General features: G+C 67.7%; 79 protein-coding genes, 2 tRNA genes, 1 other RNA gene and 1 riboswitch. Of the genes, 52 read left to right on the top strand and 30 right to left on the bottom strand.

All coding sequences use genetic code 11. The annotated features are described in order from the left end of the window. The coding region (locus M3C25_RS02065) for a GntR family transcriptional regulator (protein WP_259854772.1) at positions 1–1,429 on the top strand (1,429 nt) is incomplete at its 5' end. 35 nt (positions 1,430–1,464) lie between these two features. Then, entirely contained in the window at positions 1,465–3,516 is a 2,052-nt protein-coding gene (locus M3C25_RS02060; RefSeq protein ID WP_259854770.1) for an acetoacetate--CoA ligase, read from the top strand. Between the two features lie 2 nt (positions 3,517–3,518). Here the strand turns inward: M3C25_RS02060 and M3C25_RS02055 are convergent, their stop codons facing one another. Next, positions 3,519–5,015 (bottom strand): hypothetical protein, encoded by a 1,497-nt coding sequence (locus M3C25_RS02055; protein ID WP_259854769.1) that lies wholly within the window; start codon positions 5,013–5,015, stop codon positions 3,519–3,521. Positions 5,016–5,236: 221 nt separating this feature from the next. Between M3C25_RS02055 and M3C25_RS02050 the strand changes: the two genes are divergently transcribed. The 3 genes from M3C25_RS02050 (at position 5,237) to M3C25_RS02040 (ending at position 9,789) form a co-directional block, all read left to right on the top strand. After that, positions 5,237–6,736, top strand: a complete 1,500-nt coding sequence (locus M3C25_RS02050) for a malate:quinone oxidoreductase (protein WP_259854767.1) — start codon at positions 5,237–5,239, stop codon at positions 6,734–6,736. A gap of 228 nt (positions 6,737–6,964) precedes the next feature. Next, positions 6,965–8,554 (top strand): PrsW family glutamic-type intramembrane protease, encoded by a 1,590-nt coding sequence (locus M3C25_RS02045; protein WP_259854766.1) that lies wholly within the window; start codon positions 6,965–6,967, stop codon positions 8,552–8,554. A gap of 8 nt (positions 8,555–8,562) precedes the next feature. After that, on the top strand, positions 8,563–9,789 hold the full coding sequence (locus M3C25_RS02040; RefSeq protein ID WP_259854764.1) for a MarP family serine protease: 1,227 nt from the start codon (positions 8,563–8,565) through the stop codon (positions 9,787–9,789). 4 nt (positions 9,790–9,793) lie between these two features. On the opposite strand, the gene M3C25_RS02035 is transcribed toward M3C25_RS02040, so the two are convergent. The 3 genes from M3C25_RS02035 to upp all read right to left on the bottom strand — a co-directional run bounded on the left by M3C25_RS02035 (position 9,794) and on the right by upp (position 12,783). Continuing rightward, the gene (locus M3C25_RS02035; protein ID WP_259854762.1) at positions 9,794–10,723 is read right to left on the bottom strand and encodes an endonuclease/exonuclease/phosphatase family protein; all 930 of its coding nucleotides are present in this window, start codon (positions 10,721–10,723) and stop codon (positions 9,794–9,796) included. 144 nt (positions 10,724–10,867) lie between these two features. Continuing rightward, on the bottom strand, positions 10,868–11,650 hold the full coding sequence (locus tag M3C25_RS02030) for a winged helix family transcriptional regulator (RefSeq protein WP_102161091.1): 783 nt from the start codon (positions 11,648–11,650) through the stop codon (positions 10,868–10,870). A gap of 497 nt (positions 11,651–12,147) precedes the next feature. After that, on the bottom strand, positions 12,148–12,783 hold the full coding sequence (gene upp / locus M3C25_RS02025) for a uracil phosphoribosyltransferase (protein ID WP_102161094.1): 636 nt from the start codon (positions 12,781–12,783) through the stop codon (positions 12,148–12,150). Between the two features lie 110 nt (positions 12,784–12,893). Here upp and M3C25_RS02020 point away from each other — a divergent pair, with 110 nt between their 5' ends. From M3C25_RS02020 to M3C25_RS02010, 3 genes are all read left to right on the top strand, one after another. Then, positions 12,894–13,439, top strand: a complete 546-nt coding sequence (locus M3C25_RS02020; RefSeq protein WP_102161095.1) for a tRNA adenosine deaminase-associated protein — start codon at positions 12,894–12,896, stop codon at positions 13,437–13,439. Between the two features lie 40 nt (positions 13,440–13,479). Continuing rightward, positions 13,480–13,911: a tRNA adenosine(34) deaminase TadA gene (gene tadA, locus M3C25_RS02015; RefSeq protein WP_170273515.1), complete on the top strand. Its 432-nt coding sequence runs from the start codon at positions 13,480–13,482 to the stop codon at positions 13,909–13,911. A gap of 38 nt (positions 13,912–13,949) precedes the next feature. After that, a tRNA-Ser gene (locus tag M3C25_RS02010) sits at positions 13,950–14,037 on the top strand. Positions 14,038–14,120: 83 nt separating this feature from the next. Here the strand turns inward: M3C25_RS02010 and M3C25_RS02005 are convergent. The 5 genes from M3C25_RS02005 to M3C25_RS01985 form a co-directional block, all read right to left on the bottom strand. After that, positions 14,121–14,648 (bottom strand): dihydrofolate reductase family protein, encoded by a 528-nt coding sequence (locus tag M3C25_RS02005; protein WP_259833080.1) that lies wholly within the window; start codon positions 14,646–14,648, stop codon positions 14,121–14,123. 74 nt (positions 14,649–14,722) lie between these two features. Continuing rightward, positions 14,723–15,487 carry a glycosyltransferase family 2 protein gene (locus M3C25_RS02000; RefSeq protein WP_259854752.1) on the bottom strand — a complete coding sequence of 255 codons (765 nt, stop codon included), beginning with the start codon at positions 15,485–15,487 and terminating at the stop codon, positions 14,723–14,725. Then, positions 15,484–16,470 (bottom strand): glycosyltransferase, encoded by a 987-nt coding sequence (locus tag M3C25_RS01995; RefSeq protein WP_259854751.1) that lies wholly within the window; start codon positions 16,468–16,470, stop codon positions 15,484–15,486. Before M3C25_RS01995 ends, M3C25_RS02000 begins: the two co-directional genes overlap by 4 nt. Continuing rightward, positions 16,467–17,540: a glycosyltransferase gene (locus tag M3C25_RS01990; RefSeq protein WP_259854749.1), complete on the bottom strand. Its 1,074-nt coding sequence runs from the start codon at positions 17,538–17,540 to the stop codon at positions 16,467–16,469. The genes M3C25_RS01995 and M3C25_RS01990 overlap by 4 nt, the downstream gene beginning before the upstream one ends. Continuing rightward, entirely contained in the window at positions 17,540–18,640 is a 1,101-nt protein-coding gene (locus tag M3C25_RS01985; RefSeq protein ID WP_259854748.1) for a glycosyltransferase, read from the bottom strand. Before M3C25_RS01985 ends, M3C25_RS01990 begins: the two co-directional genes overlap by 1 nt. A 196-nt stretch (positions 18,641–18,836) precedes the next feature. Between M3C25_RS01985 and M3C25_RS01980 the strand changes: the two genes are divergently transcribed. After that, positions 18,837–19,823 carry a glycosyltransferase family protein gene (locus M3C25_RS01980; protein ID WP_259833072.1) on the top strand — a complete coding sequence of 329 codons (987 nt, stop codon included), beginning with the start codon at positions 18,837–18,839 and terminating at the stop codon, positions 19,821–19,823. Continuing rightward, positions 19,820–21,190, top strand: coding sequence for a glycosyltransferase family 2 protein (locus M3C25_RS01975; RefSeq protein ID WP_259854746.1), 1,371 nt, complete (start codon positions 19,820–19,822; stop codon positions 21,188–21,190). The genes M3C25_RS01980 and M3C25_RS01975 overlap by 4 nt, the downstream gene beginning before the upstream one ends. Here M3C25_RS01975 and M3C25_RS01970 read toward each other — a convergent pair. Further along, complete coding sequence (locus M3C25_RS01970; RefSeq protein ID WP_259846363.1) at positions 21,122–21,865, bottom strand: hypothetical protein; 744 nt, start codon at positions 21,863–21,865, stop codon at positions 21,122–21,124. The genes M3C25_RS01975 and M3C25_RS01970 overlap by 69 nt on opposite strands. A 130-nt stretch (positions 21,866–21,995) precedes the next feature. Between M3C25_RS01970 and M3C25_RS01965 the strand changes: the two genes are divergently transcribed. Continuing rightward, the gene (locus M3C25_RS01965; protein ID WP_259854745.1) at positions 21,996–22,586 is read left to right on the top strand and encodes an isochorismatase family protein; all 591 of its coding nucleotides are present in this window, start codon (positions 21,996–21,998) and stop codon (positions 22,584–22,586) included. A 73-nt stretch (positions 22,587–22,659) separates the two neighbouring features. On the opposite strand, the gene M3C25_RS01960 is transcribed toward M3C25_RS01965, so the two are convergent. After that, positions 22,660–23,871: an aminotransferase-like domain-containing protein gene (locus tag M3C25_RS01960; protein ID WP_259846368.1), complete on the bottom strand. Its 1,212-nt coding sequence runs from the start codon at positions 23,869–23,871 to the stop codon at positions 22,660–22,662. Positions 23,872–24,039: 168 nt separating this feature from the next. Continuing rightward, positions 24,040–25,212, bottom strand: coding sequence for an alpha/beta hydrolase (locus M3C25_RS01955; RefSeq protein WP_102161115.1), 1,173 nt, complete (start codon positions 25,210–25,212; stop codon positions 24,040–24,042). Positions 25,213–25,328: 116 nt separating this feature from the next. Here M3C25_RS01955 and hisC point away from each other — a divergent pair, with 116 nt between their 5' ends. The 3 genes from hisC to M3C25_RS01940 are packed head-to-tail and all read left to right on the top strand — an operon-like array spanning position 25,329 to position 28,535. After that, a complete protein-coding gene (hisC, locus tag M3C25_RS01950) occupies positions 25,329–26,456 on the top strand; it encodes a histidinol-phosphate transaminase (protein ID WP_259854744.1) in 1,128 nt (375 codons plus the stop codon). After that, positions 26,453–27,904 carry an FAD-binding oxidoreductase gene (locus tag M3C25_RS01945; RefSeq protein WP_259854742.1) on the top strand — a complete coding sequence of 484 codons (1,452 nt, stop codon included), beginning with the start codon at positions 26,453–26,455 and terminating at the stop codon, positions 27,902–27,904. The genes hisC and M3C25_RS01945 overlap by 4 nt, the downstream gene beginning before the upstream one ends. A 16-nt stretch (positions 27,905–27,920) precedes the next feature. Beyond that, a complete protein-coding gene (locus M3C25_RS01940; RefSeq protein WP_170273114.1) occupies positions 27,921–28,535 on the top strand; it encodes a hypothetical protein in 615 nt (204 codons plus the stop codon). A 36-nt stretch (positions 28,536–28,571) separates the two neighbouring features. Here the strand turns inward: M3C25_RS01940 and M3C25_RS01935 are convergent, their stop codons facing one another. Further along, complete coding sequence (locus M3C25_RS01935) at positions 28,572–29,405, bottom strand: fumarylacetoacetate hydrolase family protein (RefSeq protein ID WP_259854741.1); 834 nt, start codon at positions 29,403–29,405, stop codon at positions 28,572–28,574. Between the two features lie 179 nt (positions 29,406–29,584). Between M3C25_RS01935 and tgt the strand changes: the two genes are divergently transcribed. Further along, positions 29,585–30,769 (top strand): tRNA guanosine(34) transglycosylase Tgt, encoded by a 1,185-nt coding sequence (gene tgt, locus M3C25_RS01930; protein ID WP_375545089.1) that lies wholly within the window; start codon positions 29,585–29,587, stop codon positions 30,767–30,769. Beyond that, positions 30,766–32,190, top strand: coding sequence for a DUF2079 domain-containing protein (locus M3C25_RS01925; protein WP_259793770.1), 1,425 nt, complete (start codon positions 30,766–30,768; stop codon positions 32,188–32,190). Before tgt ends, M3C25_RS01925 begins: the two co-directional genes overlap by 4 nt. Before the next feature lie 266 nt (positions 32,191–32,456). On the opposite strand, the gene M3C25_RS01920 is transcribed toward M3C25_RS01925, so the two are convergent. From M3C25_RS01920 to M3C25_RS01910, 3 genes are all read right to left on the bottom strand, one after another. Then, positions 32,457–33,146 carry a queuosine precursor transporter gene (locus M3C25_RS01920; RefSeq protein WP_259854774.1) on the bottom strand — a complete coding sequence of 230 codons (690 nt, stop codon included), beginning with the start codon at positions 33,144–33,146 and terminating at the stop codon, positions 32,457–32,459. Between the two features lie 178 nt (positions 33,147–33,324). Next, complete coding sequence (locus M3C25_RS01915) at positions 33,325–33,792, bottom strand: YbaK/EbsC family protein (protein WP_165884483.1); 468 nt, start codon at positions 33,790–33,792, stop codon at positions 33,325–33,327. 39 nt (positions 33,793–33,831) lie between these two features. Further along, positions 33,832–35,970 (bottom strand): M3 family metallopeptidase, encoded by a 2,139-nt coding sequence (locus tag M3C25_RS01910; RefSeq protein ID WP_259854740.1) that lies wholly within the window; start codon positions 35,968–35,970, stop codon positions 33,832–33,834. Between the two features lie 48 nt (positions 35,971–36,018). Between M3C25_RS01910 and M3C25_RS01905 the strand changes: the two genes are divergently transcribed. The 3 genes from M3C25_RS01905 to M3C25_RS01895 all read left to right on the top strand — a co-directional run bounded on the left by M3C25_RS01905 (position 36,019) and on the right by M3C25_RS01895 (position 39,582). Beyond that, complete coding sequence (locus tag M3C25_RS01905; protein WP_259854738.1) at positions 36,019–37,275, top strand: MFS transporter; 1,257 nt, start codon at positions 36,019–36,021, stop codon at positions 37,273–37,275. 172 nt (positions 37,276–37,447) lie between these two features. Beyond that, the gene (gene exaC / locus M3C25_RS01900; protein ID WP_102161125.1) at positions 37,448–38,971 is read left to right on the top strand and encodes an acetaldehyde dehydrogenase ExaC; all 1,524 of its coding nucleotides are present in this window, start codon (positions 37,448–37,450) and stop codon (positions 38,969–38,971) included. Positions 38,972–39,123: 152 nt separating this feature from the next. Further along, positions 39,124–39,582 (top strand): DUF779 domain-containing protein, encoded by a 459-nt coding sequence (locus tag M3C25_RS01895; RefSeq protein WP_102161127.1) that lies wholly within the window; start codon positions 39,124–39,126, stop codon positions 39,580–39,582. A gap of 152 nt (positions 39,583–39,734) precedes the next feature. Here the strand turns inward: M3C25_RS01895 and M3C25_RS01890 are convergent, their stop codons facing one another. Together M3C25_RS01890 and ffs are read right to left on the bottom strand one after the other, a co-directional pair. Then, positions 39,735–41,207 (bottom strand): L,D-transpeptidase, encoded by a 1,473-nt coding sequence (locus M3C25_RS01890; RefSeq protein WP_259854737.1) that lies wholly within the window; start codon positions 41,205–41,207, stop codon positions 39,735–39,737. Between the two features lie 206 nt (positions 41,208–41,413). After that, positions 41,414–41,509: signal recognition particle sRNA small type (gene ffs, locus M3C25_RS01885), an RNA gene on the bottom strand. 82 nt (positions 41,510–41,591) lie between these two features. Further along, positions 41,592–41,696: riboswitch (TPP riboswitch) on the top strand. Between ffs and M3C25_RS01880 the strand changes: the two genes are divergently transcribed. Beyond that, on the top strand, positions 41,685–42,317 hold the full coding sequence (locus tag M3C25_RS01880; RefSeq protein WP_259854736.1) for a TenA family protein: 633 nt from the start codon (positions 41,685–41,687) through the stop codon (positions 42,315–42,317). It overlaps the preceding riboswitch by 12 nt. Before the next feature lie 203 nt (positions 42,318–42,520). On the opposite strand, the gene M3C25_RS01875 is transcribed toward M3C25_RS01880, so the two are convergent. Next, complete coding sequence (locus M3C25_RS01875) at positions 42,521–44,011, bottom strand: peptidoglycan recognition protein family protein (protein WP_259854731.1); 1,491 nt, start codon at positions 44,009–44,011, stop codon at positions 42,521–42,523. 277 nt (positions 44,012–44,288) lie between these two features. On the opposite strand from M3C25_RS01875, the gene M3C25_RS01870 reads away from it, so the two are divergent. Beyond that, positions 44,289–44,373 (top strand) — tRNA-Ser (locus M3C25_RS01870). Positions 44,374–44,977: 604 nt separating this feature from the next. Here the strand turns inward: M3C25_RS01870 and M3C25_RS01865 are convergent. Beyond that, entirely contained in the window at positions 44,978–45,418 is a 441-nt protein-coding gene (locus M3C25_RS01865) for a hypothetical protein (protein WP_170273121.1), read from the bottom strand. Between the two features lie 382 nt (positions 45,419–45,800). Between M3C25_RS01865 and M3C25_RS01860 the strand changes: the two genes are divergently transcribed. Then, positions 45,801–46,508 carry a DUF1345 domain-containing protein gene (locus M3C25_RS01860; RefSeq protein ID WP_170273122.1) on the top strand — a complete coding sequence of 236 codons (708 nt, stop codon included), beginning with the start codon at positions 45,801–45,803 and terminating at the stop codon, positions 46,506–46,508. A gap of 45 nt (positions 46,509–46,553) precedes the next feature. On the opposite strand, the gene M3C25_RS01855 is transcribed toward M3C25_RS01860, so the two are convergent. After that, positions 46,554–46,943 carry a hypothetical protein gene (locus tag M3C25_RS01855; protein ID WP_170273123.1) on the bottom strand — a complete coding sequence of 130 codons (390 nt, stop codon included), beginning with the start codon at positions 46,941–46,943 and terminating at the stop codon, positions 46,554–46,556. Between the two features lie 234 nt (positions 46,944–47,177). On the opposite strand from M3C25_RS01855, the gene M3C25_RS01850 reads away from it, so the two are divergent. The 3 genes from M3C25_RS01850 to M3C25_RS01840 all read left to right on the top strand — a co-directional run bounded on the left by M3C25_RS01850 (position 47,178) and on the right by M3C25_RS01840 (position 49,671). Next, entirely contained in the window at positions 47,178–48,020 is an 843-nt protein-coding gene (locus M3C25_RS01850; protein ID WP_259854728.1) for an SDR family oxidoreductase, read from the top strand. A gap of 355 nt (positions 48,021–48,375) precedes the next feature. Further along, positions 48,376–49,017: a hypothetical protein gene (locus M3C25_RS01845; protein ID WP_259793784.1), complete on the top strand. Its 642-nt coding sequence runs from the start codon at positions 48,376–48,378 to the stop codon at positions 49,015–49,017. 66 nt (positions 49,018–49,083) lie between these two features. Then, the gene (locus tag M3C25_RS01840; protein ID WP_259854727.1) at positions 49,084–49,671 is read left to right on the top strand and encodes a peroxidase-related enzyme; all 588 of its coding nucleotides are present in this window, start codon (positions 49,084–49,086) and stop codon (positions 49,669–49,671) included. 165 nt (positions 49,672–49,836) lie between these two features. On the opposite strand, the gene M3C25_RS01835 is transcribed toward M3C25_RS01840, so the two are convergent. After that, the gene (locus M3C25_RS01835) at positions 49,837–50,346 is read right to left on the bottom strand and encodes a hypothetical protein (protein WP_259854726.1); all 510 of its coding nucleotides are present in this window, start codon (positions 50,344–50,346) and stop codon (positions 49,837–49,839) included. 51 nt (positions 50,347–50,397) lie between these two features. Continuing rightward, entirely contained in the window at positions 50,398–51,462 is a 1,065-nt protein-coding gene (locus M3C25_RS01830; protein ID WP_259854725.1) for a polysaccharide deacetylase family protein, read from the bottom strand. A 314-nt stretch (positions 51,463–51,776) separates the two neighbouring features. On the opposite strand from M3C25_RS01830, the gene M3C25_RS01825 reads away from it, so the two are divergent. After that, complete coding sequence (locus tag M3C25_RS01825) at positions 51,777–53,858, top strand: vWA domain-containing protein (RefSeq protein ID WP_259854724.1); 2,082 nt, start codon at positions 51,777–51,779, stop codon at positions 53,856–53,858. A 125-nt stretch (positions 53,859–53,983) separates the two neighbouring features. Here M3C25_RS01825 and M3C25_RS01820 read toward each other — a convergent pair whose 3' ends face one another. After that, complete coding sequence (locus M3C25_RS01820) at positions 53,984–54,535, bottom strand: GNAT family N-acetyltransferase (RefSeq protein ID WP_259793799.1); 552 nt, start codon at positions 54,533–54,535, stop codon at positions 53,984–53,986. A gap of 46 nt (positions 54,536–54,581) precedes the next feature. Between M3C25_RS01820 and M3C25_RS01815 the strand changes: the two genes are divergently transcribed. Both M3C25_RS01815 and M3C25_RS01810 read left to right on the top strand, forming a co-directional pair. Beyond that, on the top strand, positions 54,582–54,923 hold the full coding sequence (locus tag M3C25_RS01815; protein ID WP_102161149.1) for a cupin domain-containing protein: 342 nt from the start codon (positions 54,582–54,584) through the stop codon (positions 54,921–54,923). Positions 54,924–55,052: 129 nt separating this feature from the next. After that, a complete protein-coding gene (locus tag M3C25_RS01810) occupies positions 55,053–55,523 on the top strand; it encodes an SRPBCC family protein (RefSeq protein ID WP_259854722.1) in 471 nt (156 codons plus the stop codon). A 112-nt stretch (positions 55,524–55,635) separates the two neighbouring features. On the opposite strand, the gene M3C25_RS01805 is transcribed toward M3C25_RS01810, so the two are convergent. From M3C25_RS01805 to M3C25_RS01795, 3 genes are all read right to left on the bottom strand, one after another. Then, positions 55,636–56,247, bottom strand: a complete 612-nt coding sequence (locus M3C25_RS01805) for a PepSY domain-containing protein (RefSeq protein WP_259854720.1) — start codon at positions 56,245–56,247, stop codon at positions 55,636–55,638. 186 nt (positions 56,248–56,433) lie between these two features. Beyond that, on the bottom strand, positions 56,434–56,970 hold the full coding sequence (locus tag M3C25_RS01800) for a type 1 glutamine amidotransferase domain-containing protein (protein ID WP_170273133.1): 537 nt from the start codon (positions 56,968–56,970) through the stop codon (positions 56,434–56,436). A 142-nt stretch (positions 56,971–57,112) separates the two neighbouring features. After that, positions 57,113–57,796, bottom strand: a complete 684-nt coding sequence (locus M3C25_RS01795) for a GntR family transcriptional regulator (RefSeq protein ID WP_259845717.1) — start codon at positions 57,794–57,796, stop codon at positions 57,113–57,115. A 190-nt stretch (positions 57,797–57,986) separates the two neighbouring features. On the opposite strand from M3C25_RS01795, the gene M3C25_RS01790 reads away from it, so the two are divergent. The 5 genes from M3C25_RS01790 (at position 57,987) to M3C25_RS01770 (ending at position 63,974) form a co-directional block, all read left to right on the top strand. After that, positions 57,987–59,210, top strand: a complete 1,224-nt coding sequence (locus tag M3C25_RS01790; RefSeq protein ID WP_259845716.1) for a sarcosine oxidase subunit beta family protein — start codon at positions 57,987–57,989, stop codon at positions 59,208–59,210. Between the two features lie 26 nt (positions 59,211–59,236). After that, positions 59,237–59,593, top strand: a complete 357-nt coding sequence (locus M3C25_RS01785) for a sarcosine oxidase subunit delta (protein ID WP_102161160.1) — start codon at positions 59,237–59,239, stop codon at positions 59,591–59,593. Further along, on the top strand, positions 59,590–62,670 hold the full coding sequence (locus M3C25_RS01780; RefSeq protein ID WP_259854719.1) for a 2Fe-2S iron-sulfur cluster-binding protein: 3,081 nt from the start codon (positions 59,590–59,592) through the stop codon (positions 62,668–62,670). The genes M3C25_RS01785 and M3C25_RS01780 overlap by 4 nt, the downstream gene beginning before the upstream one ends. Position 62,671: 1 nt before the next feature. Continuing rightward, the gene (locus M3C25_RS01775) at positions 62,672–63,286 is read left to right on the top strand and encodes a sarcosine oxidase subunit gamma (protein ID WP_102161164.1); all 615 of its coding nucleotides are present in this window, start codon (positions 62,672–62,674) and stop codon (positions 63,284–63,286) included. A 175-nt stretch (positions 63,287–63,461) separates the two neighbouring features. After that, entirely contained in the window at positions 63,462–63,974 is a 513-nt protein-coding gene (locus M3C25_RS01770; RefSeq protein WP_259854718.1) for a GyrI-like domain-containing protein, read from the top strand. Between the two features lie 105 nt (positions 63,975–64,079). Here M3C25_RS01770 and M3C25_RS01765 read toward each other — a convergent pair whose 3' ends face one another. Continuing rightward, on the bottom strand, positions 64,080–65,930 hold the full coding sequence (locus M3C25_RS01765) for a BCCT family transporter (protein WP_259854773.1): 1,851 nt from the start codon (positions 65,928–65,930) through the stop codon (positions 64,080–64,082). Between the two features lie 508 nt (positions 65,931–66,438). Here M3C25_RS01765 and M3C25_RS01760 point away from each other — a divergent pair. The 3 genes from M3C25_RS01760 to M3C25_RS01750 are packed head-to-tail and all read left to right on the top strand — an operon-like array spanning position 66,439 to position 69,439. Then, on the top strand, positions 66,439–67,527 hold the full coding sequence (locus tag M3C25_RS01760; RefSeq protein ID WP_102161169.1) for a permuted SH3 domain-containing protein: 1,089 nt from the start codon (positions 66,439–66,441) through the stop codon (positions 67,525–67,527). Further along, entirely contained in the window at positions 67,524–68,261 is a 738-nt protein-coding gene (locus M3C25_RS01755; RefSeq protein WP_259854717.1) for an ABC transporter ATP-binding protein, read from the top strand. The genes M3C25_RS01760 and M3C25_RS01755 overlap by 4 nt, the downstream gene beginning before the upstream one ends. Then, entirely contained in the window at positions 68,258–69,439 is a 1,182-nt protein-coding gene (locus tag M3C25_RS01750) for an ABC transporter permease (RefSeq protein ID WP_259833024.1), read from the top strand. The genes M3C25_RS01755 and M3C25_RS01750 overlap by 4 nt, the downstream gene beginning before the upstream one ends. Positions 69,440–69,492: 53 nt before the next feature. On the opposite strand, the gene M3C25_RS01745 is transcribed toward M3C25_RS01750, so the two are convergent. After that, the gene (locus M3C25_RS01745; RefSeq protein ID WP_170273142.1) at positions 69,493–69,942 is read right to left on the bottom strand and encodes a flavodoxin family protein; all 450 of its coding nucleotides are present in this window, start codon (positions 69,940–69,942) and stop codon (positions 69,493–69,495) included. A gap of 69 nt (positions 69,943–70,011) precedes the next feature. On the opposite strand from M3C25_RS01745, the gene M3C25_RS01740 reads away from it, so the two are divergent. Next, positions 70,012–70,932, top strand: coding sequence for a Sir2 family NAD-dependent protein deacetylase (locus M3C25_RS01740; protein WP_259854715.1), 921 nt, complete (start codon positions 70,012–70,014; stop codon positions 70,930–70,932). After that, entirely contained in the window at positions 70,929–71,693 is a 765-nt protein-coding gene (locus M3C25_RS01735; protein WP_259854714.1) for a TIGR03085 family metal-binding protein, read from the top strand. Before M3C25_RS01740 ends, M3C25_RS01735 begins: the two co-directional genes overlap by 4 nt. On the opposite strand, the gene M3C25_RS01730 is transcribed toward M3C25_RS01735, so the two are convergent. Next, complete coding sequence (locus M3C25_RS01730; protein ID WP_259845707.1) at positions 71,694–71,951, bottom strand: hypothetical protein; 258 nt, start codon at positions 71,949–71,951, stop codon at positions 71,694–71,696. 192 nt (positions 71,952–72,143) lie between these two features. On the opposite strand from M3C25_RS01730, the gene M3C25_RS01725 reads away from it, so the two are divergent. The 14 genes from M3C25_RS01725 (at position 72,144) to M3C25_RS01660 (ending at position 88,223) form a co-directional block, all read left to right on the top strand. After that, positions 72,144–75,425, top strand: coding sequence for a DNA polymerase III subunit gamma and tau (locus M3C25_RS01725; protein WP_259854713.1), 3,282 nt, complete (start codon positions 72,144–72,146; stop codon positions 75,423–75,425). After that, positions 75,422–76,030 carry a recombination mediator RecR gene (gene recR / locus M3C25_RS01720; protein ID WP_165884517.1) on the top strand — a complete coding sequence of 203 codons (609 nt, stop codon included), beginning with the start codon at positions 75,422–75,424 and terminating at the stop codon, positions 76,028–76,030. The genes M3C25_RS01725 and recR overlap by 4 nt, the downstream gene beginning before the upstream one ends. A gap of 266 nt (positions 76,031–76,296) precedes the next feature. After that, positions 76,297–76,920: a hypothetical protein gene (locus M3C25_RS01715; protein WP_259854711.1), complete on the top strand. Its 624-nt coding sequence runs from the start codon at positions 76,297–76,299 to the stop codon at positions 76,918–76,920. Further along, positions 76,920–77,162, top strand: coding sequence for a helix-turn-helix domain-containing protein (locus M3C25_RS01710; protein WP_259845704.1), 243 nt, complete (start codon positions 76,920–76,922; stop codon positions 77,160–77,162). Before M3C25_RS01715 ends, M3C25_RS01710 begins: the two co-directional genes overlap by 1 nt. Before the next feature lie 190 nt (positions 77,163–77,352). Further along, on the top strand, positions 77,353–78,657 hold the full coding sequence (locus M3C25_RS01705; RefSeq protein WP_259854710.1) for an aspartate kinase: 1,305 nt from the start codon (positions 77,353–77,355) through the stop codon (positions 78,655–78,657). Next, a complete protein-coding gene (locus tag M3C25_RS01700; protein ID WP_259854709.1) occupies positions 78,654–79,694 on the top strand; it encodes an aspartate-semialdehyde dehydrogenase in 1,041 nt (346 codons plus the stop codon). Before M3C25_RS01705 ends, M3C25_RS01700 begins: the two co-directional genes overlap by 4 nt. A 273-nt stretch (positions 79,695–79,967) precedes the next feature. Next, the gene (locus tag M3C25_RS01695) at positions 79,968–81,152 is read left to right on the top strand and encodes a metal ABC transporter solute-binding protein, Zn/Mn family (RefSeq protein ID WP_259854708.1); all 1,185 of its coding nucleotides are present in this window, start codon (positions 79,968–79,970) and stop codon (positions 81,150–81,152) included. A 49-nt stretch (positions 81,153–81,201) separates the two neighbouring features. Continuing rightward, on the top strand, positions 81,202–81,978 hold the full coding sequence (locus M3C25_RS01690) for a metal ABC transporter ATP-binding protein (protein WP_259854701.1): 777 nt from the start codon (positions 81,202–81,204) through the stop codon (positions 81,976–81,978). Positions 81,979–81,992: 14 nt separating this feature from the next. Next, positions 81,993–82,949, top strand: a complete 957-nt coding sequence (locus tag M3C25_RS01685; RefSeq protein ID WP_259854700.1) for a metal ABC transporter permease — start codon at positions 81,993–81,995, stop codon at positions 82,947–82,949. Between the two features lie 31 nt (positions 82,950–82,980). Continuing rightward, positions 82,981–83,886, top strand: a complete 906-nt coding sequence (locus M3C25_RS01680; RefSeq protein ID WP_259854699.1) for a metallophosphoesterase — start codon at positions 82,981–82,983, stop codon at positions 83,884–83,886. Between the two features lie 137 nt (positions 83,887–84,023). Next, a complete protein-coding gene (locus tag M3C25_RS01675) occupies positions 84,024–86,351 on the top strand; it encodes a transglycosylase domain-containing protein (protein WP_259854698.1) in 2,328 nt (775 codons plus the stop codon). A gap of 237 nt (positions 86,352–86,588) precedes the next feature. Further along, the gene (gene sp36 / locus M3C25_RS01670; protein WP_165884527.1) at positions 86,589–86,744 is read left to right on the top strand and encodes a Sp36 family protein; all 156 of its coding nucleotides are present in this window, start codon (positions 86,589–86,591) and stop codon (positions 86,742–86,744) included. Between the two features lie 11 nt (positions 86,745–86,755). Next, entirely contained in the window at positions 86,756–87,241 is a 486-nt protein-coding gene (locus M3C25_RS01665; RefSeq protein WP_259854697.1) for a RidA family protein, read from the top strand. A 22-nt stretch (positions 87,242–87,263) separates the two neighbouring features. Next, positions 87,264–88,223, top strand: a complete 960-nt coding sequence (locus tag M3C25_RS01660; RefSeq protein ID WP_165884529.1) for an NUDIX hydrolase — start codon at positions 87,264–87,266, stop codon at positions 88,221–88,223. Positions 88,224–88,468: the final 245 nt, after the last annotated feature.

Here is an 88,468-nt window from a genome sequence, read left to right as displayed (position 1 = left end):
GGCCACTGCTGATCAGGTGGTGGCCGCGATCCTCGCCGGTGCTGGAGCACGGATCGATGCCCGGGCCTATTCGACGCGCGGGATCGCGGAGATGACCGGGCTGAGCCAGCCGATCGTCAGCCGTGCCGTCTCCCGCTTCACACCCTTTGCACAGTCGCGCGCTGAGGAGTCCCGGTCTGCGCTGCGCCTGGAGGCCTGCGCTGTCGGGTTCCCGCTGGCCGTCATCACCGCCAGCCGGCTTTCGCGCTCAGCCCGCATCTCCACCCGCGGGCCCCGGGCTCGATCGCGGCGGGCGGCCAGTGTGACCGCCGGGATGCACGCGGCAGGGCTGGCCGCCTGGGCCCGCCGCCCGGCAGCCGAATCCCGGTTCGGGCCCGTCACCCGGGCGCTCACCGCCGCTGCCGAGGCGCCTGCCGACCGCGTTCTCATCTTCGACCCGCTCGCCGTTGTGGCGGGCGACGACAGCCACCTCTCGCCAGCGGCATGGCGGGATGCCGAGATCGCACACATCACCGACCTGGAGGAGTTCAGCGCCCGGCTGCGAGCACTGCTGGCCGACTGCGCCGACGTGCCCGGCGACCTGCTCGATGCCCTGGCCCAGCAGGTCACCCGCGGCCTGGAAGGTCTCGCCTGGATCGCCGGAACCAGGCCAGCAGATCACAAGAGTTCTGAATCGAAAGACCGGGTTTCTGGCGCTGGCGATGCTGCTGGTCTGCCGGCTCCGAATGTGTCGGCCTGGCTGCCGCGCGAACAGCCCTCCCTGACCGAGCAGCTCGCCCTCGCACTGCGCGAGGAGATCATCGACTCCGGTTACACCGTCGGTGACCGGATCCGCCCAGCCCAGCTGGCCTCCCGCCTTGGGATCGGCAGAGCGGCTGTCGACGTGCCGCTGCGGCGCATGGTCGATGACGAGCTGCTCGACGGCTCGCATGGTGATGTGCGCATCCCAGTCATCACCTCACGCGATGTGCTCGACGTCTACGCCAGCCGGCAGGCACTGGGCATCGTGCTGCTGCGCAATCTGGCCACCCGCCCGCGCCGCGACCTTGTGCCCGTCCGGCATGCCCTCGACCGGATCCCGGCCGTCGCCCGGCTCGGACTGCGCACCGGGCTCAGCGTCGGCGATGCCGATCTGCGCTTCCAGCAGGAATTCGCCCGCGCAGCAGGACTCGCCCAGACCGCCCGCACCTTCGAAGCGCTCATCCTCCGGCTGCGGCTCTACATCTCGGTGCTGCGCGTCGACTACTCACCGGCCGCACGGCGCATCATCTACGACAACACCCGCATCGTCGAGGCCCTCGAACGCGGGGACGCAGACTCAGCGATCGACGCCTGGCGCGGCAAACTCGACAACGCCGTCAGACACATGGCCGGAATGGTCCAGCACCGCAGCTTCGACATCGGCCTGTGGGCGCGGCTGACGGGCTGACGGCTGATGAGACGCCGGCCACATTCGCTGGCACAATGGCTACGGTGATCGCCAGCGACCCGGCAGGCAAGCCGGAGGACGGAGCAGAGATGAGCCCAGAGACCAACGGCGGTGACGCTGTGCTGTGGACGCCGCCGCGTGAGCGGGTGGAAGCCAGCCGAATGTATGACTACCAGCGGTGGCTGGCACGCGCCCGCGGAGTCGAGACCCGCGGCTACCGGCAGCTGCACGACTGGTCGGTGCGTGAGCTCGACGCGTTCTGGGACAGCATCTGGGAGTACTTCGACGTCATCGGCGACCGCGGCGACGGCCCCGTGCGCACAGGGACGAAGATGCCCGACGTCACCTGGTTCGCCGGAGCATCGTGCAACTACGCCGAGAACATCTTCCGCCGCGTGCACACCCGCCCGGACGTTGAGGCGCTGGTCGGGCTGCATGAGGATGAGCGCCGCGAGTCGTTGACCTGGCGCGAGCTCGCCGGACGCGTCGGGGCGCTGGCCGCCTGGCTGCGCGAACACGACGTGAAGCCAGGCGACACCGTGTGTGCGGTGCTGCCGAACATCCCGCAGGCCGTCGAGGCGATGCTCGCCTGCGCGACCGTCGGCGCTGTGTGGTCGGTCGTCGGCCCGGACTTCGGGCTCACGGGCATTGCCGATCGCTTCGCCCAGCTGGAGGCGAAGGTCCTCATCACCGTCGACGGATACCTCTTCAACGGCAAGCACCTCGACATGCGCTCGATCGTGCCCGATCTGCGTCAGGCGCTGCCGAGCATCGAACACCACATCCTCATCGACCAGCTCGGTGACGAGCTCGAAGCCCGTGAGCTGGCCGAGGGGACCACACTGCACTCGGCGATCGTCGCGGACCCGGTCGATCCGGTCTTCGAGCCCGTCGACTTCTCCCACCCACTGTGGGTGCTGTACTCCTCGGGCACGACGGGTAAGCCGAAGGGCATCGTCCACGGCCATGGCGGAGTGACGATCGAAGCGCTCAAGGCCAACGCGCTGCAGTACGACTTCACTCCAGATGATCGCTGCTATATGGCAGTGGCGACGACGTGGGTGGTGTGGAACCTGCTCGTCAACATCATGACCGTCGGAGCGACGATCATCACCTATGACGGGTCCCCCGTCGCCGGTGTGCCGGACAAGCAGTTCGAGATCCTCGAACGCGAACGCGCCACCTCATTCGGCACCGGGGCGGCGATCCTCACCCTCGTGCAGAAATCGGGGCTGTCACCGGCAGCCCGCTACAACCTCTCCGCTCTGCGCAAGATCCTCTCGACCGGATCTCCGCTTCCGGAGAGCACCTGGGACTGGATCTACCAGCACGTCCACGACGACATCCACCTGGGATCCGACTCCGGCGGCACCGACATCGCCTCCGGGTTCATCGGCTCGAACCCGTATGACCCGGTGGTCCGTGGGCACCTGCAAGGCGCCTACCTCGGCGTCGACGCGCAGGCCTTCGACTCCCATGGCCAGCCGGTCATCGGTGAGCTCGGCGAGTTCGTCGTCACGCAGCCGATGCCTTCGATGCCGGTGTTCTTCTGGAACGACCCGGACGGCAGCCGTTACCGCGAGGCCTACTTCGACGCGTTCCCCGGAGTGTGGCGCCACGGTGACTGGGTCACCCACTTCGACGACGGCAGCTTCATCATCCACGGCCGTTCGGACTCGACGATCAACCGCGGTGGCATCCGGATGGGCTCAGCCGACATCTGCCAGGTCGTCGATGCCGTCGACGGCGTGCAGTCCTCGATGGTCATCGGTGCTGAGCTGGGTGACGGTGACTATTACATGCCGCTGTTCGTCGTCCCGGCGGTAGGACACACGCTGACCGATGAACTGCGTGCCACGATCGTGACAGCCATCCGCGAGCAGATCTCCCCGCGCTACGTGCCCGACGAGATCATCGAAGCCCCAGCCGTGCCGACAACCCGCACCGGCAAGGTGATGGAAGTGCCGATCAAGCGGATCTTCCAGGGCGCTGCTCCTGAGTCGATCAACCGGGCGACCGCGGCCGAACCGCAGGTGCTCGACTGGTATATCGAACGAGCCTCTGCGTTCGCCCGCGATCGCCGCTGAGATCAGTCCTCGCGTTTCAGCCCGCGAGCGACCGTGATCGCTGCGATGCCGCAGCCGAGCAGGAGCAGCGCCGAGCCGAGTGCTGCGCCGGTGCCGACCGGGCCGGTGCGCGGCAGCTCATCTGAGGTGGGCGCCTCCGCGTGCGGCCGCGTCGTCGGTGGCGGCGGGGGTGCCGCGGTGCGGTGTTCGGGACTGTCCTCAGGTGGCGTCGTCGGTGCCGGTGGGGGAGGAGTCGTGGAGCTCGGCGGCTGCGTTTCTGCCGGCTGCGTCTGCGTCGGCGGTGCCTGCGTCTCAGGAGGCTCCTGGGTTTCAGGTGGGGCGGTCGTCTCAGGTGCCGGCGTCGTCTCCTGCGGGGGTTCCTGCGTCGGAGGCGGTTCGGTGGCAGGCGGTGATTCGATCGGCGGGACGGTGACGATCGGCGGTGTCATGGGTGGAATCGGGGGAGCGGGTTCGATGGTGTGCTCGGCGCTGGCCGATGCCGTCGTCGGCTCACCGGCGGTCACGATGCTCTGCACGCGTGCAGCCGGTTCGCCTGTCTGCGGGTCGATCGGGTCGTAGACGATGACATCGGTGGCCGGCAGTCCGGTCGCGGTGACCGTGACGGCCACCGGTTCGGTGCTCCCGCGGTCGGGCCGGACACTGAAGATCAGTGGTTCGGCAGCCGAACGCAGCTCGGTCTCCTCGACTGCTCCGCCGGAGACCTCGACCGTCAGCGGAATGTCATCAAGCGTCTCGCCTGAGGCGGACACCACGCTGACCCGAGCCTGAAGCGGACGGTATAAGGGACTGCTGCCGGCCTCGGCCGGTTCACCTGCCGGGTCGGTCGCCGGCTGCGGGGTCGCCGGTCCGTCGAGAGCCAGCTCATCGCCTTCCCCTAGGCTCAGCTCCACCCGGTAGGGTCCCGCCAGGTCAGCGGCGTCCTTCGTGATGTGCGCATACGCCTCGGCCGCCTCTGCGAACTCCGCGCCGAGCTCACCTGGTTCGGCGGGCGCGATCGCATGATCGTGCTCGAGGTTCTCATCGAGCCGGGCGATGGCCGCCAGCGCCGCCTGGATCCCCGCGTCATCAGCCGAGCTGTGGGCTGAGAGCGCCCACGCCGTCTCCGCAGACGCCAAAGTCTGCCCGTCGGCCTGTGTGAAGTACTGCGGATACGGCGACTTCAACCCGGCGTCGATGCAGTAGGCCGCCGCGTGGGACAGCGAACTGCCCGGCAGGGAGAAGTATGCGCCGTACCAGGTGCGCCCGGCAGGAGCGTGATGCCACAGACCAGGTCCATACATGCCGGCATTCGTGCTGCGGTAGCGCTTCGGCTGCGGGCCGCCGTCGAGTCCGACGTCCGGGCGCAGGTCCGGCGGACCTGACAGGGCAGGCGGCTCTTCACCTCCGGCCAGGCCGGCAGCCAGCACAGGTGGCGCGGCGGCCACCGGGCCGATGGCAGCCAGAACGGATACGGTCGTCACTGCGGCGGCCCGGCGCAGCTGCCGGGCGGGAATGCTCACTCGTCTCATGCGCCCAGTCCAGCGGTCGCCAGCCCACGACAGAACACCTCGGGCACGGCTGTGGACACACGCCCACCATCCACAGCCGCCGCAGCGCGCGAGAGCAGGGCCTCCCCGAGTTCGGAGGCAGCGTGGACGGGGAGTAAACTGCGTGATGATCCTCCAATTTATCAGCGGCGTGCCCCACAGGGCGGCCTGACCTTACGATCCGAGGGATTTCATTGACTTATACGAAGGAAAGCGCCGACGTCGTCCTTATCGGCGGCGGCATCATGAGCGCCACGCTGGCGACGCTGCTGGCCGAGCTCCAGCCGGAGTGGGATGTCCGCGTCTACGAGCGCCTCGACTACGTCGCCCGCGAAAGCTCGGACCCGTGGAACAACGCCGGCACCGGCCACGCCGCGCTGTGCGAGCTCAACTACTCGCCGGCCGATGCCAACGGCGACGTCGACATCACCAAAGCGATCAACATCAATGAGCAGTTCCACGTCTCACGCCAGTTCTGGTCGCACCTCGTCGACGAGGGCGTGCTCACCGATCCCTCCACCTTCATCAACCAGGTCCCGCACATCTCCTACGGCCGCGGCGAGAAGGGCCGCGACTACATCCGCACCCGCTACGAGACGATGGTGCGCAACCCGCTGTTCAAGGAGATGGAGTACACCGACGACCCGTCCGTGCAGGCCGAGTGGCTGCCGCTCATGTTCGAGAACCGCGGACCCGGCCAGGTCAACGCGCTGTCGAAGTTCGACACCGGCACCGACGTCGACTTCGGCTCGCTGTCGCGCCAGCTGCTCACCCACGCTGGTACGAAGAACGCCCAGATCCTGACCGGCCACGAGGTCTCCGACCTCAACCGCACCGCCGAGGGCTGGCGCGTGCACGTGAAGAACACGACCGCCGGTGAGACCTTCGCCGTCGATGCGAAGTTCGTGTTCATCGGCGCCGGCGGCGGTGCCCTGCACCTGCTGCAGCGCTCCGGCATCGCCGAGGGCCACGGCTACGGCGGCTTCCCGGTCTCCGGCCTGTTCCTGCGCACCTCGAACCCCGAGCTCGTCGCCCGCCACCACGCCAAGGTCTACGGCCAGGCCGCCTTCGGCGCCCCGCCGATGTCGGTTCCGCACCTCGACACCCGCGTCGTGCAGGGCAAGGAATACCTCATGTTCGGCCCATACGCCGGCTTCACCCCGAAGTTCCTCAAGAAGGGCCGGTTCACCGACCTGCCGTTCTCAGTGCGCGGCAACAACCTGCCGGTTATGCTCAACGTCGCTAAGGACAACTTCGACCTCGTCAGCTACCTGCTCGGCGAGCTCGCCTCGACGAAGAAGAAGCGCTACGAGGCGCTCGCCGACTTCACCCCTGAGGTCAACCCGGCCGACTGGGAGTTCATCACCGCCGGCCAGCGGGTTCAGGTCATGAAGAAGGACAAGGACAAGGGCGGCGTGCTCGGCTTCGGCACCGAGCTCATCTCCGCGGCAGACGGCTCGCTGGCTGCCCTGCTCGGTGCCTCACCGGGCGCCTCGACGGCCGCGCCGATCATGTTCAACCTGCTCAAGAAATGCTTCCCGCGCCAATACGACGGCTGGGAGGCACGCCTGAAGGACATGGTGCCCTCGCTCGGCCGCCAGCTGCACGAGGACGAGGCGCTGCTCGACGAACTGTCCGAGTACACCGCCCGCACCCTGCAGATCACCCCGCGCGAGAACCGCGACCTGGACTGAAGTTCAAGCTGATGGAGGCCGCCGGGCATCGTGTCCGGCGGCCTTCGCCGTGCCCGAGGCGGTGGTTCAGTTCCAGCACAGATCGCCTGTGGCTTCAGTTGAGGCGGATGTGGCAGAGTGTGCCGCATCTGCCACACGAGGTGACCGGCGGTGTCCGTGTGCGTGCGTAGACTGAGGTGACACCGCCACCATTGACCACTTGCGATACGGACTGAGAGGGCGCAGCACATGTCTGACCCGCGTTACCCCGGCCCCCAGGGTCAGCCTCACCAGCGACCCCCGCACGGCCAGCCCTTCCCGCAGCAGGGCCACCCCTACCCGCAGCAGGGCCAGCCCTTCCCGCAGCAGGGGCCGCCGCAGCAGGGCCCGGCGCACGACCGGTTCCGCCCCCAGCCGCAGCCCGGCCCGCACGGGTCCGGTCCGGCACATCAGCAGCCGGGACCGCACGGCCATCCGCACGGCCGGCCCTTCCCGCCCCAGCAGCCTGCGCCGCACGGTCAGCCGATCGGCCCCGGCGGCTACGGCCAGCCGGAGCAGCGCGCCTACGCGCAGCCGCGGTTCTCCCCGACGGTGACCCAGGAGATGCGCATGCGCGCGCAGCTCCAGCCGCGCATCGGCGGGCCTGCCGAACAGCCGTGGGTCACGCAGGCGATCCAGCGCCAGCCCCAGCTGGCCAACCCGACCGAGGGCGCTGATCTCGCCCGCACCATCGTGAGCATCGGGCTTGTCGGACTGCTCGGCATCGGGCTGCTCCTCATCCTCGGGTTCAGCGCCGTCCTGCTGCCGGCCGGACCGATCGTCATCCTGCTGGCGGCGATCCCGCTGCTGTTCATCATGCTCATGGTGTGGTGGTTCGACCGCTGGAAGCCGCAGCCCATCCTGCTGCTCGTCGCCTGCCTGCTGTGGGGTGCCGTCGCCTCGATCATCATGACGCTCGTCGCCCAGGTCATCGGCATCACCGCCCTGGCCCTGGCCGGCATCGACGCATCCGGCGACGTGCTCGGCGCAGTCGTCTTCGCGCCGCTGTTCGAGGAGTCGACGAAGGGCGTCTTCCTCGTCGTCATCGTCCTCGCCGCCCGCAAGTACTTCGAAGGACCCCTCGACGGCTGGGTCTACGGTTCCCTCATCGGTGCCGGCTTCGCCTTCACCGAGAACCTGCTCTACCTCTCCTCATCCTTCGAAGAGGCCGCCCTCGGAGGCCTCGCGATGACTTTCGTCATGCGCGGGGTGATGAGCCCGCTGCTGCACTCGACCTTCGTCATCTGCCACGGCCTGTCCATCGGCTTCGCCGCCCGCCGCGGCCAGTGGTGGCTCGTCGTGCTCATGTGGTTCCCCGGCCTCATCGCCGGCATGTTCCTCCACGCACTGTGGAACGGCACCGCCACCATCGTCGGCTCGCTGGGCCTCCTCAGCCTCGTGATCATGGTCGGCCTCTCAGCCATCATGTCCGGCTTCTGGCTCGGCAGCGGACTGCTGCTGCGCCGCAACGAGTCGATCCACACCCGCCAGTCGCTCGGCGACTACGCCAACGCCGGCTGGCTGACCCACGGTGAGGTCGACATGCTCGGCACCTGGAAGGGCCGCCGCGCCGGCAAGCGCTGGGCCAACCAGTACCCCGGCGCCCTGCCGGAGATGCGCCGCCTCATCCGCAAGTCCGCCGACCTCGCCAGCATCCGCACCCGCGTGCTCGCCGGCGTCGGCGGGGAGAAGGAGCGGGAGGTCGAGAAGTACGAGCTCGACCAGTTCGTCAAGATCCGCACGAACATGATGCGCCGCGTCCAGCAGCCCCAGGGCTTCAACCCGGCAATGCGCAGGTAACCCCACTCGTGGCCGCTGTCGACGTCGTCATCGTCCTGCTCGCCATCGGCGCGCTGCTGCTCGGCTGGAGCCGCGGTTTCCTCGTCGGTGCCTCGACGCTCGTCGGCTTCATCCTCGGTCTCGTGCTCGGCCGGCTGCTCGCCGGCCCAGTCGCCGAGCTGCTGGTGAGCACGGACATCGTTCACGACCGCAATCACCCCGCCGCCGAGGTGCTGTTTCCGCTGCTCCTGGCCGTCGCCTGCTCGGTCGGTCTCGGTCTGCTCGGTGCGTACCTGCGCACGAAGCTCACGAGCCCCAGCGGCCGCGGTCTCGACGCCACCGGCGGGGCGCTTTCGAGCATCATCGCCACCCTGCTCGTCATCTGGCTGGCCGCCGGCTGGATCCGCACCACCCCGTTCCTGCAGCCCAACCGGTGGGTCGCCGATTCAGCGATCGTCGCCGCGATGGACCGGATGCTGCCGATCACCTCGACCGAGGCGCTCGGCACACTCGGCACCGCCTTAGCCGACAACGGATTCCCGCAGGTCTTCGAAGGCCAGCGCGAACGCATCCGCGGGGTCGGCGAACCGAACCCGGCGATGGTCGACGTCGGCCGGCAAGTCGACGGATCCGTCGTCAAAGTCGTGACCTCACACACCGAATGCGGCCGCCTGCAGGAGGGCACCGGCTGGGTCTACGGCGACGGGCTCGTCGCCACGAACGCCCACGTCGTCGCCGGCGCACAGTCGCTGACCGTGCAGATCGCCGGCACTGGCGAACCGTACAACGCCGAAGTCGTCGCCTTCGACCCCGGCACCGATGCGGCAGTCCTGCGGGTGCCCGACCTGCCGGCACCGGCGCTGGAACTCGGCTCCGACCTCGGCGCCGGGGCAGACTCGGTGCTCGTCGGATTCCCGGAGAACGGGCCGTACACAATCTCGCCGGCGCGCGTGCGCGAGCAACTCTCGGCCCGCGGCCTCGACATCTACAACGAGGACAGCGTCACCCGCGACATCTACTCGGTGCGCGGGATCGTGCGTTCAGGCAACTCCGGCGGCCCGCTGCTCGACGCCGAGGGCCGGGTCGTGGGGATGGTGTTCGCCCGCTCGGCGACTGAGGCGGAGACCGGCTATGCGCTCACCCTCGATGAGATCGATGGGATCCTGCGCCGCGGCCAGCAGGCAACTGCCCCGGTGAGTACCGATCGGTGCGCCGAGCAGGTCCCGCAGCATCAGCAGCAGACGCAGACCGGCTGAGCGCTCAGCTCGCTGGGACGTCGAGGTAGCTGATGATCGCCCGGTGATCGCTCGTACCGCGATTGAGCACACGATCACCGACCGGGTCGAGACCGCGCACAAGCACATGATCCAGGCGCACGACCGGGAACACGCTCGGCCAGGTGAACCCGAACCCGCCGCCGACAGCCTCACGGGCGTCGACGAGTTCGGAGCTGAGCTCCTTGAAGTAGCGGTCGGAGTTCGCGGAGTTGAAGTCACCGGCGACGATGACCCGCTGGGCGTCATCAGACTTGATCCGCTCGGCCAGCTCGTTCAGCGCCGAATTGCGCAGGGACTCCTGGCCCGGGCGCACCGAGGGCATGTGCACCGAGTACAGGCGCACGTTGCCCTTGTCGGTCTTGAGGGTGGTGGCGATCGCGCGCGGCCACTGCATGCCGAGGTCGATCTCCTCGGGCTTCGTCATCGGCCAGCGCGACCAGAGCCCGATCGTGTCGGTGACCGCGGTGTGCTCGAAGGCGGAGTCGAGCTGCTTCTTGATGATCTTGCCCGACAGCGACTCGATCTCCTGGATGGCCACGACATCCGGGTCGTGGTTGATGAGGTTCTGCGCGGTGGCTGTGGGCTGCGGCATCCGCGCGCCGACGTTCTGGCTGGCGACGACGATATCGGCATCATCCGGGGTGTCGGCCGGGCGCAGGTACGGGTAGAACATACCGCCCCATACGAGCGCGGGGATGAGCACGCCGAAAATGCCGAAGACGGAGAACCGGATGAGTGCGGCGATGAGCAGCAGGACGAGCAGCACCCACGCCCACGGCAGCAGGGATTCGACGATGAGCGCGATCCCGCGGGTCGTCGGGATGAGGGTATGCATCGCGAGCAGGGCGGCCAGCAGCAGCCCCACTACGAAGACGACAATGCCCTTGCCGGGCGAAGACTGACGTTTCTGCATCGGTTGAACTATAGGCCGTCAAGCTGATTGAACGCTTAAGGACACCCTGGTGAGACGGCCCGGGCAGGGGACTCACAGCAAGGTCTCACAGCACCCTCGGCAAGGCCCCCATGCCGGGCCTTCTCACCGGCGCCGAGGCGGTGGTCACCGGGAGGCGGTCGCCTTCCAGACGGTGACGTCGGGGTGGGCATCGTAGCGGTAACCGGCCCCGCGGATCGTGCGCACGATCGAGGAGAAGGCGCCGAGCCGATTGCGCAGCCGGCGGATGTGCACGTCGACGGTGCGCTCGTCGGGCCGCTCGGGGCTCTCGCCCCACAGCGCGGTGATGAGATCGCCGCGTGAGAGCGTCGAACCGGCGGCCGAGACGAGCGTGGCGAGCAGGTCGAACTCCTTGGTCGTCACTGCCGCCAGCTGTCCGTCGACGGTGACTTCCCGGCGCGGGATGTCGATGCGCACCCGGGTTTCGGCCTGCGGGGCGAGCTCCTCGCGCAGCTGGGGTGGGCGCACGCGGGCCGGTACGCGGGAGCGCACTGGGCCGTGCCGTCCGGCCGGGTTGCCGGTGGCTGCCGGCGAGCCGGTCGCCACTGCCCGCACGGCGTCGAGATCGCGGTCCGGTCCGTCGGGGGCCAGGGCGATGACGGTCTGCGCTTCGGCCTGCGGGGAGAGCTCGCGGATGTGCTCCTGCAGCGACTGGGCGATGGCGGTGAGGTTGGTGCCGTCTTCGGCTGCCTTGTCCTCATCGAGGCCGATGTAGACGATGATGCCGCGGGCCGGCTTATGGGCCGGGGCTTCGCTGGTCTGGCGGCTGCGGCCGTCCGGGCCGAAGACGCGGGGCGCAGTGGCGGGATCAACGGAGGTCAATCGGGCTCCCTGGCGGCGTGTGGCCGCGGCGCTGCGCGGGTGGAAGGGAAGGGCTGAAACAGTCATGGTCGAAGTCCTTGGGCGTGAGCAGTGGAATCAGGCGCATCGTGCTTCACGTCCGCGGCCCATGCCTGTCGTCACCGCAGGCCGCGGACGCAGCGCATCATGACGATGGCGCTGCGCGCGAGGCGGTGACAGGGTGAACGGTGCATGGCTGTCATTATTCTTCACAGATTTCGCGCAACGCAATCGGCGGGTGCGGATCTGAGACTTCTATGACGTTTTATGACAATCTCTGGCCAGTTATGTGCCGACAGTGAGCCGCTGTCCTCGTGTTTCCGGCCGGCCTGCGGGCGGGCCAAGATCAGCGTGAGGCCACCTCAGGGGCGCAGCCCGCTGACCAGGATGAACGCGCCAATGAGCGTTTCGTGCTGAATCGACGCATCTGGATTCAGCACGAAACGCACATGATCAGCCCGGATCGTGTGCGTTTCGTGTAGAAACCACGCCTCCGGATTCAGCACTGAACGCGCATCGGAGCTGAAGAGGCCCCTCGCACCGGCTCAGACGACGCCGTACATGCGGTCGCCGGCATCGCCGAGACCGGGCACGATGTAGCCCTTCTCGTTGAGCTTCTCGTCCAGGGCCGCGGTGTGGACGGTGACATTTGCGATGCCCTCGTAGCGCTCCTCGATGTGGCGCACGCCTTCCGGGGCGCTGACGAGGCAGATCGCAGTGACGTCGGAGACGCCGCGCTCGAGCAGGAAGTCGATCGCCATCGCCAGGGTGCCGCCGGTGGCCAGCATCGGGTCGATGACGAAGACCTGCCGGTCGCGCAGGTCGCTGGGCAGCCGGTTGGCGTAGGCGTGGGCTTCGAGGGTCTCCTCATCGCGCACGAGCCCGAGGAACCCGACCTCAGCGGTCGGCAGCATCTTGAGCATCCCATCGAGCATGCCGAGACCGGCGCGCAGGATCGGCACGACCACGGGCCTGGGGGAGGAGAGCTTGGTGCCGGTCATCGGGCAGACGGGAGTGTTGATCTCCTTGTCGACGACCCGGATGTTGCGGGTGGCCTCGTAGGCCAGCAGTGCAACGAGCTCTTCGGTCAGTCCGCGGAAGCGACCGGGATCGGTGCGCTCGTCGCGCAGCACGGTGAGCTTATGGGCGATGAGCGGGTGATCTGCGATATGGAGCTCCATGCCCCTGAATCTACCGGATCGAGACGGCCTGCGGTCACCCGGTGAGATGTGGATCTTCTGCATCCGGGCAGAGGCTGGTCTGCCGAGCCGGCATCGGACAGAATGGAGACATGGCTTATTTCACCGAGATCCTCGCCGAGGGCGCGGACGGATACCGGCCCCTCGACCTCGACATGCGTGATGCGGCAACGCTGGACGATCTCATCGACATGATGCGTAGCGCCGGTGAGGACGGCGAGGCGATCGCCGTCATTGAGCATGAAGACGAGTGGTTCGGACTCGTCCGGCTGCTCGCCGATGACGAGGTGCGGGTGTTCATCTCCGATATCGCTGCCGCTGAGGAGAGCCCGTACGCCGACATCTTCGCCGACTACCTCGATTCCGGCCCGTCGACACTCGATGACTCCGAGCATTTCGACGCCGGCCCCGAGCATGACGGCGATGACGATGATGCCGAGGACGAGGCCGAAGTCGGCATGTTCGAACCCGAAGCCGATGCCGTCTGGGGCGGAGACGCAGACATCTACGCAGATCGCGATGTCACCGCCGATGAGCTGATGGAGCAGGTCAGCCGCTATCAGTCCGACCCGGCGCGTGTCGTCGCCCACATCGGAGAGAAGGCCGGCTTCGCCGATGCCCTCGGCTCAGCCGGCTGACCGCGGCGGCATCGCCCACCCGGCGGTCTACCGGGAATGGATGGGCGCTGCCCTCGACGCCGCCGCCCGCACCGATGCCAGCGCCGATGTCCCGATCGGCGCCGTTGTCATCGACGCTGCCGGCACGATCATCGGCACCGGCTTCAACGAGCGCGAAGCGCTGCATGACCCGACTGCCCACGCTGAGGTGCAGGCGCTGCGCGAAGCCGGCCGGCACCTCGGGAGCTGGCGGCTGACCGGCGCCACCCTCGTCGTGACTTTGGAGCCGTGCGTCATGTGCGCCGGTGCCGCGGTTGCTGCCCGCGTCGAGCGGATCGTCTTCGGCGCCTATGACGACAAGGCCGGTGCCTGCGGTTCGGTGTGGGATGTCGCCCGGGACCGGGCGAGCCTGCACGTGCCCGAGGTGGTGGGCGGGGTGTGTGCCGATGAGTGCGCCGCCGGGCTGGTCGAGTTCTTCGCCTCCCGCCGCTGATTTGGTGACGCCCGGGCACCCGTTGTAGAGTATTCCGCGGTAGCGTGTCCGAGCGGCCGAAGGTGCAACACTCGAAATGTTGTGTACGGCAACCCCGTACCGTGGGTTCAAATCCCACCGCTACCGCGCATGACACATGAGCCCTGACCAGCGAGAACATTGCAGGTCAGGGCTCATGTCATTCCCGCCCGGGGCAGGCGGATCACCGTTCAGTTCGGGCGCATGATGAGGTGCTGGGCACCGGTGTCGAAGGTTTCATGCGAGACGATCGAGAAGCTCTGCCCATCAAGCCCATCGGTCCACTTCTGCTCACCTGACACGACGACCGGATCGATGAGCAGATTGAGCTCGTCGACCAGCCCAGCTGTCAGCAGCCCGCGCAACGTGGCGAGGCTGCCGGACATCCCGATCCAGTTCGGTGTGCGCTCCTTGAGCGCCTTGACCTCGGCCATGCTGGAGAGCACCTGCGTGTTCTCCCACGGCGAGGACTCCAGCGTCGTCGAGAGCACGTACTTGGGGATCCGGTTGATGAACTCGGCGAAGGGGTCCTCGGCCTGCGGCCAGTACGCAGCCCACGCATCATGGAGCACCCGGCCCATGAGGTAGCCGTCGCAGCGCATGATGTGCGCATCGACGGCCTTGCCCATCGCGGTGTCGAAGTACGGCCCATGCCAGCGGTCGGGGTGCTCGGCTGACCCGTCGAGTGTCGTGAAGAGATTGACGGCTAGTTGTCCCATCTGGGTCCTCTCTGCTCAGCCTGTTAACCGGCGGCTCTGCCGGTGGTGGACTGCGGTGTTCAGTGTACGGGGATCTAGAGCCAGTCCTGCATCGGCCAGTATCCCCAGCGGGAGTGGAAGAGCGCGGCATTGGCGCGGATCGCCTCCCGGTTGCCTGCCGCAGCGTGGCTGGGCGGATGCCACTGGTGGAAGGCATCAGCGCCGCCGGTCCACAGCATCGGGATCCGGTGGGCACGCAGCTGCATGCCGAAGTCGGTGTCCTCCCCACCGTATCCGCGGTAGTCCTCACTGAACCCGCCGAAGGCCTCCCGGCAGTCCCGCCACAGCCGGGCGGTGAGGGCGAAGGACAGTGACCAGAACAGCTGGTACTCATCTTCAGCGGCCGCCTGCATGACCCCGTCTGCCGGGGCCGGCCGGCCCGGGTGCGGATTGCGGTATCCGGTGAGCGCGTCGAGCGTCTCCGCGGTGACCGGCTGGTCCTCACGCAGGTAGGTGACCGGCCCGGAGGCCACCGCGTCCGGGCGCTCGGCCAGTGCTGCGGTATAGCGGTCGATGAGACGTGGGCCGGGCAGGCAGTCGGCGTCGAGGAACACGACGACTTCAGCCCCGGCATCGGCTGCGTAGTCGCCTGCCATGTTGCGGGCGCGAGCGAGCTCCAGCCGGCCGGGCGCGGTGGCATCGAGCACCGTCGAGCCGTCCAGCTCGAAGAGACTCTCGCCGATCGCCACAGTCGTGTGGTCGGCCGCCGGTGCCCAGCGGGCAAGTGCCGCGCGCTGCAGGCGCACCCGCTCGGCCCGGTCGGCGGAGGCCAGGGTGACGACGTGGACGGCCGGCCTCACGGGGCGCCTTCCACCGGTGGATGGTGTGCCGCCCGGCTGCGGTCGGCGACCGCGAGGATCTCACGTGCCGCCCGGCCTGCCGCCCCGGCCGTCTGCCAGCGGCTCCACTCCGGCTGCCGGGACCTGGCGGCGGCCACGATCTCAGGCCACACCTCGGGCGCGGGCAGCTCCGTGACGACCTCGGCCAGCCCGGCATCGGCGAGGACAGCGGCGGTCGCGGCCTGCTCGTCATAGGGCCGCTGCTGGGGCACGATGACCGCCGGGCGGTTCGCGCAGGCGATGTCGGCGATCGCGTTCTGCCCGCCAGCGGAGATGACGACCGAGGCACCGGCCAGGTCGGCATACGGGTCCTCGCGCCACGACTCGGGTCCCAGCAGCCGACAGCCGGGCCCGAGGTGGTGCTGGACCTGCTGCCAGTAACCGGCCGGAGCATCGGCCCCGCCGCGGCCGAGCAGGATGACCGGCCCGTGCGGATCCGCGGTCGGTCTGCGGCCGGCGAACCGGGAGATCCCGCCGACAGCGGCGACCTTCCCGGCATGCGTGCGCAGATGATCAGGCAGCCTGACCCAGTCGGGCCAGGCGGCGATGATCGACTCGCATACCTGATAGCCGAGCCGGTGGGCGGCATCATTCCGGACTCCCGGCATCGCCAGGGTGGTGACCGGCACACCGAGCAGCCTGAGGAACACGGCGACCTCGACGGACACGTCGACGTGGACGGCCCGCGGCTGGGCCTCTGCCACCCAGGCGGCCAGAGCCGCCATCCGGGCGCGCAGGCCGGGATGGTCGCGCGGCACCCAGTGCAGCGCTCCACCGGCGGTGACATCGGCCCCGCGCTCCTCGGCCGGGGCGTCGAGCGGCAGCCCGATGTCCGCGCGCGGATGCGAGGACAGGATCGCGGTCTCCTCGGGGATCTCAGCGGCGATCGCCTGGCAGCGGAAGAGATGGCCGGTGCCGTGATGGTGGGCGTAGAAGCCGATCATGAGATGAGCTCGGCGGCGACGCGTCCGGTGCCGATGACCTCGCTGTACAGCCGAAGGTAGCCTGTGACCATGTGCCGGCAGTCGAACCGGGTCACCGCCATCCGGCGGGCGCGGGCGCGGTCGAAGCGTCGAGCCCGGCCGATTGCTGCGGCGAGATCGTCGACATCGCCGGGACGGGCGAGCAGTTCGGGGGCGTCGGCGAGCACCTCGGGAATCCCGCCACGGGCGAACGCGGCCACCGGGGTGCCGCAGGACAGCGACTCGATCGTCACGAGCCCGAAAGGCTCATCCCAGCAGGGGGTGACGACCGTGACCGCAGCCGCCCCGACCTCGGCGGCGATCTGCGCGTCGTCGAGATGCCCGACCCACAGAGCGTCATCGCCTAGGCGCGGCTCGATTTCGGTGGTGAAGTAGCGCGGTTCGGCGCAGCGGCCGATGATGCGCAGCGGCACACCGGCAGCCCTGCAGGCATCGATGGCAAGGTGCAGGCCCTTCTCCGGGGTGATGCGGCCGAACCACACGGCATGATCCCCGCCCGGGCCAGCGGCGAAGGTGCGGGTGTCGACGCCGTTGTGGACGACGGTGGCCGGTTCGGGCAGCTGCCACTGCCCGGCGGTGAAGGCGCTGACCGCAGCGAACGAACCGGCGCTGCTGCCAGCCCGGCTGATCGCCTCATCCAGGGGCGCCCCCGGCGGCACGTGCAGGGTGGTGAGCATCGGCACCCGGCCGGAGGCACCGGAGAAGAACGCCGGGCTGACCGAGTTGTTGTGGATGAGGTCGTAGGGTCCGTCCTGCAGGCGCTCGAACAGCTGCCGGTAGGCGGTGTGCTCGATGTCCTGGGCGCCAGGTGGGTAGGCGTCGTCGCGGGCGATGTGCTCATGCCCCGTCCAGTCGATGCCCGGCAGCTCGAACTCCTGCCGGTGCCCGCGCGAACCAGCCGAGGCGTACAGGTCGACCTGCACGCCCGCCTCGCGCAGCCCGGCGGTCAGCCGGTCACAGAACACCTCGAGTCCCCCGCCGAAGGGCGGGGCGATGGGCATGCGGGCAGGCCCGACGACGGCGACGCGCATCAGCTGCCGTCCTCGGTGAGGAACATCGCCGGAGCCGCCACCGCCGCACCAGCACTCATCGGGGCCATGGCCTGCGCATACGCGTCCGCGTAGGCCTGCTGGGCTGCCGGCGCCCGGCCGGCGACATCCCCGCGGGCGATGCGCCCGCGCCTGATCGCCCACACCGCGGCCTCGGCCGCCGAGGTGCCGCTACCGGTGCGATAGGTGCGCACCGCCTCGGGCGCGTCCGCCTGACCGGCATAGTGTCCGCAGTCCGGGGCGATGACGCTCAGACCCAGGTCGCGGCACATCTCCAGCCAACCCGAATGCGTCCCATGCGCATACGGCAGCACCGATACAGCGCACCCCGATAGCGCCCGGTAGAGCACAGCATCCGGGAGTCGAGCTGTCAGATGCAGGTCGAGGCCCGGTGCGGCACCGGAGGCGGCGGCAGCCTGCAGGGCAGTCACCGTCGGGTGCGCGGCACTCGACCGGTGCGCCCACACCTCCAGCCACGCCCCGGACCGGTGCAGACCTGAAGCCAGCGACAGGTAGAACGCCGGGTCGGTGACGACGTTGGTGCGCAGATCCTTGAGGAACACGGCCGCCGAGCGGCCGCGCCGGCCGCTGGCGGTCATGATCTGGGCGGCTTGGGCGGCTGGGACGATCGGCGGGTGGGCAATGACCTCGGCAGCCACGCCGTAGTCGGCGGCCAGTTCGGCTGCCGCGCCCGAGGTGAGGGTGAAGACTGCAGCGGCAGCGGCGGTGAGTGCGCGCAGCCGGTCGCGATGCGCACGCTGATCCCTCAGGTGCGGGTTGGCCAGATCGTGGACGGTGACGACGAGTGCGGCGTGCACATCGGCGCAGGCGCCGATGAAGTCGCGGATCTGTGCGAGACTGCGATGCTCGAACCCGAAGTGGACGTGGACGATGTCGAACTCGCCGGCGTGCGCCCGGATCCAGTCGGCCTCCAGCCCGGGGTGCGGATGCCAGCGTTCGCCGACAGGCAGCTGAGCGGGCCTGACGGGTTCGGCAGTCGGCGGCCAGGTGGCATCGACGAATGGGTGCTGGGCAGGGATGGAGAGAACTCGGGGTCGAGCGTCGAGCTCCGGAGTCTTCATCGCCGGACCGGCCTTTCCAATGGAGTCAGCTGCATGCGTGCAGCGCGGTCGCCGCAGCAAGCAACTCGTGCACCTGCGTAAGCGAGGACAAGAAAGCTTGTCGGTGCCGGTGCAGGGTAAGGTGACTTGATAGTATCACCGTGCGGCGCCGATCCGGTTCCGCATACATGATTCCGGGTCAGAGTCGAGGTGAACAGTGGACGCACATGCCGTTGAGCACATTCTCACCGGCCCGCCTGCCCACGGAGTGATCCGATTCGGGCGACATCTGCACCAGGCTTTGGGACAGGGGTTCGTTCGTGAGGCTCTCAACCCGGCGCAGCTGCCGGCCCCGGCTGCCGACGCCGAGCTCGTCCACATCAGCTTCACCGACCACCTCTGCGGCCCCGATCCGCAAACCGCTGTCGACACAGTGCTGCGCCTGGCCGCCGGTCGGCTGCTGAGCCTGACTCTGCACGACATCCCGCAGCCTGGCGAGGGTGCTGATCGCTGCGCCCGCCGGCAGGCGGCCTACCTCAGGCTCGTGCGCGCCGCTGACGTCGTGGTGACGAATTCTGAGTCTGAAGCCCGCCGGCTGGAATCCGCCGGGGCCATCCACGTCGTGCCCCTGCCGATCGAAGCACCGCGTCCGCTGGCTGCAGCTCCCGGCCCACCGACGGCCGGATCTTCAGACGGGGGCATCCCGGTCATCGGCATCTTCGGGTTCGTCTACCCCGGCAAGGGCTGCGAGGACGTCATCGACGCGGCTCCGGCCGGGACCCGCATCCTGCTGCTCGGAGACGTCGCTGACGGCCACGCCGGCTACCTTGCCGGGCTGCGCTCGCGGGCGGCAGAGCGCGGCATCGACCTGCAGTGCACCGGCTACATCCCCGACACCGAACTCCCAGCCGCCCTCGATGCGGTCACCGTGCCGGTCTGCGCCCACCGCCACGTCTCCGCCTCCGGCTCCCTCAACACCTGGATCGCCCATAACCGGGTGCCGCTGACCACCATCTCGGACTACACGACCGAAGTCGCCGCGCGCTGGCCGGGCCGGCTGCGCCTCTGCACGCCCAGCACCCTTGCCGAGGCACTCGCCGCCGCCTGCCGCACACCCGCGTCGACATGGGCTGACACACCCCCTCCGGATTGGGGCTGGGCTGAGGTCGCCGCCGCCTACCGCCGTATCTGGAGCACCGTATGACAGCCCCGTCCGTTTCCGTCATCATCCCCTACTACGAGAATCCGACAGGGCTGAGCGCGGTGCTCGCCGGGATCAGCGCGCAGGAATACACAGGCGACATCGAGATCATCGTCGCCGACGACGGCTCGGCCACCGCGCCCGAGGTGCCGGCCGGCGTGCGACTCGTCCGCCAGGACGACCGGGGCTTCCGTGCCGCAGCCGCCCGCAACCTCGGTGCCGCGCACGCCAGCGGGACGATCCTCGTCTTTCTCGACGGCGATACGATCCCGCAGCCTGGCTGCATCGCCGCCCTGGCAGAGGCGCTCGTCGAGGAGCCGTGGACGCTGGCCGTCGGCAGCCGCCGCATGCTCGACACCGACACTACTCCGCCGACCGACCTCGGCGAACCTGCCTGGCTCACCCGCGCCTGGACGGACACGTCGGACCTGCAGCGCATCGACGACACCGGCTTCCGGTTCATCATCTCCGCCGTCCTCGCCCTCACCCGCGAGCTGTTCGAGACGATCGGCGGGTTCGACGCAGGCTTCATCGGCTACGGCGGCGAGGACTGGGAACTCGCCTGGCAGGCCCGCCTGGCCGGCGCAGACTACCGGCACCTCCCGCACGCCCTTGCCCACCACCTCGGCGGCGACTGGGCCCACCGCTGGGGTGCAGACACCGCCGGCAAGCGCGCGGAGAAGAACGCCGAGTCGATGGCACTGGCCGCCAGCATCACGCATCCGATCATGCGCCCTGCCGGCATCGTCTTCGCAGTCCCCGACATCCTCGTCCACCTGCCGAGCAGCGGCGACACGGGCTGCGACGTCGCCGCGATCACCGCGCTGTTGGCCGCCGGCGACGTGCACGTCGTGGTCACCGCGGGCCAGGACGCTGCTGCAACCGGCCCCGAGATGCCGGGCGTCTTCGCCGCCGACCCGCGGGTCCACGATGTGGTTCCGGAATGGAGCCGGGCCCGCCCACGCTTCGATGTCTGTGCACACCGGGCTTTCTGCCCCGGACCGGGCGAGCTGCAGGCAGTGTGCGAAGCAGCCGCCATGGCCGAGCGCTGCGCGACGGTGACCGATAGCACCGGTCAGCTCTACGCTGAGATCCGGCCGGCCCGCGCGGTGGCACTGGCGGCCCGCGGCCCGCGGCACAGGCGGGGGGAAAGGCCGCAGTCCGGATCCGAACCCGGGCTGCGGCTCGTGCGGCAATGGGCCCTCTCTCCGGCCCTGCTGGCGCTCGAGGACACGTGGCGTCAGGCTGCCGAAGAGGAGCTGAAAGGGTGCCAGGCGGGAATCAGCTTGGGTGAGCCTGGGTCAGCTGACGGCTTCGTCGTAGGCGCTGACGAGGTCAGTGGTGAGGCCGACGGACTTCTCAGTCGTTGAGTCGTGCAGGGCGGAGCCGGTGACGAGCCCGTTCTTGACCACGGCTGAGACTGTGTGCTGCTCTGTGCCCGGAGCCATCGGGCTCGTGGTGACGGTCTCGACTGCCTGGCCGGCGCCGGGGATGTCGACGACGTCAACAGACATCTCCATCTCGATGCGCTCTCCAGCCACTGTCATCGTCATGTTCGAGCAGGTGGAGTTCGTGTCGATCATGTTCTGCAGTGCCGCAGCGGCATCATCGTCCGTCTCATATGAGGCGATCGCCGCCGTGTAGCCATTGTCGTCGCTCAGCGCCGACTTGTTCGGGACATCGGCAGAGGGCTTGGTCACGAGCTCGATGAGGACGTCTTGGCAGGCGGCTGGTTCGACGTCGGCCTGTTTGAACTGCTCGATTGCGCTCTGCACCTCCGGCGGCTCCGCATCGATGGTCGCAAAGCTCTTCCCGTCGTACGTCAGCTCGTTGAGCACTGTGGCAAGCTCGTCTTCGTTCAGCTGCTTGAGGGCATCGTCTGCGGGCGCGGAGGTCTCCTCAGCGGGCTGCGCAGTGCCGCCCCCGGCCTGTTCGGCGGACTTGTCCGCTGCGCCGGAACCGCCGGAGCAGGCAGAGAGGACGAGGGCTATGCCGGCTGATGCAGCAAAACCGGCGGCCAGCCGAAAGGGGGACGGGTGTTCCATGCGGTGCTCCTGGCGTGAGGCGGGTGCTGTGATCCTCAGCTTAAAGGGCGGAACCGGGAGGGGACAACGAGGTTCTGTTGCAGTCCTGCGACAGCCGGTTTCCGCTGCTGCCTGCCATACACTGAAGGATATGATTTCCGAACTCAACCGCGAGAGCACCGCCCTGGTCCTCGTCGACATCCAGAACGACTTTTGTGAAGGCGGCGCCCTCGGGGTCGAGGGTGGGACGGAAGTGGCCCGCCGGGTCGCCGACTTCGTCACCGCGCATCGGGACGACTACGCCCGCATCGTCGCCACCGCTGACTGGCACATCGATCCCGGCGATCACTTCTCCGACCACCCCGACTTCATCAGCACCTGGCCGGTCCACTGCGTGGCCGGCACTGACGGTGCTGCTTTCCACCCCGAGCTCAGGCCGGCCATCGACAGCGTCGATGCGGTCTTCCGCAAAGGTGAGTACGCGGCGGCCTATTCGGGATTCGAAGGCCATCTCACCGATGACGACTCGGTCATGCTCGCCGACTGGCTGTGGGCAGAGGGGATCCGCTCGATCGCCGTGTGCGGCATCGCCACCGATCACTGCGTGCGCGCCACCGTGCTCGACGGCCGCGATGAGGACTTCGCCGTCCGGGTGCTCGTCGATCTTGTCGCCGGCGTCGATGAGAACCGGTCTGCCGAAGCGCTGCAGGAGATGAACGCCGCCGGCGCCGAACTCTCCTGAGACGTCAGGTCCAGAAGCGGTCAGTCCCAGCAGACGTCAGCCCGGGAGACCGCCAGCCGCAGGAAGGGTCAGCTCAGCCCCTCGCGCGCTCCAGCACACCGGCCAGCCGCCTGACACCCTCGTCCATCCGCTCGGCCGGGGTACGCGAGAACGACAGCCGCAGGTGGTCATCGGTGACCCGGTCGACGAAGAACGGGGCTCCGGGCACATAGGCGACTCCCGCCTCAACGGCGGCCGAGGCGAGTGCCTTCGCATCGATGCCGGGAACCTCCACCCAGGTGAAGAACCCGCCAGCGGGCTGCGTCCACGTCGCTGCGCCTTCCAGGTGCGTGGCGAGTGCGGCCAGCAGGGCAGAGCACCGCTGCGCGTAGGCGCGGCGGATGGCTGGCAGCCCGGCGGTGAAGTGGCCTTCGCGGATGTAGGCGTCGAGCATGCACTGCGCGAGGGCGGAGGCGCACTGGTCGGTCGTCGTCTTGACCTCGGCCATCGCCGCGATGATCGCCTCCGGCCCGCACGCCCAGCCCAGCCGGGTGCCGGGCGTGAAGGTCTTGGAGAACGTGCCGATCTGCACCGTGACGTCCGGGCCGAGCTGATAGAGCGAAGGCAGGTACGAGCCGTCGAAGGCGAGATCGCGGTAGGCGACATCCTCAACGAGCAGAATGCCGGCCTCCCGGGCCGCAGCGACGAGCGCAGCACGGCGCGCAGTCGAGAGAAGCAGACCCGAAGGGTTCTGAAAGTCGGGGATGACATAGGCGAACGCCGGTTCCGCGCCCTGCTTGCGGGCGGTCTCACACGCCTCGGCGAGGGATTCGGGAACGAGGCCTTCAGCGTCGTTGCGCATCGCCACCGGCACCGTCTCATTGGTGGTGAACACCGTGCAGGCCCCCAGATACGTCGGCGCCTCGACGAGGACAGCAGCGCCCGGATCGGCCAGCGCCTTCGTCACCAGGGTGAGCGCGTCGACCCCGCCGGAGGTGACGATGAGCTCGCCGTCGGCCGGTGTATGCTCCTGCGTCTGGCTGACGAGGGTGCGCAGGGACTCGCGCAGCGGGGCCAGCCCGCGGTTCGAAGCGTACTGCAGCGCCACCTCGGGCGCGGTGGAGACGGCCTTGGCCGCCAGCTCGCTCAGCAGCTGCGCATCGAACAGGCCGGGGTCGGGGAACCCGCCGGTGAAGTCGATGAGATCCCCGCCCTGGGCTGCGAGCGCGAGGATCGCCGAGAGCTCACCGGGTCCGCCCTGGGCGCGGCGGGCTAGAACATGGGACAGGTCACCGTGCTGTGTCATGCCGACACTCTAGAGCGCTTCCGTGCCGGTAACGACACCGTCCCATCTGCCGGGCAGGGCACAGGACTGGCGGGCAGGGCACAGGACTGGCGGACAGGACAGAGGACTGGCGGGCGTGGCCGGATCCTGGCGGGGACCCGGTGCGCAGGCCCCAGCCAGCCGGCCGGTTCAGCCGAGGGTGCCGTAGAGGAACCGGGCGACTCCGTCATAGGCCTGGCGGCGCGGGGTCTCGGCGGACATGAAGACGTCGTGCATCGCATTCGGGATCTTCTCGATCGTCACGGAACGGCCCAGCGACAGTGCCCGGCGGGCGATGACATCGACGTCGAGGATGATGTCGGCGGTCGCCATCGACGGGGAGAAGGAGCCGCCGCGCAGGGTCGCAGCCGAGGTCTGCACGAGCGCTGGGATCATGAGGTCGAGACCGGCGGCGACCTGCTCATGGCCGGCGAAGATCGCCTGCAGCCACGCCGGGTAGATCGGGAACCCGCCCGGCGGCTTGAGCCTGAGGTCATACGGCAGCCGGCCGAGGGAAGCGCTGGCGAGGGTGTAGAAATTCGGCATCCGCACGTTCAGCGGCTTCGCCGACATCGAGCGCAGACTCATCCACGCATTCATGAGCTTGCGGGCGGCGGCATCGTACTGGAACTCCAGCCACGGCGAGTTCAGCAGCAGCGCGCTCGGCTCCTCCGGATGCCGTGCCGCCCACAGCGACAGAATCAGCCCGCCGGTCGAATGGCCGTGCAACAGGATCCGGCAGCCGGGGTTCTCCTCTCGCGCCACCGCCAGTGCTGCGGCGATCTCCTCGTCGTAGTCGCTGAGATCCTCGATATACCCGGCATGGGTCTCATGCCCGGTGAGCACCCGGGCGGGCAGATCGTCCTCGACCTCCTGAACAGCAGCTGCCGCCAGCGTTTGCGCGGCCGCCTCGTCGGTCAGGGCGGCGTCCGCGCCCGAGGTGTCGGGCGCCCAGCGCTCGGGGCCGCCGGCTGCGTCGATGAGCAGGCTGCGGCCGTAGCGGCGCAGGTCGATGGCGTAGAAGGCGATGCCCAGCGACGCATAGTAGTCGGCCAGCCGGTGGTGGAAGAAATAGTCCGACCAGCCGTGCAGGTAGATCACCGCGGTGTCGGCGGGGATCGCCGGGTGCCTGGTGCCGGCGGGCTGCAGGGACGGCTGCGCCTTCCGCAGCGCGTCCGGAGCCGGGTCGGCAGCGGGTGCCGGGGCCGGATCGGGGAGCGTTGGGGCGATGATGACGGCGTTCTGCCCGTCACCGACCGCAATCGGCAGCATGCGGAACCGGGGTCCGAGGATGTCCTCACGCCACTGCCGCTGTGCTGCCATCTGCCCAGTGTCTCAGATCAGCCCGCATGTCCCACCCAGCCGGCTCCCACCTCGGCGGCGGTCGCGGAACCCGGGCAACGCCTCGGGCACGGGGCAGGATATGGCACCATGACGCTATGAGTGAAAAGTTCCGCCTGCGCCCTGCCCTCAAGACCACGCCGGCCTACGTGCCGGGCAAGCCGCCGAAGGCCACCGAGGGTCTCAAGACCTTCAAACTGTCCTCCAACGAGCACCACATGGATCCGCTGCCGGCCGTCGCCGAGGCGATCGACGCCGGTGGCCGCGCCCCAGCCAGCTATGCAGACCCCTCGGTCGCTGAGCTCACCGCCGCGCTCGCCGACCACCTCGGCGTCAGCGCTGATACCGTGCTGTTCTCCGCCGGGGCCTCCGAGATGCTCAAGGCCCTCTTCCACATCGCCGTCGACCCCGGTGACGAGGTCGTCTACCCATGGCCGTCCTTCGAGATGTACCCGCAGCTGGCCAACCTGTGCGGGGCGACCCACCAGCGCATCAGCGTCGATGCCGACGGCCGCCACGATCTGCCGGCGATGGCCGCTGCGATCTCCGAGCGCACCCGGCTCGTGATCCTGTGCACCCCGAACAACCCGACCGGCCCGGCGCTGCGCCAGGACGAGTTCGACGCCTTCATGGCCCAGGTGCCCTCCGATGTCATCGTCGTCCTCGACGAGGCCTACATCGACTTCTGCGACGCCGAAGACGCCGCAGACGGGCTGGCAGCGCTCGGCCAGCACCCGAACCTCGTGCTGCTGCGCACCTTCTCCAAGTCCTACGGACTGGCCGGGCTGCGGGTCGGTTATGCGGTGGCTGATCCCGAGCTCATCATGGAGCTGCGCAAGTCGATCCTGCCGTTCTCCGTCAGCGCCTCCGCCCAGCAGGCTGCGCTCGTCTCGCTCAAGCACAGCCAGGATATGGAGGTCCGCGCCAAGGAGGTCGCTCGGCTGCGTGATGACCTGGCTGCCGGGCTGCGCGGTCTCGGCTACGAGGTCTTCGAGGCCCACGGCAATTTCGTGTGGCTCAACCTCGCGGAGCGCTCCGACGACTTCGAGGCCGCCTGCCTGGAGGCCGGGCTGGCCGTGCGCAACCTCAAGGACGGGGTGCGGATCTCCGTGGGCCCGGCCGAGGCGATGCAGCGGGTGCTGCAGGTCGCCGGTGACTTCGCCGCCGACGGCGGCGCGGTCACCGACGCCGGTGCCCCGGACAAGGCAGAGGGAGCACCGAAGTGACCGCCGCCCACGAGACCGCTGAGCAGGCGGTGGACAAGACAGGCGCCGATGTGCCGCTCGATGAGCTGGCCGCCGAACTGAGCGCCGGCGCGCTCGTGACCGACCGCGACGTCATCGGCACCTACTCGAAGGACTGGGCGCTGTTCTCCCATGTCGGTGAGGCCGCAGCGCTCGTGCGCGCCGCCTCAGTCGAGGATGTGCAGGCGACCCTGCGGTTCGCCACCGCCCACCGCATCCCGGTCGTCCCGCAGGGCGCGCGCACCGGGCTGTCCGGCGGGGCGAACGCCGTCGAGGGCTGTCTGCTGCTGTCTGTGGCGAAGATGAACGAGATCGTCGAGATCAACACCGTCGAGCAGACCTGCACCGTCCAGCCCGGCGTCATCAACCAGGACCTCAAGAAGGCCCTGACCCAGTACGGACTGTCCTACCCGCCGGATCCCGGCTCGGTGGCGATCTCCTCGATCGGCGGCAACGTCGCGACCAACGCCGGTGGCCTGTGCTGCGTGAAATACGGCGTCACCCGCGACTACGTCCGCAGCCTCACCGTCGTGCTCGCCGACGGGCAGGTCACCCGCGTCGGCCGGCCCACCCGGAAGGGCGTGGCCGGGCTCGAGCTCTCCCAGCTGTTCATCGGCTCCGAGGGCACGCTGGGGGTCATCGTCGAGATCACCCTCGACCTCATCCCCGCCCTGCCCGACCCGCTCACGGCGATCGCGCTGTTCCCCGAGGCAGCCGATGCCGCGAGCACAGTCTGCGATTTCATGGCCACCGGCGCCCGGCCCTCGATGCTCGAGTACCTCGACGGCACCTCGATCGACATGATCAACGACTACGGCGACTTCGGCCTGCCCTCAGGCATGGGTGCGATGCTGCTCGTGCAGTCCAACGGCGACGGCAGCTTAGAGCATGCGACCGAGGAGATGGAGACCTTCACCCGGGTCGCCAACGCCTGCAACGCCGCCGAGGTCGTCTTCAGCGAAGACCCGGCTGACTCCGAACTCCTCGTCGCCGCCCGGCGCGCGGTCGGCCCGGCCGGGGAGAAGTATGCCAATGCCCACGGCGGCGGCGAGCTCATCGACGACGTGTGCATCCCACGCGGGCAGATGCGCGAGTTCTTCACCCGCCTCGATGGCATCCGCGCTGAGCACCCGCATGTGCTCATCTCCAATGCCGGGCACGCAGGCGACGGCAACATGCACCCGTGTGTGTTCTTCGACGCAGGTGTCGAAGAGGCCACCGAGCAGGCGCTTGCCGCGTTCGACGCGATCATGGCACTCGGCCTCGAGCTCGGCGGCACCATCACCGGTGAGCACGGGGTGGGCTATCTGAAGAAGGAGTGGCTGGCCCGCGAACTCGATCCGGTGACCCGCGCCATGCACCTGAAGATCAAGGATGCCCTCGACCCGCTCGGCATCCTCAACCCCGGCAAGATGCTCGGCGTACTGTGAGCTGAGGATGCAGGCGGTGACGCTGACGGCCGGCCTGGCCCTGGGATTCGCCTTCGGCCAGGCCGCCCGCCGCCTCGCCTGCCTGCCTGAGTCCTCCGCGTCCGAGGCGGTGCTGCCCGGTGATGACCTGCTGCCTGCCGCGCCGGTCCAGGTGGATCGGGTCGTGGCGATCGCTGCCGCTCCCGAGGCGGTGTGGCCGCGGATCGCTCAGCTCGGTCAGCACAGGGCCGGGTTCTACACACTGCCGGTGATCGACCAGGCGATCGGCTGCGATTCTGAGGCTGCTAAGCGCATCCACCCGGAATGGCAGGACGTGCACGCAGGCGACGCCTTCCCGGTGGCCCCATTCATCACCCTGCGGGTAGCGGCGGTGAGTCCGGGGGAGTGCCTCGTCGTCACCACCTGCGGTGGGACGATCGCCACGCTTGTCCGCGAGTTCTGTGCTGTCAATTCCTCGTGGGCGGTGGTGCTGCGCCCTGACGCAGTGGCCACCCGCCTGCACGTGCGCGCTCGCTGGCAGCCGCACGATACCCGCGCAGCCCGGCTGTTGCCGGTCATCCGTGTCGTCACAGCGGTGATGTCGGCATTGTCCCTGCGGCGCATCCGCGCGCTCGCCACCCAGAACGCCTGAGCCACCCACCGAGCGGCGCCCCAGCGCACCTTGATCTCAGATGAACTCGCCGGCGCCGATCCGGTTGCTGATTGCCCCAATCCCCGAGATCTCGACTGACACCTCGTCGCCGGGTGCCAGCCACCGCTCATCGGCCATCCCGACACCTGCCGGGGTGCCGCTGAGGATGAGGTCGCCGGGTTCGAGCGTGATGATCGTCGACAGGTACGCCACGAGCTCCGCCGGTCCGAAGACGAGATCGCCGGTCGAATCCTGCTGCCGGACCTCCCCGTTCACCCGCGTCGTTAGCGTCGCAGCCGCCGGATCGAACTCATCGGCGGTCACCACCACCGGCCCGACAGCGGAGGAGGCCTCCCACATCTTGCCCTGCAGCCACTGCTGGGTGCGCAGCTGATAGCCGCGCATCGAGAAGTCATTGGTCACCGTGTACCCGGCGATCGCAGCAGCCGCCGCGGCAGCACTGGCCCGCCGGACCTGCGTGCCGATGACGATCGTCAGCTCGCCTTCGAAGTCGAGCTTCTCGTCCTCAGCCGGGGCCACCACCTCGGCACCGGGATCGGTGAGCGAGCGGGCGAACTTCGCAAACACGGTCGGAAACTCCGGGGTGTCCATCCCGACCTCGGCGATGTGATTGCGATAGTTCAGGCCGATGCACAGCACCTTCGCCGGATGCAGCACCGGCCGCAGTGTGCGCACCTCGTGTGCGGGGATCGCCGGCGCCGAGGTGGTGCGCGCCTGCTCAAGACCATCGGCGGCGGCGAGCAGCTGGCCGACATCTGCGAAACCGTGGATCGGCACATAGTCTTCGCCGGTGTGCAGTGCCGCGGTCGTGCCGCCGGTTGCGGTCAGGGTGATCGTCGCCAGTCTCATGGTGTCCTCCGTCGCTCATGCCGCAGGGGCTGCGGCGCCGGTGCCGATACTCGCACCATATATTCCGTCGCTAAACTGTTGAGGTGACTTCTCAGCAACAGGACACCGGCGCCTCGGGCGTGGCAGGAACCGCGGCCGTGTGCCGGCGGGAGGAATTCGGATTCTCCGTGGGCACCCGGATGGACACCGGCGGGCGGACCGGCACGATCCGCACCCCGCACGGCCAGATCCAGACCCCAGCGTTCATCCCGGTCGGCACGAAGGCGACCGTCAAGGCCGTCAAGCCCGACGACGTCGCAGCATTGGGCGCGCAGGCGGTGCTCGCCAACGCCTACCACCTCTATCTGCAGCCCGGTGCCGACCTGCTCGACGAGGCCGGCGGGCTGGGGAAGTTCATGAACTGGCCCGGCCCCACCTTCACCGACTCCGGCGGGTTCCAGGTCATGAGCCTGGGCGTGGGCTTCAAGAAGGTCATCTCGATGGACATCCCCGACTCCCCGGACGACTCGGCGATCGCCGCCGACAAGGAGCGCCGGGCGATGGTCGATGACGACGGGGTGACGTTCAAGTCCCACATCGACGGTACCCTGCACCGCTTCACCCCTGAGGTGTCGATGCAGGTCCAGCATCAGCTCGGCGCTGACATCATGTTCGCCTTCGATGAGCTCACCACCCTCATGAACACCCGCGGCTACCAGGAGATGTCCTTAGAGCGCACCCGTCTGTGGGCCGAACGCTGCCTGGCCGAACACGAACGGCTGACTGAGGCGCGGTCGCACCGGCCGTACCAGGCGCTGTTCGGGGTGCTGCAGGGCGCCCAGTACGAGGACCTGCGCCGCAAGGCCGCCCGCGATTTCGGGGCGATGGACTTCGACGGCTTCGGCATCGGCGGGGCGCTGGAGAAGGAGAACCTCGGCACGATCGTCGGCTGGGTGTGCGAGGAGCTGCCGGAGGACAAGCCGCGCCACCTGCTCGGCATCTCCGAACCCGACGACCTGTTCACCGCCATCAAGGCCGGGGCCGACACCTTCGACTGTGTCTCACCCTCCCGCGTGGCCCGCAACGCCGCCGTCTACACCCGCGACGGCCGGTACAACATCACCGGCGCGAAGTACCGCCGCGACTTCGGCCCGATCGACCCCGAATGCTCCTGCTACACCTGCCAGAACTACTCACGCGCCTATCTGCGGCATCTGTTCAAGGCCAAGGAGATGCTCTTCTCCACTCTGTGCACCATCCACAACGAGCACTTCATCGTCACCCTCGTCGACGAGATCCGCGCCTCCATCGAGGACGGCCGGTTCGACGAGCTCGAAGCCGAGGTGCTCGGCCGCTACTACGCCCCGAAGGCGACCATGCAGTGAGCGAAGCGCACTCCGGCACCGGAGCCCACGCAGCTGCCGGCACCGAGGCGAGTACTGCCTCGGGCACGGCCAACCGAGCCGCCCACGCCGATACCGGACCGGGACTCGGCACCCTGCTGACGAACTGGATGCCAGCCATCGGCACGGCCGTGGCGTTCGTGCTGTACACGGTGCTGTCGATCCTCATGTGGCAGGCTAATTACGCGCCGAGCTGGGACCTGGGGATCTTCACGCAGCTGCTCGACCAGTACGCGCGCGGCCAGACGCCGATCGTCGACATCAAGGGCCCCGGCTTCCATCTGTGGGGCGATCACTTCCACCCGATCCTCATCCTGCTCACCCCGCTGTACTGGCTGGCACCCTCCGGGCTGACGCTCATGATCGCGCAGGCCGCGCTCTTCGCCGCCTCCGTGTGGCCGATCGCCTCGCTCGCCCGCGAACACCTCGGCACCCGCGGCGGCTGGCTCGTGACTGCCGCGTACGTGTTCTCGTGGGGACTGGTCAACGCCGTCATCGCACAGTTCCACGAGATCGCCTTCGCCGTGCCGCTGCTGGCCTTCGGGCTCGTGTGGTGGATGCGCGGCAAGCGGCTGCCGGCCCTCGTCGCGATCGCGCTGCTCGTCTTCGTCAAAGAGGACCTCGGCATCACCGTGGCGCTGTTCGGCCTCGTCATCTGGCTGCGCAACCGCGCCGAGACGCGCGCTGCGATCTTCCTCGCCGCCTGGGGCATCGCCTGGACGGTGTTCGCCGTGGCGATCTTCATCCCGGCCTTCAACGTCACCGGCGACTATGACTACTCCGGCCAGCTCACCCTCGCCGAGACCCTGACCGCAGGGCTGACGACGAAGCTTGGCACCGCCGGGTTCCTCGTGCTCGCTGCTGGTGGGATCGGGGTGCGCTCGCCGTTCATGCTGCTCATGCTGCCGACCCTGGCCTGGCGGTTCCTCGGCAGCGTCGAAGGCTACTGGGAGACCAACTTCCACTACTCGGCCGTTCTCATGCCGATCGCTGCTGTGTGCCTCATCGACGCAGCCGCCCGCCGGCACCGTGTGTTCGCGCCGTTCATCGCCGCGATCGCTGCTGCCGCGATGCTCTCGCAGACGCAGATCGAGCTCCTGTGGCGCTGGCAGGCCTTCGACCTCAATGCTGATCAGGCGATCGCTGAGGCGTGCAGATACGACTCCGTCGCTGCCGACGTCAGGCTGCTGGCCCACCTTGTGCCGTGCACGCAGACGTTCTGGATCGGCAGCCTCGGCGATGCCGTGCCCGAGGCGGTGCTGCGCAGGCCCGACGACGTCGGGCAGCCTGTCGAGACCTGGGCGGAGGAGCGATTCGGCGGCGACTGGACTGTCGTGTACTCAGGCGAAGGCTTCGAACTCGTCGACCGCGGCGCCCGCGGTGCCCGCGACGCAGCAGGCTGAGCGGCGACGCGGTGGAGCCAGCGCGAGTGGTGCACTGGCTTCAGCAGATCACCTGACCGCTCGGACCGTCACACCTCAGCTGTCCGCCCACTGGGTGGTCCGGCCACTGGGAACGTTAGAAAAGTTGTTCATGGTGTGAGGGCTCCAAGCCATGAATAACTTTTCCAACTTTCAGCCACCGGCACGCGGGACCGGTCTCGCCGGTGTGCAGGTATGGGGCCACCGTGTCGCTTGCCGGTCCGCTGTGACCAGCTCCGCCGCCGGCCCTAGAGCTTTGCGGCGTTGGCGCGCAGGTGCTCGGTCTCGTCGACGTTGCCGTAGCTGGGTTCGTGGCGCTTGAAGACCTTGATGACCTGGTACGTCAGCGGCAGGCACAGCACCTCGACCGCGACCTTGTAGACGAAGCCGACGATGATGTAGACGATGAAGTCGCTGCCGGGGATGACACCGGCGAAGGCGATCGTGCAGAACAGCAGTGTGTCGGCGAACTCGCCCACGCCGGTCGAGCACATCAGCCGCACCCACAGCCGTTTCTCGCCCATCGCCCGCTTGACGCGCACGAGCACATAGGAGTTCAGCAGCTGCCCGACCACATAGCCGACGAGTGAGGCGAGCACGATCCGCGGGTAGAAGCCGAGCACGGCTTCGAAAGCCGCCTGGTTCTCATAGCCGGGCCCGGGCGGGGAGATGAGGACGAGCCAGAAGACGAAGCTGGCGAGGATCTGGAGGGCGAAGCCGGTGATGACGGCTTTGCGGGCGGCGGCGAAGCCGTAGACCTCGCTGATGACGTCGCCGAGGATGTAGGCGATCGGGAAGAGGAAGGCGCCGCCGTCGGTGACGATCGGCCCGAAGCCGATGACCTTGGTCGCGGAGATGTTCGAGACGATGTGGACGACGCAGAAGACGGCCAGCACGATCGCGTAGTACCGGCCGCGGGAGGTGGCGAAGGCGGCCAGCCGGGTGCCGGCGCCGCTGGGTTCCGCTCCCGAGGCGGTGGCCGTACCCGAGGCGGTGGCTGGGTGGGCCGTACCCGAGGCGGTGGCGGGGTTCGCAGGGGTGGGGGACTGGGTGTTTACCGCCGGGTGCTCGCTGTGCGGACCCGGCTGCCCAGATGCAGCAGGCTTGTCGATGTTCTCAGGGTTCAACGGTGATCTCCTGTCCATTCGTCAGAGTGATGAGCTGGTCATAGGTCATGGGCATCATCGAGTCGGCAGTGCCGCCGGCGGCCCACAGTTCGGGGTAGTCGCGCAGCGCGACGTCGATGTAGGTGCGCACGGGGGCAGGGTGGCCGCACGGGGCGACCCCGCCGATCACCTGGCCGGTCGCCGACTTCACCAGGTCCGCACTCGCCCGGCCGAGCTTCTTGGCTCCGATGATGCCTGCGACATGGTCGGTGTCGACACGGTGGCGGCCCGAGGTCATGATGAGCACCGCCTCGCCGTCGGCGTCGAAGATGAGGCTGTTGGCGATCGCCCCGATCTCGACGCCGAGGTAGGCGGCAGCGGCCTTGGCAGTGTTCGTCTGCTCGGTTAAGAGCGTGATCTCCGCGTCGATGCCGGCGGCCTCAAGGTCCCGGGCGACGGCGGTGTTGCGTGCGTGCATGGTGTCCTTTCTCAGGTCGTGGCAGGGATGGCAGTGGTGTCAGTCAGCGGTCTCGTGGCGCGGGGCGAAGCCGCGGCGGCGCAGCAGCGGTCCGACGTCGGGTGCCTGGCCGAAGAAGTCGGTGAAGGTCTCCATCGGATCAGTCGAGAAGCCAGGTGCCAGCACTGCCCGGCGGAAGGCGTCACCGGCCTTGGGGTTGAGTCCGCCCTGTTCTTCGAACCATTCGGTGGCGAACGCGGCGAGCATTTCGGCCTGCATGTAGGCGTAGTAGCCGGCGGCATAACCGCTGGTGAAGATGTGCGAGAAGTACGTTGTGCGGTAGCGCGGCGGCACGAGCGGGGAGAAGTGCGCCGCCTCCAGCACCGCGGTTTCGAAGGTCAGCACATCATCGACGCGCTCGCCGGCTTCGAGCAGGTGCCAGCTCTGGTCGAGCAGTGCGGCGGCGAGGTATTCGATCGTGTCGAACCCGGCACCGACGTCATCGGCTGCACGGATCCGCTCGACGAGCGCCTCGGGGATCGGCTCCCCGGTCTCGACGTGACGGGCGTAGTGCGGCAGCACCTGCGGGTGCAGCGCCCACATCTCGTTGAGCTGGGAGGGGAACTCGACGTAGTCGCGCGGGACTGCGGTGCCGGCCCGATCCGGGTAGGTGCTGTCGGAGAACAGGCCGTGGAAGACGTGGCCGAACTCGTGGAACAGGGTGCGCACCTCGTCCATGCTCAACAGGCACGGCTGCCCGGCAGCTGGCCGGGTGATGTTCATCGTCATCGAGATGATCGGCAGCTCACCGGTCAGCCGGCCCGGCGAGACGAGCTGGTCCATCCATGCCCCGCCGCGCTTGCCGGCACGGGCGAAGGGGTCGACGCAGATGAGCCCGATGGCCCGGTCGTTCTCGCACGCCTCGTAGACGGTCACGTCCGGATGCCAGGCCCTCATCGGCTCCCCATTCTCGTCACAGGCGGGGCGGAACTCGACACCGTAGAGCTGGCCGGCGGCGTAGAAGACGCCGTCGTGCAGCACCCGGTTGAGCTCGAAGTAGGCGGCGACCTGCTGCGGGTCGAGGGAGTAGCGCTCGCTCTGCAGCCGCTGCAGCCAGTAGCGCACGTCGGCGGGGGCGATCTGCTCGGGTTCGAACTGCTCGTAGATCGCTGAGATCTCGGCCTCGAAGGTCTGGCGGGCCGGGTTGAGGACACCGGCGAGCAGGTCGCCGACGGCATCGGGGCTGTCGGCGGTCTCATCGTCGATGGTGTATTCGGCGAAGCTGCGGAAGCCCAGCAGCTGGGCGAGCTCGGCGCGCAGCGCGGTGATGTCGCTGATGATCTGCCGGGTGTCATGCTCCCCGCCGCGGCAGCCGCGGGCGATCGAATGCTCGAAGATCCGCTGCCGGGAGGCCGGCTCATGCAGCTGCGCCAGCTGCGGCTGCTGGGTGAAGTTCAGCAGCGGCAGCACATACCCGCCCTGCCCGTCACCGTCCGCACCGGCGCGTTCGGCAGCAGCCTGGACGGCCGCCTCGGGCAGCCCGGTGAGCTCTTCGGCGTTCTCGAAGTGCACGGCCAGCGCCGAGGTGTCAGCAGCCAGGTGCCGGGAGAAGGCCTTCTCCAACCGGTCGAGCTCAGCGGAGATCTCTGCGACCCGTTCCCGCTCCGCGTCATCAAGGCGCACGCCGGTGCGCACGAAGTCGCGGATGAGCAGCTCATGATGGCGTTTGTCCTCGGGGTTGAGATCACTGGTCGGCACGGCTTCGAGCCGGGCGAACAGAGAACCGTTGAGCAGCAGTTCCAGGCGTGAGCGCACGAGCTGCTGGGAGGCAGCGGCCAGGGCGGTGCCGAACTCCTCGGTCTGCAGGTTCGACTCGAACAGTCGCATGAGCGCCTGCAGCCGGAACGCCGGTTCCTTGGCCCGGTCGATGCGGATGGTCGTGTTCGTCAGCGACGGCTCCTCAGTCTGCGCGAGGATCGCGGCGACTGCCTGCCGCTGGGCGGCGACCACCGCCTCGGCGGCGGTCGTGAAGTGACCCGGCTCGATCGCGGCGACATCGGGCAGCCGCAGCCCGACCGGACCGTGGATGTAGTCGAGCACCGGATTCGACCCCGGCGCGGTCACCGGCGTTGAGGCCAGCGCCGTTCCGTCATTCGGCGGCGTGGGCTCGGACGCGGCGGGGTGACCGTCGGAATGCACTGCGGACTCCTTCTTCTGCGCGCTCAGCGCGCGCGTATGCTGGGACTGATGAGTGAGGACGACCGGGGCTTCGAGGGGTATCGGCGCGGGGAGCCGATGACGCGCAGGATCGAGATCGGCCTGCTCATGGCGGGCCTGGCGACCTTCACTCTGCTGTACAACACTCAGGCCATTCTGCCGTATTTCGTCCGCGACTACAGCATCTCCCCGACCAGCGCTGCGCTCTCCGTCTCCGCCGCCACCGCGGGCCTGGCCCTCGGGCTCATCGTCGCAGCACCGGTCAGCGAGCGGATCGGACGCGTGTGCCTCATCCGCTGGTCGCTGCTGCTGGCCTCCGTCCTGGGCATCGGTGTGGCCTTCGTCGACGACTGGGCGCTGTTCCTCGCCGCCCGCTTCGTCATGGGCGTGGTGCTCGCCGGACTGCCGGCGACTGCCGCAGTGTACCTGCGTGAGGAGATCCACCCGTCCTACGCCACCTCGGCAACGGGCCTGTACATCTTCGGCACGACGATCGGCGGGCTGTCAGCCCGACTCGTCACTACCGGCACCATCGACCTCCTCGACCGCTTCGGGCTCACCGCGGCGATGCCGCTGAGCCCTGCGCACATGGCCCTGGCTGTCACTGCCGTCGTATCGGTCGTCTGCGCGGCCGCATGCTGGGCGCTGCTGCCCGAATCCCGCGGTTTCGAACCCCGCCGGCAGTCCCCGCGCGAACTCATCGGCAGCTTCGGCCGGGCCTTCCGCGACCCGGTGCTGCTGGGCCTGTACCTCACCGGCGGGCTCGGGATGGGCGTGTTCGTCGGTGCCTTCAACGTCCTCGGGTTCCGTCTCGAAGCCGAACCGTATCTGCTGTCGATCGGCGCGATCGGCCTGCTCTACCTCATCTATCCGGTCGCCGGCACCGTCAGCGCGCTCGCCGGCCGTGCCGCCGACCGGTACTCGCTGCGAGCGGTCATGCCGTTCGGCTCGCTCATCGCGCTCATCGGCATCGGCCTGCTCATCGCCCGCCCGCTGGTCGTCATCATCGCCGGCATGGCAGTGCTGGCGATGGGCTTCTTCATCATGCACTCGCTGGCCTCAGCCTGGGTGGCCGTGCGTGCGAAGGCCTCGGTCGGGGTGCCGGCGCAGGCGGCATCGATGTACATGCTCTTCTACTACGGCGGCTCCTCGATCAACGGCAACCTGGCGCCTGCCGCATGGGAGCTCGGCGGCTGGACCGGGGTGACGATCCTCATCGGCGCGATGATGGCCTCAGCCTTCGTCATCGCGCTGCTGCTCGGCCGCTCCCGGCCGGTCGTCACCTGAGGTGCGCGGCAGGTTCTCCACCGCTCCTGAGGCGGTGGCCGGGTTGTGTGCGAATCCCCAGCCGGTGCCTGTTGAGATCTGCATCACACCCCCATAGGGTGAGGGTACGCCGCGCCCCTGCGGCCTGCAGAGGTGCTGTCGCACCCTCCAACCGTCTCAATGAGGAGCATCCATGACTGTCTACGCGCAGCCGGGATCTGAGGGCGCCAAGGTCGCCTTCGAGTCGCGTTACGACAACTACATCGGCGGCGACTGGGTCAAGCCGGTCAAGGGCAACTACTTCGAGAACATCACCCCGGTCACCGGCCAGGCCTTCACCGAGGTCGCGCAGTCCACGGCCGAGGATGTCGAACTCGCCCTCGACGCCGCCCACAAGGCCGCGCCGGCCTGGGGTAAGACCTCGGTGGCTGAACGGGCGGTGATCCTGAATAAGATCGCCGACCGGATGGAGGAGAACCTCGAGATGCTCGCGGTCGCCGAAACCTGGGACAACGGCAAGGCGATCCGCGAACCGCTCAACGCCGACCTGCCGCTGGCGGTCGACCACTTCCGGTACTTCGCCGGTGCGATCCGCGCCCAGGAGGGCGCGCTGTCCCAGATCGACGAAGACACCGTCGCCTACCACTTCAAGGAGCCGCTCGGCGTCGTCGGCCAGATCATCCCGTGGAACTTCCCGCTGCTCATGGCCGTGTGGAAGCTCGCCCCGGCCCTGGCAGCCGGCAACTGCGTCGTGCTCAAGCCCGCTGAGCAGACCCCGGCCTCGATCATGGTGCTCGTCGACCTCATCGGCGACCTGCTGCCGCCGGGCGTCATCAACGTCGTCAACGGCTTCGGCGTGGAGACCGGCAAGCCGCTGGCCTCGAACAAGCGCATCGCCAAGGTCGCCTTCACCGGTGAGACCACCACCGGCCGGCTCATCATGCAGTACGCCTCCCAGAACCTCATCCCGGTGACCCTGGAGCTCGGCGGCAAGAGCCCGAACATCTTCTTCGCTGATGTCATGGCGGACAAGGATGCCTTCTACGACAAAGCGCTGGAGGGCTTTGCGATGTTCGGCCTCAACCAGGGCGAGGTGTGCACGTGCCCGTCGCGCGCACTCGTGCAGGAGTCGATCTTCGATGAGTTCGTCGAGGCTGGGCTCGAGCGCGTCAGAGCGATCAAGCAGGGCAATCCGCTCGATACTGATATGCAGGTCGGTGCGCAGGCATCGAACGACCAGTTCGAGAAGATCAAGTCCTACCTCGACATCGGCAAGCAGGAGGGCGCCGAGGTGCTCATCGGCGGCGAGGTGCTCGAACTCGACGGCGACCTGGCCGGCGGCTTCTACATCCAGCCGACGGTGTTCAAGGGCCAGAACTCGATGCGCATCTTCCAGGAGGAGATCTTCGGGCCCGTCGTCGCACTGACCTCGTTCAGCGACTACGACGATGCGATGTCGATCGCCAATGACACCCTCTACGGCCTCGGTGCCGGCGTGTGGAGCCGCAGCGGCAACGTCGCCTACCGCGCCGGCCGTGAGATCCAGGCCGGACGCGTGTGGGTGAACAACTACCACAACTATCCGGCGCATGCGGCCTTCGGCGGCTACAAGTCCTCGGGCATCGGCCGGGAGAACCACCTCATGATGCTCGATCACTACCAGCAGACGAAGAACATGCTCGTCAGCTACTCAGAAGACGCCCTCGGCTTCTTCTGATCCTGCCATCTGCGACGGGCCGGACCGGAACACAGCACCTGTGCCGGCCGGCGGTCAGACCGCTCGCCGACCCGCGGTCAGACCGCTCGCCGGCCCGGCTGCCGGCCCGTCGCAGCAGCACAGTGCACGCATGTGCACGGAGATGAGGTCCGATGTCCGATGACACCACCGTTGCCGATGGAGCCGCCGCAGCGTCAGCCGATCCGGCCGTGCTCGACTCCGCGCCGACGATCGAGGGGGAGACCCGTTCACGGGTCGCCCTGACAGAGGCTGCCGTCGAGCTGCTCCAGCAGCTCATCGACCAGCATGGGGACCTGATGTTCCATCAGTCCGGCGGCTGCTGTGACGGGTCGACGCCGATGTGCTTCCCGGCCGGAGAGTTCCTCACCTCGGATGCCGACGTGCTGCTGGGCCGGTTCGAGATCCCACGACCGGCTGGCACCACCTCGGAGCTGGAGTTCTGGATGTCAGCCGAGCAGTTCAGCTACTGGAAGCACACACATCTGACCGTCGATGTCGTGCCCGGGCGCGGCGCCGGATTCAGCGTCGAGACGCCGACCGGCAAGCGGTTCCTCATCCGCTCGACCCTGATGGACGCCGACGAGAGCTGACCGCACCGCCGGGACACGACTGGGGGCCAAGAGAGTGAATCTCCTGGCCCCCAGTCAGCTGCCCGCCTGTGCGCCTGCCCGCCTGTGCGACTGCCAGCCCGCGCGCCTGCCCGCCCGCTCGGTGCTGCGGAACTGCGGTGCTGCGCTCACGCTCAGTCGAGTGCGGAGAGCTCCTGCCACTCATCCCAGTCGTAGACCCAATCGGAGACGTCTGAGGACTCCTTCGACAGGGACACCGAGGAGCCTTTGACGATGACCGGGTCGCCGTAGATCGCGGAGTCGTAGTACTCCTTGGCCCGCTCATTGGTGAGGTTGATGCAGCCGTGCGAGACGTTCGCCGAGCCCTGTGAGCCGGCCGACCACGGTGCACCGTGGATGAACTCGCCGTTGTTGTGGATGCGCACCGCCCAGCGCACTGGCGTCGAATACCCCCAGCGCTCCGAGGTCATCGTGTAGTTCGCCGCTTTCGACATGACGATATGGGTGCCGTTGAACGAGGGTGAGCGTGCCGCGCCGAGCGAGGCGGGGTAGTCCATGATCGTCTCATCTCCGCGGGTGACGATCATCCGGTGCGTCTTGGCATCGGCGGTCGTGGTCTGCTCACGGCCGATCGAGAAGTCCAGCGAGACGTCCTTCTCACCGAAGCGCGTCTGCGAGAACGGCACGTCCTCCAGGGCCATTGTCACCTTGACCTTCGAGTGCTCCGGCCAGAACTCCTTGGGCCGGTAGTGCACCCGCGAGATCCCGTCGGTGTCGTAGAGCCAGCCCCACGAGCCCTCGACCTCGCGCTCCTTGCCGTCCTCGTCGGTGACTCTCACGGACAGCCGGTGTTCGATGTCATCGCGGTAGGACTCGGGCACGGTCGCGCCGATGTTCACGATGATCGGGGCGGCCACGCCGACCTCCTGGTCATCGCCGATGACGGTGAAGATCCGCGCCGAACGGCCTTGCGGTTCGGTCGTCGTGATCGTCCCGGAAGCTTCATGCGTGGCGCCATCCGGGGCGACGGTCGTCGCCTTCCACTCGTACTCGGCGTTGCCGGCCAGCCCATAGCTGGAGACCCAGCGGGTGCCCTGAGGATCGGCTTCGCCGCCGCTGTCAGTGCTGTTGTTGCGGTCAGTGCTGGCACCGCTGGGCGTGTCGTCTTCGCTGGGGGTCGCGTCTGCGTCTGAAGCGCTGCCGCCGGTGTTGGCGCTCTCAGTCTCCGTCGCCGAGGCGGTGGCCGGCGCGCTCGGATCGCTTCCCTGGGCGCCGGAGTCGAAGGTGCCGTCGACGCTCACCTCGGGGTGGTCGGCGTCGGTGACGGTGACCTCGGTGAATTCGCCGCCGGACACGGTCAGTGCGAAGTGCCCGCTGGGGTCGAGTTCGATGCTCTTACCATCAGCATCGGCTGCGCCGGTGGTGCTGTCTGCCTCGGGTGTGCCGCTGGCGCCCGTCGCCGAGGTGGGTGTGGGGGAGGCGTCGTCATCATCGACGACCGAGACCGTCACCTCGGGTGCGGGATGCGGGTCCGCGCTCGGAGCTGCCGCGGATCGGCGCTCGGCATCGGGTGTCGCAGTGCAGGCGGCGAGGGCGATGGCGAGCGAGACGCTGAGGCCGGCAACGAGGGGGCGGCGACGGAGCATGAGGGACCTTTCTCATGGCAGTGGAGACGATGCACAGTCGCAGAACTGCGAGGGCAGGAATGGGAAGGCGACAGCACAAATATAGGAAGCGCGATGTAACGGCTGTGGAACAATGCGCGCTCTCAGCCCGCCGATCGGCGAGCAGATGGCATGTGACCTGCGCAAACAGTGCCGGGGGATGTTGCGCAATTGTGACAGCGCATGAATGCGAGGACTCCCCGTGCACCCGCCAGAGCTCGCTTACCCTTGCTGCCTTCCGGCCCTGGGGGAGTTCACAAGATGACGCCACACGGGGAGCCGCATAACAGTCTAGACCAGGCAGGGACCGAACCAAAAACGCCTGAGCCGGCCACCGCCTCGGGCACGGGAGACGGGCTACAGTGAGGGTGTTGACAGGGGAGTGCCCGCGCGGGCACTGAGAGTGCGCAGACAGACCCTACGAACCTGATCCGGGTGATACCGGCGGAGGGAGATCACATGACACAGATCCACACGACCATTCGCGTTGCGGCCGATTCCCCGGCCGGGCGGCTGCGGCTCGGCGACAGCGCCGGGCAGTGGGACGCCGCAGTCGGGCACCGCTTCGTCGACGAGCTGTTCGCAGGCACCATCGACGATGCGGTGCTGGCTGGCTACCTCGTGCAGGACTATCAGTTCTTCGACGCCTTCCTCTCGATGCTCGGCGGGTGTGTGGCGCACGCCGACCGGCTCGACTCCAAGCTGCGGTTCGCCGCCCAGCTCGGGATGCTCGCAACCGATGAGGACGGATACTTCCAGCAGGCCTTCACACAGCTCGGCGTGACCGAGGACGACTGGCGGAACTCGCAGCTTTCGCGCGCGGCAGCCGGGTTCCAGGCCGAGATGTACGATGCGGTTGCACAGGCCGAATACGCAGACCTGCTCGTCATGCTCGTCATCGCCGAGTGGCTCTACCTCGACTGGGGTGAGCGCGACGCCCCGCTGCCTGAACGCTATGTGCACTCCGAGTGGATCGAGCTGCACCGCGGGGAGGCGTTCAGCTCGTGGTGCCAGTTCCTCGTCGACGAGCTCAACCGGGTGTGGCCGGCTGCCGAGGCCGCGGGCCGGGTCGAGGAGCTCACCGCCCGCTGAGAGCGCACGGTGGCCCTGGAGCTCGACTTCTTCGGCGTCACCTATGAGGGCCGCGACAGCTGACCGGCACGAGGGCCGCGTCGACTGAGCCGGTGACGTGTGTCGGGGAGGTCTCGCCGACCGTGCCAGCGAAGCGATCGGGCGGGCTGGGGATAACTTCCAGCCCGCCCGTTCGTGACCTGAGGTCGGCTAGCCTGCGCGGTTCAGGCGTTGCGGTCGGTGGCACCCGGCTGCAGACCTGAGCCCTTCTCCTCGCCCTTCTTCTCTTCCTTCAGCGGGTCCTTCTTCACCGGCTCGCCGTTCTTCTGGATCTCGGCGATGTCCTTGCGCATCTGCGGCAGCTTCCCGTAGAGCGCATCGCCTGGGCAGTCGGTCTGACCGAGGTCCCGGTGACCGGAGACGACGTTGATCTTCGTTCCCTTGAGCGTGGTCTTGCCGCCGGCATCGACACCGGAGAGCGCGAGCTTCCAGGCGATCGCATGATCGACCGCATCCAGGGTGGCCTGCGGGGGCGCGGACGTGCCGTAGCTGCCGATGACCGAGATGCCGAAGCTGCCCTGGTTGTAGCCGACCACGTGCGCGCCGACCGGGTTCTTCTTCAGCCCGCCGCCGCGGCCCTCCCACAGGCGGCCGTACTTATCGGCGAGCATGTTGTAGCCGATGTCATCCCAGCCGCGGCCCTGCTGGTGGTAGTGCTGGATGCCGCGCAGGATCGCCGGAACGTCCTCGGCCGTGTAGTCATTCGACCCGCCGGTGTGGTGAACGACCGCGGCCTGCACCTTCGCAGTCGTATCCGGATCCGACTTCGGCTTCGCGGCACCCCACGCCTTGCGGTGCTCGATCTTCGGAGCCTTCACACCGCTGTCCTTGGCGATGGTCTGGGCCGCCGCGGCACCGGGTGCGTAGGCCATCGTCGCAGCCGTGCCTGAGGCGGCAGGCGCCTGGTCTGCGGCGCTGTCGGCAGCGCCCTCGGTCACCGGGGTGTTGAACTCAACGGCGGTCTCATCGCCGCTCCAGCGCTTCGGGTCGATGCTGAGGATCCGAGCGTCGTGCGGGGTGGCGTCGCCGAGGATGCGCAGCTGCGCGGCATCCATCCCGGCCAGCGAGTACGGTTCGGTGCCCGCGGCGCCGGGCTGCTTGGGGTCGTTGTCGGAGTCGAGACCCGACCAGGCACTCCACTTACCGTGGGTGCGGGTGCGGATCTCCACCTCGGCGTCCTCTGCCCCGCGCCACACGACCCCGACGATGCCGGGAGCGTCATCGGCTGGCTCGACGACATCGGACAGGGCGGCGATCGTGCGGCCGTCCTCGGTGATGTCAGAGGCCGAACCGTGGATCGCATCCCTCGGTGAGTCGCCGTCCGGCGCCGAGGCACCGGTCGCGCTGGCAGGGTGGGCGAGCGGCTGTGCCAGGGCGGCGGTGCCGCTGGTCCCGGGTGCGGGTGCGCGCAGCAGGGAGGGCAGGAACGAGAAGTGATCCGCGCTCTGCTGGGCGGCTGCGGATTCGACTGCCGCTGAGCGGTCGCGGGCACCGGGGATCCCGATGCCGGCGTCGCTGATCTCGGCGAGATCGATTTCGTTCATCTCAGGCTGCGGGTCCGCGCCGAGGGCGGCGGACGGTGCGAGCCCGAGTCCGGTCAGCATGCTGGCGGCGACCGCAGTCGCAGTCGCAGTCGCAGAAGCTATGTAGCGCATGTATGCCTTTCGAGGAAGGGGAAGACAGGCATTTCGGCGGCGCCGACGCTGGATGCGCAGGACTCGCCGTGTGCCACTATGACACGCATTCGCCCAGATGTCTCGGGTAGGGGTGCGAGAGGTCGGCAGTCGTTGCCGAATCGAGTTCTTCGTGCTCTGCGACGGGAATCGCGCTGTGAGCCCCGGTGTCCGCGGCAGCAGCGCGGTAGGACAGGTGCGCCGCCGGTCGCGCGGGCTCGATTTCGCTTAACGTTCGGGTTCCGGTAAGATTTCCTGCGGAGGATTCGCCTAGCGGCCTATGGCGCACGCCTGGAACGCGTGTTGGGTTAACGCCCTCAGGGGTTCAAATCCCCTATCCTCCGCGCTGTGAAGTCTCGGGACATCGTTCACTCGATGTCCCGAGATTTCTTTTTGTTTTTGGGGCTGATGTCTCGCGTCATCGTTCCGGGTTTCGCTGTGGAAAACTGCGCGCGAACACGATCGCAAAGCGTCGGTCTGCGGCCCTCGCTGGTATCGGTCGTACTCCGCGGTTGCTCGCTCATAGCGGCTTGTCTGTGCTAGCTATTACTGGCTTTGCCACCGAATGGCCACAGGATCTGTGGGAATGGCAGGTCAAGGCTGCGGACATCTCCTCACCGTGTAATGCCATGGTTGAGTCGTGAACGATGACGTGCGACATGCCTGGAACGATCTCGTGAGACATGTGCACTCGGGATCTAGGCGGTAGGGGTGAACGATGTCGTGAAACCACTCACCCTATCCTCCGCGCGATGGCGAAGGCTCCTGACCAGAGAAGACGTGGTCAGGGGCCTTCGTCTTGTGCTGGTGGAGCGTGTCAGTCCTGATGCTGGGCCGTACATCGGCTTCAGCGCTGCCAGTGTCATCTGATAAAGCGCGAATCGGCGGTCGCGGCCGAGCGCGAAGTCCCCTGACCAGCACGCTTCGGGGGACTTCAGCATCAGCACATCAGGGCTGGAAGTCATCGGGTCCGTGGAATGCGGCACCGAGCTTCGTCTCCAGGATATCCATGGTGTTCTGCTCAGCCAGGTGTGTGTACGCCGTCCACTTCTCGTCGTCATGGGTGAAGAAGGCCGCTTCGTAGTCACCCTGCACCGACGGCATCGTCTGGTGGAAGTCGGAGTCGACATCGGCGCTGTCGGTGAAGAAGCGCCGCAGTACGCGTTCCTTGCCGTCGGGATACATCTCTGTCGGGGCCGATCGAACGCAGTCGACGGCCACCAGCGCTCCCTCCAGCGGCCCGAACAGGCCATCATCCTGAGGTCCCTCGTCGAGTCGGCTCCACTCACTCAGCGGTGTGCCGGGAGTGAACTCTTCTCGCTCACTGCAGGCGCCGCGACCCATTACCGACTCCACTGCCGCACCGACCTTCTGCTCAACGGCGGACATGGGATCAGCCTTCGAACCCGTGCCTGCACCGTCCTTCTGCGCTGGGCCCGTGGCATCCTCGGCGACGGGTTGCTCGCCACCCTCAGGCGCATCCTCCCCGGCCGTGTCCTCGGGGGCAGAGCTTGGAGTGGAATCGGCTGGTGGCTGCGAACTGCTGCCGCAACCAGCCAGCACCATGAGCGATGTCAGGAGTGCGGCGGAGAGGACTGAGGGCGTGCCAGGGCGCATGAGCGGTGCCTTTCCGGTCTCAGAGTGCTGGTGACGGAGTTCACATCGATCCTATGGCACCCGGACTGGTCACGGCCGATCACCGCCGCATACCGCATCTGTCTGGCTACACTGTCCTCAGTGCCGAACCCGCGATCCGAGTGAGGGCAAGCCGTTGAAGACTTCGACCGATGTTGTCCGCTACTCCGTTTCGACCGCTGCGGCGACCCTCCTGACCCTGCTGATCGAAACGGCCGGAATCCTCCTGCTGCGCCCAGACTCGACGGACGGATCGCTGCGGACTGAGCTCGTCGTCCTCTTCTACCTGCTGTTCTGGAACCTTTTCGTCCTCATCTACGTCACGTGGACGATACGGAGCTACAAGCTTCTGCGCGGACCGGCGCTCATCGATCAGGTGCGTCGCGAAGTCCGGGTGCAGAGCCGCTGGTGGGCGCGGGCTTTCGGGTTCAGTGGTGCGACGAACTTCGCTGTCACCGCTGCCGCCTTCGCCATCTTCCTCACCGTCGTGCTCGCCCAGACTGAGGTGGTGCGCCAGTCGCTGCTCTACCTCGCACTCGGCGTCCTCGCCGTTGCCGCCTCCTGGGTGTTCATGGTCTTCGCCTTCGCCGCCGCCTACATGCACCTCAACGTGCCGGCCGTCGAGAGGCGCCACATCCGCTTCCACAGCGAACCGCCCGAGGAGTTCGACGACTACCTTACCCTGGCAGTGCTCGCCTCGACGATGGCCGCGGGCATCTCAGCACAGATCCGCACGAAGGCTGCCTGGAGGCAGGTGCGCACCAATGTCGTCGTCGCCTTCGGGTTCAACTCGCTCGTGCTCGCGATGATCGTCTCGGTCGTCATCTCCGCCCTGTCCCGGTGACGGCGCTGCCGCCTAAGGCACCGGGCCCGAGGCGGCAGCTGGGTCTCACTTCCTGCGCGGGGTGAACGACGTGGAGCACGTCCACTTCGTCTTGCCCTTCGTGGCGGTGACGGTGACCTTGACCTTGCGGTTCGGGGTGGCGCCGGAGATGTAGTAGTTGACGTTCGCCCGGCCCTTCGTCGAGGCGGTCGCCTTCTTCTTCGTCTTCGTCGTCTTGTAGTGCGCGACCGTCTGGATCTTGGCCTTCGAGCCGACCTTCGAGACCTGCACCGAGGTGTTCGAGTACTGGCGCGGCTTGCTGTTCGACATCTTCACCGCGCACGTCTTGTTCGCGGCTTCAGCAGGGGCCGGTGCGGCCAGTGCGGCGCCGGAGGCCAGCGCGATCGCGGTGAGCCCGGCAGCGAGCCGGCGGCGGAATGAAACGGCAGCAGTCATGCAAGAGTCCTTCACATGTGAGGTGGGGTGGCACTGCCTGCTCCGTCGTCATCGAATCAAGTCGTCATCTTCTGTCCGCAGTGCCGGTGAACAGGGAGGATCCTATCCTGCCGCCTCCACCGGCTCGGCACGCGGTTCGGCATTCGAGCCGGATCCGGCGGTAATCTGAGACGCAGGACAGCAATGCGCATCCGCTGAGCACGGATGCAGTGCCAGAAGCGGAAGGCGGCCACGATGAAGCACCCCTTGAGCGGCAGAACCGTCCTCATCACCGGTGCCGGCAGCGGCATCGGCCGGCTGCTCGCCGAAGGTGCTGCCGCCCGCGGCGCCCGGGTGGTGATCTGGGATCTCTCGCCCGCCTCGGGTGCGGAAGTCTGCGAGGCGATCCGGGCCCGAGGCGGTGAGGCGCTCTCGTTCGCCGTCGACGTCACCGACCGGGAGGCAGTCGCCGCCGCCGCCGATCAGACGGGCACGGTCGATGTGCTCGTCAACAACGCCGGGATCGTCACCGGCAAGCGGCTGCTCGACGCTGCCGATGAGGAGATCGAGCGGACCTTCGCCGTCAACACGCTTGCCCTGTACTGGGTGACGCGGGCGTTCCTGCCCGGCATGATCGCCCGCCGATCGGGGTTGGTGGTGACGATCGCGAGCGCTGCTGGGCTCGTCGGGGTGGCCAAGCAGACCGACTATTCGGCCAGCAAGTTCGCCGCCGTCGGCTTCGCCGAATCACTGCGCGTCGAACTGGCCAAGGACGACACCGGTGTCGACTCCTTCGTCGTGTGCCCGTACTACATCGACACCGGCATGTTCGCTGGCGTCAAGACGAAGTTCCCGCGGCTGCTGCCGATCCTCAGCCCGGACTATGCCGCAGGCCGGACCCTCGACGCGATCGAGTCCGGGCGCATCCAGCTCATCATGCCCCGGTTCGTGCGCACCCTGCCGCTCGTGCGGATGCTGCCGGCGGGCTGGTTCGACCAGATCATGAACGTCCTGGGCGTCAACAACACGATGGATGCCTTCACCGGACGCAGCCAGCCGGCCGAGCCCAGAGCCGCGACAGCAGGCAGGCAGGCCTGAGATGAGCCATCCGCCCTACCCGCCGCGTCCGCCCCGCCGGCCCGGACCACCGCCACCACCCGGACCTCCGCCGCCGCCCGGACCAGGGCGGCCACCCGGACCGCCTCCACCGCCGCCCGGAAACTGGCAGCCGCCACCAGGTCACCAGCCGCCACCACGACACCGGCCGCCCCACGCCGGCCCAGGTCACCCGACTCAGCGGGCGGTGCCGGGGCAGCCGCAATCGCAGCCCCCGCCTCGGTCCCGGACACCCGGGCCGCGAGTCCCGCACCCGCGCCCGGACAAGTCCCCGGGCTCGAAACCGGCCGATCGGCGTCCGCCGCGCTGGATCTCCGACGACGGGCACTGTGCGGGAATGGCGCTCATCTGGCTCATCATCGGCACCGTGTTCGTCGTCGGCGTGCACTTCAGGCTCGTGCACGGCAACGACCTCACAATCATCGAGGACACGGAAGTCTTCGCGGCGATCTTCCTGGGCCTCCTCGGCACAGTCGTGCCGCTGGTGTTCATCGGCGATAAGCGCGTGGATCGCGGAGTGCGCTTCCACGGACTCGTCTCGATGTTCACCGTCAGTACGGTCGTGGTCGCGCTCATGGGTCTCATCGCCGCATTCGCCTGGAAGCCGATCGTCGGCGCCGAAGCCGTGCCCGGCAGCGTCTTCGACGAGCTCTTCTCGACACCTGTCGCCGCGCTCATCATCGTCCTCTTCCTGCTCACAACGACAGCCGTCGCGGTGGCCGCAGCGATCCCTCTTGCGGCAGCTGCGTTCCCGCGCTGGGTGAGCGCCGGGATCGGGCTGCCTGTGTGGATCATCGCAGGCATTGCCAGTGCTGGCGCAGCGATCGCCGTCTTCGGCGGCCCGCCGACACTGCTGCGCCTGGCCCTATGGTTCCTCGCTGCCGTGGTGTGCCTGGCGATCATGTGCCTCGTCCTCGTGCTCGTGCAGCGCTGGCGGGTCAGGCATGGCATGATGCCGGCTGAGGCAACGAGGAGCTGAGACTCTGCTGCGCTGAGTCTCTGAGACGCTGCGTCGGAGACTGCGGGCAGCCCCTATCGTGTGAGTATGACGCACACCACAGATCGCTATCCTGTCGCTGAGCTCACCGACCTGCCCGACGACATCCGCACCCGCATCGAAGAGGTCGGTCAGCAGACCGGCTTCGTGCCCAACGTCTTCGTCCACCTCGCGCGCCGGCCTGCGGAGTTCCGCGCGTTCTTCGCCTACTACGACGCGCTCATGGAGAAGGACACCGGCAACCTCACCAAGGCCGATCGGGAGATGATCATCACGGTCACCTCGGCGGCTAACAAGTGCCTGTACTGTGTGGTCGCCCACGGGGCGGTGCTGCGGATCTTCGAGAAGGACTCCCACATCGCCGATCAGGTCGCCCTGAACTACCGGCACGCCGACATCCCCGCCAGGCAGAAGGCGATGCTCGACTTCGCAATGAAGGTCCAGCAGACCCCGTGGCTCATCTGCGATGACGACTTCGCGACCCTGGCCGCCCACGGGTTCGACGACGAAGACGCCTGGGACATCACCGCCATCACCGGGTTCTTCGGACTGTCGAACCGGATGGCCACTGTCACCGGGATGACCCCAAACCCGGAGTTCTACCTCATGGGCCGCATCCCGCGCGACAAACGGTGACACCTCAGTCGGCCGGTGACACCTCAGTCGGCGCCGCCCCGGTCTGTGACGGCCCTGTCGGTGACATCCCAGCACCCGCCGAGTCCTGAACAGACATCGCGCACCCGTTCTTCACGCTCCCGCAAGCAGCGCCGGGCGCGGCACATGCGGGTGGGCAGGGCCCAATCACGCAGAACGAATATGATGCCTCGCCGGCTGAGGGCCCTGCGCGTGGGGTGCCGCACCGGCTGCGGCAGCCGGTGCGACGAGCGTGCGGGCCTGCACCCAGGTGAAGGCGGCGAGCACACAGAACAGCACCGCATCGAGGGCGATGTAGACCAGATGCACGGCACTTCCCGGGGCGCCGGTGCCGTTCAAGACCGCTTCGGTGCGGGCGTTGAGCAGCGGGCGGACGATGGCGACCTTGATGAGCAGGACGCCGGTGATCGTCGCGAGCAGCGTCCAGGCCGGGCGGATCTGCCGGGTCATGACGACAGCTGCGATGAGCATGATCGCGAGCACGCCTTCGACGCTGTTCATCGCGGTGAAGACGAGCCGCCCGATGCCCAGTCCCAGCGGGATCGTGATCCCCGGCGCCTGGAACTTCAGGGGTGCCTCGATGAGGTCGATGGCGATGATGAGGCCCAGCCAGATCGCAGGGATGATGAGCCGGGCGGTCAGGGCAGCAAAGCGCATGAACGCAGTCTACGCCCGGCCTGCACCTCCGCCGTCAGCTGACCAGCATGCTCAACCGATGATCCCAAAACGGTAGCCGGCGTCCTGGTAGTGCTTGATGACCGCCGGCAGCGCCTGGGTCGTCAGCTGTTTGTTCTTCGCATCGTGCATGAGTACGACCTCGACGTTCGGGTTCTTCTCAGCGTCCCGGCGCTGGGTCAGGCGCTTGAGCTGACCGGCGACGTCGTGGGGTCTGCGGCTGGCCGGTTCGGCATCGCCGTTGACGGTTGACCAGTCGACCCACGTCGCGCCCCGGTCGGCGAGTGCCGCATCGGCGGCTTGCATGTTCTTCCACGACATGTGCCCGCCGGGATACCGGTAGGCCGTCGAAGCGTAGTCCTCACCGAGCACCCCGCGCACGGCCTTGACCGCACGGTCGTAGTCTCGGCCGATCTGCCCGGCGGCGGCCTGCTTGCCGGGGTACAGCCGCTTGTAGTCATGCGAGTGCGAATGGATCGCCAACGCGCTGCCCTGGTCGATGACCTCTCGCACGATCGGCGCTGTGGAGTTGTTGATCTGCTTGCCCACTTGGAAGAACGTCGCATGCACGTCGTGGTCGCTCAACACCTTCAGGTTCTTCGTCGTCTGCTCCGTCGGCCCGTCATCGAAGGTGAGGAACACGATCTTCTCATCCGGGTACCCCTTCGCTTCGCTGCCCTCGTGCAGCCACCGGCTGACGTCCGCAGCAGGGTAGGCGTAGTCCTCGGCGGCGGCCGCATAGGCCTTGCCCGGTGCCACGCCCGAGGCGGCAGGCGCCTTTTCGCCCAGCTCGCCGGGCGGCCGGGTCGGGGTCTCCTGCGGGGCGGTGAGCTCAGGCTGTCGGCTCGTGTCCGGCTGCTTGTCACCGGCGTCGCCGAGGCGGGCCTCCGGTTCGGTCTCCGGCCTGGACTCGCGGCGTTCGGCAGTGGAGTGGGAGGCCGGCTCGGCTTGGTGGGTCTCGGCGTATCCGGCTGCGACGGTGCGTGCCGAGTGTGTGTCGTGCAGCAGGGTGTGGGCGGCGGCCGGGGCGACGGTCAGGGCGCCGAGCCCGACAGTGGTGCAGGCAGCCAGAGTCGCCAGTCGCTGACGCGAAGTCATGGGGGAAGTCCTTCCGCGGTTGCGTTCTTCTCCGCATTCAACTCCCGATTCGCCCCGAATGCGAGGACCCAGGCCGGTCATGCCGCGACTTTCTCATCTCGGCTCCAGCCGCGCGGCGGTGGGATGCCCTCCGATGTGCAGGGACCTGGGCGGGTTCATCGGGGTTTCACCGCGGTGTCACGAGATTGCCACACGGGTGCGCCGTTCGATCACCTGAGCGCGTGATGGGGCAGGGTACATTGGCTCCCAACTGCCCATCCTGTGCCCGCCCGGCATCGCTGCCGGCAGGCCACGACTGAGACGAAGGACATCCGATGAGATTGCCCACTCGCATCGCAGCCGCACTCGCCGCGTGCGCTCTGACGCTGAGCATCCCGACCGTCGGCTCCGCTGCCACCACCGTCGACCGCGCCGCGGACGCGACCGCTGCCGAGTCGGCCACCGCCTCGGGCGCGGACACTCCAGCGGCTGGTCCGCTTGCAGATCCCGCCACCGCCGGCGGTTCGACTGCAGGCAGCAGCGGCGGCAGTCAGCCGATCATGCTCATCATCGACGGTTCGGGCTCGATGAAGGCCGCCGACGTCGACGACAAAGGCACCACCCGGTTGGATGCTGCGAAGGATGCGGCCAAGGAGGTCATCGACAACCTCAACGACAGCGCCCAGGTCGGCCTGACTGCTTATGGTATGAACACCGGCAGCGCTGATTCGGAGAAGGCCGCCGGATGCAAGGACATCGAGGTGCTCTCCCCGGTCGGGCCGATCGACGCCGATGGGCTGAAGAAGCAGGTCGACTCGATCAAGGCCTCCGGCTACACGCCGATCGGCGAAGCGCTGAAGCAGGCCGCCGCCGAGCTACCCGGCGACGGATCCGGCGGCATCGTGCTGCTGTCCGACGGTGAGGACACCTGCGCCCCACCGCCGCCGTGCGATGTGGCCAAGGAACTCGTCGAGGACGGCGTCGACCTCAAGATCCACACCGTCGGCCTGCGCGTCGATGAGGAGGCCCGCAAGGAGCTCACCTGCATCGCCGATGAGACGCAGGGCACCTACGCTGATGCTGAGGACACCACCAGCCTGCAGGCCTCGATGCAAGCCGCTGCGCGTACCGCGCTGACCGGCTACGAGGCCCAGGGCACCCCGATCACCGGCGGTGAGGACCGTGCGTCCGCCGTCGACATCCAGCCCGGCCAGTACCTCGACAGCCTGCCGACCGGCTCCGGTGAGATCACCGAGTCGACCGGCGTCCGCAGCTACAGGTTCCATCTTGACGAAGGCCAGCGCGGTCTTCTCTCAGCGACGATGATCCAGCCGTGGTCGGGCTCCGGCAGGGTCGACTATGACGCGGTGAAGATGGTCGTGAGCTCTGCGCAGAACGAGTACTGCATGCGCAACGACACGACGCTGGCCAGCGCGATGAACCTCGGCGATCTGCCGCCGAGCGCCTTCATCGACACCGGTGCGATCGGCCCGGACAACGCCCGCGTCGAAGGGTCCGATTGCTTCACCGAGGCCGGGGACTACATCGTCACCGTCGAGCGCACCGGCGGCAGCGACCAGACGAAGGACACGCCGTTCCCGCTTGAGCTCAACCTCGTCGTCCAGCCCGGAACCGATCCCGATGACTTCCCGGAGCCCGCGACCGGCCCGGAGCAGCTCGACTTCCTGCCCGCACCCGGTCATCAGGCGAGCCCGCTCGGCGGCGGCACCTCTTTCGGCACCGCCCCGGAGCTCACGGACCCAGTGGTGACCTCGAGCATCAACGTCGGCGAGGTGCAGTACTTCAAGGTGCCGGTCAAATACGGCCAGCAGATCCGCGTGCGCGCCGACTTCGAAGTCCCCGGCAAGGACAAGGCGGTGACGGGCAACCCGAACCTGTGGATCCTCAACCCGCTGCGCCAGGAGGTCACCTCGGTGCGTCCCGGCGAACCCGGTGCACACGACTTCGACAACCAGGAGGACATCTTCGGCGACGAGGGCCACGCCTATACCGGCAGCCGGCAGGCCACGGTACTGGCGCTCAACTCCGCGGTGCCGGTCAACCCGCGCAACCTCGACGGCGAAGACGACCCGAAGTTCAAGACCTCACCGGTGAGCTTCGATGGGTTCTACTACTTCGCCTTCAGCTACTCAGACATCCACGGCGAGTCCTTCGGCACACCGGGGGAGTACACGCTGAGCTGGGATGTCGTCGGCGACCCGACCGACGGTCCGGGTGCTGAAGGCGCAGGGGAAACCGATGATGACGGCGCCGATCAGGCTGCCAGCGGTGGCCAGTCGGTGTGGATGAGTGCACTCACGTGGGGCGGCATCGCCCTTGGAGCGATCGTGCTCATCGGTGCGGTGCTGGCGGCGATCCTGCTGCTGCGCACCCGCCGCGCACGCCTCGGCGGCTGACAAGCACTGCGCCGAACCGCCTCGGGGCCGCAAGATCGGCGCCCGAGGCGGTTCCTGCGTTCCGCCCGCTGGTGCGGTGGCCGAGCTGTGTGGTGACTGGTTGGTAAGGCGGCCGGGCTGTCAGGTCATTGGGGGCCGCGGGTCATGCGGATCTCAGCCAGGTCATCAGCGGCCGCGTCGACGTTGCGGGTGCCGTCGGGTGTGAAGCCGTTGCGGGCGTAGAAGCTGCGGGCGCGCGGATTGTCCTCGGCCACCCACAGGGTGGCCGGCGCAGTGTCGATCGCCGCATCCAAAAGCGCCTGGCCGAGACCGGTTCCGTAGTGGCTGCTGAGGATGTACAGCGCCCACAGCTCCAAGCCGGTGCGGTCGTCGTCGCGGGCCTCACCGACGCTCGCGAACCCGATGACATCGGTGCTCGGCAACAGGCCCGGTGTCGTGACCGGGGTGCCGGCGTCTGTGCGAATGGCCAGGCGAGTGCGCGCACATGACTCCGGCTGCGTCAGCCACTGTGCCCACTGCTCGGTGCGGGTGGCCAACACCGCATCGTCGTAGAAGCGCTCATCCAGCAGGTGGCCGTAGGCTTCCCGCCATCCGGCGACGTGCACGCGCGCAATCGCGGCCCCGAGCTCAACGTCGGGCTGCGGACTGGCCTGTGGGGTGATGATGGCGAAGGGCATTACAGCACCCTAGAGGAGGGGTTCGGGCTCGTCTAGACTCGGAGTCATGTCCTTCTCGATCATCGACGTCGGCAGCGAGCTGCTCGAACGCGCCGCCGACGAGCCGACGAAGCTGGCGACCAAACGGATTCCCTCGGACAATGCCGCAATCGTGCGTATCCTCATCGCGATGCGCACTGGCGCGCAGCTGTCCGATCACCCCAACCCCGGTGAGGCAGTCATCACGATCCATCGCGGAGCTGCCACCCTGACCGGCGAATCCGGTGAAGCGATCGCCCTCGACTCCGGCGAGACCGCCGACATCCCGCAGGAAACCCATCGGCTTGATGCCGACCGTGACACGATCGCTGTGCTCACCCTTATCCACCGCAGCCGCCTGCAGTCCTGAACCATCGCCGGTCAGCACGCCGTCAGCCGGCAGACGTGCTGGCAGGCCGGTCAGCAGATCCTGGCAATCCGCTCCAGGTGACCGCCAGGTCCCTTGTCCTCCCTGGGCAATGTTGGCAGAGTTGCAGACATGACTGAGAACACTACGAACATCACCGTCACGCGCACGATCGATGCCCCGGCCAAGGAGATCTTCGACCTGCTCAGCCTGCCGGAACGCCATCACGAGTTCGATGGCTCGGGCATGGTGCGCTCAGATGACAAGTCGGATCGCATTCAGGCGGTCGGCGAAGTGTTCGTCATGAACATGCACGCCGAGCACATGGGTGGGGATTACCAGACGTACAACCACGTCACCGCCTTCGACCGCGATAAGATGGTCGGCTGGCAGCCGGCTCCGGAGAAGAACAAAGACAACCCGGACGGCTGGGAGTGGCTGTACGAGCTGCGCCCGCTCAGTGCCGACTCGACCGAGGTGACGCTCACCTACGACTGGTCGAAGATCGATGATGAGAAGCTCGCCTCGATCTTCCCGCTCGTGAGCGAGGCCGAACTCGACGACTCCCTCAATCAGCTCGCTGCCGCCGTCTCCGGAAGCTGAGCGGTCGCCTCGGAAGCGGAACCCCCCCGCATGAGGGTCGCCCGGTCGCTGTCAGCGCAGCGACCGGGCGATCGTCGTGCAGGGGGCGGCCTCATGGCCTCATGGCTGCAGCTCAGTCCTCGGTGACCTCACCGGTATCGGCGTCGACGGTGACCTCTTCTGAGTCGCCGTTCTGCTCGATGTCGAACTGGTACTCCAGGCGGTTGTCGTCCCAGCTGTAAGACCATTCCGTGATCCGGCCGTCACGCACCTCAAGGGCCTTGTCGCGGGCCTCTTCGAAGGTCATCGGATCATTGAGATCGATGGCCTCCTCCTTGTCGTTGGTGCTGTCCTCTTCGGTCTTGACGATCTCACCGGTGTCGGCGTTGATGTCGACCTCGTGGTCGGTGCCGTCGACGAGCGTCGCGACGGTCCAGACCCAAGCGCTGTGGTCGTCCTCCCAATCGATCTCGATGGAGTGGACGGTGCCGTCGCCGGCCTCTTGGGCGGCGGCGTCGATGGCATCCTGGGCGCTGGTGGCGAACTCATGGGTGGCCAGGTCGGCGTCCTTGGGGGTGCCGTCACCGGAGTCCGCGCCCGAGGTGTCCCCACCGGTGTCCTCGGAGGTCGCCTCCGCGCCTGCGGGCTGGGTCGGGCTGTCATCAATGGCGTCGTCGCCTCCGCTGCAGCCGGCGAGGACTGCGGCGACGGACACTGCTGCGATACCTGCCAGAACTCTGCGCATAAGGTGCTCCTTCGTCGGCGGATTGATCGGCTTCAGGATACCAGCATCGGATCAAGGCGCCTTGTGCAGCCGATGTCGGCGTGCGAGCGGTTCTGCGCTGCACATGACGGTGCCCGGGGCAGCAGAAGCGCTGCCCCGGGCACCGGAGTCACTGCTGCAGCCGGCGGACCGGTCAGCAGCTGAACGTCACTTCGAGAGGGCTTCGATGAGTGCCTTGTTGAAGACCTCCAGATCACCGGGGTTGCGAGAGGTGATGAGGTTTCCGTCGACGACGAGTTCGGAGTCCTCCCAGGTCGCCCCGGCGTTCTGCATATCGACCTTGAGCGACTCGTACGAGGTCAGCCTGCGCCCCTTGGCCAGACCGGTCTGGGCGAGGATCCAGGGAGCGTGGCAGATCGCAGCGACAGGCTTGCCGGCTGCGAAGAATGCCTCGACGAGTGCGCCGGCATCGGCATCAAGGCGCAGTGAGTCGGCGTTGAGCGTGCCGCCGGGCAGCACGAGCATGTCGTAGTCAGCGGCATCTGCATCGGCGACCGGGACGTCGACGTCGAAGACCTCGGCGTGCTCCCAGTCGCCCTCCATCGCCTGCAGAGTGCCCTGGCTGGGGGACACGATGAATGTCTGCGCGCCAGCCTCGTCAAGCGCCGTGCGCGGGCTGGTGAGTTCGACCTGCTCGACGCCGCGTGTGAGCAGGAATGCAACCTTCTTATCGGACAGGGCCATGGTGCTCCTTCCATCGGGTGTGTGATCCACATCTGCATAAACGCCGCAGCCCGGGCGAGTATTCCATGCCCGAGGCGGTGGTTCCCGTGCCCGAGGTCTTGGTGCCCGTGCCCGAGGTGGTGGTGGGCTCGCATCGTCCGGCTCAGAGACCGCCGGTGCCCAGGGCGGTGCGCACCATCGTCTCGAAGTGGCTGACGTGCTCAGCGGCCAGGTCGGCGGCGCGCTCGCCGTCGCCGTCGAGGATCGCGGCCAGCAGCTCGGCGTGCTCGCCGACGTGCTGCGGGACCCCGCGCAGGCGCAGTGCGAGGACGCACCAGATGCGGGTGGCGAGGCTGTCGAGCCGGATGAGCGTCTCACTCAGGTGCGGATTGCCGGCGGCAGTGTAGATCGTCCGGTGCACACGGGTGTCGAACTCCAGCAGGCTCCGCGCATCGGCCGCCGCGGCCGTTCTGATCGCACCAGACGTGTCGATCGCCGCGGCCTCGGCGGCGAGCGCTGCGAGCTGGCTGCGCAGCTGCGGATCCTGGCAAGCGGCAGCCCGCCGTGCGGCGACGGGCTCGAGGATGCTGCGCAGTTCGGAGATGTCGACGAGGTCGGCGATCTCGACCTGCGTGGCGAAGGTGCCGCGGCGCGGATACGAGACGACGAGGTGTTCGCTCTCCAGGCGCTTGAGCGCTTCGCGCAACGGGGTGCGGCCGATCCCGAACTCTGCTGCGAGGTTCGCCTCGCGGATCGGCTCACCTGGGGCGATGTCGAGCATCACGAGTGCATCGCGCAGGCGCACATAGGCCCGCTCGGCCAGTGAGCTCGCCTCCGGCATCAGCATCTCCCCTCATCGCGCCGCACTGCGGTGAACGAACCGCGGCGAAAGGACCTCTTGACGAGATCCTAGTCACATTCTACCGTGGTGTCACATTGATATATCAGTCGTCGATCAGACGTCTCCTGCAGTGATGGGACGGTGTCTGAGCCCGGCACAGGCGCCGGTGCCGATGACTGCGTGCGAGAGGAGCACCATGCACGATCAGCGCGTGCTGCCAGCGCATCCGGACTTCATGTGGCGCAGCCCGGAGCCCAAGCGCCGGTACGACGTCATCATCGTCGGCGGCGGAGGCCACGGTCTGGCCACCGCCTACTACCTGGCCAAGAACCACGGCGTCACCAACGTCGCCGTCCTCGAGCGCGGCTGGCTGGCCGGCGGCAACATGGCCCGCAACACCGCGATCATCCGCTCCAATTACCTGTGGGATGAGTCGGCTGCGATCTACGAGCACTCGATGCAGCTGTGGGAGGGCCTCGAAGACGAACTCGACTATGAGATCTTCTTCGACCAGCGCGGCGTGCTCAACCTCGCCCACACCCTGCAGGAGGTCCGCGACTCCGTCCGCCGCGTCGAGGCCAACCGGCTGGCCGGCATCGACGCCGAATGGGTCGAACCCGAGCAGGTCAAAGAGCTCTGCCCCATCATCAACATCGATGACAATCTGCGCTATCCGGTCCTCGGCGCGACATACCAGGCCCGAGGCGGGATCGCCAAGCATGACTGGGTCGCCTGGGCATTCGCCCGCCGGGCCTCCGAACTCGGCGTCGACATCATCCAGAACTGCGATGTCACCGGCTTCGACATCGAACACGGCCAGGTCAAGGGCGTACAGACCAACCTCGGGCCCATCGGCGCCGAATCCGTCGCCCTCGCTGCCGCCGGTGCCTCCTCGACGCTGGCGGAGCAGGCCGGCTTCCGCCTGCCGATCCAGACCCGGCCGCTGCAAGCACTCGTGTCCGAACTCCACGAGATCGTTCACCCCAATGTGGTGATGAGCAACCACGTCCATGTCTACGTCTCCCAGGCGCAGAAGGGCGAACTCGTCATGGGTGCCGGTGTCGATGCCTACAACGGCTACGGCCAGCGCGGGTCCTTCCACGTCATCGAACACCAGATGGCCGCCGCCGTCGAGCTGTTCCCGATCTTCGCCCGCGCCCACCTGCTGCGCGCCTGGGGCGGCAACGTCGACGTCACGATGGACGCCTCCCCGGTCGTCGGGCTCAGCCCGGTCGACAATCTCTACGTCAACTGCGGCTGGGGCACCGGCGGTTTCAAGGGCACCCCGGGCGCCGGGTACGTCTACGCCCACACGATCGCCACCGGCCAGCCGCATGAGCTCAACGCCCCGTTCAGCCTCGAGCGCTTCGACACCGGCGCCCTCGTCGACGAACACGGCGCAGCCGGCGTCGCCCACTGACCGGATCGCAGACCTCAGGAGACACCATGCTCATCATCGACTGCCCCCACTGCGGTCCCCGGATGGAGACCGAGTTCCACTACGGTGGCCAAGCCGACGTCGCCTACCCGGCCGATGCCGCGAACCTGCCGGATACCGACTGGGCCCAGTTCCTCTTCTACCGCGACAACCCGCGCGGGGACTTCGCCGAACGCTGGGTCCACGCCGCCGGCTGCCGCAAATGGCTCACCGTCACCCGCAACACCGTGACCAATGAGTTCACCTCCACCCCGCGTGCCGGGGCCATCGCCCCGGAAGCCAGCACCGATGCCCACGTCACCACCACCGCCGAGGCGCCGCTCGCCTCGGGCGCGGACACCGCCCGGAAGGAGGGCCAGCCATGACCCGCACACCATACGCCAACAGCGGCCAGCCCGGCACCCGCCTGCCGGGAGCCGGCATCGATATCGACACCCCCATCAGCTTCGAGATCGACGGTGAGACGATCACCGGCCTCGCGGGTGACACGCTGGCCTCTGCGCTCATCTCCGCAGGCCGCACCCGCTGCGGTGACTCGCTGTACCGGTCGCGGCCGCGCGGCATCTTCACCGACGGCACTGCTGAGCCCAACGCCTACGTCGAGACCACCATCGACGGGGTCACCGAGACGATGCGCCAGGCCACCATCGTCGAACTCAGCCCAGGCATCACCGCCCGCACACTCACCGGCCTCGGCCGCCTCATGGACCCGCCCGCCCCAGGCGAATCCGCCGACCCGGGCAAGCGGACGATCGCCCGCTACGACAAGCGCAGCACCTTCGCCGACGTGCTCATCGTCGGCGCAGGCCCTGCCGGCCTGGCCGCCGCCCGGGCTGCCGCGCGCACCGGAGCACGGGTGATCCTGGCCGAACAGGACTTCCGCCTCGGCGGCCGCGCCCTTTCCTCCGACGAGACGATCGAAGGCCAGCCGGCCGCCGCCTGGATCGCAGGCGTCCGCGCCGAACTCGACACCTACGACGAGTGCCGCGTGCTCACCCGCACCGCCGTCGTCGGCGCCTTCGACTCGAACTACTTCGTCGCCGTCGAATCCCGCCGCGACCACCTCGACGGAGCACCGGCCGGCATGTCCCGGCAACGGCTGTGGCACATCACCGCCGACCAGGTGGTGCTCGCCACCGGCGCGCTCGAACGCCCCCTCGTCTTCGCCCACAACGACCGGCCCGGCATCATGCTCGCCTCGGCCGCGGCCAGCTGGCTGCACCGCTTCGGCATCCTGCCCGGCCGCCAGGTCACGATCGCCACGACGAACGACTCGCCCTACCCGCTCGCCTCCGCGCTCGCCGCCGCCGGCGCCGAGGTGACGGTCATCGACTCGCGCACGAACCCCGCCGCCGAGGCGGTCGAGACCGCCGGCGTCACAGTCCACCGCGGGTGCGCGGTCACCGAATCGCTCAGCGACTGCGATAACGGGCATGTCACCGGCCTGCGCTTCGGTGCTTTCGACGGCACGCTTGTCGACGCAGCCAGCCAGCAGGAGACCGACTGCGATCTGCTGCTGCTCGCCGGCGGCTGGACGCCGACGGTGCACCTGCACTCACAGCGCCGCGGGGACCTGCACTGGGACGAGACCCTCAGCGGCTTCGTCCCGAGCACACCCGTGCGGGATCAGCACCTGGCCGGCGCCGTCTGCGGCACCTACACCACCGAGCTGTGCCTGACCGAAGGCACGGCTGCCGGAGCGGCTGCTGCTGCGACGACCGCATGGGTGCGCGAACACGGCGACCCGGCCACCGCCTCGGGCACGGAGCCGGCCACCGCCTCGGGAACGGGCGTCACCGACAGCCAGCGCCGCGAGGCCTGCGGCGAGGTCCGCCCGGTGTGGCTGGGCGCGACCCGCCTGCCGAGCAGCGACCGCGCCGATGAGAATGTCGAGTTCGACACCTGCTTCCTCGACCTGCAGCGCGACGAATCCGTGCGCAACGCGGTCCGGGCGATCAACGCCGGGATGCGCAACGTCGAGCACATCAAGCGCTACACCTCGATCGCCACCGGTGCCGAGCAGGGCCGCCTGTCCTCGGTTGTGACGAACGGGGTCATCGCCCAGGCCCTCGGCACAGGAATCGGCGAGCTCGGCGTCACGACCTTCCGCGCCCCGTACACTCCGGTGTCCTTCGCCGCACTCGCCGGCCGCTCGCACGGGGAGCTGTACGATCCGGCACGGCTCACGCCCACTCACTTCTGGGCCCTTGAGCGCGGCGTCGTGTTCGAAGACGTCGGGCAGTGGAAGCGCGCCCGTTTCTTCGCCCGCGACGGTGAGGACATGGACGCTGCCGTCGCACGTGAATGCGCGGCCGTGCGTGAGCGGGTCGGCTTCCAGGACGCCTCGACACTCGGCAAGATCGAGATCCGAGGCGCCGACGCCCCGGAGTTCCTCAACCGAATGTACACCAACGGGTTCCTCAAGCTCGCCGTCGGCAAGGGCCGCTACGGGCTCATGTGCGGCCCCGAAGGGGTGGTCATCGACGACGGCGTCTCACTGCGCTTGGCCGAGGACCGGTACTTCATGTCGACGACGACCGGCAATGCCGCCCACATCCTCGAACACCTCGAAGAGTACGCGCAGACCGAATGGCCCGAACTCGACGTAACGATCACCTCGGTGACTGAGCAGTGGGCGACGATCGCAGTGGCCGGGCCGTTGTCGCGCAGGGCCGTGGCCAAGCTGTTCCCCGACCTCGATGTCAGCCGGGAGGCCTTCGGGTTCATGGAGTTCCGCACCGCCCGCCTGCACGTCCCCAGCACCGGAGCTGCCGGTCAGGACGGCGACTCGATCGAGGCGCGGGTCTGCCGGATCACCTTCTCCGGTGAGCTCGCCTTCGAGATCAACGTGCCGGCCTGGTACGGTCGCGCGGTCGCTGAACTCGTCGAAGCCGCCGGTGAGGAGTTCGGCATCACCCCCTACGGCACCGAGACGATGCACGTGCTGCGCGCCGAGAAGGCCTTCCCGATCGTCGGGCAGGACACCGACGGCACCGTCAGCCCGCACGACCTCGGCATGGGCTGGGCAGTCTCGACGCGCAAGGAGTTCGTCGGCAGCCGCTCCTTCGCCCGCGCCTTCAACCACGACCCCAACCGCAAGCACCTCGTTGCGCTGCTGCCGGTGGACCGCGAGCTCGTGCTCCCGGAGGGCGCGCAGATCATCGCCGAGGACGACGCGCCGGCCGCCGAGGCGATCATCACCTCCCAGGGCCGGGCTGACTCAAAATCGCCGATCCCGATGCTCGGGCAGGTGACGTCGAGCTACATGTCCCAGGCGATCGGCCGCAGCTTCGCCCTCGCCCTCGTCAAGGGCGGCCGCGACCGCATCGGCCAGACCGTCGTGGCGAGCTTCGGCGGCCGGTTCGCGCCTGCCGAGGTGGCCGAGACGATCGTGTTCGATCCCGAGAACGCGCGCCGCGACGGCGTGGAAGGAGTGAGCTGAGATGACGACGACAGCTGAGACCACGACCCCGCAGCTGCGGCCGGTCAGCCCAGCCGAGCACCGCCACGCCGACATGGCCGCCGGATCGAGTGAGGCGGTGCGCCTGCGCGAAATCCCGTTCGCACAGATGCTGGCGATCCGCGCTGAACCCGGCTCCCCGATGGCCGCCGTCGTCGAGGCCGAGGTCGGCCGCCTGCCGGCCGCGGTCAAACAGGTGACGGTGAGCGAACGTGCCACGACCTGCTGGCTGAGTCCCGATGAGTTCCTCGCGGTGCTTGACGATGAGTCGCTCACTGCCGCCGCCGAGGTGGCGGAGACGATCATGGCCCATGCCGGTTCTGCTTCCGGTAACGTCCTCGATGTCTCAGCCAACCGCACGACCCTCGAACTGTCAGGCCCGGCCGCTCGGGACATCCTCGAATCGTCAGCGACGATCGACCTGCACCCGAGGATGTTCCCCGCCGGCACGGCTGTTGCGACGAATTTCGCTCAGACCCAGGTGATCCTGCACAAGACAGGGGAGGAGACGTGGCGGATCCTGCCGCGCTCCTCGTTCGCCGACTCCGTTGTCACGTGGCTGCTCGACGCGATGGAGGAGTACCAGAACGCCGGCTGACCGGCAGCCAGGAACCCTCCGAGCCGGAGACGCACCCAGCCGGAAACTCTTCCGGGACGAGCCGCCTCGGCGCCCGGCAGCATCAGCCGCAGGGAACCCCGCCCCAACAGCGGGCTCCCTGCGGCTTGTGCATGCAGCGCTGGCCGGAACGCCGATGCCTGATGAGAGGGCTGCCATGGCGGACATCACGACCCCAGAGATCATCGACTTCCCCGGCAGCCCCACCGCTGTCGTCCGTGCCGAAGGGCTGGAGGTCGCCGAGATCGCCGCCTTTATGGATGAGACGTTCGCCGCCCTGACCCAGGCGATCGAGAACGGCGACATCACCCCGGCAGGACCTGCCTTCTGCCGCTACGACACCGCCATGGTTCCCGAGGAGACCGGCCAGCTGCCGCCGTTCGACCTCGAAGCCGGGTTCCCGCTCGTCTCCCCACTCGGCGGCCCGCTCATCACCGGCGCGGTGCGGATCGAACCATCCGAGCTCCCGGCCTGTCAGCTGGCGGTGACGAAGCACACCGGACCCTATGACCAGCTCGGCCAGGCATGGCAGCAGTTCACGCAGACCCTCGTCGATGACGGCTACTCACTGGCCATGCCCTGCTGGGAGGCCTACGACACGGAGCCGACCCCGGACACCGACCCGGCCACACTCGTCACCGGGCTCGCCGTCCCCGTCGTCCGCGACTGAGCGCACCCGGTCCACTCCTGCCGCCTGCCCGGACACGAACACGCCCCGCACAGCCGGAGCTGTGCGGGGCGTGCCGCGCGGATGGCGGAGGTCATCGTTCGGAGCTCACCGCTCGCCCGGCTGCCGAGAGCTGGCCTCACCGGCCCGGCGGGCGACGTCGGACTGCTCCCGGTCGCTTCGGCTGCGGGTGAAGAGATTCTTCGTCGCTGAGAGCCGGTAGTCGATGCGGTTGTCGACGCGGTGATCGACCTTGTCGCCGAGCACATCGTCGAATTCATCAGTGAGGTACTCCGACATCTGCTTGCTCTCGATGATGCGCTTGATCGCGACCTGGCGGGCGTCTTCCTTGCGGAACGCCTGCACTGTGGCCAGCGCGATGAGGATGAGCACGACTGAGAACGGCAGCGCTGTGGCAAGGGATGCCGCCTGCAGCGCCTCCAGACCGCCTGCCAGCAGCAGGCCGATGGCGATAGCGCCTTCGAGCACGCAGAAGAGGATGCGCGACCACATCGGTGGGTTCGGGTGTCCGCCGGAGGCGAGCATGTCGACGACGAGCGATCCGGAGTCCGATGAGGTGATGAAGAAGACCGTCACCAGGATGATCGCCAGGACGGACATGATCGCACCCATCGGCAGCCCGGAGAGCACGTCGAACAGCGCCTTCTCAGCGACCACGCCCTCCTCCGGGTCGACGAGTCCGCCGGAGCCGAACAGCTCCTGGTGGATACCGGCGCCGCCGAGCACGGAGAACCAGAAGAAGCCGACGAGCGAGGGCACCACGAGCACACCGACGATGAATTCGCGCACGGTGCGCCCACGCGAGATCCGGGCGATGAACACGCCGACGAACGGCGCCCAGGAGATCCACCAGCCCCAGTAGAAGATGGTCCACGCCGAATTCCATTCTGCGCCCTCAGCGCCGGTGAAGGCACCGGCATCGAAGGTGAGGTTGAAGAAGTTCGCCAGGTACACACCGAGGGACTCGATGAAGTTCTCGAACAGGAACAGCGTCGGCCCGAGCATGAGCACGGCGATGAGCAGCAGGCCGGCGACGGACAGGTTGATGTTCGACAGCCACTTGATGCCTGCGCCCACACCTGAGACCACCGACAGGGTGGCCAGGAAGGTGATGCCGGTGATGAGGATGATGAGGAAGGTGTTGTCGACGGTGTCGACGACGCCGATCTCCTGCAGACCCGAGGAGATCTGCTGGACGCCCAGGCCCAGCGAGGTGGCGATGCCGAAGACGGTGCCGAACACGGCGAGGATGTCGATGAGGTCACCGGCCCAGCCGCGCACGCGGTCGCCGAGGAGGGGCTCGAGTGCCCAGCGGATCGAGACCGGACGGCCCCGCCGGTGGATGGCGTAGGCCAGTGCAAGGCCGATGACGGCATAGATCGACCACGGGTGCAGGCCCCAGTGGATGAACGTCTGCGCCATCGCCAGATGCTGCTGCTCGACTCCGTCGGTCGGCCAGCCCGGTTTGGGCGTGGTCGTCGCATAGGTCAGCGGCTCGCCGACACCGTAGAACACCAGGCCGATGCCCATACCGGCAGCGAAGAGCATCGCAAACCACGACAGCAGCCCGAACTCCGGCTCCTCACCGTCGTCGCCAAGCCGGATCTTGCCGAACTTCGAGACCCCGATGCCGATCGAGAAGAACACGAACCCGCCGATGACGAGCATGTAGTACCAGCCGAGGTTGTGCACGATCCAGCTGTTCATACTGGTGAGCACCTTGCCGGTGGTGTCCTGGAACAGGATCGCCAGCACCGCGATGAGGCCGATGAGCAGGATCGAGGGCCAGAACACGGCCGGTGCGATGAGGCCGTTCTTATTCAGCCGCACGCCCTGGGCCATGAGCTTGGCCGCGATCCGCGAGTCGGCGTCGTCCTCCTCGATCTGCAGGTAGTCCGGCAGCCGCAGCTCCTCGGCGTCGCGGACGTCCTCGCGCAGGTGCGCAGGAGCCGCTTCGACGGCGGTCGTCGTCTTCCCGCCTGACACCGTGCCCGAGGCGGTGGCCCCGGTGCTGCCCGAGGTGCCGTTGCCTGAGGTTTCGTTGCCCGAGGTGCCGGTCGAGTCGGTGGAATCGGGTCGCCTATCGGAGTGATCCGGTTCGTTGTCGCGTCTTGTATGGTCAGTATTCACTGTCATTCTTCCCGTATTGTCAGCGGATCTGCGTATCGAACTCCGTCACATACCATCTCGGAATGTCTGCCTGGCGGCAACTTGCAGCGGGGTCCCGGTGAGGCGCCTCACATGCGTCGTCACCCTTCTACAGTAACCGCGTTGGCGGCTCAGTGGCCGGAACCGGCTTTCGCGACCGCTATTGAACACTGTTCGTTGCGGTTCTGTGACCAGCAGTGACATGCAATCGCAACACTCCTGTCATACGTCCTCCTTAGACTCGTGCTCACGCTGCGCGCCCACGCGCGCAGCGCAGTCGATCCCCGAGGTGCTCCCCATGCATGTCTTCCGCCGTGTCGTCCTTCCCGTCAGCTACCTGGTGGTGCTGCTTATCATCGCCGTGGCTCTGGCATGGCTGGCATTCCGCCCGCAGACCTCCGAGACCGTCGGCGGTGAGCCGACCGGGGAGACGCTGGCCGAGGAGGCAATCGTCGAACGCGGCGACGTGTCGAACAAGCTCACCTTCGACGGCAAGATCGAAGTCGAACCGGCCAAGGACGCCAAGGCCAGTGAGACCGGCACCCTCGTCCACGTCTTCGAGGAATCCGGCCGCCAGGTCAAGCAGGGCGCCCAGCTCTACCAGATCAAGGTCGAAGGCGAAGCCCCCGAACCGGCCCCAGAGCCCGGTGACGGCGATGACCTCGGCGATGACGCCCCGGCCCCCGCCGCCCCACCGGCCCCGCGCCCGCGCTACATCAACGTCGTCGCGCCGGCTGACGGCGTCGTCGGTGAGTACAGCGTCGAGAAGGGCGAAGACGTCTCCAAGGGCCAGGCGGTCACGAGCATCGAACAGGACTCCTTCCGCGCCGTCGCCTCGATCGAACCCGCCCAGCTTTACCGCATCCCGAAGATGCCCGGCGCCGGCACCGTCACGATCACCGACGGACCGCAGCCCTTCGAATGCACGAGCCTGCGCCTCAACCAGGTCTCCGGCAGCCGCGGGTCCGGCGGAACCGACACCTCGGGTGCGGACGAGGAGCCCAGCGACGACTCCTCCGAGGATGCGGCTCCAGCCCTGGGTGCCGGATCCGGGCCCTCGCTCAGCTGCGAGGTGCCCGATGAGGTCACCGTCTACAACGGCCTGGACATGAAACTCGAACTCGACGCCGGCACCGCCACCGATGTGCTCGTCGTGCCGACCACCGCCGTGCGCGGGGCGATCGGCGAGGGCAGCGTGTGGGTCATCGGCGAGACCGGCGAACCGGTCGAGACGAAGGTCAAGCTCGGCCTCAACGACGGCGAGCACGTCGAGATCACCGAGGGCCTCGAAGAGGGCCAGACGATCGCCGCCTACGTCCCCGGCGCCCAGCCGGAGGCCGACGAGGAGTACAACGACCTCGGCGAGTTCGACGCGGGGGACATGTGAGCGCCCCGATCCTGCAGCTGCGCGACGTCACCCGCTCCGTCCGGCTGCCCAACGACAGCATCCTCGACATCCTCACCGGCATCGACCTCGACGTCTACCCGCGCGACCACGTCGGCATCGTCGGCCGCTCGGGAACCGGCAAATCGACCCTGCTCAACATCCTCGGCCTGCTCGACCGGCCTACCAGCGGGGGCATGTGGTTCGCCGGGACCGAGGTGTCGCGCATCGCCCAGCGCAAGGCCGCCGTGATCCGCGGCCGGGACATCGGGTTCGTGTTCCAGCAGTTCAACCTGCTGCCCGGCCGCACCGCCCTGGAGAATGTCGAAGCCCCGCTGCTCTACGGCATCCCATCGGAGTTCTGGCAGCGCCGCAAGCTCGCCACCCGCGCACTCGAGCGCCTCGGACTCGGCCACCGCCTGAACCAGCTGCCGATCGCACTCTCCGGAGGCGAGCAGCAGCGGGTCGCGATCGCGAGGGCGATCGTGCGCTCCCCGCGCGTGCTGCTCGCCGATGAGCCCACCGGCGCCCTCGACGTCGACACCGGACTGTCGGTCATGCGGCTGTTGGAGAAGATCACCTCTGAAGGCGACTGCTCGCTCATCACCATCACCCACGACCCGAACATCGCCGCGATGGCCGGCCGCCGCTTCCAGCTCAAGGACGGCCACCTGCACCTGCTCGAAACCGCCACCGCAGCCGAAGTCGCCTCCCACCTCGGCGGAGGTGCGGCATGACGACGATCGTGTCCCTGCTCGCCGAGGCCTGGCAGGAGCTGCGCATCCACAAGCTGCGCGTGCTGCTGTCCCTCATCGGCGTCGGTGTCGCCGTGTGCGCGCTTACCCTCGTCGTCGCGCTCGGTGCGATCACCGAACGCGTCCAGCAGGAGTCGATGGAGCGCCTCGGCGGCCGGCCGGTGACCCTGAGCCTGGGCGCACCCTCACTGCGCAGCGCGGCCGAATACGAGGTGTTCCGCGACAAGCTCGACGCCGAGGCCGAGCGGTTCGGCATCAGCCACATCTCCGCGGTCTCCGAGGAGTTCGGCTCGGTCGCCGTCCACGACACCCCCTATGAGGTCGGCCTCAACGCCGTCGACCCCGACTACCGCATCATGCGCCACCAGATCGTCGCCGCCGGCCGTTGGTTCGAACCCGGCGACGAGCTCAACATGTCCCCGCCGGTGGTGGTGACGACGAACTTCTTCGACGAGACCGGCATCAGCGCAGCCGACCTGCCGATGACGATCACCGCCCCGAGCGGGGCGAGCGCCACCATCATCGGTGCGGTGCAGGGCGGCGGCGTATTCGAGTCCGCCTCCCTGTACTTCCTGCCCGAGCACATGCCGGTCATGAGCCCCGAGTCCGGATTCGACTCGCTGCGCTTCGAGCTGTGGGTGCCTGAGCACAACCACAAGGCCCTGACCAAGCAGCTGAACGCAGCAGTCAAGTCCAGCCTCGGTGTTGAGAGCATCGAGCGCAGCGACTATGCCGAGGACGGCGACATGGGCCTGGCCCTGGTGAAGATGATCCTGCTCGCCATCGCCGGCATCATCATGGCCATGGGCGTACTCGGCATGATCAACATCGCCGTCGTGACGATCCAGCAGCGGATCCGCGAGATCGGCATCCGGCGCAGCTTCGGCGCCTCCTCGGGACGGGTGTTCTTCGCCGTCATGATGGAAAGCGTCGTCGGCACCTTCGTCGCAGGCCTCATCGGGGTCGGCACGGCGATCCTGCTGCTGCGCAACCCATTCGTGGCCGACAAGCTCTTCGGCGGACTGGCCGAACCGCCCCCGTTCCCGCTCTCAGCCGCGGTCGTCGGAATGCTCGTCGCGCTCGCCGTCGGCGGACTGGCCGGTCTCATCCCAGCCCTCGTCGCCACCCGTATCCGGATCATCGACGCGATCCGCACCTGACCCGGCCGCCGCCTCGGGCGCGGCCACTGCCTCGGGCACGGACCCGGCGCCCCTCACATCACGGTCGCGGCGACCGTGGCGGCCATCTCGGTGACCTGTGCGAGGTGCTCCTCGCCGACCTCGCCGGTGAAGGTGACCGGCTCGAAGGCCTTCTCCCACCCGAATCCGGTGGTGATCGCCTCCATCGCCTTCTCGGCCCCCGTTGTGTCGTAGCCGCCGTGGATCCAGTAGGAGAACGGCCGCCCGGCGGTCTGCTCGCGGGTGTCGTAGTAGGTGGTGTCGAAGAAATGCTTGAGGGCACCGGAGATGTAGCCGAAGTTCGCCGTCGTGCCGAGTACGTAGGCGTCAGCTGCGAGCACATCGTCTGCTGTCGCCTCGAGTGCGGCCCGCTCGATGACCTCGACGCCGTCGAGTTCGGGCATATTCAGCCCCTCCCGCGCAGCCGCAGCGAGCTCTTCAGTCGCTGGCGAGGGCGAATGGTGGACGAGCAGCACACGTGCCATATCTCCACTGTAGCGAGCGCCGCGCCCGAGGTGAATGCCCGGTTTGCACGGATCGATAGACTGCCGTGCATGGCAGTCATCCGCGATCCGCTGCGCGGTGCGCGCACCCCGCAGCCGAGTCACAGCGACGAGCAGATCGCCGCAGTCATCGCCGAGCTGGCAGACTCTGCGCCGGCTGGTGAGCACCCGTGGACGGTGCTCACCGGGGCCGGAATGAGCACCGATTCCGGCATTCCCGATTATCGCGGTCCCGGCTCCCCGCGCCGGAACCCGATGACCTACCAGACCTTTCTGTCGCATCCGCGGCAGCGCGCCCGCTATTGGGCGCGCAGCTGGGTCGGCTACCCCCGGATGCGCCTGGCCGAGCCGAACCGCGGGCACGAACTCCTCGCCTGCCTCGGGCTCGGACCGCTCATCACGCAGAACGTCGACGGACTGCACATCGCCGCCGGTTCCGATCCGGTCATCGAGCTGCACGGCAGCCTCGCCAGGGTGGTGTGCCTGCAGTGCCGGCGGATCTTCGACCGCAGCTGGCTGCAGGAGGAGACGACGGCGCTGAATCCCGGCTTCGGCGAACGGCTCGAGATCGACCTGGCTGATATCGAGACCGCTCCCGACGGCGACGTCGAACTCGATGAGACCGCCGGGTTCCGCTACCCGGACTGCCCGATCTGCGGCGGCATCCTCAAACCCGATGTCGTGTACTTCGGCGAATCCGTCCCGCGTGAGCGCGTTGAGGCCGCCACCGCCGCCGTCGATGCCGGGTCAGGGCTGCTTGTGGCCGGCAGTTCGCTGGCGGTGCACTCGGGACTGCGGTTCGTCCGCCGGGCGGCCAAGGCCGGCAAGCCGATCGTCATCGTCACCGACGGCCCGACGCGCGGCGATGACCTGGCCGATTATCGCTCCACCAGCCGGATTGCGGACTTTCTGCAGACACTCAGCGAGAAATGTGGACGCCCTCGCACAGCAGACGGCACACTGAGTGTATGAGGAAGAACTACGCACGCGACGAACGGCTCAGCCTAGCGGCGCTGATGTTCGATGTCGGCCCCGATGCACCCACCCTGTGTGAGGGATGGACGGTGCGGGACCTGGCAGTTCACCTCGTCATCCGCGACCGCCGGCCCTTCGCGCTGCCGGGCAACGCCTCTCCGCAGCTGGCCGAACGCTTCCCGTCACTCGACCGGTACAAGACCTCGGTCGAGACCGAGTTCACCGAGATGCCGTTCGAGCAGCTCGTCGGTCTCATGGCAGAGGGCGCGCCGATCTGGTCGCCGGCGAAGCTGTCGTCGGTCGACCGGGTGATGAACACTGCGGAGTTCCTCGTCCACCACGAGGACGTCCGCCGCGCCGCCGATGACTGGCAGCCGCGCAGCCTGTCCTGGGATATGCAGATGAGCGTGTGGCCGCTTTTGAAGATGCTCGTGCTGCCCCAGGCTCTCTCTGTCGGCAAGCACCTGATCCTCGACGCTCCCGGATTCGCCGGCACCACCGCCGGACCCAAGTCCAAAGGCATCATGAAGGTCACCGGCAAGCCGCTGGAGATCCTGCTGTGGGTCTACGGCCGCAAGGACCATGCGATCGTCGAAGTCGAGGAGTTCGACCCGCCTGAGGGAACCGACCCCGAGGCGGCAGACGACGTGCAGACCGGCACCCTTCCCATCGTGGAGCCGTGCCCAGGCGACGTCAGTGCCGACGACCGTGGCGACAGCGAACGCGGTGACAGCGAGCGCGAAGCTGCCGAGCGCTGATCAGCGCTCCGGCGACTGATCCTCCGGGCCGCGTGGGCCCGTCACGCCCCGCTGGTCCTCCGGATCGGCTGGGCTGGCTGGGCCGGTTGAACCATTCTGCTCCTCCTGCAGCCGACGCCGCTCCTCAGCGTGCATGCGGGCGCCGATATAGGAGTTCGGCCGGTTCATCGTCCGGTAGATAAGGTAGCCGCCGCCGAAGAGCGTGATGAAGAAGAACGCGATGACAATGAGCACCGCCAGAAGCTGCGGCTCATCCATCTTTCGGCCTCCTGATCTGGGGAGAAGGAAACGCGGTTCGGCAGTATGCACTCTGCGGTGCACGGGTGCCGTTCCGCCACCATGGTGCCACACCTCGTCCTCCGCGCAGCATCCGACCCAGCCACCGCCTCGGGAGCGGGGATCCACAGCGTCAGCTGAGCGATGTCAGCGGTTCGCAGTAGGGTAGGGGATGTGTCTACTGCACTGTACCGCCGCTACCGCCCGGAGACTTTCGATGAGGTCATCGGCCAGGACCATGTGGTCACCCCGCTCATGGCCGCGATCGCCAATGACCGCATCAACCATGCCTATCTGTTCTCCGGCCCCCGCGGCTGCGGCAAGACCACCTCAGCGCGCATCCTCGCCCGCTGCCTCAACTGCGTCGAGGGCCCGACCGCCCACCCCTGCGGGCAGTGCCCGAGCTGCCGCGACCTCGCCAACGACGGTCCCGGCTCACTCGACGTCGTCGAGATCGACGCAGCCAGCCACAACGGTGTCGATGACGCACGTGACCTGCGCGAACGTGCGGTCTACGCGCCTGCCCGTGACCGGTTCAAGGTCTTCATCCTCGATGAGGCGCATATGGTCACGCCGCAGGGCTTCAACGCCCTGCTCAAGCTCGTCGAGGAGCCGCCGGCGCATGTGAAGTTCGTCTTCGCGACCACCGAGCCGGAGAAGGTCATCGGCACGATCCGCTCGCGTACGCACCACTACCCCTTCCGGCTCGTCCCGCCCGAGGTGCTCACCGGCTATCTCGAGGAGCTGTGCGCGCGGGAGAACGTGCCGGTCTCTAAGGGCGTGCTGCCGCTGGTCGTGCGCGCCGGCGGTGGATCGGTGCGCGATTCGCTCTCCGTGCTCGACCAGCTCATGGCCGGCGCCGGAGCTGACGGCGTCGACTACCACACCGCAATCGCCCTGCTGGGCTACACGCCCGATTCGCTGCTCGGCGACATCGTCGACGCGTTCTCCGCTGGCGACGGCGCGGCCGTGTTCCGGGTCGTCGACCGGGTCATCGAGTCCGGCCAGGATCCGCGCCGGTTCGTTGAGGATCTGCTCGAGAGGTTCCGCGACCTGGTGGTCGTCGGTGCCGCGCCCGAGGCGGCGGCCTCGTTCCTGCCTGAGGTCCCCTCCGATCGCCTGGAGCGACTCGTCCAGCAGGCCCGGTCGTTCGGCCAGGCCGAGCTGTCACGGGCTGCGGATCTGTTCAATACGGGGCTGTCGGAGATGTCCGGCGCGACCTCGCCGCGGCTGCAGCTCGAGCTCATCTGTGCGCGCGTGCTGCTGCCGGCTGCCGAGAAGTCCCGCCGGTCAACGCTCAGCCGCGTTGAGCGGATCGAACGCCGCATCGGCATGGGTGCGACTGGCACCCTGCCGCCTGGAGCAGTGCCGGCTGCCGTACCCGAGGGCACCGATAACGGTCCTGGTGCTGCCGAGACCGGTAGCACCGCTGGTGTTGCCACGCAGACTGAGTCTGCCCAGCCTGCGAAGCCTGCGCCAGCTCCTGCGCGCAGCGTCGACGACGACCTCGACGAGTTCGCAGCTGCTGCCGCTGCAGCAGAATCCATGCTCAGTGATGAAGCAGACGCCGGGCAGTCCGCAGAATCCGCCCCGGCGGCTGACCCGTCATCGCCCGAACCGACATCTGCAGCGCCCGAGGCGACTGCGCCTGAGCCGACTGCGTCAGCCGTGCCCGAAGCCGCTGCCACCGCTGCGCGGCGTGCCGCAGACTCTTCTGCTCCCGCAGCCGCAGAAGCCGGCCAGCAGACTGGTGCGCAGCAGCCGACGGAATCGCAGCAGCCAGCTCAGCCTCAACCGTCTGCTCGGCCCGAACAGGCCCGGCCGCAGTCGGCCCCGGCAGCCCAGACTTCTCCTCAGCCCGGGCAGGTCTCGCAGCCCAGCCAGACGCAGGGCATGCAACAGCCGTCCCAGCCTCAGCCTGCCTCCGAGCCTGCGCAGCCGCCGACCCCCGCCTCGGGACCGGGACAGCCCGGCGCCGAGATCGACGCGATCCGCCGCGCCTGGCCCGACATCCTCGACGCGCTCGGCCGTACAGCGAAGCTCGCTCGCGCGATCGTGAGCAACAGTGCGGTGCCCTATGGATTCACCGACGGTGTCTTCTACCTCGGGTTCGACAACCCTGGTGCGCTCAACTCCTTCAATCGCGGAAACAACGCGCAGAAGCTGAGCGAAGCGCTCAACGACGTGCTCGGCATCCAAGCCCGTGTCGAAGTCGGCCCGGCGAGCGGAAACGTGCCCGGAGTCAACAGCGGCGGCGCGCCCGCAGCCAACCCGGGCAACCCCGGTGGGGGAGCTGGCGGGCCGCAGAGTTCCCGTGGACCGGAGCAGCAGAACACGATCAACCGCCCGCGGCCCACGCAGGAGGAGATCGACTCCGTCGTCGGCCCCCGCGAGGCCGACCGCGAGCCGATCGACCATGAGCGCTTCTGGCAGAGCCCCGGCGATACAGCAGTTGCCGAATCCGCCGCCGACGATGCGGAGGAAGGGCAAGGCCTAGACCACCCCGCAGCCGAGACGCCTGACACGGCAGGGGAGAAGCCGAACGCAGAGCAGTCCGAACCGGAACCGCAGGCAAACCCCGGCAGCCAGCCGACAAGGGAAGAGTCGACCGCGGACGAGTCGACTGAGGAACGGTCGGCAGCGAACCAGCCAGCTGCCGAAGAACCGGCGGCTCCTCAGCAGCACCCCGCACGCCAGGCACCTATCGCCGATGACGTCGAAGAGCCTGACGACGGACCCGAACCACCACCGGAGGACGACTACTACGCAGGTGCTGACTTCGCTGACCCGCACGAGGCAGATACGAGTGCAGGCTCCGGCGCGGTCGACATGCCGGCCGTCGTCGTGCCACCGCCAGCGGCCATCGACGACGAGCCCGATTCATTCGGTGCCGATTCAGGCGACCCCGGAACGACTGACGCGGCAGACTCCGACGCGGCAACGACTGACGCTGGTGCCCCGGACGCCTCGGCGCCCTCGGCGACCGGCAGTGCATCGGAGGACGATGACCTCGACTTCCTCGGCGCCTATGCCGACCCGAACATCGCCTTCACCACCAACGACGGACCAGAAGCCCCGCTGCCGAAGGGCGAGAAGTCCGCGGAATCGGCCAACCCGTACGCCAGCTTCGCGCAGCGCGCCCAGCAGAACGGCAATGGCAGCACCCCTGGCCACGACGCGAACCCAGGTGCTGCCGAACAGGCAGCCCACACCTCGGGCCCGGCCGACGCCGCAGACCCGGGGCCTGCGGCAGGCAGCGGACCGGCAATGGCTGGTGCCGCCAACGGCGACGGGCCGGAAGCCCAGCGCCAGCAGACCGGCGCCGGTCGGCCCGATGACGGATACGAGGACTTCGATCCCGATACGGATATGGACATCACCGAGGCCCCTGACGTCGGCGTGCCCGTCGTCGAACGGATCCTCGGCGGTGTCGTGATCGAGGAGACGGACGCATGAGCATGCTCTACGAAGGCGCCCTGCAGGACCTGGTCGACGAGTTCGGCAAGCTGCCGGGCATCGGCCCGAAGTCCGCTCAGCGCCTGGCCTTCCACATCCTGCAGAGTCCCAGCGAGGACGTCTCCGGACTCGCCCGCGCCCTGACCGAGGTGAAGAAGCGGGTGAAGTTCTGCGAGACCTGCGGCAACGTCGCAGAGGACACCGAATGCGTCATCTGCAAGGACACCCGCCGTGACCAGAGCGTCATCTGTGTGGTCGAAGAGCCCAAGGACGTCATCGCCATCGAACGCACCCGCGAGTTCCGCGGGCTCTACCACGTCCTCGGCGGCGCGATCGACCCAATGGCCGGCATCGGCCCCGATGAGCTGCGCATCAAGAGCCTGCTGCCGCGGCTGCAGAGCGGGGAGGTCACCGAATGCGTCATCGCCACCGACCCGAACCTCGAAGGCGAGGCGACCGCCACCTACCTCGTGCGGCTGCTCTCCAGCCTCGGCATCACCGTCAGTCGGCTGGCCTCCGGCCTGCCGGTCGGCGGCGACCTCGAATACGCCGATGAGGTCACCCTCGGCCGCGCCTTCGAAGGCCGCCGCCCCGTCGCCCAGTGACAGCCGAAGCCCTGTAACGGAGGCCCCGTGACAGGAGCCCGCGGCCCTGCACACACAGCCCAGCCCGGCCGGAACCCCGGCCGGGCTGAATTTTTTTTCTGGGGCCTCACCAGGCACAACGCAGTTTATCGACTATCGATATGCCGCAGGCCCTTGACTCCTTTATCGAAACTCGAGAAGTATATTGATTGTCGATATATCGAGAATCGATATACGACGATGACAACCCTCGTTTAGGATGGCAACCCTCGATTAAGGAGAAGCCCATGAACACCCCGGGCAACACAGCACCTGCAACCGCCACCGGTCGTCGCAAGAGCCGCGGAGGCCTGGAACTTCTCAGCCTCATGGCCCTGGCCGTCATCCTCGTCAACGCCGTCACCAGCATCGTGCGAGCGATCATCTCCCATGAGCTCACGGTCTCCCTCGAACTGCCGGACCAGGCCGAAGGTCTCATCCCCGGGCTCCCGGCCCGGGCCGACGGGCTCATGAGCTTCATCATCCCCTTCGATGAGCTCAGCGCATGGGCGATCACCCACGTGCTCATCGCACAGATCATCCTCGTCGCCGGAACCCTCGTCGCAGGCTGGTACCTCAGCCGGGTCATCAGCATCATCGCCGAAGGCAAGCCGCTGTCGCAGCGGGCCTCGCGCTTCCTGAGCATCGCCTTCTGGGCCGCCTTCGGCACGGGACTGGCCGTCGGACTCAACCTCATGCTCGGCGGCAACCTCGTCACCCGCGACCTCGGCATCGCCGAAGCCGGCTTCACCAACGGAGTCACCACCATGGGCAGCTTCGTCTGGCTCGGCGTCCTCGGCCTCATCCAGGTCTTCCGCCTGGCCCTGCAGCGCGGCCAGCGTGCCGAGGACGAGCTCGAAGGAGTCATCTGATGAGCACCGAGAACACCACCCGCGCGGTCCGCTGCCACCTCGACGAGCTGCTCACCGCCCGCGGCAAGACCCTGACCGAACTGGCGAACGAGGTGGGCATGACACTGGCCAACCTCTCGGTGCTGAAGAACAACCGCGCCAAGGCTATCCGCTACACCACACTCGTGGCCCTGTGTGACGCGCTGGACTGCCAGCCCGGTGACCTCTTCACCGTTGCCGAGGTGCCGGTCCCGGCCGGCTGACCCCTCACCTCCCGAGAACCCAGCCCCCTCGGGACCGGCGCACCCCTCAGAGACCGTGCCCCCACCTCGGGACTGGAAAGGCCCGTCATCGTCCAGATGGCGGGGCCTTCTGATGCCCGCGCGGGCCGGTGTTTACAATGGGCCGTGGCGTTGCGAGCAACGCGACTGTACCCGGACGAAAGTGATTGCTGTGAGCCTAGTTGTGCAGAAGTTCGGCGGATCCTCCGTGGCCGATGCCGACTCCGTCAAGCGCGTGGCCAAGCGGATCGTCGAATACCGCCAGGCCGGCCATGATGTCGTCGTCGTGGTCTCGGCGATGGGCGACAGCACCGATGACCTCATCGACCTGGCCAAGGAGATCTCCCCGGTCCCACCGGCCCGCGAACTCGACATGCTGCTGACCGCCGGTGAGCGGATCTCGATGGCCGTGCTCGCCATGGCGATCGCCAATCTCGGCTACCACGCGCAGTCCTTCACCGGCTCGCAGGCCGGCGTCATCACCGATGAGTCCTTCGGTAAGGCCCGCATCATCGACGTCACCCCCGGGCGCATCCGCTCCGCCCTCGATGACGGCAACGTCGCGATCGTCGCCGGGTTCCAGGGCGTGTCCCAGACGACGAAGAACATCACGACCCTGGGCCGCGGCGGCTCGGACACGACCGCCGTCGCCCTCGCTGCAGCACTCGAAGCCGATGTGTGCGAGATCTACTCCGACGTCGACGGCGTCTTCACCGCCGACCCGCGGATTGTGCCGAGTGCGCACAAGATCTCGCTCATCAGCTACGAGGAGATGCTCGAGATGGCCGCCTCGGGCGCGAAGATCCTCATGCTGCGCTGCGTGGAATACGCCCGCCGCTACGGCGTGCCCGTCCACGTCCGCTCCTCGTTCTCCCAGCACCAGGGCACCTGGGTGACCGACGCCCCCATCCCCGAGGCGTTCCGCACCGCACAGACAGAAGAAACGGAAGAGAAAATGGAACAGGCAATCATCTCCGGTGTCGCCCACGACCGTTCGGAGGCCAAGCTCACGATCGTCGGCGTGCCCGACATCCCCGGCAAGGCCGCCGAGATCTTCCGCACCGTCGGGCACCAGGAGATCGACATCGACATGATCGTCCAGAACATCTCCACCCGCGACCCCGGCCGCACCGACATCTCCTTCACCCTGCCGAAGGACGACGGTGTCAAGGCCATCGAAGCGCTCGAGTCCGCCAAGGGCAGCATCGGCTTCGACCACATCCAGTACGACGACCAGATCGGCAAGCTCTCCGTCGTCGGTGCGGGCATGCGCTCGCACCCAGGTGTCACCGCGACGCTGTTCGACGCGCTGGCCGACGCCCACATCAACATCGACATGATCTCCACCTCGGAGATCCGCATCAGCGTCGTCACGAACGCCGAGCTGCTCGACGACGCCGTGCGCGCGGCCCACACCGCCTACGGCCTCGACGCCGAGGACACCGAAGCGATCGTGTACGGAGGTACTGGACGATGAAGGCACTCAACATCGGCGTCGTCGGCGCCACCGGCCAGGTCGGCGAGGTCATGCGTGACCTGCTGGCAGATGATCCCGGCTTCGAGATCGCCTCGATCCGGTTCTTCGCCTCGGCGCGATCGGCCGGCCGCGAACTCGACTTCGCCGGGCAGGCCGTCGTCGTCGAAGACGCCGCGACCGCAGACCCCACCGGCCTCGACGTCGCTCTGTTCTCCGCCGGCGGGGCCACCTCCCGGGCGCAGGCCGCGCGCTTCGCCGAGGCCGGGGTGACGGTCATTGACAACTCCTCGGCCTTCCGCTCCGACCCTCAGGTGCCGCTCGTCGTCAGCGAGGTCAACCCCGAGGCCATCAACGACACACCCAAGGGGATCATCGCCAACCCCAACTGCACGACGATGGCCGCGATGCCGGTCCTCAAGGCCCTGCACGACGCCGCCGGTCTGGAGCGCATGACGGTGGCGACCTACCAGGCGGTCTCCGGCTCCGGGCTGGCTGGCGTCGAGGAGCTTGCCGGGCAGGCGCGCGCGGTCATCGACGATGCCGAGCAGCTTGTGCGCGACGGCGCTGCCGTCGGCTTCCCCGCTCCCGAGGTGTACACGGCTCCCATCGCGTTCAACGTTCTGCCGATGGCCGGGTCGATCGTCGACGACGGCGAAGGTGAGACGGACGAGGAGAAGAAGCTGCGCAACGAAAGCCGCAAGATCCTCGGGCTGCCTGAGCTGCGGGTGGCTGGGACGTGTGTTCGCGTGCCGGTGTTCTCCGGTCACAGCCTCGCTGTGCATGCCGAGTTCGCCCGCGAGATCACCCCGGCAGCCGCTCGCGAGGTGCTCGCTGACGCACCCGGCGTCGAGCTGGCGGATGTGCCGACTCCGCTGGGGGCTGCCGGCCGCAATGACAGCTTCGTCGGCCGCATCCGCGCCGACCAGTCGGTACCTGAAGGACGCGGTCTCGTGCTGTTCATCTCGAATGACAACCTGCGCAAGGGCGCAGCGCTCAACACCGTGCAGATCGCCCGCCTCATCGCCGAACGCAGCTGAGGCGGCTGTCGGCTGCGGTGCGCGGCAGTGCGCTGCAGTATGCGGCTGTCGGCGCAGCGGATCCGGTCATCGTGGCTGCATCGGGCAGGAGATCTGCCCGATGCAGCCACATGTGTTCGGTGCCCGCGAATGATGACGGACTGGCCGCTTGAGCACGCAGATGAACGACCATCCCGGAACCATAAAAACATTGCAATAAATCCATTAGCGATGTGTTGATGTATAGGAGTAACGTCCGACGAGATCGACAATCTCCGCCTGGAAAGGTGTCCTATGCGCTCGCTCCGCACTCCTGTTCTTGCAGCTCTCGCCGCTGGTTCCCTTGTCGCGCTGGCCGGCTGCGGTGGTTCCGACAACTCCGCCGAGGGCAGCAACGAGGACTTCACCGTTGTGACGTCCACCAACGTCTACGCTGACATCGTCAAGAACGTCGCCGGCGATGCAGCTGAGGTGACTCCGGTCATCGACGATCCGACACAGGATCCGCACGATTACGAGGCCACCGCCCAGGACCAGCTCAAGCTGTCGAAGGCCGACATGGTCGTCGTCAACGGCGGCGGCTATGACGCCTTCATGACGACGATGCTCGAGGCTGCCGATCACAAACCGACCGTCGTCGACACCGTCGCCATCTCGGGCCTGCCGGGCTCGGAGGGCGTGGCCAACGAACCTCACGACCATGATCACGGTGACGAAGACGGCCACGACCACGGTGAAGAAGGCCATGACCACGGCACCGAAGAGGCACATGATCACGGCACCGAGGATGCCCACGACCATGGTGAAGAAGGCCACGAGGACCACGATCACGGTACTGAAGACGCCCATGACCACGGCGAAGACGCCCATGACCACGGCGAAGAGGGCCACGATCACGACCATGACCACGGCGAAGAGGGCCACGATCACGACCATGACCACGGCGCCTTCAATGAACACGTCTGGTACTCCGTGCCGACGATGACGAAACTCGTCGACGAGGTCTCCTCGAGGCTGAGCGACGAGCTGCCCGACAGCGCTGACGACATCAAGAAGAACGCTGAGGACTACAAGGCCGAACTCGGCAAGCTGCAGTCCCAGCTCGACGAGGCGAAGTCCGAGCACGAGGGTGAGAAAGCCGCGGCCACCGAGCCGATCGCCCTGTGGCTCTTCCACGACATGGGCATCGAGAACATCACCTCCCAGGACTTCCTCTCCGCCGTCGAACACGGCGACGATGTGCCGCCGCTGGTGCTGAAGAAGGCCAAGGAGCAGATCGAGAACGAGGAAGTCGTCGTCCTCGCCTACAATTCGCAGAACGCCGGCCCGCAGGCCGACGAACTGAAGAAGACCGCCGAAAGCGCCGGTGTGCCGGTCGTGAATCTGGCGGAGACCATGGACAATGACGAGAAGTACATCGACTGGATGGGCGGCTACATCAAGGACGTCCAGGAAGCGCTGGCAGGTCACGATCACTGACTCCGAATCACACAGCACCAACCCGGTCCTCGAGCTCAGCGACGCACAGTTGCGTTTCGGGGACCGGGTGCTGTGGCACAACCTCAACATCGACGTCGAGCCCGGCGAGTTCATCGCCATCCTCGGCCCCAACGGCTGCGGCAAGACCTCCCTGCTCAAGGTCCTCCTCGGACAGTATCAACTGTATTCCGGTACGGCCCGCGTCAACGGCCACCGCGCCCGACGCGGAGACCCGGACATCGGCTACATCCCCCAGCAGCGCGGCATCGACGACGACACCCCGATGCGCGGCCGCGACCTCGTGCGCATGGGACTCGACGGCCACCGCTGGGGACCGGGCTGGTTCTCCCGCTCGCGCAGCCAGAAGGTCGAAGCGCTGCTCGAAGAGGTCGGTGCCCAGACCTACGCCGACTCCCCGGTCGGCATGCTCTCCGGTGGCGAACTGCAGCGCCTGCGCGTCGCCCAGGCTCTCAGCTCGGACCCGCACCTGCTGCTGTGCGATGAGCCGCTGCTGCACCTCGATATGACCCATCAGCGGCTCGTGGCCCGCCTGCTGCACGAGAAGCGCCGGGCCCGCCAGACCGCGATCCTCTTCGTCACTCACGAGATCAATCCGATCCTGCCGTACGTCGACCGGGTCCTCTACATCGCCGGCGGACATTTCCTCGTCGGCACCCCAGACGAAGTCATCAACTCCGCGGCGCTCAGCGAACTCTACGGCTCACCGATCGACGTCGTGCGCGCCGGCGGGCGCATCGTCATCGTCGGCAGCGACTCCGACCATCACCCGATCCATCACCCCGAGCCCTCGGCCGGGGCGATCTGAGGAGCGCAGGCACCATGACTCACCTGGCATCGAACATCCTCACCGAGTACTTCACGTTCGAAAACTACGGCGAGCTCATCGTGCTGCTGCAGAACTCCTTGTTCGCAGCCGCACTGCTCGGCGTGGTCGGCGGCCTCATCAGCGTCTTCGTCATGGCCCGCGACATTCCGTTCGCCGTCCACGGCGTCGCCGAACTCTCCTTCGCCGGAGCCTCCTTCGCGCTACTCATCAGCTTCGACGTCGTCTACGGCTCGATCATCGGCTCACTCGCTGCGGCTCTGCTCATCGGCATCGGCGGTGCGCGCAGCAGTGAGAAGAACACCATCACCGGCGTCCTCATGCCCTTCGGCCTAGGCCTCGGCATCCTGTTCCTGGCCCTCTACGACGGCCGCGCGGCGAACAAGTTCGGACTGCTCACCGGTCAGATCGTGGCGATCAACTCGGGCCAGATCCGCACGCTCGTCATCTGCGCGGTCATCGTCCTCGTCACCCTGCTCATCATTTGGCGCCCACTCGTCTTCGCCAGCATCGACCCGGCCGTCGCTCGCGCGAAGGGCGTTCCGGTCACCGCGCTCACGATCATCTTCATGCTCGCCCTCGGGCTGGCCGTCGCGCTGTCCGTCCAGGTCGTCGGCGTGCTCCTCGTCCTCGCCCTGCTCGTCACCCCGGCGGCGGCCGCCACCCAGATCTCAGCCTCTCCGGTTCTCGTGCCGGTCCTGTCGATGCTGTTCGCCGTCATCTCGTCCGTGGGCGGCATCCTCATCGCGCTCGGCTCACCGGTCGTGCCGATCAGCCCCTTCGTCACCACCATCAGCTTCCTCATCTACCTCATCTGCCGCCTCATCGGCCACCGCCGCAAATCCCGCCACACCCGCGCCCGGATCCGTCGTGAAGCCGATGTCCATCGCCACCCCTCGCTGGTGAGCACCGCTGACGAGGCGGGGGACGCCTCGGGCACGGACGCTCGCTGACCTGTCCCCGGTTGCCGCTAGGATGGGGCAGATGAATCGAACGCTCGCCACCACTCTCGCCGGAGCCGGGGCCGTGTCCGCGGCTGGGCTTGCCGGTGCCGTCTGGGCTGCCGGCATCGAACCGGCGCTGTTCCGCATCCGCCGCAGCACTGTGCCCGTGCTGCCGCCGGGTGCCGAGGACCTGCGCATCCTCCACATCTCCGACCTGCACCTGTGCGCGTGGCAGAAGAGGAAGATGGCATTCGTCTCGCAGCTGGCCGAGCTCGAGCCCGACCTCATCGTCAACACCGGTGACAACCTCGCCGCCCCGATGCTCGAGCGGCTGCTGGAGGTCTACGACGAGCTCCTCGACGTTCCCGGGGTGTTCGTTCTGGGATCGAACGACTTCTTCGCCCCGCAGATGAAGAACCCGCTGCGCTATCTCGGCGCACCCTCAGAGGTGAAGCATTCGAAGAAGAATGCGACCCTGCCGACCATGGAGCTCGTCGACGCCTTCGCTGAGCGCGGCTGGGCCTTCCTCGACAACCGCGGCTCAGAGATCGAGCTGCGCGGCACCCGTCTGGCTTTCGCCGGCATCGGAGATGCGCACATGAACCGCGACCGGCTCGACGAGGAGTGGCCGCGCTTCGACGAACCGGCCGCCGATGTGCGCATCGGTGTCACCCATGCGCCGTACCTGCGCGTGCTCGATGCCTTCGCCGCCGCCGAAGCGGACCTCGCCTTCGCTGGTCACACGCACGGCGGGCAGGTGTGCATGCCCTTCTACGGAGCGCTGGTGACGAACTGCGACCTGCCGGCCCGGTATGCCAAGGGCGCCTTCGACTACAGCGGCATGACGGTCAATGTCTCGGCCGGGCTCGGGTTCTCGCCGTTCGCCCCAGTGCGTTTCGCGTGCCCACCGGAGGTCTCCCTCATCACCCTGACTGCCCGCAGCTGAGGCCCATTTGGACCTTCCGTGTCCGACCCTGCGGGCCCGGTGGGGCGTTAGCCGCCCCACCGGGACTTTCGTGATTGTCAGGTTCATTGGGCGAATGCTGAGGGAATCGACTTGCGCTGTTCGTTAAAATGATCCGCATGGTGTCATCTGTCTCAGAATCCTCCAACAAGGTCGCGGCGCTGTTTCAGTTCATCGCCGTCAGCGTCGTCGCCGGCGTTGTCGGTGCAGGACTGGCGATCCCCTCCGTCGGCGTTGCCTCCATGGGAGCCGACGCCGGCGTCGAGCTGTTCAGCGCGCTGCCGGCCGAACTCGACGAGCGTCCCCTCGCCGAGCAGTCCCGCATGCTCGCCTCCGATGGCTCGGAGATCGCGACCTTCTACTGGCAGAACCGCAAGGAAGTCTCCCTCGAGGATGTCTCCGAGCAGATGCAGCAGGCGACTGTGGCCGTCGAGGATGAGCGCTTCTTCGAACACGGCGGGGTCGACCTGCAGGGCATCGCCCGCGCAGTGGTCTACAACCTGCTCTCCGATGACACCCAGGGCGGTTCGACACTGACGCAGCAGTACGTCAAGAACGTGCTGAGCGAGAACGCCAACGCTGAGGACGAGAGCAACCGCGCAGCGATTGAAGAGGCCACCGAGAGCTCCGGTGCAGCCGGATACGCCCGCAAGCTCCGCGAGGCGAAGCTGGCTGCGGCCGTGGAGAACAAGTACAGCAAGCATGAGATCCTCAACCGCTACCTCAACATCAACAACTACTCCGGCACCCCGCGCGTCTACGGCGTTGAGGCCGCGGCTCAGCGCTACTGGGGCATTTCGGCGAAGGACCTGAATATCCAGCAGTCGGCCACCCTGGCCGGCATTGTGAAGAACCCGGCTGCCTTCAATCCGCAGACCAAGCCGGAGAACGCCATCGAACGCCGCAACACCGTGCTCGGACTCATGCACAAGCAGGGCAAGATCACGCAGGAGGAGTACGACGAAGCGCGCAACTCCGACCTCGAACTCGACATTCACGAGACCCCCAACGGATGCGCGGCTGCCGGCAACAAGGGCTACTTCTGCGATTACGTCCAGCGTGTCGTGGAGAACGACCCGATCTTCGGTGAGACGAAGGAGGAGCGCCGCAACCTGCTGCAGCGCGGCGGCCTGACGATCAAGACGACGCTCGACCCGAAGATGCAGAACGAAGCCGACAAGGCCGTGAAGAAGCGGGTTCCGGTCGGCGATCCCTCCGGTGCCGGTCACACCATCGTCTCCGTCGAGCCTGGTTCCGGCAAGGTGCTCTCGATGGCACAGAACCGCAACTACACGGCGTCTGAGGGCAAGAAGGGCTCTGACACCCAGATCAACTTCAACGTCGACAACTCCCACAACGGCGCCAACGGCTTCCAGGTGGGTTCGACGTGGAAGCCGTTCGTGCTGACCGAATGGCTCAAGGAGGGCAAGACCCTCGGCTCGACGGTCAACGCGACCAAGCGCGAGTACGCTGCCGGGTCATGGAAGTACCGTGGCTGCGACAACAACGGGGCGAAGTGGAATCCGAACAACGCCGGCGACGGCGGTGGCAACTCCGCGATGACCGCACTCGACGCCACCCGCAAGTCCGTCAACACCGGTTATGCGGCCATGGCCAACCAGCTTGACATGTGCGGGATCATGAAGACCGCCACCGACCTGGGCATCAAGTACGGAAACGGCTCGCCGCTGGACACGAAGCTCCAGGATGGTACGACTGACGCCCTCAAGCCCGCCTCGGTGCTGGGCATCGTGCAGGTCGCGCCGATCGACATGGCCAGCGCATACGCAGTGTATGCCTCAGGCGGCACCTACTGCCGCCCGACCCCCATCACCGAGATCACCGATTCCGAAGGTGAGAAGGTCGACGTGCCGAAGGCCGACTGCAAGAAGGTGCTCGATAAGAAGGTCGCCGATTCGGTTGCCTGGGCGCTTTCGCAGACGTTCAACGGCGGCACCACCTCCTCACTGCGGATCGGCGCGCCGGCTGGTGCGAAGACCGGTACGACGAACTTCGAAGTCGGTTCGACCTGGCTCGTCGGCTTCACCCGGAAGATCTCGACTGCGGTGTGGACCGGCCATCCGGACAAAAACATGGACTGGCGAAAGAACAGCAAGGGCAAGGTCCGCGGCCGGATCTACGGTGCGACCATCTCCGGCCAGACCTGGCAGTCCTACATGAGCAAGGCCATCAAGGAGACGAAGGGCAACACCGGATTCTCCCGCCCATCTGGCACCCAGCCCGAAAGCAGCACCAAGTCCGGTGGCAGCCGCAGCGGTAACAACGGCGGCGGCAACCGCGGCGGCGGCAGCAGCAACAACAACGGCGGCGGTGGCGGCGGCAACAACGGCGGCGGTGGCGGCGGCAACAACGGCGGCGACGATGGTGGCGGCAACAACGGCGGCGACGATGGTGGCGGTGACGAGCCGCCGTCGCTCGGCGGCTGACGTCTGATGCTGACTGAGGCGGTGCAGGAACACGTTTCCTGCACCGCCTCTCGGCTGTCCGGAATGAGCCGTTGTTCGCGGCGCGCCGCTGCGAGGGGCCCAGCACCTCGCCAGCGACTCTCGCCTCGGAAGGGGGGTGCCCACACCTCGGAAGCGGTAGCCCACACCTCGGAAGCGGTAGCCGCGTGTGAGGCGGCTGAACTAGGCTGAGGGCAGTCGAACAGAAAGGGCTCGCACATGCAGAAGTGGGAGTACGTCACCGTACCGCTCATCGTCCACGCAACGAAGCAGATCCTCGATCAGTGGGGCGAAGACGGGTATGAGCTCGTCCAGGTCATCCCCGGCCCCGACGGCAACGGTCTCGTGGCCTACCTCAAGCGCCCGAAGGCATAAGGAGACGACAGATGGCACGCATTGAACAGCAGCTGGACAAGCTCGGAGTCGAACTTCCCGAGGTGGCGAAGCCTGCGGGTGTGTATGTCCCGGCCGTGCGGTCAGGCGACTATGTGTACACCTCCGGACAGCTTCCGTTCGTCGACGGTGAGCTCAAGGTCACCGGCAAGCTCGGTGGCGGGGTAAGTATCGAGGACGGCTATGAGGCCGCCAAGCTCGCTGCCGTCAACGGACTGGCCGCGGTCAAGTCCGTCATCGGCGATCTCGATGAGGTCGAGCAGATCGTCAAGGTCACCGGTTTCGTCAACTCGGCAGCCGACTTCGCCGACCACCCGAAGGTCGTCAACGGCGCCTCCGAGTTCCTCGGCGAGGTATTCGGTGCCCGTGGCGAGCACGCACGCAGCGCCGTGGGCGTGGCCGCACTGCCGATGGACACGCCAGTCGAGGTGGAGATGATCGTCAAGGTCCGGCCGTTCGAGGCGAAGCCGGGTCTGTGACCGCCTGGCTACCGGAGACTCGATGAGTCCCCATCGTCTGACACGGCATCGCCCGGCGCGAGAGCTACCGGTTTCGCAGCAGCTGTCCCATCTGCTCAACCTCTTCGCGTCGGGCGAGACCGTGCCCACCCCCTCGGTGCCGATTCCTGCTGCAGCCGTCGTCTGCGTGCGCGACACCCCTGGAGGCATCCAGGTGTTCGTCACGCGGCAGGCCGATGCGCCGGGGCTGACCGATAAGAACCGGTGGGCGTTCCCGTCTGCCGAACTGCACCCTGAGGACATCCATCACCTGCCTCTGGCTGTGTGGGATGCAGCCAAGTGCGCCCGGCTGCTGCGGATGGACAACACCACGAAGGCGCTCAACTACTTCGCCACGGCGGCACGTGCGGCACTGGAGCTGCTCGGCGTGCTGCTTGCTGAGGACGTCGATGGGCGGATCATCTCATCGACGGACACCCCGTTGTGGGAGGACAGCCGGCAGAAGCTGGTGACCGGCCGGGCACGGCTCGGGCAGCTGGTTGCCGAGCGCGACCTCAAAATGCGCCTGGACCTGCTCTCACCGTGGATGCGGTGGGTGAACACACCGTGGCAGCTGCGCCGCCACGACACGATCTTCTTCATCTGCGCTGTGCCGCACGGGCAGACCGTCTCCTTCCGGTCGGTCAATGAATCGTGGGGCGGGTGGATGGCCCCGGCGAAGGTGCTGGAGAACGCTGACCCCGAGCACGCCGAATACATCTCCGCTGCCACGAGGCTGGTGTGTGAGAGCCTCGCCCGGACGCCGACCGTCGGTTCGGCGATGGCGCGGGTGCGCGATGTCTCGCCGATCCTGCCGGAGATCGTCCGGCACGATGACCAGTGGTGGGTGTCGCTGTCTGATCGGGCTGATCCCTCGGAGCGCGGCCGCATCCGCGACGTCGGCAAGGTCGTGACGGAATCCGATCTGGAGAAGAGCTCGGGACTGTTCGGCGCAGAGAGCTGACACCGGTGCAGCAGGCGGCTCGGGCAGCAGGTGGTTCCGGCGCTTGTGTTGCCGTCGCGGCCCGAACGTGCGGGGCCGCACGTCATTCGGGGAAGAGTGTGACTGGGTCGGCTAGTTCGGCTTGGAATCGGGAGTGGAAGAGCGGGCGCTGGGTTCGGTCGAGGGTCTGGGGTGGTATCCAGGCGGGTAGCCCGTTGAGGAGTGTTGATCGCCAGCCGTGGCGTTCGTGCCAGCCGTGGTGGAAA

It is taken from the genome of Brevibacterium luteolum (assembly GCF_025147615.1).
Classification (GTDB): Bacteria; Actinomycetota; Actinomycetes; order Actinomycetales; family Brevibacteriaceae; genus Brevibacterium; species Brevibacterium luteolum.
Note: the sequence above shows the minus strand (reverse complement) of the source record. Positions and strands in the feature narration are given on the sequence as shown.

Coding starts and splice junctions, on each gene's coding strand:
- M3C25_RS02060 (WP_259854770.1), top strand. CDS start 1,465: ATGGCTACGGTGATCGCCAGCGACCCGGCAGGCAAGCCGGAGGACGGA.
- M3C25_RS02045 (WP_259854766.1), top strand. CDS start 6,965: ATGTCTGACCCGCGTTACCCCGGCCCCCAGGGTCAGCCTCACCAGCGA.
- M3C25_RS02035 (WP_259854762.1), bottom strand. CDS start 10,723: ATGCAGAAACGTCAGTCTTCGCCCGGCAAGGGCATTGTCGTCTTCGTA.
- M3C25_RS02030 (WP_102161091.1), bottom strand. CDS start 11,650: ATGACTGTTTCAGCCCTTCCCTTCCACCCGCGCAGCGCCGCGGCCACA.
- upp (WP_102161094.1), bottom strand. CDS start 12,783: ATGGAGCTCCATATCGCAGATCACCCGCTCATCGCCCATAAGCTCACC.
- M3C25_RS02020 (WP_102161095.1), top strand. CDS start 12,894: ATGGCTTATTTCACCGAGATCCTCGCCGAGGGCGCGGACGGATACCGG.
- tadA (WP_170273515.1), top strand. CDS start 13,480: ATGGGCGCTGCCCTCGACGCCGCCGCCCGCACCGATGCCAGCGCCGAT.
- M3C25_RS02005 (WP_259833080.1), bottom strand. CDS start 14,648: ATGGGACAACTAGCCGTCAATCTCTTCACGACACTCGACGGGTCAGCC.
- M3C25_RS01995 (WP_259854751.1), bottom strand. CDS start 16,470: ATGATCGGCTTCTACGCCCACCATCACGGCACCGGCCATCTCTTCCGC.
- M3C25_RS01990 (WP_259854749.1), bottom strand. CDS start 17,540: ATGCGCGTCGCCGTCGTCGGGCCTGCCCGCATGCCCATCGCCCCGCCC.
- M3C25_RS01985 (WP_259854748.1), bottom strand. CDS start 18,640: ATGAAGACTCCGGAGCTCGACGCTCGACCCCGAGTTCTCTCCATCCCT.
- M3C25_RS01975 (WP_259854746.1), top strand. CDS start 19,820: ATGACAGCCCCGTCCGTTTCCGTCATCATCCCCTACTACGAGAATCCG.
- M3C25_RS01970 (WP_259846363.1), bottom strand. CDS start 21,865: ATGGAACACCCGTCCCCCTTTCGGCTGGCCGCCGGTTTTGCTGCATCA.
- M3C25_RS01965 (WP_259854745.1), top strand. CDS start 21,996: ATGATTTCCGAACTCAACCGCGAGAGCACCGCCCTGGTCCTCGTCGAC.
- M3C25_RS01960 (WP_259846368.1), bottom strand. CDS start 23,871: ATGACACAGCACGGTGACCTGTCCCATGTTCTAGCCCGCCGCGCCCAG.
- M3C25_RS01955 (WP_102161115.1), bottom strand. CDS start 25,212: ATGGCAGCACAGCGGCAGTGGCGTGAGGACATCCTCGGACCCCGGTTC.
- hisC (WP_259854744.1), top strand. CDS start 25,329: ATGAGTGAAAAGTTCCGCCTGCGCCCTGCCCTCAAGACCACGCCGGCC.
- M3C25_RS01935 (WP_259854741.1), bottom strand. CDS start 29,405: ATGAGACTGGCGACGATCACCCTGACCGCAACCGGCGGCACGACCGCG.
- tgt (WP_375545089.1), top strand. CDS start 29,585: ATGGACACCGGCGGGCGGACCGGCACGATCCGCACCCCGCACGGCCAG.
- M3C25_RS01915 (WP_165884483.1), bottom strand. CDS start 33,792: ATGCACGCACGCAACACCGCCGTCGCCCGGGACCTTGAGGCCGCCGGC.
- M3C25_RS01905 (WP_259854738.1), top strand. CDS start 36,019: ATGAGTGAGGACGACCGGGGCTTCGAGGGGTATCGGCGCGGGGAGCCG.
- exaC (WP_102161125.1), top strand. CDS start 37,448: ATGACTGTCTACGCGCAGCCGGGATCTGAGGGCGCCAAGGTCGCCTTC.
- M3C25_RS01895 (WP_102161127.1), top strand. CDS start 39,124: ATGTCCGATGACACCACCGTTGCCGATGGAGCCGCCGCAGCGTCAGCC.
- M3C25_RS01890 (WP_259854737.1), bottom strand. CDS start 41,207: ATGCTCCGTCGCCGCCCCCTCGTTGCCGGCCTCAGCGTCTCGCTCGCC.
- M3C25_RS01880 (WP_259854736.1), top strand. CDS start 41,685: ATGACACAGATCCACACGACCATTCGCGTTGCGGCCGATTCCCCGGCC.
- M3C25_RS01875 (WP_259854731.1), bottom strand. CDS start 44,011: ATGCGCTACATAGCTTCTGCGACTGCGACTGCGACTGCGGTCGCCGCC.
- M3C25_RS01865 (WP_170273121.1), bottom strand. CDS start 45,418: ATGTCCGCCGTTGAGCAGAAGGTCGGTGCGGCAGTGGAGTCGGTAATG.
- M3C25_RS01855 (WP_170273123.1), bottom strand. CDS start 46,943: ATGACTGCTGCCGTTTCATTCCGCCGCCGGCTCGCTGCCGGGCTCACC.
- M3C25_RS01850 (WP_259854728.1), top strand. CDS start 47,178: ATGAAGCACCCCTTGAGCGGCAGAACCGTCCTCATCACCGGTGCCGGC.
- M3C25_RS01845 (WP_259793784.1), top strand. CDS start 48,376: ATGGCGCTCATCTGGCTCATCATCGGCACCGTGTTCGTCGTCGGCGTG.
- M3C25_RS01840 (WP_259854727.1), top strand. CDS start 49,084: ATGACGCACACCACAGATCGCTATCCTGTCGCTGAGCTCACCGACCTG.
- M3C25_RS01835 (WP_259854726.1), bottom strand. CDS start 50,346: ATGCGCTTTGCTGCCCTGACCGCCCGGCTCATCATCCCTGCGATCTGG.
- M3C25_RS01830 (WP_259854725.1), bottom strand. CDS start 51,462: ATGACTTCGCGTCAGCGACTGGCGACTCTGGCTGCCTGCACCACTGTC.
- M3C25_RS01825 (WP_259854724.1), top strand. CDS start 51,777: ATGAGATTGCCCACTCGCATCGCAGCCGCACTCGCCGCGTGCGCTCTG.
- M3C25_RS01820 (WP_259793799.1), bottom strand. CDS start 54,535: ATGCCCTTCGCCATCATCACCCCACAGGCCAGTCCGCAGCCCGACGTT.
- M3C25_RS01815 (WP_102161149.1), top strand. CDS start 54,582: ATGTCCTTCTCGATCATCGACGTCGGCAGCGAGCTGCTCGAACGCGCC.
- M3C25_RS01810 (WP_259854722.1), top strand. CDS start 55,053: ATGACTGAGAACACTACGAACATCACCGTCACGCGCACGATCGATGCC.
- M3C25_RS01805 (WP_259854720.1), bottom strand. CDS start 56,247: ATGCGCAGAGTTCTGGCAGGTATCGCAGCAGTGTCCGTCGCCGCAGTC.
- M3C25_RS01800 (WP_170273133.1), bottom strand. CDS start 56,970: ATGGCCCTGTCCGATAAGAAGGTTGCATTCCTGCTCACACGCGGCGTC.
- M3C25_RS01795 (WP_259845717.1), bottom strand. CDS start 57,796: ATGCTGATGCCGGAGGCGAGCTCACTGGCCGAGCGGGCCTATGTGCGC.
- M3C25_RS01790 (WP_259845716.1), top strand. CDS start 57,987: ATGCACGATCAGCGCGTGCTGCCAGCGCATCCGGACTTCATGTGGCGC.
- M3C25_RS01785 (WP_102161160.1), top strand. CDS start 59,237: ATGCTCATCATCGACTGCCCCCACTGCGGTCCCCGGATGGAGACCGAG.
- M3C25_RS01780 (WP_259854719.1), top strand. CDS start 59,590: ATGACCCGCACACCATACGCCAACAGCGGCCAGCCCGGCACCCGCCTG.
- M3C25_RS01775 (WP_102161164.1), top strand. CDS start 62,672: ATGACGACGACAGCTGAGACCACGACCCCGCAGCTGCGGCCGGTCAGC.
- M3C25_RS01770 (WP_259854718.1), top strand. CDS start 63,462: ATGGCGGACATCACGACCCCAGAGATCATCGACTTCCCCGGCAGCCCC.
- M3C25_RS01760 (WP_102161169.1), top strand. CDS start 66,439: ATGCATGTCTTCCGCCGTGTCGTCCTTCCCGTCAGCTACCTGGTGGTG.
- M3C25_RS01750 (WP_259833024.1), top strand. CDS start 68,258: ATGACGACGATCGTGTCCCTGCTCGCCGAGGCCTGGCAGGAGCTGCGC.
- M3C25_RS01745 (WP_170273142.1), bottom strand. CDS start 69,942: ATGGCACGTGTGCTGCTCGTCCACCATTCGCCCTCGCCAGCGACTGAA.
- M3C25_RS01740 (WP_259854715.1), top strand. CDS start 70,012: ATGGCAGTCATCCGCGATCCGCTGCGCGGTGCGCGCACCCCGCAGCCG.
- M3C25_RS01735 (WP_259854714.1), top strand. CDS start 70,929: ATGAGGAAGAACTACGCACGCGACGAACGGCTCAGCCTAGCGGCGCTG.
- M3C25_RS01730 (WP_259845707.1), bottom strand. CDS start 71,951: ATGGATGAGCCGCAGCTTCTGGCGGTGCTCATTGTCATCGCGTTCTTC.
- recR (WP_165884517.1), top strand. CDS start 75,422: ATGAGCATGCTCTACGAAGGCGCCCTGCAGGACCTGGTCGACGAGTTC.
- M3C25_RS01715 (WP_259854711.1), top strand. CDS start 76,297: ATGAACACCCCGGGCAACACAGCACCTGCAACCGCCACCGGTCGTCGC.
- M3C25_RS01710 (WP_259845704.1), top strand. CDS start 76,920: ATGAGCACCGAGAACACCACCCGCGCGGTCCGCTGCCACCTCGACGAG.
- M3C25_RS01700 (WP_259854709.1), top strand. CDS start 78,654: ATGAAGGCACTCAACATCGGCGTCGTCGGCGCCACCGGCCAGGTCGGC.
- M3C25_RS01695 (WP_259854708.1), top strand. CDS start 79,968: ATGCGCTCGCTCCGCACTCCTGTTCTTGCAGCTCTCGCCGCTGGTTCC.
- M3C25_RS01685 (WP_259854700.1), top strand. CDS start 81,993: ATGACTCACCTGGCATCGAACATCCTCACCGAGTACTTCACGTTCGAA.
- M3C25_RS01680 (WP_259854699.1), top strand. CDS start 82,981: ATGAATCGAACGCTCGCCACCACTCTCGCCGGAGCCGGGGCCGTGTCC.
- M3C25_RS01675 (WP_259854698.1), top strand. CDS start 84,024: ATGGTGTCATCTGTCTCAGAATCCTCCAACAAGGTCGCGGCGCTGTTT.
- sp36 (WP_165884527.1), top strand. CDS start 86,589: ATGCAGAAGTGGGAGTACGTCACCGTACCGCTCATCGTCCACGCAACG.
- M3C25_RS01665 (WP_259854697.1), top strand. CDS start 86,756: ATGGCACGCATTGAACAGCAGCTGGACAAGCTCGGAGTCGAACTTCCC.
- M3C25_RS01660 (WP_165884529.1), top strand. CDS start 87,264: ATGAGTCCCCATCGTCTGACACGGCATCGCCCGGCGCGAGAGCTACCG.